The 115,343-nt window shown below is 36.7% G+C and carries 69 protein-coding genes (1 of these 69 running past the window's edge); 30 read left to right on the forward strand and 39 right to left on the reverse strand.

Translation table 11 applies throughout. From position 1 onward, the window contains the following. Nucleotides 1-470 precede the first annotated feature (470 nt). Both G7050_RS08230 and G7050_RS08235 read left to right on the forward strand, forming a co-directional pair. The gene (locus G7050_RS08230; protein WP_166113778.1) at nucleotides 471-2,627 is read left to right on the forward strand and encodes a hypothetical protein; all 2,157 of its coding nucleotides are present in this window, start codon (nucleotides 471-473) and stop codon (nucleotides 2,625-2,627) included. Continuing rightward, nucleotides 2,624-3,520 carry a RelA/SpoT domain-containing protein gene (locus G7050_RS08235; protein WP_166113781.1) on the forward strand — a complete coding sequence of 299 codons (897 nt, stop codon included), beginning with the start codon at nucleotides 2,624-2,626 and terminating at the stop codon, nucleotides 3,518-3,520. The genes G7050_RS08230 and G7050_RS08235 overlap by 4 nt, the downstream gene beginning before the upstream one ends. Nucleotides 3,521-3,596: 76 nt before the next feature. Here G7050_RS08235 and G7050_RS08240 read toward each other — a convergent pair whose 3' ends face one another. The 5 genes from G7050_RS08240 to G7050_RS08260 all read right to left on the reverse strand — a co-directional run bounded on the left by G7050_RS08240 (nucleotide 3,597) and on the right by G7050_RS08260 (nucleotide 8,703). Beyond that, the gene (locus tag G7050_RS08240; protein WP_166113784.1) at nucleotides 3,597-4,043 is read right to left on the reverse strand and encodes a PIN domain-containing protein; all 447 of its coding nucleotides are present in this window, start codon (nucleotides 4,041-4,043) and stop codon (nucleotides 3,597-3,599) included. Continuing rightward, on the reverse strand, nucleotides 4,021-4,485 hold the full coding sequence (locus tag G7050_RS08245) for a hypothetical protein (RefSeq protein ID WP_166113787.1): 465 nt from the start codon (nucleotides 4,483-4,485) through the stop codon (nucleotides 4,021-4,023). The genes G7050_RS08240 and G7050_RS08245 overlap by 23 nt, the downstream gene beginning before the upstream one ends. Before the next feature lie 2 nt (nucleotides 4,486-4,487). Then, entirely contained in the window at nucleotides 4,488-5,885 is a 1,398-nt protein-coding gene (locus tag G7050_RS08250) for a hypothetical protein (RefSeq protein WP_166113790.1), read from the reverse strand. 4 nt (nucleotides 5,886-5,889) lie between these two features. Next, nucleotides 5,890-7,215 (reverse strand): hypothetical protein, encoded by a 1,326-nt coding sequence (locus G7050_RS08255; RefSeq protein WP_166113793.1) that lies wholly within the window; start codon nucleotides 7,213-7,215, stop codon nucleotides 5,890-5,892. A gap of 366 nt (nucleotides 7,216-7,581) precedes the next feature. After that, nucleotides 7,582-8,703, reverse strand: coding sequence for an ATP-binding protein (locus G7050_RS08260; RefSeq protein ID WP_166113796.1), 1,122 nt, complete (start codon nucleotides 8,701-8,703; stop codon nucleotides 7,582-7,584). Between the two features lie 363 nt (nucleotides 8,704-9,066). On the opposite strand from G7050_RS08260, the gene G7050_RS08265 reads away from it, so the two are divergent. Both G7050_RS08265 and G7050_RS08270 read left to right on the forward strand, forming a co-directional pair. Continuing rightward, on the forward strand, nucleotides 9,067-9,573 hold the full coding sequence (locus G7050_RS08265; RefSeq protein WP_221412830.1) for a hypothetical protein: 507 nt from the start codon (nucleotides 9,067-9,069) through the stop codon (nucleotides 9,571-9,573). Between the two features lie 438 nt (nucleotides 9,574-10,011). Next, complete coding sequence (locus G7050_RS08270; RefSeq protein ID WP_166113799.1) at nucleotides 10,012-10,743, forward strand: hypothetical protein; 732 nt, start codon at nucleotides 10,012-10,014, stop codon at nucleotides 10,741-10,743. 9 nt (nucleotides 10,744-10,752) lie between these two features. On the opposite strand, the gene G7050_RS08275 is transcribed toward G7050_RS08270, so the two are convergent. The 7 genes from G7050_RS08275 to G7050_RS08305 all read right to left on the reverse strand — a co-directional run bounded on the left by G7050_RS08275 (nucleotide 10,753) and on the right by G7050_RS08305 (nucleotide 17,480). Further along, nucleotides 10,753-11,856, reverse strand: coding sequence for a glycosyltransferase family 2 protein (locus tag G7050_RS08275; protein WP_166113802.1), 1,104 nt, complete (start codon nucleotides 11,854-11,856; stop codon nucleotides 10,753-10,755). Further along, nucleotides 11,853-12,470, reverse strand: a complete 618-nt coding sequence (locus tag G7050_RS08280) for a lysophospholipid acyltransferase family protein (RefSeq protein WP_166113805.1) — start codon at nucleotides 12,468-12,470, stop codon at nucleotides 11,853-11,855. Before G7050_RS08280 ends, G7050_RS08275 begins: the two co-directional genes overlap by 4 nt. Continuing rightward, entirely contained in the window at nucleotides 12,467-13,132 is a 666-nt protein-coding gene (locus tag G7050_RS08285) for a carotenoid biosynthesis protein (RefSeq protein WP_166113808.1), read from the reverse strand. The genes G7050_RS08280 and G7050_RS08285 overlap by 4 nt, the downstream gene beginning before the upstream one ends. Nucleotides 13,133-13,195: 63 nt before the next feature. Further along, nucleotides 13,196-14,665, reverse strand: a complete 1,470-nt coding sequence (crtD, locus tag G7050_RS08290) for a 1-hydroxycarotenoid 3,4-desaturase CrtD (RefSeq protein WP_166113811.1) — start codon at nucleotides 14,663-14,665, stop codon at nucleotides 13,196-13,198. Next, complete coding sequence (gene idi, locus G7050_RS08295; protein ID WP_166113815.1) at nucleotides 14,662-15,177, reverse strand: isopentenyl-diphosphate Delta-isomerase; 516 nt, start codon at nucleotides 15,175-15,177, stop codon at nucleotides 14,662-14,664. The genes crtD and idi overlap by 4 nt, the downstream gene beginning before the upstream one ends. Nucleotides 15,178-15,181: 4 nt before the next feature. Then, nucleotides 15,182-16,012 carry a phytoene/squalene synthase family protein gene (locus G7050_RS08300; protein ID WP_166113818.1) on the reverse strand — a complete coding sequence of 277 codons (831 nt, stop codon included), beginning with the start codon at nucleotides 16,010-16,012 and terminating at the stop codon, nucleotides 15,182-15,184. Next, a complete protein-coding gene (locus G7050_RS08305; RefSeq protein ID WP_166113821.1) occupies nucleotides 15,996-17,480 on the reverse strand; it encodes an NAD(P)/FAD-dependent oxidoreductase in 1,485 nt (494 codons plus the stop codon). The genes G7050_RS08300 and G7050_RS08305 overlap by 17 nt, the downstream gene beginning before the upstream one ends. A gap of 418 nt (nucleotides 17,481-17,898) precedes the next feature. Between G7050_RS08305 and G7050_RS08310 the strand changes: the two genes are divergently transcribed. The 7 genes from G7050_RS08310 (at nucleotide 17,899) to G7050_RS08340 (ending at nucleotide 32,295) form a co-directional block, all read left to right on the forward strand. Further along, nucleotides 17,899-19,551: a DUF6377 domain-containing protein gene (locus G7050_RS08310; protein WP_166113824.1), complete on the forward strand. Its 1,653-nt coding sequence runs from the start codon at nucleotides 17,899-17,901 to the stop codon at nucleotides 19,549-19,551. 217 nt (nucleotides 19,552-19,768) lie between these two features. Next, nucleotides 19,769-22,786 (forward strand): TonB-dependent receptor, encoded by a 3,018-nt coding sequence (locus tag G7050_RS08315; RefSeq protein WP_166113827.1) that lies wholly within the window; start codon nucleotides 19,769-19,771, stop codon nucleotides 22,784-22,786. 18 nt (nucleotides 22,787-22,804) lie between these two features. Continuing rightward, nucleotides 22,805-24,292 carry a RagB/SusD family nutrient uptake outer membrane protein gene (locus tag G7050_RS08320; RefSeq protein WP_166113830.1) on the forward strand — a complete coding sequence of 496 codons (1,488 nt, stop codon included), beginning with the start codon at nucleotides 22,805-22,807 and terminating at the stop codon, nucleotides 24,290-24,292. Nucleotides 24,293-24,311: 19 nt separating this feature from the next. Further along, complete coding sequence (locus tag G7050_RS08325) at nucleotides 24,312-25,748, forward strand: SusF/SusE family outer membrane protein (RefSeq protein WP_166113833.1); 1,437 nt, start codon at nucleotides 24,312-24,314, stop codon at nucleotides 25,746-25,748. A 54-nt stretch (nucleotides 25,749-25,802) separates the two neighbouring features. Beyond that, nucleotides 25,803-27,566, forward strand: a complete 1,764-nt coding sequence (locus tag G7050_RS08330; protein WP_166113836.1) for a glycoside hydrolase family 66 protein — start codon at nucleotides 25,803-25,805, stop codon at nucleotides 27,564-27,566. Nucleotides 27,567-27,577: 11 nt separating this feature from the next. Continuing rightward, on the forward strand, nucleotides 27,578-30,082 hold the full coding sequence (locus tag G7050_RS08335) for a glycoside hydrolase family 31 protein (RefSeq protein WP_166113839.1): 2,505 nt from the start codon (nucleotides 27,578-27,580) through the stop codon (nucleotides 30,080-30,082). 14 nt (nucleotides 30,083-30,096) lie between these two features. Beyond that, nucleotides 30,097-32,295, forward strand: coding sequence for a glycoside hydrolase family 97 protein (locus G7050_RS08340; RefSeq protein WP_166113842.1), 2,199 nt, complete (start codon nucleotides 30,097-30,099; stop codon nucleotides 32,293-32,295). 91 nt (nucleotides 32,296-32,386) lie between these two features. On the opposite strand, the gene rsgA is transcribed toward G7050_RS08340, so the two are convergent. The 4 genes from rsgA to G7050_RS17915 form a co-directional block, all read right to left on the reverse strand. Then, entirely contained in the window at nucleotides 32,387-33,451 is a 1,065-nt protein-coding gene (gene rsgA, locus G7050_RS08345; protein ID WP_166113845.1) for a ribosome small subunit-dependent GTPase A, read from the reverse strand. 307 nt (nucleotides 33,452-33,758) lie between these two features. Continuing rightward, nucleotides 33,759-36,254: a sugar-binding domain-containing protein gene (locus G7050_RS08350; RefSeq protein ID WP_166113848.1), complete on the reverse strand. Its 2,496-nt coding sequence runs from the start codon at nucleotides 36,252-36,254 to the stop codon at nucleotides 33,759-33,761. Between the two features lie 247 nt (nucleotides 36,255-36,501). Further along, the gene (locus G7050_RS08355; RefSeq protein ID WP_166113851.1) at nucleotides 36,502-40,578 is read right to left on the reverse strand and encodes a two-component regulator propeller domain-containing protein; all 4,077 of its coding nucleotides are present in this window, start codon (nucleotides 40,576-40,578) and stop codon (nucleotides 36,502-36,504) included. Between the two features lie 132 nt (nucleotides 40,579-40,710). Next, nucleotides 40,711-40,836: a hypothetical protein gene (locus tag G7050_RS17915; protein ID WP_255499281.1), complete on the reverse strand. Its 126-nt coding sequence runs from the start codon at nucleotides 40,834-40,836 to the stop codon at nucleotides 40,711-40,713. Between the two features lie 23 nt (nucleotides 40,837-40,859). On the opposite strand from G7050_RS17915, the gene G7050_RS08360 reads away from it, so the two are divergent. The 5 genes from G7050_RS08360 to G7050_RS08380 all read left to right on the forward strand — a co-directional run bounded on the left by G7050_RS08360 (nucleotide 40,860) and on the right by G7050_RS08380 (nucleotide 50,745). Beyond that, nucleotides 40,860-42,296, forward strand: a complete 1,437-nt coding sequence (locus tag G7050_RS08360) for a hypothetical protein (protein ID WP_166113855.1) — start codon at nucleotides 40,860-40,862, stop codon at nucleotides 42,294-42,296. 116 nt (nucleotides 42,297-42,412) lie between these two features. Beyond that, entirely contained in the window at nucleotides 42,413-45,439 is a 3,027-nt protein-coding gene (locus tag G7050_RS08365) for a TonB-dependent receptor (protein ID WP_166113858.1), read from the forward strand. Between the two features lie 12 nt (nucleotides 45,440-45,451). After that, nucleotides 45,452-47,029 (forward strand): RagB/SusD family nutrient uptake outer membrane protein, encoded by a 1,578-nt coding sequence (locus G7050_RS08370; RefSeq protein ID WP_166113861.1) that lies wholly within the window; start codon nucleotides 45,452-45,454, stop codon nucleotides 47,027-47,029. A 188-nt stretch (nucleotides 47,030-47,217) separates the two neighbouring features. Further along, nucleotides 47,218-48,825, forward strand: coding sequence for a glycoside hydrolase (locus tag G7050_RS08375; protein WP_166113864.1), 1,608 nt, complete (start codon nucleotides 47,218-47,220; stop codon nucleotides 48,823-48,825). Nucleotides 48,826-48,828: 3 nt separating this feature from the next. Beyond that, complete coding sequence (locus tag G7050_RS08380; protein ID WP_166117676.1) at nucleotides 48,829-50,745, forward strand: family 43 glycosylhydrolase; 1,917 nt, start codon at nucleotides 48,829-48,831, stop codon at nucleotides 50,743-50,745. A gap of 136 nt (nucleotides 50,746-50,881) precedes the next feature. On the opposite strand, the gene G7050_RS08385 is transcribed toward G7050_RS08380, so the two are convergent. Further along, a complete protein-coding gene (locus G7050_RS08385) occupies nucleotides 50,882-54,925 on the reverse strand; it encodes a two-component regulator propeller domain-containing protein (RefSeq protein ID WP_166113867.1) in 4,044 nt (1,347 codons plus the stop codon). A gap of 661 nt (nucleotides 54,926-55,586) precedes the next feature. On the opposite strand from G7050_RS08385, the gene G7050_RS08390 reads away from it, so the two are divergent. The 4 genes from G7050_RS08390 to G7050_RS08405 all read left to right on the forward strand — a co-directional run bounded on the left by G7050_RS08390 (nucleotide 55,587) and on the right by G7050_RS08405 (nucleotide 61,906). Then, complete coding sequence (locus G7050_RS08390; RefSeq protein WP_166113870.1) at nucleotides 55,587-57,395, forward strand: glycoside hydrolase family 2 protein; 1,809 nt, start codon at nucleotides 55,587-55,589, stop codon at nucleotides 57,393-57,395. Between the two features lie 104 nt (nucleotides 57,396-57,499). Continuing rightward, a complete protein-coding gene (locus G7050_RS08395; RefSeq protein ID WP_166113873.1) occupies nucleotides 57,500-59,545 on the forward strand; it encodes a beta-L-arabinofuranosidase domain-containing protein in 2,046 nt (681 codons plus the stop codon). Between the two features lie 36 nt (nucleotides 59,546-59,581). After that, complete coding sequence (locus G7050_RS08400) at nucleotides 59,582-60,583, forward strand: glycoside hydrolase family 43 protein (protein ID WP_370521955.1); 1,002 nt, start codon at nucleotides 59,582-59,584, stop codon at nucleotides 60,581-60,583. Between the two features lie 120 nt (nucleotides 60,584-60,703). Then, nucleotides 60,704-61,906, forward strand: coding sequence for a DUF418 domain-containing protein (locus G7050_RS08405; protein WP_166113879.1), 1,203 nt, complete (start codon nucleotides 60,704-60,706; stop codon nucleotides 61,904-61,906). Nucleotides 61,907-62,018: 112 nt separating this feature from the next. Here the strand turns inward: G7050_RS08405 and G7050_RS08410 are convergent, their stop codons facing one another. From G7050_RS08410 to G7050_RS08420, 3 genes are read right to left on the reverse strand one after another with little or no spacing between them, the layout of a single operon-like run. Continuing rightward, nucleotides 62,019-62,693, reverse strand: coding sequence for a DUF3823 domain-containing protein (locus G7050_RS08410; protein ID WP_166113883.1), 675 nt, complete (start codon nucleotides 62,691-62,693; stop codon nucleotides 62,019-62,021). Nucleotides 62,694-62,710: 17 nt separating this feature from the next. Then, nucleotides 62,711-64,561 carry a RagB/SusD family nutrient uptake outer membrane protein gene (locus G7050_RS08415; RefSeq protein ID WP_166113886.1) on the reverse strand — a complete coding sequence of 617 codons (1,851 nt, stop codon included), beginning with the start codon at nucleotides 64,559-64,561 and terminating at the stop codon, nucleotides 62,711-62,713. 6 nt (nucleotides 64,562-64,567) lie between these two features. Then, complete coding sequence (locus G7050_RS08420) at nucleotides 64,568-67,756, reverse strand: TonB-dependent receptor (RefSeq protein WP_166113889.1); 3,189 nt, start codon at nucleotides 67,754-67,756, stop codon at nucleotides 64,568-64,570. Between the two features lie 368 nt (nucleotides 67,757-68,124). On the opposite strand from G7050_RS08420, the gene G7050_RS08425 reads away from it, so the two are divergent. The 3 genes from G7050_RS08425 to G7050_RS17920 all read left to right on the forward strand — a co-directional run bounded on the left by G7050_RS08425 (nucleotide 68,125) and on the right by G7050_RS17920 (nucleotide 71,430). Further along, entirely contained in the window at nucleotides 68,125-68,469 is a 345-nt protein-coding gene (locus G7050_RS08425; RefSeq protein WP_166113892.1) for an MGMT family protein, read from the forward strand. A 284-nt stretch (nucleotides 68,470-68,753) separates the two neighbouring features. Further along, entirely contained in the window at nucleotides 68,754-70,070 is a 1,317-nt protein-coding gene (locus G7050_RS17800) for a GNAT family N-acetyltransferase (RefSeq protein ID WP_221412831.1), read from the forward strand. 46 nt (nucleotides 70,071-70,116) lie between these two features. Further along, a complete protein-coding gene (locus G7050_RS17920) occupies nucleotides 70,117-71,430 on the forward strand; it encodes a GNAT family N-acetyltransferase (protein WP_255499282.1) in 1,314 nt (437 codons plus the stop codon). A gap of 44 nt (nucleotides 71,431-71,474) precedes the next feature. Here the strand turns inward: G7050_RS17920 and G7050_RS08450 are convergent, their stop codons facing one another. The 4 genes from G7050_RS08450 to G7050_RS08465 all read right to left on the reverse strand — a co-directional run bounded on the left by G7050_RS08450 (nucleotide 71,475) and on the right by G7050_RS08465 (nucleotide 74,986). Next, nucleotides 71,475-72,428 carry a YafY family protein gene (locus tag G7050_RS08450; protein ID WP_166113895.1) on the reverse strand — a complete coding sequence of 318 codons (954 nt, stop codon included), beginning with the start codon at nucleotides 72,426-72,428 and terminating at the stop codon, nucleotides 71,475-71,477. 83 nt (nucleotides 72,429-72,511) lie between these two features. Further along, the gene (locus G7050_RS08455) at nucleotides 72,512-72,937 is read right to left on the reverse strand and encodes a VOC family protein (protein ID WP_166113898.1); all 426 of its coding nucleotides are present in this window, start codon (nucleotides 72,935-72,937) and stop codon (nucleotides 72,512-72,514) included. Between the two features lie 159 nt (nucleotides 72,938-73,096). After that, entirely contained in the window at nucleotides 73,097-74,227 is a 1,131-nt protein-coding gene (locus G7050_RS08460) for an NAD(P)-dependent alcohol dehydrogenase (protein WP_166113901.1), read from the reverse strand. A 177-nt stretch (nucleotides 74,228-74,404) separates the two neighbouring features. Beyond that, entirely contained in the window at nucleotides 74,405-74,986 is a 582-nt protein-coding gene (locus tag G7050_RS08465; protein ID WP_166113903.1) for a hypothetical protein, read from the reverse strand. A 1,143-nt stretch (nucleotides 74,987-76,129) separates the two neighbouring features. Here G7050_RS08465 and G7050_RS08470 point away from each other — a divergent pair. After that, a complete protein-coding gene (locus G7050_RS08470; protein WP_166113906.1) occupies nucleotides 76,130-77,113 on the forward strand; it encodes an alpha/beta hydrolase in 984 nt (327 codons plus the stop codon). A 72-nt stretch (nucleotides 77,114-77,185) separates the two neighbouring features. Next, the gene (locus G7050_RS08475; RefSeq protein WP_166113909.1) at nucleotides 77,186-77,398 is read left to right on the forward strand and encodes a hypothetical protein; all 213 of its coding nucleotides are present in this window, start codon (nucleotides 77,186-77,188) and stop codon (nucleotides 77,396-77,398) included. 79 nt (nucleotides 77,399-77,477) lie between these two features. Here G7050_RS08475 and G7050_RS08480 read toward each other — a convergent pair whose 3' ends face one another. The 3 genes from G7050_RS08480 to fumC form a co-directional block, all read right to left on the reverse strand. Next, a complete protein-coding gene (locus tag G7050_RS08480) occupies nucleotides 77,478-86,162 on the reverse strand; it encodes a GH36-type glycosyl hydrolase domain-containing protein (protein ID WP_166113913.1) in 8,685 nt (2,894 codons plus the stop codon). Between the two features lie 66 nt (nucleotides 86,163-86,228). Beyond that, nucleotides 86,229-86,789, reverse strand: a complete 561-nt coding sequence (locus G7050_RS08485; protein ID WP_166113916.1) for an AraC family transcriptional regulator — start codon at nucleotides 86,787-86,789, stop codon at nucleotides 86,229-86,231. Between the two features lie 9 nt (nucleotides 86,790-86,798). Next, the gene (fumC, locus tag G7050_RS08490) at nucleotides 86,799-88,199 is read right to left on the reverse strand and encodes a class II fumarate hydratase (protein WP_166113919.1); all 1,401 of its coding nucleotides are present in this window, start codon (nucleotides 88,197-88,199) and stop codon (nucleotides 86,799-86,801) included. Between the two features lie 342 nt (nucleotides 88,200-88,541). Here fumC and G7050_RS08495 point away from each other — a divergent pair, with 342 nt between their 5' ends. Next, nucleotides 88,542-89,120, forward strand: a complete 579-nt coding sequence (locus tag G7050_RS08495) for a Crp/Fnr family transcriptional regulator (protein WP_166113922.1) — start codon at nucleotides 88,542-88,544, stop codon at nucleotides 89,118-89,120. A gap of 137 nt (nucleotides 89,121-89,257) precedes the next feature. Beyond that, nucleotides 89,258-89,650, forward strand: coding sequence for an FMN-binding protein (locus tag G7050_RS08500; protein WP_255493351.1), 393 nt, complete (start codon nucleotides 89,258-89,260; stop codon nucleotides 89,648-89,650). Between the two features lie 75 nt (nucleotides 89,651-89,725). Here the strand turns inward: G7050_RS08500 and G7050_RS08505 are convergent, their stop codons facing one another. After that, nucleotides 89,726-93,568, reverse strand: coding sequence for a M6 family metalloprotease domain-containing protein (locus G7050_RS08505; protein ID WP_166113925.1), 3,843 nt, complete (start codon nucleotides 93,566-93,568; stop codon nucleotides 89,726-89,728). 375 nt (nucleotides 93,569-93,943) lie between these two features. Here G7050_RS08505 and G7050_RS08510 point away from each other — a divergent pair, with 375 nt between their 5' ends. The 3 genes from G7050_RS08510 to G7050_RS08520 are packed head-to-tail and all read left to right on the forward strand — an operon-like array spanning nucleotide 93,944 to nucleotide 97,514. Beyond that, on the forward strand, nucleotides 93,944-95,308 hold the full coding sequence (locus tag G7050_RS08510; protein ID WP_166113928.1) for a sigma-54 dependent transcriptional regulator: 1,365 nt from the start codon (nucleotides 93,944-93,946) through the stop codon (nucleotides 95,306-95,308). Nucleotides 95,309-95,336: 28 nt separating this feature from the next. Beyond that, complete coding sequence (locus tag G7050_RS08515) at nucleotides 95,337-96,668, forward strand: PAS domain-containing sensor histidine kinase (RefSeq protein WP_166113931.1); 1,332 nt, start codon at nucleotides 95,337-95,339, stop codon at nucleotides 96,666-96,668. A 12-nt stretch (nucleotides 96,669-96,680) separates the two neighbouring features. Further along, on the forward strand, nucleotides 96,681-97,514 hold the full coding sequence (locus tag G7050_RS08520; RefSeq protein ID WP_166113934.1) for an alpha/beta hydrolase: 834 nt from the start codon (nucleotides 96,681-96,683) through the stop codon (nucleotides 97,512-97,514). Nucleotides 97,515-97,606: 92 nt separating this feature from the next. Here G7050_RS08520 and G7050_RS08525 read toward each other — a convergent pair whose 3' ends face one another. From G7050_RS08525 to G7050_RS08575, 11 genes are all read right to left on the reverse strand, one after another. Further along, nucleotides 97,607-99,991, reverse strand: coding sequence for an ABC transporter permease (locus tag G7050_RS08525; RefSeq protein ID WP_166113937.1), 2,385 nt, complete (start codon nucleotides 99,989-99,991; stop codon nucleotides 97,607-97,609). Between the two features lie 10 nt (nucleotides 99,992-100,001). Further along, the gene (locus G7050_RS08530) at nucleotides 100,002-102,326 is read right to left on the reverse strand and encodes an ABC transporter permease (protein ID WP_166113940.1); all 2,325 of its coding nucleotides are present in this window, start codon (nucleotides 102,324-102,326) and stop codon (nucleotides 100,002-100,004) included. A gap of 121 nt (nucleotides 102,327-102,447) precedes the next feature. Then, nucleotides 102,448-104,823 carry an ABC transporter permease gene (locus tag G7050_RS08535; protein WP_166113943.1) on the reverse strand — a complete coding sequence of 792 codons (2,376 nt, stop codon included), beginning with the start codon at nucleotides 104,821-104,823 and terminating at the stop codon, nucleotides 102,448-102,450. Nucleotides 104,824-104,870: 47 nt separating this feature from the next. Further along, nucleotides 104,871-105,551 (reverse strand): ABC transporter ATP-binding protein, encoded by a 681-nt coding sequence (locus G7050_RS08540; RefSeq protein WP_166113946.1) that lies wholly within the window; start codon nucleotides 105,549-105,551, stop codon nucleotides 104,871-104,873. A gap of 59 nt (nucleotides 105,552-105,610) precedes the next feature. After that, the gene (locus tag G7050_RS08545) at nucleotides 105,611-107,980 is read right to left on the reverse strand and encodes an ABC transporter permease (protein ID WP_166113949.1); all 2,370 of its coding nucleotides are present in this window, start codon (nucleotides 107,978-107,980) and stop codon (nucleotides 105,611-105,613) included. Continuing rightward, nucleotides 107,973-108,554, reverse strand: coding sequence for a GIN domain-containing protein (locus tag G7050_RS08550; RefSeq protein ID WP_166113952.1), 582 nt, complete (start codon nucleotides 108,552-108,554; stop codon nucleotides 107,973-107,975). The genes G7050_RS08545 and G7050_RS08550 overlap by 8 nt, the downstream gene beginning before the upstream one ends. Nucleotides 108,555-108,574: 20 nt before the next feature. Then, nucleotides 108,575-110,914, reverse strand: a complete 2,340-nt coding sequence (locus tag G7050_RS08555; protein WP_166113955.1) for an ABC transporter permease — start codon at nucleotides 110,912-110,914, stop codon at nucleotides 108,575-108,577. 13 nt (nucleotides 110,915-110,927) lie between these two features. Continuing rightward, nucleotides 110,928-112,178, reverse strand: a complete 1,251-nt coding sequence (locus G7050_RS08560) for an efflux RND transporter periplasmic adaptor subunit (protein WP_166113958.1) — start codon at nucleotides 112,176-112,178, stop codon at nucleotides 110,928-110,930. Between the two features lie 110 nt (nucleotides 112,179-112,288). After that, the gene (locus G7050_RS08565) at nucleotides 112,289-113,614 is read right to left on the reverse strand and encodes a TolC family protein (RefSeq protein WP_166113961.1); all 1,326 of its coding nucleotides are present in this window, start codon (nucleotides 113,612-113,614) and stop codon (nucleotides 112,289-112,291) included. A gap of 321 nt (nucleotides 113,615-113,935) precedes the next feature. Beyond that, nucleotides 113,936-115,204, reverse strand: a complete 1,269-nt coding sequence (locus G7050_RS08570; protein WP_166113965.1) for a hypothetical protein — start codon at nucleotides 115,202-115,204, stop codon at nucleotides 113,936-113,938. Nucleotides 115,205-115,322: 118 nt separating this feature from the next. Then, a protein-coding gene (locus G7050_RS08575; RefSeq protein ID WP_166113968.1) for an alpha/beta fold hydrolase crosses the window boundary here: on the reverse strand, nucleotides 115,323-115,343 show its final stretch. Its footprint extends 636 nt past the window's final position; only the last 21 of its 657 coding nucleotides appear in the window; the start codon falls outside the window, past its right edge; the stop codon is at nucleotides 115,323-115,325.

Raw genomic sequence — 115,343 nt, forward strand, 5'->3', positions numbered from 1 at the left:
TAAAATACTAAATAAGCAATCCGACGCTAAGGAGGATTCATTGTCACTGGACAATTGCAAGTTGTGTTTTGGGACGCCCGAAATAAATTCGGCACCCCAAAACAAACTTGCCCCTCACTAACCGTTCGGGGGCTGATTTCCTCCATAGTCGGAAATCGAATAGGAAGAATAGTCAAATACATAATTCTTTATATGCAGATAAGCAAGTAGACTAGCAAGCAGATAAACAAATTGAGTAAAGATTCTAATGGAGTAAATGAATAGTACACCAGACTTATGTCTATCATTTTTTAGTTACTTGTAGTACAAAGTAAATATTGAAGATTTCAAGAAATAAAAAATAAAAAAATCTAAAGGCATAATTGACATTGTATTTAAGCTCTAATATATTAACCGTAAGGCTTTTTTTATTTAATTAACATTTATATCTTTGTATTATATATGTAACCATTAAACAAATTGCTATACGCATGGATGTTAATCAACTAGATAAAATATACGAACACTATGGTTATGAGATTAAAAAATCTCATAAAAATATGCGTGTTTACTTATTTACAAAGAGTATATATTCAGGGGCAGAGATATATCTTCTCGATAACATCGATAATGATTACGACAGAATAAGAAAAGAATACACAGATAGTGGCTATGCTGTAAAAAAACGAGAATATAGAACCGTTGAAGAGGCAGAAAATGTACTTTTCAAAGAATTTTTTCAAATTCAAGCTGTTGTTGATAATTTGCAAAGTCGATATTACGACTTTATCTGCAGAGTTATGGATAAATTATCTGATGAATCTAAATATGAATATATAAAATGTCCATATGAAGTAAGCCTTTTTCATTCTAGTTTAGATAACGGGTTTCATGAATCAGTGTCCGAATATTATCAAGAAGGTCTTGTTGACAAACTATCGAATATGTTGGATACTCATAAAGGACCACTATTTGTTGTTCTTGAAGCAGCAGCAGGATATGGAAAAACATGTACTGCTTATGAAATCCTCCATAATTTTTTGAAAATAAGTAATTCTAAAATTCCCTTCTTTACAGAATTATCGAGAGATCGGAAAGCTACAGTATTTAGCCATATCTTGAGAAAAGAAATTGAGGAGCAGTTTGCAAATAGAGTAGATTCTAATGTTGTTATAGGAGAAATAAAAAAAGGAAGAATACCACTTATAATTGATGGATTTGATGAGTTAATCTCTAAAGATTTTTCTTTTAGTACATCTGAATTCCGGCAGGTTGAAAGTATGTTGTCTACAATTGTGGACTTATTATCAGATAATGCCAAGATTGTTATTACATCTAGGAAGACGGCTATATTTAATAGTGAAGATTTTTTCAATTGGATGTCTAGTCGAAGTATTGACTATACTATGGCTAAAATAACTATTTCAGAACCTTTAATAGATAACTGGCTCAGTAAAGAACAATTGGATATAATTGATGCAGCACAATTACCTATTGATAAATTTGCAAATCCAGTCTTACTCGCATTCATGAAATATTCTTCTATTTCAAGACTAGAAGAAATGGTTATAAGAAAGAACTCAATTGTGAATGAATACTTAACCTTTCTAATGGAAAGAGAGCAGACTAGGCAGAATTTGCTTATAGAGCCTAATACTCAATTAAGAATATTTCGAAAATTAGTGCGGTTATTTGCTGAGTTTGATATTAAAACTGCCTCTAAAGAAGATATTAAGGACTTCATTCTTGAGTTTAATAGAAGAATATTACACGAAACCCTAGAAAAATATCTTCCGACTAATCGACCTCATATAGAGCAGCTAGCTGATACTTTATCAAACCATGCCTTTCTAGATAAAAAAGACAGTAGAAATATTGGTTTTGTTAATGAATTTATACTTGGGACTCTCGTTGCACAGAATCTTGTTTTAGGCAAATTTTTCGAACATAATAAAACCTTTTATGTAGGACTAAACATCTTATTTGCTAATTTAGCTTTACAATCATATAAAGTTCAATCGCAAGAAGAGAGACATAAATTGTGGGAAGTTTTTAATTCTTTTCCTTTTGATTATGATGCTATATTCTATCTGCAGATTGATGTTCATTTGAAAAATAAATTATCTAGAAAGTATTCTCACTTGGTCATCGACTCTTTTTCGTTTGATTGTATTAAATTGACTAACAGTTGCTTATTTGAGAAGTCTACATTTACTAATTGTTCTTTCTCAAATTGTATTTTTGCATTAAATGCCTTTATAAATTGCTCCTTTGTTAAATGTAAATTTTATGATTGCTCCATAGATGTATCTGATGCAACTAACAATTATATTGGCTTCTTTACATGTGAAGACAATAATGACTTTTTAGATAAAATTGAGTCTTTTCTATCTCAGAGTAATGGAGTACAAGAAAACTATATTAATCTAGAGCAAATTGTTTTAGAAAAGTTTTTTAATCAGGGATCTTTACGTCCTAGGTATAGGCAAGTTTCTCAGCTAAACTATGACCTAGAAAATATAAATGCTAGAGAATTAACAAAACAATTGCATACTCTTTCTGTTAACGGATATTTAGCAATAGATGGAAACCTCTGCCATTTAACAAAAGAAGGTATTACATACTATAATGACACTTATCGAAAATGATTGGATTAGAATTAATAAAGAATAATATTGAGACGGATATAAAGAAGCAACTAGATCGTATTGGCATTTTATATCGATTACATTCTAGAATAAAGACAATTGATTCTATTTTAGAAAAGGATAGTCGGAATAGATATAGCTCATCAGATAAGTTAATGCAAGATGTTATTGGTTTTAGAATTGTAACATATTTTGAGGATGATGTCAGACTTGTAGCAGATTATTTCCGTAATTTCTTTGATATAGATAATTTTCAGTATGATGAACCAAAAGATAATGAGTTTAATCCCTTGCGTAAAAACCTAGTTTGCAGGATAACAGATCGTAATTTAAAAGATTTTAGAACAGTTGTAGAACATAGTGAAGAAAATTTGTCTTTTTTAGATTCAACATTTGAGATTCAATTTAGAACAACTTTATCTGAAGGATGGCATGAAGTTGAGCATAATATGAGATATAAATGTAAAGACGAATGGAAATCTTTACAGAAAGAATCTAGAGCATTAAATGGGATTTATGCTACTCTAGAAACAAGCGATTACACTTTACGAAATTTATTTGAAGAAATTGCATATAAGCAATACAAGACTAAAGATTATCAGGGGATGCTCCGAAATAAATTCAGACTTCGTTTTCTTTTAAATGATATGTCCGAGGAACTTAAGGGTATTTTATTGAGCAATGAGAATATAGCAAAAGAAATATTTAAAATTGATAGAAAAGATCTTTTAAGCAAACTAATAAATTCAAAACTTAGATTCCCTATCACATTTAACAATATTTGTTTCTTCTGCAATTTTTTATATCTACATCATGATGAAATTACACGTATTACCCCAAGTATACTTACTGATGATTTTAAATATTATTTTGCTGATATATATGAAACTTAAAATTCTTATTGAAAAAAATTAAATAGACCCTTTGACTATAAATCTTTCCTTGCTTGTCTATTTCCTTAATACAATATTAGTCTATAATAGTCGGTATTAATTTCTTTTTTTTATTATACCGAATAAGCCTTAAGTCTGATGTGATTAAGGACGACTGATATTTCATTGCTGTTGCAAAAATTATTTTATCGTGATTATCAAAATTATGTTCAGACTCTATATCAGTTATTTGAATAAAACATTCTAAGAGTTCTTTATCAATAGCTTCTATCGATACATTCTCACAGGATTTTATTTTCTCATAAACTGTATATCTTATTTGAGCAGCTTTCTCCGGAGACGTGAATTGTTTAGAAAATATTTCGATAAAGACAATCGAAGGAATTAGAAGAATATGTTTTTTTTCATCAAATGCTTCATTGATAATACTTATAGCTTCTTTTGAAATTTTGCATTTTATTTCGAAAACATTTGCAAAATAAGACATTAACGCAGTAGTATCAATGGTATATTTCTGCTTCATAAAAATTTTCTATTACACGAAGAAGATCTTCCTCGAAAGACTGACTCCTGAGATTCTCGATCTCAAGAACAAGTTTTTCATCTTTTCCCCTTTTTGCTTCTTCTAATTGTGCGGTGTAGTAATTTCTAGCTTCTGGTAAATTATTAGAAAATAGTTCATTGATAAGCTTATAGTCCAATTCGTCAATAGTAAAATACATTTTGTTTTTCAAGTCATATACTTGATTTATAAGTTCGTTATCAACATTTACTCTTTTCATTATTTGTTCAGTAATAATAGATAAAAAATAATTTATCCCAATAATATTTACATCCCAATAATTTTGTGCACGATCAATTATTTTAATTAACTCTTCTTCTAATTCTATCGTCAATTGATTACCATATATTAATTGATGAATTAAGTACTGATACTCTTCTCTAGATAAACAACGATGCTCCATAATTATTCTGATGCTTTAGACATTAAGTCTGTTGAGTTTTCATCTATAATATTATCAGCAGTTTCTACTTCTATTTGGCTTTTCTGTAACATTAAATTCACCTCTGGTACATCAATTTTGGAAATGCCTTTCATTGCACAATCTTCTAGTAACATATATGCTAAACTTAACATCTGAGCTGCATTATATTCTTTTGTTTCTCCTATTTTTTCAATAGCAGCCTCTGTAAAAGGGGATATACTATCTTCGTCTTTAAGTCTAAACTCTGTCAAATATTTTTTAATAAGAAGTATAGCCCTATTCTTATCTAATTTATTAAAATGCACTATATGAGGAGCATTAACCGAGGATGCAATGGAGCTTCTTTGCTCCATTCCTGATTCACTCCAAGCTTTTTCTATAAGACGAGGAACACCTGCATGTAACATTAATATTAAATTAAAAAAACCATATCTTGAATTCGCTGAAGAACCATCAAAAAAATTTGTTCTAATCTCAAATGCAAAATCTCTTTTTTGACGATCACTTTGAAAATCAGGAATTCGTTCAAAATCATCTACAATCACATAAGCCCCATTAAATCCTGCAGCAAGAAATAAATTAACCAAATCGTTAAATATAAAGTCTATTTTTTCACTTTCTTTTTTTAGACCCAAATAATATTCATTTAGATGTTTAGTCGATATTATCTTAAAATTATGATGTTCAAATGTGTGACTATACCTTTTTCGAAGTGGATTATTCGAATTTATTTTATTATAAAATTCATTCTCCAGTAAAACTTTATATATACTATCGTAAGATATTTTATTATTGTTGTACCACTCAACAGAATTAACTTTCAAAATTAATTCTTGTTCATTACTAAGATCTTCTTCTGAAAATATTTCGGGATATAAATTTAGAATAACTTCTAAACGCAGTGAAGCTAATGAATAATCTATTATTTTTACAGTAGAATTAAAAATTGAATCAGCCCATTTATCTAATAAATTAGAAAAAGTTTTTGTTTTACCACTAGGTTCAGGAACAATATATAATCCAAAACATTTATTGATATCCTTGGAAATGTCTAAGCAGAATGAATTATTAATTTTTTTTATAAGGTTTAATGCAAAAGATGATTTCCCATTCCCTCTACCCACGTATGAAGTATCCAAGATATAGCCTACTCTAATATGATTAGGATCACTTTGTGGCTTTTTCAGAAAATTTTCTTCAACTTTAGTATTCTCTAGATCTCTTACTGAAGCCTCATAAATATCTCCATTATATCTCTTGTCCGGATTCTCTTGGCTTATAAAGGGATTTAAAGGAAAAGGATTCTCTTTTAGATTATACTGTGCATAAATATCCTTATTAACAGGAATACTAGTTGCTTTTCTTAAAATATTACTCATAATATTAGTTATAATTAATTGCAATTATATTTTTTAATTTTCCATTAATTAATACAGGTTCTCGTTTTAAATACATTGCATTAGTCTCTTGGGGTAGTTTATCTGCTTCTAATGATATTTGTATTTTATTTAATTTACTCTGCAAATTTAATAAATATGTTTGTTCTAGGAATTTATCAAAGGTATGTCCTGATATCTTTAATTTGAAACAGACTCTTTCTTTTAAATCTAATAAATTTATAAAATGTGTTTTCTTTGAACTTTGGAGAACATAATATTCTTCTTGTAGAGTTCCAATAAAAGGTTCTTGAAATGTGTTCCACTGAGGATCATGAATATATAATGCTTCTCCCGTTTTATAAGCAAACACTTTTGAAAAATCTCTATTGCTTGTATTCTTTGTTATTATTGATGTTGGATAAATAATTCGACCACTAAAATCAGGGAAAAACTCTGTCGTATGTAATATCCCAATCTGTTTTGCCCTTTCAACCCATATATTGAAGGTATCAAAACTATATTCATACCCATAGATATTCTTCAGAAAATAATTTAACCAATATTTTCTGAATCGACTAAGCAAAGCATTATATTTATCGGAGTCAAAACTTTGATTTATATTACCAGTTATAATATCATCTCCTTTTAATTTATTTATTAGCATTTCTTCCTCCTCAATCAGAGACACTTCTGTTTTTTTTGTGTACGTTTTTATGTCGTTCTCCAACCTGATCCTTAATGCTAATGAATACTCTAATACTTGCCTATTAGTCACAAAAGAAGATTTATCAAATCCTAGTTTGAGCCCAGAATATATGGGGAATATAAGTAATCCATTTTTCGAGATATTTTCTGCATAACATAATTTTAGAAGTTGATAAAAGGCGAATGATTTTTCCTCCATTTTACTCAAAATAGAAAAATTGAATGTGGATTTTCCCTTATCTTCGTATTCTCTCAGAACCTTTTCGCCGAAAAGAGTTATCTGTATCAATGAATCCTTATCATTTTCCCCAATTTTATTTGAAGGAAATGTTTTTAGAACAAGGTCATACTCTATTGATTCACTTAAGACTTGTTTGAATGTATATTCAAATTTAACCATTTGTTTATAGGTTACAATATCCTCATCTACAGTTAGTTTCTTGTATTTGGATTCCCCGAGTGAATACTTGTTTTTCAAAATAATAAATTCTTGTAAAATATTTTCATAATGTGATTGAGACTCCACACTCTTTAGGAGTATATAAAAATAATCTAAGAAATAAAATTTCTTAACAAAGGTTGGAGTTGAATTTATTTCGGGTGTATTTTCAAAAATATTTTTCATCTAAACAAGTGTTACGAAACTCAAATATAAGAATATAAAACAACAAAACCATAGTGTTAAAATAAAAGAATTGCAACCTGAAACAATTAAAATATAATCCCATCAGAGATATACTTGTTCAAACAAAAATATAAAATAGTTTTACCTCCACTTTACTGCTTGCTCATCCTCAATATCCTATAAATAATAGATTATCTAGCCTTAATTGATTTCAACAAAATTGGTATTCCACAAAAGAGCTCTACAAATACGAAAAGGCATAAAATAAACACTCGTGAGCTTTGATCTTATTTTCATTATATTGTGGTGTAAATATAAGAAAACAATAAAACCTCTTATCATATCAATTGACTATTCATTAGAAGATTATAACAAAAAGTCTTCCATATTATCAGGAGTGACAACAGAAAAAGTACTGCCAACATAGTTCTCTAAGAATTGTTTGGGTATTTTATATTTAGCCGATGGATTCCATTTAAACTCAAATGTATGGATTTGTCCGTCTCCCTCTTCAATATAATCAATTTCACTCTGATCCTTAGTTCGCCAAAACCAGCTGTTTCGCCATAACACATCATATTCCAGTTTTTTTTGTCTTTCGGAGATAATATAGTTTTCCCATAATGCACCAATATCATGGCGATTTTCAGCCAAAGAAAAATCAGCTATAATCGCATTGCGTATACCATTATCGTAGAAATATATTTTTTTACTGTTTTTTAGCTCATTTCGCAAATTTCGACTAAACGAACCCAATCGGAAAATCACAAAACATTGTTCCAATAATATAATATATTTTTCGACTGTTTTGGAGTCTAAGCCACTAATCTGTCCCAATTCTGAATAAGATACCTGATTACCGATTTGGAATGCAATGGCTTGCAAGAGCTTTAATAACTTTTCAGGTTTCTTTATTTGCTCCCACATCAAAATATCTTTGTACAAATAACTATCGGACAACTGTTTTAAAATTTCTTTTTCATTACCCGGATTGTTTACTACATCTGGGTAATAGCCATATACTAAGCGATGAGGAATTAGCCTTTTTTCATCTAACAGTCCATGATGCATAACCATCTCGGTAAAAGAAATAGGGTACATTTTGTATTCCCATTTCCGTCCGGTAAGAGGCTCGTTTACTTGATTGGCTAAATCGAAAGAAGAACTGCCGGTTGCTATAAGTTGTACTTCGGGTAATTCATCAGTTATCAGTTTCAACTTTAAACCAACATCTTTTATTCGTTGAGCTTCATCAATAACAACATATTTCTTATTCCCGAAAATATACTTCAAACGAGTAGATGATATATTTTCAAAAAGATTCTGGACGTCTAATTCATCTCCATTAAGCCAAATCATTTCATCCGAGCCTTTAAAAAGCTCTTTAACCAGAGTGGTTTTTCCCACTTGTCTGGCTCCCATTAATATGATTGCTTTACCCTTGTTCAGCTTATCTTTGACTGTATCTTCTAATAATCTATGTATCATATCAGATATATTTAGTTCAAATATACGATAAATTTGGAATTAAATCCGCTAAGTATGCGATATTTTTGGATTTGGATTTTGGGTATCGATAAAGAATATAGTTTTACATCACAAAAATTTGACATATAAACAATATTTCTGGAGAAGGACATATCACTTCTTAGAAAGAGTGTTCTTTCAGAAATTATAACTTATCACTAACCCTACGAATCAGAATGTATTTAAGGAAAAGATACGCAAAGGATTGATGGAGGATTTTCCTCCTTTCATAAAAAAACATAATATAAATTTTCCCTATTCAAATTTAGAATCCTATCTTTGTAAGTATAGAATACCACGAGTGCTCTAAAAAGCAGAAAAACGATGAAAATATTTCGTTGCCAAAATCGTGGACAAGCTTTCGTCAGTCTTCAAAATCCTTTACAGATAAGGGATTCAAAATATGTTCAGAATCCCAGCGGGATCACTAGGCAAGAAAGCCTCTCATTCCTGAGAGGCTTTCTTATTTTACCTATATTTGAAATCTACATTGGATTAATAATGAAAAATAATAATCAACAAGATTTTAAGCTATGGATTGAATTTGAGCACGTGGATTTTTCAGGTTCAAATATGAAAAATGAATTTTGTAATATTCATGTCGATTTACCTGATGGTAGACACTATGGTATTAATGTATGGACATATGAATATCTAAATACAGCAGTTAAGTTAGATGAAGAATCAGGAGAAAATCTCAGAGGTCTCTACATAACTCCTCCTGATTTATTTGTAAAGGAATTAACAAGAAGCTGCATTAAGCAAGTCATAACTGATATTCTTGAACAAGGTAATATCGAAGATATTCTTAATAACTCTACATCTGCTTAATCCGCTCTTTCAACTGATACAATTTATTTAAATCTTCTATAAATTGGTTCGAGAACAGCCGCAGAGGGTTCACAAAACAAGAAATAAATTTCTCGTAAAAATTAAGAAAAAGCTCTCTAAACAGCAGTTTAGAGAGCTTTTTTTATTTACTAGCGGACACCTTAGAGGGCCAAAAACCAAACTAATCCCCCAATTATACTCTATTTATTAACCGCTTTATTAGGAAAAAAAGCGGCAAGAAGCCATATGATCCCCCTCACTAAGAGTAAATCCTAATTTTGACTAAAACCTCTTGGACTATAAATAATCGAATATAACGAAATATAATAATTTAATAAAATTAAAAACTAGTTTCAATCATTTAGAGGCTCTCTTTGAGAACAATATATCTGGTTTGTCGTTTTAGTAAGAGTAATCAATTATAGGATAAAGCCAAAAATGAAAATATATAAATATTATTCCATACTAGTGCTATTGCTTATGTCACTATCCATAAATGCGGCAAATGATAAAACAACTATTTATAATGCCTTTATAACGGGAAATATGGCAGAGTGGAAAACTACTATGACAGATATTGAATCTCGAAAATTAACTTCTGCTGCCAATAAACTCGAACTTATAAACTATTATTATGGATACATCGGTTATAGTCTTGGGGTAAAAAATAAAAAAGAAGCAGCAACGTATGTCGATAAAATGGAGACGATCTTAGATGAACTTACAAAATCTAATCCTAAGCTTGCTGATGTCTATGCCTATAAGGCGGCTTTAGTTGGTTTTAAGATTGGTTTATCTCCTTACAAAGCTCCTTTTATTGGAAAATCGAGTGGAGAAAATGCTAAAAAAGCACTCGCCATAGATCCTAATAATATTCAAGGGAATATAGAACAGGCAAATGTTTTATACTATTCACCATCAGCATTTGGCGGTGATAAAACAAAGGCAAAAGAGTACTATAAGAAAGCGGTATCTCTTTTCGAAGATAATCCGGCATCGCTACCTCAAAATTGGCTTTACTTGAGCCTTCTTACCAAAATAGCTCAGATACAAGAAGATGAAAAGAATTTCAAAGGAGCAAAACAAACTTATGATAAAATATTGTCCATAGAGCCTAACTATTCTTTTGTTAAGAATGAGTTATTACCCGCTTTGAAGAAAAAGATGTAGGTTCAGATATTATTGTTTTATAAAAACATACCGATCTTTCCATGTTAAAGACTTTCGTTTGCGATGTAATAAAGCGATGCAAATAATTTTCAAAAAGATAAAATGCTGAGCCAGCATATAGAGGATATTATCTGAGATGGACTGTTTACTTGCTTTTGATACAAATATCCTTATCAGAATTATAGAACATATATATATTGCCGATGCATATATGCCTAACGAGAAGTAGAGTAGTAAGGGGGCAAAAGTAGTAAAGGCGGCAAATAATAACCCTGTTACAATGCTTCCCCCGAAAAAATCGAAGATGTTTTTAGAAAATCCATCCATAGATTCATCCAAAGTATTATACATTTTGCATTGTATATCTTCGTTGCCAAGAATAGTACTTACACGCATTCTGCTTTTCTTGTAATACCTGCAAATAGCTATATCTTCGACCTTATTCGCCTTATGGATCGAGTGTGGTAATAGCTGTTTGTAAGCTTGTGCCTCGAAGAACATAAATTGACCATTAGCAGCCGAAAAAGAAGTCCAGCTCGACCAGCGAATCAATATCAGAGGTAACAAACTCAATAATATCCAATTCATAAGAGGAATAGCAAGCAGCGTTTCTTTATTGCTGATTATTTGTTTAGGGAAGATAGACAATAGCTTCAGCTTCTGTTTCTTCATCAAATAAACCGATTGCTCTATCAGCTGATGCTTTACCCTTACATCTGCATCCAAAAATAAAAAGTACTCTCCTGTGGCTTTTAAAGCTAGATTGTGGCAGGCAAAATTTTTCCCTAGCCATCCATTTTCTAACTCGCCTCCCTCTATAAGTGTTATATTGGAGTTGTTGTGCATTGCCTGTTTTACAATATTTACAGTATTGTCAGTCGAACAATCGTTGTATACGATTACTTCATAATTAGGATAAGATAGATTCTCAATATCAAGCAATAATTTACCAATATTTGCCTCTTCGTTTCGGACAGGTATTAAGATGGATACTTTCGGATGATTTTCAATATGAATGTCCTGCGGAAGATACACATTTGTCAACAAATTAACCATAGACACGAGTAGCCTGATGAATCCTAAAAACAATATGGCATATCCTATATATATCATTTATCAGTCTGGTTTTTGATGCATTCGTGTGCAAAATGGGTAAAATCTTTCTGGATAGTTTCGATGTCTATTTTGTCCCCCACATTGTATGGGGTGAAGTAGATATTCAGTGAAGGCTTCTTATAAGAGAAGTAATCCACCAAATTTACATTAAAAACGATTTGTACCTCACCGTTTAGTTTCTTTAAAATATATTCCAGTCCTTTCTCAAAAACAAAATCATGTGTATATAGTGTCTGTATTTCCCCTTGAGGAAAAATCAACAACACATTTTCTTTGTGCTTTAATAAACCGGTTGTGTACTCTAAACTTTCGACTATATCCCGACTGTTCTTCCGGATCGAAAAAGCTCCACCTTTATTCAGGATCATAAATTTGCGGAGCTGCTCTTCGAGCATCATTACATATAGTTTTCGCTTGAAAACTCTTTTGTTAAGCAACAATTGTATAAAACCATCCCACCACGAGAAATGATTTGAGATTAAAAGAATAGGCTTCCCGTTATCTTCAAAATCGCCTATTACTGTGATTTTCCTAAAATACCTCTTGAGTTGTATTTTTGCGTATAAATCAAAGAACAGTACTCCCAAATATGTTTTATTGGCTTTTATCATTGGATGAACAGTAAGCTGAAAATACTGATGATGGCGAAAAATAACATTTGAATCCAAAACAAGGCTCCTGCAGATTTATTATCGGCCGAAATCTTAAATGAGACTAATAGAGTGTGATAAAATAATGCGGCTACAAACCAGGTTACAAAATTTTCGAGAGGTGGATAGAATGTCTTGAAATGCCACATCTGCATCGGAGGTGCAGCCAATTCTAAGATTAAATCATAACAAATCATTAGCGAAGCTCCCCCTACTATTCTGAGATATGCGTTATTGGTAAAACGAGAGATAATAGACTGTGAAGCATATACGAGAAACACCCAATTGAGTCCGATAATCAGAGGGGTATTCCACAGTTTCAATCCCAAGCTTATATCATATTGGTATTCACCAAACAAAACGCCTGAATTGACACCTGCCACTTCGAGAAAGAAAGAACTGAAAGCTATAAAAGCAAATACTAAGACAGTAGATTTATTCCACTCTTTATGATGAAAAAGGATACAGGCAATAACCAATATAAGTGTAAAAGCAGTTATGCTAAAAAATAACTCCCGAGTGTAAGGTATTATAAATAGTAACAAGCCAACAAAATAAAAACGTAAAAAGGTTTTTGGTAGCTCTTCTTCCGAAATCATTTTTTGTAAGACTTTATTTTTCATGCCTATCATTTTAGTTATCGGTTATCTGCAAGCAAGGCTTATCTATTAGTAAACTTGTAATTATTAAATTTTAGTTGTAGCGGGTATTTCTTTGCATACTATTTCGGAGCTGGCAACACAAAGCGGAATACCGCCGCCGGGATGCACGCTTCCTCCTACAAAGTATAAATTTTTTATGCTGCTAAGCAAATTAGGATGTCGTAAAAAAGCGGAGAACATCGAGTTGGATGCTGTTCCGTATAAAGCTCCGCCATAACTAAGAGTGTTTTTCTCTATTGTCAGTGGCGACCCGATGCGTTCAAACTCTATATATTCTTCAATATTGGTATTTAAAGCCTTATTTATTTTTGTTATAATATTCTTCCGTACATCACCTATCAACTCATCCCAGTTCTGGCCACAATCGGCAGGTACATTAATCATTACAAACCAATTTTCGGAACCTTGCGGAGCATCGGATGGTACAACCTTCGAACTTATAAATATATATACCGTAGGGTCGTCAATTATAGTTTTGCTTTTAAAGATATGTGTAAACTCATCTTTATACCGATTGCTAAAGAGAATATTATGCACATCGAGATTTCTAAATTCTTTTTTAATGCCCCAATAAAATATCATAGCCGACGATGAGGGTACGGCATTGTCCAACCGCTTTTTCAACGGATGATTCAGCATGTTATTAGCCAGATATTTAGCATCAACGTCCGATACAATTGTATCGTATGAATGTATCTGGTCGTTTACCCGAATACCTGTTGCTTTTTTATTTTCAACTACAATTTCAGTAACTAAATTATTGAATCTGAATTCTACGCCCTTCTTTATTGCCAGATCATAAAGGCTTTGCACTATGGCATACATTCCCATTTTGGGAAAGAAAGCTCCAATATTGTTTTCGAGATGGGCAATCATATTCAGCGTGGCAGGTGCCTTATACGGATCAGAACCATTATAGGTTGCATATCGGTCGAACAGTTGCACCAGCCTTTTGTCGTTAAACGATTTTTGATTTGCCTCGTGCATTGTTTTGGTAAAATTCAGCTTATGCAATTTGAATACTATATTCCTGAAAGGAGGTGTATTAAAATTCGAGAATTTATGAAAATCGTTAAATAGAAAAACGGGGGCACTTATTGTATATAATTCCTCCGATTCTACTAAACGTTTTTTTATATGTTCGTATTTTTCAATTGTTTTTGATTCAATCTCCTCCTTTAGTTTTTCTTTATCGTGGTAAAAGTTGAACTCCATACCATCAGGAAAGAAATACTTGCAATTATTCTCCAGTAGCTCATAGGGCAAATAATCTTTCAGGTTTTCACCGCTTTCAGCAAAAAGATCTTCCAGTAGATTGGGTAAGGTAAACAACGAGGGGCCTGTGTCGAAACGATAGCCATGCTCTTTTATTTCTGCCATCTTACCTCCGACAGTTGTATTTTTTTCGTATACCACTACCTTATGCCCTTTATTTGCCAAGCGGATAGCCGAAGCCAACCCTCCAATACCCGATCCTATGATTGCTATATTCATACCAAATGCCTTTCTATGTATTCATGATATCCCTCTATGATAATCTTAAACCAAGCAGTGTATCCATCGGGATTTCTTACTATATCTTCTCTGATATCATTCAGATACATATACTTAAAATCATTTACTTCATCCTTATTTATAGAGGGTAAATCATCGGTAAACCCAATAAAAACATGATCTATTTCATGTTCAGTCAATTCATTGTCAAAAGGAGCTTTATATTGAAATTTAAATAAGAACTTCAGTTCTGCATCCATTCCCATCTCCTCTTTGAGTCTCCTGTGAGCACCATCTTCGGGTGTCTCATCCTGATAAGGATGGCTGCAACAGGTATTCGTCCACTTGCCCGGCGTATGGTATTTTCCGATTGCACGTTGTTGCAGTAACAATTGTCTTTGCGAATTAAATATTAGTACCGAAAATGCACGATGCAACACCCCTTTTTGGTGTGCTTCAAGTTTCGACATATATCCAATCGTTTCGTCTTTTTCATTGACAAGAATTACCATGTTGTTAGTTTAATTTAGTCGTTATGTATGCTCTGCAAAGCAGAAATAATTTCTGATGATTAGGTACACTGATTCGTTTTTTCATTAATTCGTCAGGGTTTGTTTTTTCAATCATCTCTGTTAATTTGAGGTAATACAGATAAGCTGTATACACTCCTAGTTTCGATTCATTTGGCAATCTCTTTATACCTATCATCGCCTGTTCGTAATCTTTGTATATATCTTGTAATATTATATCTTTTGTCTTTTTATTCAACGGTTGATTTTTCAGTATCGGAAAATATGTTCTACACAATTCTTCGGTATCATGTTGTAAATCTCTCAGGAAATTTATTTTTTGAAAAGCTGCCCCCAATCGCATAGCATAAGGTTTTAATTCATCGTAATGCTCTTTATTGCCTTTTACAAACACTTTAAGGCACATCAATCCGACAACTTCTGCCGAACCGTAGATGTATTCGTTAATTTCTTGCTCATCAAATTTTTTCTTTTTCAAATCACTCCGCATACTTTTCAGAAAAGACTGTATCAGATCATCTTCTATCGAATAAGCCTTTACTGTTTGCTGAAACGAATTAAGTATCGGGTTTAAACTGATTCCATGCCTTAACGCCTCGTAGTAACACTTTTCGTAATTATCGAGTAAAAACTCCTTATCATGCTCATGAAAGGTATCTACTATTTCGTCGGCAAATCTTACAAATCCATATATGCTATATATAGCATCTCTTATGGACTCATCCAAACAACGGACTCCTATGGCAAAAGAAGTACTGTATTGCTTGGTTACCATTTTACTGGTCTCAAACGAGATCTGATTAAATAGTTTTTCCATAACCTGTTTTCTTTATATAAGAGTTTGCTAATTCTGAAACAATTTTACCGGAAATAATCGCCGGAGGTACCCCCGGACCGGGAACAGTCAACTGTCCTGTATAAAATAAGTTCTTTATTTTTCTATTTTGCATTTTAGGTTTTAAGAAAGCGGTTTGTGATAATATATTTGACAAACCGTAAGCATTTCCTTTGTAAGCATTATAATCACGCACAAAGTCGCTGGTTGTAAAGCTTTGATGAAAGATGATCGATTCTTTGACCGATTGATTAGTCAGCCTTTCGAGGCGTTCTATTATTTTATTAAAATAATGTAGTCTAATATCCTCCGAGTCTTTCAGACCGGGAGCGATAGGGATTAAAAAAATGGCTGCTTCTTTGCCTTCAGGAGCAACAGACGCATCTGTGATGCTTGGAAAGCTGGCATAGAATAACGGATTGTCGGGCCATGCAGCTTTGTCGTATATTTGCGAAGCATGTATCTCAAAATTGGAGTCGAAGAATAATGTGTGATGAGATACATTTTCCATTTTCTTATCAAGAGCCACATAATACATAAGGGCAGATGGAGCAAACACACGCTGCTTCCAATATTCTTGACTATAATTACGGTATTTGTTTTCGAGAAGTTTTTCGGTATGTTGGTAGTCGGCTCCCGATATGACTAAGTCTGCCGGATAAAATACCCCATTCACAGTAACTCCTATTGCTAAGTTATTCTCTATATTGATTTTTTCGACTGCACTATTCGTTTTTATGGTTACGCCATAGCTTTCAGCCAATTGCTTCATCGCTTTTACTAGCTCAAACATTCCTCCCTGTATGTGCCACGTACCCAATACCATATCGGCATGATTCATAAAACAATAAAAAGCAGGTGTTTTACTGGGTTTCGCTCCCAAAAAAAGTACGGGAAATTCTAAGAGTTGTCTGAGCTTATGGCTCTTCACTCCTTTTCTGATCTTGCTGCTGATACTTTGTAGGAATTGGAAAACACGCATAGCAGTAGCAGGCATAATCAACTCAAATATGCTTTTTCCGGGCTTATAAACAACTTTGTTGATGGCTACATCGTAATTGAAGTGAGCTTCTTTCAAATATTTTTGTAAAAATTCACTGCTGCCGGCTTCCTCCTTTTCAAATAGTTGGTATATTTTATTCAAATCTGCCGAAACAGATAGAGAGTCGTTTTCTCCAAAGTAAACTTCATAGCCGGGATCTAGTCTTATCAGCTTATAATAATCAGATGTTTTTTTATTAAAATCGGCGAAGAACGAATCGAATATATCGGGCATCCAATAGAATGTAGGCCCCATGTCGAAAGTAAAACCATCTGCTTTCAACTGTCTGGCTCTGCCTCCGATTATTTCATTTTTTTCTAAAACTGTAACATGATGCCCTTCTTTGCCTAAATAACAAGCGGCAGAAAGGCTTGAAAACCCAGAGCCAATGATTATAATTTTTTTCATACTTATGATTTACTCCGGATATTTATAGTGTTACACTGAACTGAAAATAGCACTGTAATTACAATTAGTCTGTTGTGTAGATCGTTTTTTAGTATCATGTATATAACAATAGAAGTTATTATTTGTTTTAGGTTTTTCTTAACTATTCACTTATTTATATTAACAATGCATCTATAGATTATTTCTGAAAGATACAAGCGTGAAATAAATTGCAAAAATTTTGGCTTAGTAATTCAGAGCCTCCATCAACAAAGCCGAACATCGTTTCTCTAAAAAATGGAGTTACACAAGCTGTTATCGATCTGTTTTAAATTTCGTCTAAACAGCGGCACCTCAAAATTACCTTTTAAGTTAAATACTGACGATAAATTTATTTAATAGTTTTATATTTGCCAGTAAGCCGATTTATATACTGTCTATGAAGAAATATTTGTTTTTGATATTTTTACTTTTACAATTCTGTGATATATACCCTGCCATCGAAAAGGATACCATTTCTCAACATTTAAACAAGCTATTGGATAATAAAGAGATGTATATGCAGGTAAAAGAGCAGAAAATATCAGAGATGAAAAAGATGCTCGAAACTCCCAATATTTCGGATGTACAGTGCTATGACATTAATGTACAACTATACGATCAGTACAAGACCTATATCTCGGATTCGGCTATACATTTTATTAAAGAAAACCTACAGATAGCATATAAACTGAATGATGCATCTTTAATTAACCAATCAAAACTAGCCTTAGCATCTCTATACACTATTGCAGGCATGTATATAGAATCTATGGATCTATTGAAAAGTATCGATCGGGAAAAGATACATGAAGGACTTCTTATTAACTATTACGATACATATAAACTACTATACAGTTCTTATTCCTCAAATAATTTATATACCAATATTTATTCAGAGAAGAGTAATCTCTACCGTGATTCACTTCTGAATGTGCTTGATACAACATCCAATCATTATAAGATTGTATATTCAGAAAAACTGCTGGATCATAATAAGTTAGAACAATCAAAACATATTTTGCAGAATCTCTTTAATAAATCAAAGTCGGAGGATCACGAAAGAGCTGTATTAGCCTATGCACTGGCCAATGTGTATAAAAAAGAAGGCAATCTCGAAAAGCAAAGACGGTATTATACAATTTCTGCTATTTGTGATATAAAAAATGCGATAAAAGAGAATGCTTCATTGCAAGCTTTAGCTATCGTTTTATATGAAACGGGAGATATCGAAAACGCTTACACATGTATCAAATCTTCGATGGAGGATGCTATGTTTTGTAATGCACGATTGAGGACTTTCGAAATATCCAAAATATTCCCGATTATAGATACTGCTTATCAGGAAAAAGTAGCCAAACAAAAAGAAGGGTTGCAGTTTTTTCTCATATTAGTCAGCATCTTATCTCTATTTCTGATTGCTTCGTTAATATATGTTTACTTACAGATGAAGCGAGTAGCCCGTATTAGAAAAGAGTTGTATCACACGAATGTAAAGCTGAACGAGTTAAATACTGATTTACAGAAAAACAATATCCAACTCAACAACCTGAACGTCGAATTGTCTGAAGCAAATCGAATTAAGGAAACTTATATAGGACATTTTCTCGACTTATGCTCTATGTATATTAGTAAACTCGAAAAATACCAGAATACGCTGAATAAAAAAGCGGTAGAGAAAAAACTGGATGAGCTTTACAAAATGTTAAAGTCTCATGATATGATCGATAATGAACTGAAAGAACTTTACGACAATTTCGACAATATATTTTTACATCTTTATCCAAACTTCGTAGAAGATTTCAACTCGTTGCTGCTCGAAGAGGAACGGTTTACTTTGAAACCAAACGAACTGTTGAATACCGAACTACGTATATTTGCCCTTATACGCCTCGGTATTGTAGACAGCTCCAAGATTGCATCATTTCTCCATTATTCAGCAAATACAATTTACAATTATCGCACAAGGGTAAGAAACAAAGCTGCTGTACCTCGTGACGAATTCGAATCCTTAGTAACTAAAATAGGAGGTAAATCTACTAAAAGCAGCTGATCTCAGGATATACTATCTACTTTTTTTGACCTCCAAATCCTATATATAATATTGAAATATAGCCACTTAGGTATAAATCCTATCTATATTCTTGCTATATCCTATTTTTCGTCCTTTATACTCTCCCTATTTTTGTGAATATTAGTTTAGAAGTCATTCCAATTGTTAACCTTCGAAACTATTATTTCATTCTAAACCTAATTTTAAAATAAATACCATGATGAATGTAAAACCTTTTACGTGCTTACATAAAATATGTATCATATTTATATGTATGCTGTCTAGCCTGAATATCCTGGCTCAGGATCAGAAAAAAGTGACAGGAGTGATAACCGACCTAAAGGGCGAACCTATTATAGGAGCTTCGGTAGTTGCAAAAGGTACTACAACAGCTACCATTAGCGATATTGATGGTACTTTTTCTCTGGATGTTAGCAACAATCCTGTACTCACAATTTCTTATATCGGCTACATAAGTCAGGAAGTGCCCACTTTAGGAAAGTCTGATTTAAAGATAATCCTAAAAGAAGATTCTAAAATTTTAGATGAAATTGTAGTTGTAGGTTATGGAGTAATGAGGAAAATTGACCTGACAGGATCCGTCTCTTCCATTTCTGCAAAAACAATAAAAGACAAACCCGTAGCCAATATTGGAGAAGCATTACAGGGACGAGCTTCGGGTGTACAGGTTATATCATCCGGAAAACCGGGCGATAACGTGTCTTTTCGTATACGGGGTATCAGTACCATCAACAACAGTGAGCCTTTATTGGTAATCGACAACGTTCCTACCGATATGCCGCTCAATGCCTTGAACATGGAAGATGTGGAGTCTGTTGATGTCTTAAAAGATGCCTCTGCAACAGCAATATACGGTTCACGTGGAGCAAATGGTGTTGTGATTGTTACTACGAAAAAAGGAAAATCGGGCGATGGCTCTATTTCTCTAAGTGCCAACTGGGGAATACAGGAAGCAACTAATATGCCCAAGATGCTTGATGCCAGTCAATTTGCATCACTTCACAACGAAATGATTAAAAATTATAACAATCCAAATTATGTGCAAAGACCCGATTTCGCCGATCCTACAGCTTTAGGGACGGGAACGAACTGGCTTGATGAACTTTTCCGTAAAGCTATTATGCAAAATTACACCCTTTCGTATTCGGGAGGTAACGAGAAAAGTAATTACTATGTATCGGGTGGTGTATTCGATCAGGAAGGTATTATTCTAAATACTTCTTACCGACGTTATACCTTTCAATTCAATAGTGAATCGAAGGTTCGTTCTTGGCTAAAGTTCGGGAACAATGTGACACTAAGCCATGATGTGAAGAAACAAGGCTCGTACAGTGTTCGCGATGCTATGGCTGCTTTACCCACTCAACCGGTATTTAACGAGGACGGATCGTTTTCAGGCCCGGGAGAACCAGCCTATCAATACGGAGATATAAGAAATCCGATAGGTAGTGCCACATTAAACAAAGAGCAAACAAAAGGCTACAATGTATTGGCCAATGCTTTTGCCGAAATAAAAATAAAGGACAACCTTACTTTCAAAACCTTGGGAGGTATTGACTTCAAATTCTGGGATAAACGTAATTTCTATCCTAAGTACAATTGGAAACCAATTCCTCAACCGCAGTCAACTCTTTATGAGGAGTCTAATAAGAGTATGACTTATCTTTGGGATAACACCTTAACCTACATGGAAACATTCAACGAAAAACATCACTTGAATGTAATGATCGGTTCCAGTGCTCAAAATAATGTGTATAACAATATGAGCGCAAGTATTCAGAATTTCTTGACAGATAACAACAATCAATTGAATAATGGATTGACCGACCCTACTGTAGGAGGTACTAAAAACGATTGGGCAATATTGTCGTTCATAGGTCGTGCCAACTATAATTATGCAGATAAATATTTATTGACTGCTACTATCCGTCGTGATGGTTCATCACGTTTTTCGAGCGAAAATCGTTGGGGAACATTCCCTTCGTTCTCGGCAGCTTGGCGATTATCCGAAGAATCGTTTTATAACAAAAATAAATGGGTGAGTGATATCAAAGTGAGGGCAGGATATGGTGAAACTGGTAACCAAGCCGGTATAGACAATTATGCCTACTTTACACGCTTGAAAACAGGACAATATGTATTTAACGGAACACCTGTTTCTACGCTATATCCTAAAGTGATGCCCAATCCCAATGTGAGATGGGAAACAGTAAAACAGCTGAATGCGGGAGTGGATTTATCGTTATTGAATCAACGCATTAATGTTGTTATAGATGCTTATCTTAAAAATACATCCGATATGCTGGTGCCAATGTCTGTGCCTATTACGACAGGATATTCGGATATAGACGTACCAAGTATAAATGCCGGAAAGGTAAGAAACAAAGGTGTAGAGCTTACAGTCTCTTCTTTCAACCTGAGAGGTGCTTTCGAATGGAATACCGACTTCAATATATCTTATAATAAAAATGAAGTCATCAGCATGAATGATGGAGTTCCTTTATTTGTAGGAGACGATATTAACATGACTAAAGTGAGAGTAAACACCGAAGGCCATCCTATCGGCTCATTCTATGGTTACGTAACCAATGGTATCTTTCAGAATCAGCAGGAAGTTGACAGATATGCTATTCAAGTGCCGGGAGGAACAGCACCGGGTGATATCCGCTTCAGGGATTTAGACAATAATGGGGTAATAAACGCCGATGATCGTACTTATATCGGTAATCCTTCGCCAGAATGGACATTCTCGATGAATAATACTTTTGCTTATAAAGAATTCGATTTGCAGATTTTCTTGCAAGGTGTTGCCGGTAACGATATATACAACGCAAACAGAATATGGCAGGAAAGTATGTCTATTCCACAAAATCAAACAACTAAGGTATTAGACAGATGGACGGGTGAAGGTACCAGCAACAGTGTGCCACGTGCTATATATAGTGACCCCAATCAAAATGTGCGTCATTCGAATCGGTTTATAGAAGATGGTTCATATCTGAGAGTGAAGAATCTAACTTTGGGTTATACACTGCCTAAATCAATTTCTCAAAAAGCTTACCTCAGCATGGCTCGCTTTTATATCTCCTGTCAAAACTTACTTACCCTTACCAAATATTCGGGATTCGATCCGGAAGTAAATGTAAGTGGTGTCGATTTAAGTACATATCCTGTTACTCGTACATTGAGTATGGGAGTTAATGTTAAATTCTAATTCAAAAAAACGTTGATTATGAAAAAGATACTATATATAGGCTTGTTAGCTATTTCGACTCTATTCGTTTCGTGTTCTGATTTTTTGGACAAAGAGTCGTTCGAAGATCCAAGTGCAGAAGCTATAAATGACGAAGCGTCTGCCATTGCTTTAGTGAATGGAGCTTACCAGCCTCTACAGCGTCCTAAACTCTATAATATGAGAATCTGGTCACTTGATATAGTTGCCGGAAATAGTGAAGTTGGTGCCGGAGGAGGAACCGATGGTATAGAAACTATTACTCTTGCCAATTTTGTGACAACAACAGACAATGCTGCCGCACTCGATATATGGAGAGGACCCAATCCCGGTATTCTTTATTGCAATACGGTTCTCGAAAATATTCCAAAAACAAATATCAGCGAATCATTAAAAAACAGGTGTATTGGTGAAGCTAAATTCCTTCGTGCACACTATTTCTTCATACTAGTACGACTGTTTGGCGATGTGCCGATGGCAGTAACCACACTAAAACCCGGCGATGATTTATTCCCGTCACGCACCAATAAAATGACCATCTATAATGATGTTATTATCCCCGATCTGAAAGAAGCCATCAATTTATTGCCTGTAAGAGAAGAATATAAAGGCAGTGACATTGGCCGTGCATCCAAAGGAGCGGCAGCCGGAATGTTAGCCAAAGTATATCTGACATTGGGCATGTATAAGGAATGTTTAGACATGTGTAATCTTGTCGAAAGTTTAGGATATAGCCTTAATCCCGATTACAGCGATTGCTTTGGTGGTGAACTGAGAAATAAAAATACAGCAGAATCATTATTTGAGGTTCAATATTATGGATTGACCAAAGCCGGTTTTTGGGACGATGATAATCAGGCTTCTTGGTTAAGTACTTATATGGGACCACGTAATACCGGCTGGGTAGGCGGAGCCTATGGCTGGAACCAACCGACAGAAGAATTTGTGAGCCAATATGAAGAAAACGATTTGCGGAAAGATAAAACCATTTTATATGAAGGAGGTCCTGCATTCGATGGAAAACAGTATAAGAAATCAATGTCTAACACTGGCTACAATGTCCGCAAGTTTTTAGTACCTCTATCTGTGTCTCCCGATTATAATACAAACTCAGCCAGCGTAATAGTATTACGTTATGCAGATGTATTATTGATGAAAGCGGAAGCTTTGAATGAACTTGGAAGAACGAAGGATGCAGAAGAGCCACTATATCAGGTGCGGAAAAGAGCAGGATTGACAAAACGTACAGATGTGGAAGGTTTAAACCAAGATCAGATGCGTGAGAAAATCATCAAGGAGCGCCGCATAGAGTTGGCATTCGAAGGACATCGTTGGTTCGATATGATTCGTATTGACAATGGGCAATATGCCTTGAATTTCTTACACTCTATCGGTAAAGTTAATGCGACAAGCAAACATTTGCTGCTACCTATTCCTCAAAAAGAAAGGGATGCTAATCCGAACTTGTCTCAAAATGCAGGTTATTAATCAAAAAAACGAACCTATTATGAAATCATATAAAATATTAAGTTTATTGAGTCTGTTTCTCCTATTCTTTCTTTCGTGTACCGATGAGGATAGTATAGAGTATAACAAAGGGAATCAGCCATTAGAAGTAAAGGCTTCGAGTGAAAACATTGAGTTGAATGCTGCAAATCCCGAAACGAATGCCCTAACCATTTCATGGACATCGGGTTCGAATCAGGGGACTAACAGTGCTATTTCTTACACATTCCAAATGGATGTGCAGGGTAATAATTTCGATAAGGGACTTACACTCGATTTGGGGCAGAATATATATCAAAAGGAGTATAAAAATGAAGAACTGAATGATTTACTCATATCATGGGGAATAGCACCAGAATCAGAAGTTTTGTTAGATGTACGTGTAAAAGCTACCATAGCATCCGATGCCGTTGAGCCGGCTTTATCGAACATTCAAACCATCAAGATAAAAACACATAAGCCTATAACTAAAACTCTTTATTTGATAGGCGATGCTACTCCAAATGGATGGAATGCCGATAATGCAACTGAGTTATCTGCAATAAGGAATACTCCGAAAGGTTTTACATGGACAGGAAGATTAAATCCGGGGAAGTTTAAATTCATAACAACTCTTGGCAAATTTGCACCCTCCTATAATAAAGGGGATGATAACACCAAACTGTATTTACGTGAGAATGGAGACGATCCGTATGACAAACAATTTGAGATTACCGAAGGTGGAAATTATAAAATAACACTCAACCTTATATCGTTGGCTATTCATATAGAAAAAACTGCAGGCTCCGAGTTTACTGAATTATGGTTTGTAGGAAATGCAACAGGATGGAACTTTAAATCGATGACCGTAGATCCATTAGATCCATTTGTATTTCATTACAACGAAAATCTTTCAGAAGGAGGCGAATTTAAGATAGGAACAGTTGCCGGAAGTTGGGATGCTGTTTTCTTCCGCCCGGAAACCAACGGGGCAGGAATCGAAGCTACTAAGGCTGTTAAATGGGCAGGAGATCCAGATAATAAATGGAATATTCCCGGAGGAGTTTATAAAATAGCATTGAATACCCGCGAAATGAAGATCAATATTGTTCCGTTTACTCCTTATGCAATGATTTATCTGGTAGGAGACGCTTCGGCTAATGGATGGGATATAGGTAATGCTACTGCTATGAGTGCAGGGGATACTCCTTATGAATTCAAATGGTCAGGTTCGTTAAATACGGGAGAGTTGAAGTTTACCTGCGATAAACAAAGCGATTGGAACGGAGCTTGGTTTACAGCTGTTCAGGCAGATATGCCGGCAAACGGGCAAGTGCAACAAACGGTATTTACTGCTCAAGGTGCCGGACTCGATTATAAATGGAAAATAACAGAAGCCGGTAGTTATACAATTGAACTGGATCAGTTGAAAGAGACTGTGATGATCAAGAAAAATTAATTAGTAAAAAAACAGTGATGCCATACTCAGGTATCACTGTAAAATATAAATAGCATGAAGAATATATATAACTTTTTAGTAGTAGCCTTATGCAGCTTATTTGTCGTGTCGTGCGATGATTACTACGATACCAAGAACGATCCTATAACCTACGGCGAGACCTATTTAAGTATCAACCTGAATACAGATAAAGCTGTTTATAAACCGGGTGAAACAGTTCATTTCTCAATGAAAGATAATCCCGGAAATAACCTGAAAGTGCGATACTCCTATCTGGGTGCAGTACTCAAAGAAGAAAGCTTGTCAGGTAAATCATGGACATGGGTAACACCATCCGAAGATTTCAAAGGTTATCTGGTAGATATATACGAATCGAAAGAAGGAAAAGAAATTATACACCAAAGTATCAGTGTCGATGTCTCTTCGGACTGGAAAAAATTTCCTCGATATGGCTTCCTTTCGGGATATGGAAAATTGACAGATAATCAAATAGAGAAAAATATCGAAGTCTTAAACCGCTATCGTATCAATGGCATACAATTTTACGATTGGATGAACGATCATCAACGACCATTGGCAGGAACAGTCGAAAATCCGGCTGCTTCGTGGAACGATCTGATAGGACGTACCAATTACCTTTCTACAGTAAAAGGATATATCAGTGCCGCTCATGATAGAGGAATGAAAGCAACATTTTACAATCTGGCTTTCGGAGCGTTAAATAATGCGGCAGCAGATGGAGTAAAAGAAGAATGGTATCTTTTCAAAGATGCGGATCATAAAGAAAAAGACAATCACCATCTTGATGCTCCTTTTCGTAGTAGTATTTATCTTACCAACCCTGCCAATACCGAGTGGCAAAACTATTTGATACAACGAAATAAAGATGTGTACAGTGTATTTGATTTTGATGGTTATCATATCGATCAATTGGGCGACAGAGGTACTGTTTATGATTACAACGGCAATGTGGTGAAACTTTCGAACACTTATAAATCGTTTATTACGGCCATGAAACAGGCTAACCCTACAAAAAGTCTGGTAATGAATGCTGTTAATCAATACGGACAAGAAGAAAGTATTGCCAAATCGGATGTTGATTTTTTGTATACAGAAGTTTGGGATCCAAACAAATCGTTTGATCAACTGGTTCAGATCATACAGGATAATGATGCGTACAGTAATAATACGAAACGTACTGTTTTGGCAGCTTACATGAATTATGACAAGTCAAATAGTGCCGGCTTTGTAAATGCTCCGGGGGTGTTATTGGCTAATGCTGTGATTTTTTCATTCGGTGCTTCTCATCTCGAATTAGGAGAGCATTATCTGGCAAACGAGTATTTTCCGAACTCCAACTTACAAATGAAAACTGAGCTGAAAAATTCGATATTAACTTACTATGACTTCCTGGTTGCTTATCAGAATATCTTGCGTGACGGTGGTACTTTCACCTCTTACAATCTGCAATGCACCAATTCTAAGATGATATTAAACAACTGGCCTGCACAACAAGGCAATGTAGCTGTGGTTGGCAAACGGTTTAGTGATAAAGATGTACTGCACCTTATCAACTTTACCAACGCCAATACTATGGAATGGAGAGATAAAAACGGAACTCAGGCAGAACCTTCTATCATCGCTGATACTGAGTTGAAACTGCTTGCAGCAAAGCCTGTCAAGAATATTTGGGTTGCATCACCTGACACTCAGAAAGGAGTTGCACGGAAAGTAACGTTTAATCAAACGGGAAATGAGGTTGTATTTAACTTACCATCCCTGAAATATTGGGATATGATTGTTGTAGAATACCAATAAAAACGAAATAAATGAATAAAATCAAATATATATTATTGCTAGCCCTGCTAATTCCATTTAGTCTTTTAGCTTCTGCCGATAAGAATGTACAAGAATGCGTTTCTTATACAAAGAATGGCAATCAGATACTATTTAATACTAAAGACGGGGCCAAATTATCACTTACCATAAACAGCGGTTCAGTTATAAAAATATGGTTCGATCCAACAGGAAAGCTCATACGTAAAAACGAATCATTTGCGGTTGTGAACGAAAACCTCGAAGAGGTAGGCGAAATAAATGTAGACGAGCAAGCAGCTTGTTACGAAATATATACATCGAAGTTACGCATCAGGTTGAATAAAAATCCAATGCAACTTCAAATCTTCGATAAATGGCAAAAACTTATTTTTAGCGATTTCAAAGAGATGGGACATGTGTCTGACTCCACATCGAAGAAAGCTTATAAAGTATTGAGAAAAGATGAACAATTCTTTGGACTGGGAGAAAAAACAGGACCTCTGAATCGTCGTGGTCGCGAGTATAAAATGTGGAATAGCGACAAACCTTGCTACAGTACATCAGAAGACCCACTTTATAAAAGCATCCCTTTCTTTATGAGTAGCTATCGTTATGGTATCTTCTTGGATAATACATATAAAACAGAGTTTAAATTTGGAACAGAATCGGATGAATACTATTCGTTTGAAGCACCCGATGGCGAGTTTATATATTATTTTATTTTCGGGAAAGACTATAAAGAAATTCAGGAACAATACATATTATTGACAGGAAAACCGATTATGCCTCCCAAATGGGCATTGGGATTTTCGCAATGTCGCGGGCTTTATACCAAAGAAGTACAAGCATTAGAGATAGCTGCAGAATTTCGTAAACGCCAGATACCGTGTGATATTATCTATCAAGATATTGGTTGGACTCAAGGACTTCAGGATTTTAACTGGCGAAAAGGAAATTACACGAATCCTAAAGCTATGCTCGAAACATTGAATAAACAAGGTTTTAAAATGATTTTATCGCAAGACCCTGTTGTTTCGCAAGCCACAAAAGAACAATGGGAGGAAGCTGATAAATTGGGTTATTTTGTAAAAGATATACGCACAGGAAAATCGTATGATATGCCTTGGCCTTGGGGAGGTAATTGTGGTGTAGTTGATTTCACACTACCCGAAGTTGCCGACTGGTGGGGACAACTCCAACAAAAACCATTAGATGATGGAGCCAGAGGTTTCTGGACTGACATGGGAGAGCCTGCATGGAGTAACGAAGAAGACCTTGACCGCCTAAATATGAAACATCACTTAGGTATGCACGCCGAAATACATAATGTATACGGATTGGCATGGGATAAGGTGGTAAAAGAACAATTTGAAAAACGCAATCCAAATAAGCGGGTATTTCAGATGACTCGTGCAGCTTATGCCGGACTTCAACGCTATACATTCGGTTGGACCGGCGACAGTGGCAATGGTAATGACGTACTCGAAGGATGGGGGCAAATGGCGAATCAAGTGGCTATGGGTATTTCTGCCGGTTTAGGGGGGATTCCTTTCTGGACTACCGATATATCAGGATACTGTGGTGACATAACCGATTATCCGGCTATGGCCGAGTTGTATACCCGATGGATGCAGTTCGGAGTATTTAATCCGTTGAGTCGTGCCCATCACGAAGGTGATAATGCGGCGGAACCTTGGATGTTTGGCGAAGTGGCCGAACAAAACAGTAAAGCTGCTATTGAACTGAAATATCAACTATTCCCTTATCTCTATACCTATGCCCGTAAGGCACACGATACAGGATTACCAATTACAAGGGGCTTGTTTATGGAGTATCCTAATGATGAGGAAGCAACTAAAATAAACGATCAGTTTCTTTTCGGAGAAGAATTATTAGTAGCTCCTGTATTGAAAAAAGGAGAGCGTGTGAAGCGTGTCTATTTACCCGAGGGAGAGTGGATCGATTTTAATGATAAACAAACCGTTTATCTTGGAGGGCAAACCATAGCATATAAAGCTCCGTTGAATGTGATCCCTATTTTCGTAAAGAAAGGATCTATTATCCCTCAAATGCCAATCATGCAATATATTCATGAGAAAAAAGATTATCCTTTGTTTGTCGATATTTTCCCTAATTACACAGGCGAAAGTACCGGTTTCGAATTGTATGAGGACGAAGGTGAAAATCTGGATTATCTGAAAGATATCTTTTCGAAAACCAGATTTACCTGTTCTACTCTGGATGATGGATATTCAACTGAAATTGTATCTACAGATAATGGCTTCAAACAATCGGATAAAAGAAACATCATTTTAAAGTATCATCTCGAAGCTAAGCCTAAGAGTATATTTGTAAACGACAAAGCCGTTAAGAATGTAAAAGCCGATCACATTCTGAAAAATACAGATATCGACTTTAAATCTACCCAATGGGCTTGGGATGAGGTAAGCAAAGAATGTTGGGTGAAAATTCCCGATGAAAGAGGAACCGTGAGAATATCCGTAAATCAAAACTAAATCATAAAAAAATAATGAAGAAACTATTTTTACTGTTGTGTATTTCTGTCATAACAAATTACATGGTGGCACAAGAATTAAAATCGCCCGATGGAAATTTGTCCATGATCTTCTCGGCTCAGGAAGGTGGAATACCAACATATAAGCTTACCTACAAAGGTAAGGATGTTATCAAACCCAGCAGATTGGGGCTCGAGCTGAAAGATGAAAATCCGACAGCTGAATTTGGAACAGAAATGGGAATGAAAGGGAAAAGTAATAATCCGAAGACTTCTCTATATGATAAATTCAGCGTAACAGATACTCAAACATCAACTTTTGATGAAACATGGAAACCTGTTTGGGGTGAAGTAAACGAGATCCGCAATCATTACAATGAATTGGCTGTTACTCTAAATCAGTCGGGAACCAATCGTCAGATTGTTATACGTTTTCGTCTCTTTAACGATGGTCTTGGCTTTCGTTACGAATTTCCACAGCAAGCTGATCTGAACTATTTCGTTATTAAAGAAGAAAAATCGCAGTTTGCTATGCCGGGCGATATTAAAGCATACTGGATACCCGGCGATTATGATACACAAGAGTATGATTATGTTATTTCTAATCTGTCGGAAATAAAAGGATTGTTTAAAAATGCTGTTACCGATAATGCTTCGCAGAAACAATTTTCGGAAACAGGTGTTCAAACCCCTTTAATGCTAAAATCGAACGATGGCATTTACATCAATATCCACGAGGCTGCACTGGTTGACTATTCGGCTTTGTCTTTGAATATGGATGAAAACAATTTCATATTCGAATCGTGGTTAACTCCTGATGCAAGAGGCGACAAAGGCTATATGCAAACACCCTGTCATTCGCCTTGGCGAACAATTGTGGTAAGTGACGATGCACGTGATATTCTGGCTTCGAAATTGATTTTGAATCTGAACGAACCTTCTAAAATTGAAGATACATCATGGATTAAACCTGTAAAATATATGGGTGTATGGTGGGAGATGATTACAGGCAAAAGCTCGTGGGCATATGCCGATTTACCCAGTGTACAACTAGGTGTTACCGATTATTCGAAAACCAAACCAAATGGTAAACATGGAGCGAATAATGAGAACGTGAAAAAGTATATCGATTTTGCTTCGAAGCATGGTTTCGATCAGGTGTTGGTAGAAGGTTGGAATATAGGATGGGAAGATTGGTTCGGCAAAACCAAAGATTATGTTTTTGATTTTGTTACTCCCTATCCTGACTTTGATGTTGCCATGTTGCGAGATTATGCAAAAAGTAAAAATGTAAAATTACAGATGCACCACGAAACATCGGGTTCCGTTCGTAATTACGAACGTCATCTCGATCAGGCTTATCAATTTATGGTTGATAACAACTACAACTCTGTAAAGAGTGGTTATGTAGGTGACATGATACCTCGTGGCGAACATCATTACGGACAATGGCTTAACAACCATTATTTATACGCAATAAAAAAGGCTGCCGACTATAAAATAATGGTTAATGCTCACGAAGCTGTTCATCCTACCGGATTGCACCGCACTTATCCGAATCTGTTGGCACAGGAATCTGCCAGAGGGACAGAATATCAGGCATTCGGTGGAAGTAAGGCGTGTCATACTACAATATTGCCTTTCACCCGTTTAATGGGAGGTCCTATGGATTATACACCGGGCATTTTTGAAATGGATATCAATACAATTAATCCGGATAATCATTCGCATGTAAATGCTACATTGGCAAATCAACTGGCACTTTATGTAACGATGTACAGCCCCTTGCAAATGGCTGCCGATTTTCCTGAACATTACGAGCGTTTTATGGATGCTTTTCAGTTTATAAAAGATGTAGCTATAGATTGGGACAACAGTAAATACCTCGAAGCGGAGCCGGGCGAATATATTACGGTGGCTCGTAAAGCAAAAGGGACAAACAATTGGTTTGTAGGTAATGTTGCAGGAGAGAAGGGGCATACTTCGAATATTACTTTCGATTTCTTAGATCCTGACAAAACTTATATTGCAACTATATATGCTGATGCAAAAGATGCACACTATAAAACGAATCCACAGGCTTATACTATTCGTAAAGCGGTTGTAACCAATAAGTCTAAATTGACCCAACCGTCAGCTCCGGGTGGAGGTTATGCTATCAGCATCTTCGAAGTGACTGATAAGGCTCAAACCAAAGGCTTGAAGAAACTTTAATATATAAGTTGATTTCACAAGATAATTACCTGAAATATTGATAAATAAAAAAAGAGGATCTATTAAAACAGATCCTCTTTTACTTTAGAGATTAAACAGAGCTATCTCTGCTTTTCTTCTCTCTGATTACCTCTTTTACCATACGGTGAAACTGCCTTTCGCGTTCTCTCCTCTCGTATGTGGTTTCATTAAAATGCATGGCTTCCCGCTTTAGTTTCAGATACGAATTGTATGTACCTATATCCAGATCACCCGAAGCAATTGCATTCAGCACTGCACAACCGGGTTCGCTCGTATGCGTACAATCATGAAACTTACATTTCCCCATTAACTGATCTATATCGAGCGTTTCGGCAATCGTATCATCCGAATCTACAGCGAGTCCAAACTCACGTACACCGGGAGTATCCAACAAAATACCTCCCGATTCGAGTAAGAAAATCTCACGTCTGGTAGATGTATGTTTACCCTTACCCGTCGATGTGCTGATAGCTGAAGTTTCAAGTAGCTGATCTTCACACAACCTATTTATCAACGAACTTTTGCCAACACCCGATGAACCGATAAAAATAAAAGTCTCAGCAGGATCGATGATTTTTCGTAAACAGTCAATACTCTCTTTATCATAAATACTGGTAACAAAGACTTCCGTCTTTTCTCCTATCTTGCCAAGCGATTGTTTCAGTTTATCAATATCAATACCCAAATCCGCTTTAGTCAGAATAAGGATAGGAACGATACCCGAATCGATTACCTGTATTAAGAACCTTTCCGTTCTTCGGACATTAAAATTAGCATCGCAGCTTTGTACGATAAACGCTTTGTCTATATTGGCCGCAAAATGCTGAATAGTTGTCTTTGTCCCACTTCTTTTGCGGGATAAAGCATTCGTTCGAGGTAAAATATCAATAATAATCCCCAACTCACCAAAACGCTGAAAGACCACCCAGTCACCTGTAATCGGATATTCATGCGGTTCTTTTGTATAAAGGATATTTCCTGTCAGTTCGCAGGATAATATACCTTCGGAAGTTGCTACATCGTATCGTGTTTTATGTGTCGAAACGATTCTACCGTGTTCGAGTTCATTATATGATAGATCGTTTTTTAGTTGTTGCCATTGGTTGTTCCAACCATAAGAGCATAGATTTGCCATTGTCAAATATCTATTTGATTTAAAAATATAGAAATTAAAAAATAAATAATGGTTCGGAAAAGCTGTATAGTGTAGTGCTAATAGTATCTAATCCCGGATAGAACTATCCAAGACCAATTACCTGTATGTAAATAAAATTACAAGCTTTTCCTTATCAGGCAATCATCAACAGACGATATGTAGATATAGTTGATTTCATTCGGGAGTAAAGATAAGAAGATTTTCCCAAATATAACTTATTATAACAAAGAGGACCGAATAAGCTTGAGATAGCTTATTCGGTCCTCTTTGTTTTATATGAATAGTATTATTTTGCGATTATAGTTGTATTAACAGCTTTGAGCCAAGGAGATGTAAATCTTATCTTTATCTCCCCCTGTTGACCTGTAGCTTGAATATACGCCAGAATTTTTCCATGAAACACGCGGTGTTTATTATCTGTATAATCACTCATATCTTTATTATTGCTGGCTTCTAATCCTAAAAGTTTAGCAGGACCTTGTATCTGGCAAGTAACCTCATTGTCCGAAAACATAACAGGAATTCCATTCTCGTCTACTACTTGTACAACAATCTGAGCCAGACCTTTATCTTTACTGATTTCTGTCTCGGATTGAGTAATAGTCAAAGCATATGGTTGTTTAGATGATTGTATAGCGTAACGTGATATTTCATTGTTATTTTTATCAAGTCCTACTACTTCCAGCTTTCCATCTCTATAAGGTATGTCCCAATAGATGATGCCTGTATTATCATCATATTCCTTTACTTTTCCTACTTCATTTCCGTTCAATACTAATTTTGCTTTAGCTGCATTGGTGTAACAAACTACACGTATAGATTGTCCCTCATCGTAGTTCCATATAGGCCATGCGTCCATAGATGGTACTTTTTCTTCGTAATTCTGCCCTTCGTTATCAGCATCTAACTGCGACCAAACGTCTTTCATCTGGCTTTTGCTGCCTCTTCCGGGTGTTGGGTAAGTTCCCAGATACGCCATTGGTTTATCAGACCAAAGCGATTGGCGGAAATACCCCCTTGGTTTAATAAAGCCACCAAAATCTAATAGCCCTGAATAGAATCCTCTGGATGGCCATCGCCCTGATTCTCCCAGATAGTCGATTCCTGTCCACAAGAATTGTCCGAATATATGTTCATTGTCTCTCACTGCTTTCCAAGCCTCCAGATCATGACGGTTTTCACTTCCGTAAAGTACTCTTTTCGGATATTTCTCGTGATCTAAAATATATCTGCTTTCCGTATAATTATATCCTGCAATATCCAATGCTCCGGGATATTCGGTCTCGTTCGACATGGCTACACCTGCAAGTCCGGCTGTTGTAGGACGAGATTTATCGTATTTTTTCACCACACCAACCAAGCGTTTTGCAATATCACCTAAACGCATAGCATCGGGAGCATCTTTTTTGTATCCTCCAAATTGTGCTTGTGTAAACCCTGTATTATTGCCGCCATCCAAAACGGGATGAGAATAAGGATCATTCGGATAGTCTACTTCATTACCTATACTCCATGCAAAAATTGAGATGTGATTACGATCACGTCGAACCAGATCTGCCAAATCTTTTTCACCCCATTCTTCAAAAAAGTCAAACGAACCTTGATATCCGGGTGTGCCTACATTCCAACCTTCGAGCCATTTGCGTTTAGGGAATTCCCATTCATCATACGCCTCGTTAAGAACCAATATTCCCAGTTCGTCACATAATGCGTATAAATCGGGAGCTTGCGGATTATGACTTGTTCGTACAGCATTTACACCGATTGATTTTAATGTTTGCAATCTTCTTTTCCACACATCATGTGGTACGGCTGCCCCTAATACTCCTGCATCGTGATGGATACATACTCCTTTTACTTTCATCCATTCTCCGTTAAGGGCAAAACCTTTGTTTACATCGAAAGTATAATTGCGAATACCTGTAGTAGTAATTGTCTGGTCTATTACTTTACCCTTGTTCGATACTGTTGTTTTGAGTTGATATAAATTTGGATTGTTTAAATCCCAGATTTGAGGATTGTTTACTTTTAATTCTGTTTCTATTTTGTTATTTTGTGCAGCCATTTGCAATTTTCTGGAATCTTTCGCAATAACTTTTCCGTCAAATAATAACTCATTTGTAATTAAGAGATCAGTTGCTTTTACATCCGAATTATCTATTTCGACCTCTACAGATAAAATCGCCTGTTTTTTTGTAACAGATTTAGGATAAACATATACTCCCCATTGTGCTATATGTATGGGATTAGCATATACCAACCATACATTACGATAAATACCCGATCCTGTATACCAACGTGAATCTGCCGATTGACTGTGGTCAACACGTACAGCGATTACGTTCTCCTGTCCATATTTAATATAGGGTGTCACGTCATACATGAAGGAGATATATCCATTAGGACGTTTCCCTAATAACTGCCCATTGATAAAAACTTCGCTGCGATTGTATACTCCTTCGAAATACAAGTACACTTTTTCACCTTGCTTATCCTTAGGGATGTCTAATGTTTTTCTATACCACCCGATGCCTCCCGGCAAGTAACCAGTGGCACTGGCTAGTGTTGGACTAAGTTGTCCTTTTACACTCCAGTCGTGGGGAAGGTCAACCGATTTCCATCTTTTATCATCAAGAGATGTATTTTGTCCATCTTTGACATCATTTAATGTAAACTTCCAACCTTCATTTATTTTTTCCGGTTGACCAAAAGAAACCTGCCCGAATATCGAAAGGGAGAGGTAACTAAATAGTACTGCTAAAAATAGTTTTTTAATTTCCATAGTATGTTATTATATTAAGTAACAGAAAATATTTAATGTCGTATTTTTTCAAGTTATAACTATCAATTGTTGTTATATCAGGGTCGACAATAAACGGGTCTGAGACCTTACTTTATCTTTAGCAGCAAAAATAGAGTGAATATAATTACGATACGGGATACATATCGTGCATGTTAGGTGAGCATATTCATCACGTATTCAATAAATGAAAGAATTTAATGATTTATTTGAATTGCAAGTCTGTATCTTATGATGGTAGCTCTCTACTCTCGTTATTCAATATCTTTTTTATATATTCGGATGGAGCCATACCAAATTCGTCCTTAAAACATTGCCTGAAATAAGTAACGCTGTTTATGCCCACCATATAAGATATTTCAGATATGGTGTATTTACCGCTTAACAAGAGTTTTTCGGCATTACTGATTCTGATTTTTCTTATAAATTCGTTTACGGAAATATTAGATAACGCTTTTATTTTACGATAAAGCGTAGAGTGGCTCATATTCATCTTTTCGGCAATAAAAGCGACATCAATTTTATCGGAATCTATATTCTGCTCGATTATCGATCTTACTTTTTCTATAAATTCGTTATCGATCTCGTTTAGAGAATCTATTATGGTTGCACTCTTTTTTACCGTATTCTTACTTATCAATTCGGCAAGTTTTTTTCTCGTATCCAGAAGATTTATCATACGGCTTTGTAATAAACCTGCGCTGAAAGGTTTTGTTATATACGAATCGACTCCAATATTATATCCTAATGTCTTGTCTTGGATAGAATCTTTTGCCGTTAACAGAATAATAGGAATGTGGCTTGTTCTTATATCAGCTTTTAATAATCTACTCATTTCAAAACCATCCATTTCTGGCATCATTACATCACTTATAATAATATCCGGGATATGTTTATAGGCCTCTTCCAAGCCGATTTTACCATTAGTAGCCGTATATACAAGGTATTGCTCTGATAGAGAGTCTTTAATATACTTCCGGATATCTTCATTATCTTCAGCAACCAATATAATTTGCTTATTATCTGTATTATTGGCAGACTCATTTTCGATACCCGTTGTACTATCCTGTAAAGTTGTATCCAGATGTGTTGCATTTGGATAAGTATTATCGGAATTAATTCTGAAGCGGAACGATGTCCCCTTCTTCATCTCACTATCCACAAATATTTCGCCTTCATGTATGGATACTAAATTATAAACCAAAGCTAACCCAATACCGGTTCCCGAAATCTGTTTGTTATCATTAGTCTGGTAGTATCGGTCAAATATTTTTGTTATTGCATCCGAAGGAATTCCTCTTCCCGTATCGCGAACCTCAATCTCTGTAAAAGCTGTTCCGTTTTCTTTAACCTTTCTTAATATGAGTTTGATTTCTCCTTTTGTAGTAAACTTAAACGCATTTGAAAGAAGATTCTCCAAGATGGTTGTTATTATATCGGGATCAAAATAGAGATTCTGAATCTGAGTTTCAATAACGATCTCGAATGTTACTGAATTTCTGATATTCAATTCTTTGTACTTTAATCCTACTTCTTGAATCAATGGCAGAATATCACCATAATATACCGAAAGCTTTTTATTCTGTGTTTCGGTTTTACGGAACTCCAGTATTTGATTTATAAGATTCAAGAGACGTGCGGCACTCTTGTAAATGACCGATATCTTCGACGAATGTTTTTCGGATAAACTTACATCATTAAGCAGGTCTTCCAAAGGACCCAGAATTAATGTCAAAGGCGTTCGTAATTCGTGGGTTATATTGGTAAAAAAACGTAATCTTTCGTTGTTTAACTCCTGCTCCTGAATATGATTCCTTTTTTCTAGAATAAGCGAGTTTTCAAGATTCAGCTTTCGTTTATAAAATTTTAGAATCAAGAATAGAATGGCTAGAATGATAATGAAATAAATACATTTAGCCCACCAGGTTAACCAAAAAGGAGGGTTGATCACAATTTTCAGAGTAGTTATATTATCTGACCATTCCTGATTTTTGAGCCTCGATTTAATAAGAAGCTGGTAGGTTCCGGGTGGAATATTACGAAAGGTTATGGTATTATTACCTTGTATATTATACCACAAATTATCTAAACCTTTGAGCATATAGGTATAATCAACTAATTGTGTAAGAGAGTAGTCAAGAACATTGAAAGTGATTGTAAATGTGTTTTGATTGTACTTTAGTTCTATATTCGGATTGACAGGTACATCAATTTCATTATTCGACCATTTTATCTGATCGTTATAAATTTTGAAACTTGTAATTACAGTTGGAGGAAGGCTTATCTGAGAGGGGATCGATGAGGGTTCGAAATAACAAACTCCGTTTTGTGATCCGAAATATATTCTTCCCTTAGAATCTTTTGTAACCGATCCGCTCATAAAGTCACCCAGAGGTACCCCGTCATGGTGATTGTAATTATAGAATTTCCCTTCTTCGGATATATACCTGCTGATGATTCCTCCATTAGAACTAATCCATATATTACCCTTATAATCTTCGGTAATTGCTCTTATATGTGTGTTTAAAAGCCCGCTTGTCTCATTAAATGTAACATAGGCTGTGTCAGTCGGATTATTGAAGCAGACGAGACCGTCTCCGGTACCAACCCACATCCTATCTTTTGTATCTTTATAAATGTACTCTATTGTATTCGAGGGGAAGTTTTTATAAGTAGTATAAGTTCTGACAAGTTTTAAATCGTTATCGAGAATAGCCAAGCCTTCACCGAAAAAACCAACCCAAATCTGCCCGTTATTATCTTTTGAAACTGCACGAACCAGATTATTGGGTAATCCTGAATTTTCGGAACTGTATAACTGACTCTGGTTTGTTTCTATATTGTAATGGAATAAGCCATTTGCACAGCCTATCCACATATTCTTGTCGTTGTCTTCGTAGAAACATCTTACATCAGCATTTTTTCCTTCGATCAAAAGATGCTCAAAAGTTTTGCTTGCCGCATTAAAGAGATTAATTCCCCCTCTGAATGTCCCGAACCATAGATTGTTATTTGAGGCTCGTGTTGCAGCTAAAATTGCATTATCCGATATTTTAGTTTTTTCCTGATCTACAATGGCAACTTTTTTTCCGTTTTCGAAAATATTTATTCCGCCACCATCTGTTCCAACCCACACGTTATCATCTTTGTCCGCACAAATACCCCATGCAATAGGATTGTTCAATGTATTATCCAAATTGGGTATCGGAGAATATACCCATGTCTTAAAGAAAGGAGGACGATGGCTTATAAAATTAACTCCTCCGCCATATGTCGCAATCCATATATTATTGAAGGAGTCCTGAAAAACACTTCTTACAGTCGAATTAGAAAGTCCGCGATTATCATCACTATATATAATATTCTCAAATGAAACATTTTCAGGAGAAAGAAACATACTTTGCCGGAAATCAAGAATGCTTATTCCTCCTTTTTCAGTTCCTATCCAGAGCCTGCCATCATCCAGTTGATTTATATTGAATATATAATTTGAGATAAGAGAAGATTTGCTTCTCGAGTCATTCCTGAAAGCGATAAAAGATTCTTTATCTGGATTATACAAGGCTAATCCATTGTTGGTTCCGATCCATACATTGTCATTCTTATCAACAAAGATAGCTCTGACTTCATTCCCCGGCAGGCTTTCACGATCATTGGGGTCATATTTAAAATTCTTTATTTTTTTATCTTTTAAAGAGAGTATACTTAATCCCGAATTGACATGACCAATGTATAAGAATCCTTTGTTATCTTCATTAACAGTCCACACATTATCATTGACCATTCCCTCAATAGTAGAGCTATTGTAATGAATAATCGTTTTGTCCTTTTTATTGAAGTATTCCACTCCCCTGTAATAAGTAGACAACCAGAGATTCTTATCCCGAGAGTTCGTTATATCCGTAATATCATTGGTTATAATACCCGAAGGATTCTCGCGGTTGTGCTTATAATGAACAAATGTTTCGGTATCGCAATCGAACATATTCAACCCTTCACGCTGGGTAGCCACCCACACTACATTATCATATTTATCGGCATACACTTTATTTAGTTCGTTGCCACTGATTGTGTTTAATTCGTCTGCATTATTTTTCTTATAGACTTTAAATTTATTGCCATCGAATCTATTGAGTCCCGACTCTGTTGCAAACCATAGAAAGCCTTTCTTATCCTGAGTAATGCTCACTATATAGTTACTCGAAATACCCTGTTCGATATCAAGTTTTTTGATAGTGTAATGCTGAGCCTTTACAGGAAAAAAAATACAAGAAAGAATTAAGATTAAACAAGGAAGCGATTTCATGGATCAGACTGATTAAGTAAAGGTAATATTCAATAAAACATTTAAAGAGGTGAACTATCTATTGTTATTTTGCTTACCAAAGCAATACATAATTCTGCGAATTTAAAGAGTAAAATCAAAAATAATAATAATTCAAGCAAATAGAGGTGAAAATCTGTCATTGACCGATTCGAGCTTTATTAATGAACAATCTGTATCTCCTGCCTGAGGTCTTACATCCATATATTTGCCTATTGCTGATAAAGCCTTAAAAACCATAAATAAATTTAAAATCTAATTTCATGAAAGCAAAGAACTTCTTTTACTTCTTGCTGATCCTTTTTTCTCTGAACGGATGTAGCGATGATGATAATGATTATGTAGATGTTGACGGATTGGCTCCGACCATTACCCTGAATTCATCAAACATAAAAACTGAACCCGGACGCGAGCTTATAATCAAAGCCAAGATTGAAGACAAGGATGGGCTTCGTTCCATACAACTGAAAAATACAGACTTCAATCTGAATAAAGTGATCGACCTCACCTTAGATAGTATTGTCTACTCTTTTGATCTCAATTATAAATATAAGATTGCAAAAAATCTCGAAGGCGATAATTTCCCTATAGAGATAATAGCAACAGATTTGGGCGGACGTGTTTTCCAGGAAAAGATAATGGTAACAATGGATGGCGATTTTACAAATCCCGTATTCACGGTTGCTCCCGATGAAGCACTAACCGTACTCATTAAAACCCAGACACGTTTGAATGTTAAATTTACAGTGGAAGACGATAAGGCTTTAAGTATCGTAAAAATTGAGATCCCCGAAATATCTTATTCAAGAGAAATCACAACCTTTACAAATTCGGGTAAGACTCTTGAGTTTAATGAGCCTATTACATTGCCTTCAAATTCGGCTACTTACAAACTTTCTATAACTGCTGTAGATAAAGCCGGATTGGAAATAAAAAAGAATAGCACGATAACCGTTTCGGAGATGCCCGATTTTGCAAAAATGTATCTGACAGATGTTACAGATGCGGCACAATTAAACAGCGATGTTTTCGGAATTCCGATGCTTGTAGAGCGTACCGGTGCATATACATACAAAGCACGATATTATTCGGAAGCAGCAGGAACAAAAGTTCGCTTCATTCCTCAAAAAACTGATTTCAGCCCTATCTGTTTTGGTATAGATCCGAATGACAATAAAGTATTAACAGATGATCCGGATATTTCTCTTCCTATTGTGCTTCCTGCAAAAGGTTATTATGAAATAAACTTTAATATAAAGACCGGAACATATACTTTTGCATCCTATATTCCGACCGATGCTCCTATTGCAATCGGTAGCCCTATGTTATTGAATGCTACAGATCCTGCTGCAGGTTCTATACCTTTGCGAATTGGACTTGTTGGTGGTGGAATACCCAATGCAGGTAGTTGGAATACAGCTGAACCTCTTATTCTTAATCAAAATAGTGAAAATAAATATCTGTTTTCTGTTGAAATGAATCTGACTGCAGGCACTGAAATTGAGTTTATCATACAAACACAACATTCATGGGGTTGGTGGCCCGAACCTTACTGGCGTTGGGACAGAGGAGAAGATCCTGAATTGAATGTTGCTAATGGAGGAGAGAATCCCGCAAAATGGCAAATAAAGAAATCGGGTAAATATATATTCAAATTTGACAGTCATTTGAAACGCTCTAAGTTTTATCCGATTGACTAAGGTCTCAGACCTTTTATTGTCCACACAAGTATAACTACGACTGTTAGTTATAATTTCGAAATGTGACATTAAATACAATCAACAGCTTAATACCTAATATTATAAATAAAATACTCATGAAAAAATATTTAATTTTTCTATTGTTGACTTTGCCTATATGCCTCTTGGCTCAAAACAAAGCAACTCTTACCGGAAAAGTAACTTCGGCTACCGACAAAGAACCTCTAATCGGAGTAACAGTTGTCGAAAAAGGGACGACTAATGGAACGGTAACAGACTTGGATGGAAATTATAACTTACCCAATGTCTCTGACAATAGTACGATTGTATTTTCTATGATCGGCCTTGCTACCCAAGAAATAAAAAAGAATCAAAGTAGCGTGATAAATGTCATGATGAAAGATGACACGAAGCTACTTGATGATGTAGTCGTAATTGGTTACGGGGTTGTAAAGAAGAGCGATCTTACCAGCTCTATCACAACGGTGAAAGGCGATGATTTGAAAAGTATGACAGCCGGAAATGCCCTATTCTCGATGCAGGGTAAAGCAAACGGAGTACAAATTACAGCAGCAGGTGATCCGGGAGCCGTACCCCGTGTTATTATCCGAGGAGTAACCAGTATAAATGGTTCAGATCCGCTATATGTGGTTGATGGAGTTCCAATTTCGGGCAACATTAACTTCTTAAATCAGGATGATATCGAAAGTATTGAGGTTTTGAAAGATGCTTCCTCGTCTGCTATATATGGAACACGGGGTTCTAACGGGGTTATTATGGTTACTACCAAAAAAGGTTCTGCGGGAAAAACCACTTTCCAGTTCAATGCATCTGCGGGTTTTCAAACTCTGACTAAACCAAGTTTAGCAAACGCTTCAGTATACGAGAAAGTATTTAAAGAGCGCTATACAAATGATGGAAACACACCGGTGTGGAATACTCCTGCAGATAGTAATATAAGTACCGATTGGTGGGATCAGACAATTAATAAGTTCAGCTATACACAATCGTATAACCTAAGTTTTCAAGGAGGAGATTCGAAGTTTACTTATAGTGGTAGCTTGGGTTATTTTCGTCAAAACTCGCAATATGATGTGGGCTATTGGGAGCGTATCACAGGGCGTTTAAACACCGAGTATAAATTTAATAATATAGTAAAAGCCGGTGTTGACTTTGCTCCGCGTTATGAGAATTGGGACGATACTCCCGACTTATTCAGTGCAGTTATGCGTATGGATCCTACAACACCTGTACTCAGGGCGAAAGAAGATTGGACATCCAATCCTTTGGATAATTTTGCACGTTCTTACAATAATCAGGTATGGAATCCTGTGGCAAGTGTGGCTCGTATGAATAAACATACCAATGAGTATGGTTTGATAACCAATCCATATATTAGCCTTGAACCCATAAAAGGCTTAATTGCCCGTACTCAATTTAGTGTAAATGCCCATTTCAGAATGAATGATAACTTTTCCCCCAAATTTTTCATCGATAATCTTGAAAAGGCTGATCTGAATAAGATAGAAAGAAAGGCTAATAACTGGGTAGACTGGAACTGGACAAATACCCTGAATTATATGAAAACCTTGAATGAGAAGCACAATCTGAATCTTATGGCAGGTTTCACCATGGAACAGTTTGCCGAGTATAATCTGATGGCATCGCGAGAAGGAGTACCCAGTAATTATTCGGACTTACAATATATAAATGCAGGGACATTGAATCCTCAAAATGGAGGAACCAATATCTATAAATCGCTGATGTCGTATCTGGGTCGTGTGATGTATAACTACGATAACCGTTACTATATCACTGCATCTGTACGTGTGGACGGATCTTCGATGTTTCCCGAAGGAAATAAATATGCAACCTTCCCCGCTGTATCTATGGCTTGGAGACTTTCGGAGGAAGGGTTTATGAAAGATCAAAGTTTTATTTCGAACCTCAAAATACGTGCAGGATGGGGAAAAGTTGGTAATCAGGCCATCGACCCGAATGCCTATTTAAACCTGATTGGTGGAGCCGATTATGTATTCGGGCCCAATGGAGACCGCTACGTTGGTACAGCGGTTAGTAGTATTGGTAATAAACTGTTGAAATGGGAGACAGTTGAAGATTATAACCTAGGTGTTGATGTAAGTATTCTTAATAATCGCTTAGATATAACAGCTGATGTATTCCGAAAGAAATCTTCAGACATGTTGATGAAGAAGCAAAATCTATCCATATTAGGTTATCCGATGTGGGCAGGAGAAATGTGGACGAATATAGGAGCCATGAAAGCTCAAGGATGGGAATTCTCTGTGAATTGGAAAGATAGAGTTAATAAGTTCAATTACGAGGTAGGTCTAAATTTGTCCGGAGTAAAAAATACTGCCGAAACACTTGTTGCTAATACTCCGATCTTGCGAGGTGGATTTTTCAATGATTATATTATAAAAAATGAAGAAGGCGGAGAAATCAGCCGTTTCTATGGATATGTAGCAGATGGAATATTCCAAAATCAGACAGAAATAAATAGCCACACCAGCAACAGTGGAAGCTTGCTGCAACCCGATGCTGTACCCGGAGATATCCGCTTCAAAGACTTAAACAATGATGGTATTTTGGATGATAAAGACAAGAAATACATCGGGAAAGCATTTCCTGACTTAATGGTTGGATTAAACCTCCGATTGTCTTATAAAGATTTCGATTTAATATCAAATTTTTACGGAACTATAGGTAACGATATCTACAATAGTGCCATGGGTGGATTCTATGCAGGTACCGAAGGTCAGAATGTATACTCCGATGCTTATGACAAAGCATGGAGAGGTGAGGGTACCAGTAATTTCTATCCTCGTTTATCGGTAAATGATAAGAATTTGAACTTCCGTCGTGTATCGTCCTTTTTTGTTGAAGACGGTTCTTATTTCCGATGCAGACTATTGCAATTAGGATATACTTTGCCTAAAGACATTACCAAAGGCGTTGGTGTACGAGTGTCGGCATCGGCTCAAAATCTGTTCACTATTACCAATTATTCAGGAATGGACCCCGAACGTGCAGCTATGGGTAATGTGCTTGAGTCGGGTATCGACAATCTGGGATATCCTAATCCCCGTACATTTTTAATCGGTGTTAATGTTAACTTTTAATTGACAGGAAAAATGAAAAAGATATTTAAAATATTTCTAGGTAGTGCATTTATACTACTATTAAATAGTTGCTCCGATTTTTTAGATCGTCCTGTATTGGGAACCGAAAATCTGGATACCTATTTCCAAAATGAAGAAGAATGTTTGAAACAAGTGGCAGGATGTTATCAGTCGATCTTTTGGGACGATTGGTGGCAGGTATCTGTTTTCTACATCGGAACCGATATGGCGACAGATGACATGTGGATGGGAAATACAACTCAATCGCAAAGTGATTGGATACGAATGTCTCATTATGGTAATCCAAAACAAGATGGACCGCTTTCAAATTATTGGCAATACCGTTACAAAGGAATTTTAAGGTGTAATATAGTAATCGCTAAAGTACCCAATGCACCTATCACAAATGAAAATCTACGGAAAAGAATGATTGCGGAAGCTAAATTTCTGCGTGCATTTCAATACTTCGAATTAGTGAAAAATTTTGGTGGAGTACCGGTTATACTTGAGATGAAATTACCCGAAGAAATTTTGGGAATTAATCGTAAATCAACAGAGGAGACCTATGCTCAGATAGAGCAGGACTTAAAGGATGCGATTACTGATCTACCAAAGAGAAGCGAATATTCATCGGTAAACTTAGGGCGTGCAACTAAAGGAGCGGCAATGGGTTACTTAGGTAAGATATATCTCTATCAAGGTAAATTTGCAGAGGCTGAAAAGGTGCTTAAAGACTTGATCGATTCGAATGAATACGATCTGTGTACTAACTTTAAAGATGTATGGTCTATTGAGAATAACAACAGTATCGAATCGCTATTCGAAGTACAATATAGTTCCGATATAAGTTACAATCTGGGAGGACGTCTTCCTGTATTTACAGGATCTCGTGATGACACAGGATGGTCTTGGGGATTACCTACCAGCAACTTAGAAAAAGCCTTTATGGATGCCGGAGATACTGAACGACTTAAATGGACAATTGTAAAGAATGGTGATGATGTTCCCGGAGACGATACGCCTGAAGCTAAAAATTATTTGATAACTCCCGACAAGCATAAGTCGGCACGTATCAACAGAAAGTTCTATATTCCTCATAACTTACGTCCTACACCTTATGATGCAAACCATAACAATTTGAATCATAGACTTCTTCGTTATGCAGACGTTTTGCTTATGTATGCAGAGGCAGCCAATCAAAATGGTAACGATTCTGAAGCTCGTAAGGCATTGAAAAGAGTACGTGACCGTGTGGGTTTATCGGATGTTACATCTTCAGGAAAAACTCTACGGGATGCAATCAGATTGGAGAGAAGATTAGAACTCGCACTCGAACACCAACGTTTATACGACCTACGCCGTTGGAATGATGATAATGGTAAAAAAGCATTGTGTAATATTATGGGGGAAAACGGAACTTTTGTCCGTTATAATTTGTATGAATCTACAGATCAGTATGAGATTACCAACCAAAAAGAAAATAGCAATAAAGGGATTACTTTCCGTGAAGACAGGGATTTACTTTTCCCTATTCCAAATACCGAAGTTCTTCTTTCAGGAGGTAGTATTGAACAGAATCCCAATTTTTAATTAAAAATCTCTGCTTTTTTGGTAATAAGCACAAGAAAATATTTAATGAAACATTTAAAAAGTATAACTATCTATCGCTGTTTTGCTTACCAAAGCAATAAATAGTTCTGCGAACTTAGTGTATCCTCGATTCTTTGGTTTTCAGAGGGTACACTATTGTTTTCTTTATAAAGTAACAAAACAAGATTATGAAAAAGATAAAATTAATGTCATGCATGTGCGTTGCCATCGCATTGTTTGCGTGCAATGATGATCCGGCATACACAATTGCACCGGATAAAAGTACTCCATCTGAGGGAACAGAGAATGTGGTGATAGATATCAGCAAAACCTATCAAACGATAGAAAGTTTTGCGGCATCCGACTGCTGGTTTGCAAATTATATCGGAGAATATTGGACGAATAGTGAAAAGGAAGAAATTGCAAAGCTCCTATTCTCAAGCAATATAAAAAATGGACAACCCGAAGGTATCGGGTTATCAGGCTGGCGTTTCAATTTGGGTGGCGGTACTGCACAACAGGGAGCAGCCAGCGGAATTGCTGATGTTGAAAAAAGAGCCGAATCTTTTATGGATCCGGTAACTGGAACCTTAGATTGGAGCAAACAGGCAGGACAGCAATATTTTATTGACAAAGCGAAAAGCTATGGCTGCTCACAGTTTGTGATGTTCAGTAACACGCCTCCCGTATATATGACTCAAAATGGAAAAGGCTATTCTCAGATGGGCGCTTACTCGAATCTGAAAGCCGATTCGTATGATGATTTCGCAGACTATATTACGTCAGCCGTCAAATATTTTAAAGATAATAAAGCAATCGATTTTACCTATATCAGTCCTGTAAATGAACCTCAGTATAATTGGGATGAACCCAATCAGGAGGGATCGGGTTGGCAAAACAGCGAAATAAAAAAGATTGCTGTGGAACTTGATAAGTCGCTAGAATCAAAAAATCTAACCTCCAAGATATTAGTTGCCGAGTCTGCTGCATGGAATTATATTTATGAGAGTGCCAACGATGCAGGCCGAAATAATGTAATCTCAAATCTATTTAATAGTACATCATCTAATTATATTGGAAACCTCAAACATATAGCACCCGTAATCGTAGGACACAGTTATTGGTTAGATGGCGATTGGGCAACCCTCTTAAGTACAAGAAAAAATGTAGCTTCGAGTGCCGACGCTGCAGGCTTAAAGGTATACCAAACAGAATGGAGTATGTTGGGAGACGGATATAGCAGTAGCGAATTTGTTGGTTTTGATAATGCATCATACATGGATATAGCTTTGTACATGTCGAAGGTGATACATTGCGACTTAGCTTATGCCAATGTTGCCTCTTGGTCATATTGGACAGCTCTTTCTCCGGAGCGCTGGAGCCATAAAAACAGATTTTTACTTATTAAAGTGACCCCTGCGGGTGGTGATTATGGCGATTTTAAACAGAGTGGAACACATGCAGCAACCAAAACTCTTTGGGTATTGGGAAATTACAGTTTGTTTATACGTCCAGACTACAAACGTATTGATTTAGGAATGGCTGATACTTCCAAGGATTTATTCGGAAGTGCGTATATATCTCCGAATAAGAAAGAAGTTGTAGCAGTTTATACCAATCTATCAACCAAGCAATACGATGCCAAAGCTGGTATTAAGAATGTAGAGATTGAGTCTATTAAGACATATACCACAAATCAGAGTCAGGATTTAGCCGAAAATACAATTTCAGATACACAAGCATCTATTTTAATAAACCCTAATTCTGTAGTAACTGTCGTTTATAAATTGAAATAAATAATAATGAATAAATTAAAAATAGTATTCTTGGCTTTGGCTCTGGTATTTTTAGCTCCATCAGGCTATAGCCAAGAATATAAATCGGGACCCGAAGAAAAAGACTATATAGCATATCTCTTCGCCTATTTTAAAGGAAACAACGTAGAAGAAGAGGCTGTTTGTTATGCGATAAGTAATGATGGATACAACTATCTGAGCTTAAATAATAACAATCCGGTCATAGATTCCAAACAAATCAGTTCGACAGGTGGAGTACGCGATCCGCATATTCTTCGTGGCGAAGACGGTAAGACTTTCTATATGGTACTTACCGATATGACTTCCTCTAAAGGCTGGGAGTCTAATCGGGCTATGATACTCCTTAAATCGACCGATTTGGTAAACTGGACATCAAGTATTATTAATATCCAACAAAAATACACGGGTCAGGAAGGCTTGAAGCGTGTATGGGCACCGCAAACGATATACGATCCGGCTGTAAATAAATATATGGTGTACTGGTCTATGAAGCACGATGATGGAGTAGACATTATTTATTATGCTTATGCCAACAAAGACTTTACGGACTTAGAAGGCGAACCTCGTATTTTGTTTTCTCCTCAAAATAATAAATCGTGTATTGATGGCGATATAATCAATAAAAACGGTATTTTTCATCTGTTTTATAAAACCGAGGGACATGGCAATGGCATCAGATTGGCCATGACCGATTCGCTTGCTTCCAACAAATGGATAGAGCAACCCGGATACAAGCAACAAACAAGAGATGCTGTAGAAGGTTCAAGTGTTTTCAAACTAATCAATAGTGAAACATACATATTGATGTATGATGTGTATATGAAAGGTAAATACCAATTCTGTGAGAGTAAAGATCTGGATGTATTTAAAGTGATTGATCAGGATATCTCGATGAATTTTCATCCGCGTCATGGGTCGATAATCCCAATCACTCGTCGTGAATTGAAGGTTTTGACTGACAAATGGGGAATTCCTGAAGGTTTTGAAATGCCATCAACTGCAAATAATCCTGTACTCGAAGGGTATTATGCCGACCCTGATATTTTATATTCAGAGAAAACAAAAAAGTATTATATCTACCCGACAAGTGATGGTTTTACAGGCTGGAGTGGTTATTACTTTAAAACATTCTCGTCTGATAATCTCAAAGATTGGAAGGACGAAGGTGTAATTCTCGATCTGAAAAAAGATGTATCGTGGGCAGATCGTAATGCATGGGCACCCTGTATTATTGAAAAGAAGGTAAAAGGTAAGTATAAATATTACTATTATTTTAGTGCCGCTCAAAAAATAGGGGTGGCTGTGGCTGATAATCCTACAGGTCCGTTTGTAGATTCGGGAAAAGCCCTTATCGATTTTAAACCCGAAGGTGTAAAAGACGGACAGGAAATAGACCCCGAAGTATTTACCGATCCTAAAACAGGTAAGAGTTATCTGTATTGGGGCAATGGCTATATGGCAGTTGCGGAACTGAATGAGGATATGGTATCCATAAAAAAGAATACTATAAAAGTGATGACTCCCGATAAAACATTTCGGGAAGCTATAACTGTTTTTTATCGAAACGGTATCTATTATTTCTTATGGTCGGAAGATGATACCCGAAGTGAAAATTATCGGGTGAGGTATGCAACTTCAAGCTCTCCCACCGGAGTTCTTACTATTCCTGAGAACAATCTGATTCTGGCTAAAGACCCTTCGAAAGGAATCTATGGAACAGGGCATAACTCGGTTTTGCAAATACCAGGAAAGGATGAATGGCGTATTGTTTATCATCGTTTCAGTCGCCCAAACGGTATAAATATGGGAGATGCAGCCGGATATCACAGGGAAGTTTGCATCGATAAAATGGAATTTAATTCGGATGGAAGTATAAAGCCCATAGTTCCGACATTGTAGTTTTAGAAACACTCTATTGGAGCCAATGTTAATATATAGCAGAATTTCCGATGTCATTTCAATTATACTTATTGAGGTAAGTGTATAAAAGCTTACCTCAATAGGTATAATAAAAAATAAATAATTTCAGGAATTATCAAATCATTTCTCTCTTTTTCTGATCTCTATAGCTTTTGGGAGTCATGCCATATTCTTGGGAGAATATCTTGAAAAAATTTCCTCTATTGACGAACCCCGTTTTATATAATATCTCATCTATAGATAAATTAGTTGTTACCAATAATCGCTCAACAGTCTTTAAGCGGTATTCTTTTATCAAATCACTGGGAGTCTTTTCGTTAATAGTCTTAAGTTTTCTGTAAAACTGACGAGTACTACATCCTAAGGCTTGACTTAACATTTCGACTGACAAATTCGGATTTGAAATATTTGTATCTATCTCTTTAAGTACCTTTTCATAAAACTCATTGTCTTCAACATGAGTTAATCGCCCATTTTTCAATTCAAAAGCACTCAATACCGAGCCATAATACTCTTTCAGATCTTCCTTACGTTGGAGCAAGCGGCTTACTATTTTCTCCAGATACTCAACATCAAACGGTTTGGTTATGTATACTTCGGCTCCAGAATCGATTCCCCTCACCTGTTCTTTGATATCTCTTTTTGCAGAAAGTAAAACAAGGGGGATTTGATTTAGGTGTTTATCTGCTTTAATCGATTTTGTTAATGAAATACCATCTATATCAGGCATCATTACATCTGTAATAATCAGATCAACTGCTCCCCGTTTCAGATGCTCGAAGACGTCACCGGGATTGTTAATTGGTATAACATTATATTGCTCTATAAATATGTCTGTAACAAACCACAACATCGAAGGGTCATCATCTATAATCATAATCGTTTGCTTCGATTTATCATATTCCGGTAATATATTATTAAACTCTAATGAGGATACCTCCGGATTAGTTGGGTAAATATCTTGGGGACGAGTGGATTCATTAACCGAAATATCAATTTCCAGTATAGGTAGTACAACTCTGAATACCGTTAAACTATTGAGAACGCTAGTTACCTGAATATCGCCTTTTAGAAGCTTTACCAAATTATGGCAGATTGCTAATCCTAATCCATTACGAGGAGAAACCCCTTTTTGATTCTGAATCTCAAAATTATCAAGAATTGTATATCGGTCGAATATTTTTTGAATATCCTCTTCCTTAATTCCCTTACCGGTATTAGAAATTACAAGATTCAATCTCTCATCTTCAATAAACAGTTCAACTGTTATTTTCCCATTGTCAGATGTATATTTAAAGGCATTAGAGATTAAATTGGTTATTATCTTATTCAGACTATTTTTATCGGAATTCCAAATACAGTTATCCTTTATATTTATTTCATAAATAAAACCTTTTGCATCTGCCAATTCTGAGAAAGATTCAGCTATAATACGTGTAAATTCCGATACTGAAAATCGACAGATGTCAAGCACTTTATTACCTGTTTCAAGACGCCTGAACTCAATCAGTTCCAATATTAACGAATTCAATTTTTCAGCATTTTGTTGTATCAGGCCGGCATACTTATTTATATAACTATCGGAATTTCTATAAGTCAGTATTTTATTGCAAGGTCCATATATCAATGTCAGAGGAGTACAAAACTCATGTGTAATATTTGTAAAGAAACGAAGTTTTGATTCGTAGATCTCTTCCCTTTGTTTTTGGTTCATCTTCTCCACTATATTATTTTGGTTCATTCTATACCATTTCAATATAAATCGAATTGTTATATATACAAGAAGAATAAACAGAAGAGAATAAAGAAAGTATGCCAGATAAGTCTGATACCAAGGAGGTAAAATGCGAATATTAAGAGAATATACATCACTCTCATTACCTGTTATATTATTTCTATATTTGATTTGCAAGGAATAGTTTCCCGGAGAAATATTCGTAAAAGCTGCACTGTTGGAAGTCCCATTCTCAATCCAGTTGTTACTTAATTCACTCAGCCGGTATAAATAAGTATAATCGTTACCATTAATATAATCAACAGCAGTAAACGAAATAGAAAAAAAGTTCTGACTATTATCTAGTGTCAGAATATCTTGTGCGTTCTTCTGTACCAGAAAATCGTTGATATTATATTCTTTGCCAAAGATCGACAACCTGTTAAACTGTATAGGAGGAGTATATAATGAATCAGAAAATTCATTCTTACGTATACTGATAAATCCGTTGACACCTCCGAAAAACATTACTCCTGTCTTTTCATTCTTAAAAGATGCTCCATCACTAAATTCAGTAACTTCGAGCTCATTCTGTTGTTTATAAGTCTGAAAAGTATTGTTAGTTGTATTGAACTTGACTATTCCCTGATTTGTACTGAGCCAAAGGTTACCGTATTTGTCATCCAAAATACCATGTATAGTATTATTCGGAAAGCCGGTTAATTCATTAAATACCTGTTTACCATTGCTATTCATTTTAACCAGTCCATAGCTGGTTCCGATCCAATAACCGTCTTTATTCTGATATATTGAAAAGACATCATTCAAAGTTTGGCTATCGCCTTCTTCATTCAAGGTCAAAATATCCAACTCTTCAGTTAATGTATTTAATTTATAGGCTCCATACCCTCTATTACCAAACCACAGGGTAGAATCATTCTCTTTATGTATAGTAAAGAAATAATTTGAAGACTGTTTTCCTTTATCAAAAATAAAATGCTTTAAAATAGTAAGCTCAGGGTTATCTGCTGTTCCACTGATTCGAGCCTTTATAATACCTTCGCCTACTGTAGCAATCCACAGGATAGAGTCATTAGCTTCACAGATAGAATGTACATATCTTATGGGATCATTGTTATTCTGATTAATAGGAATACGTTTTATTTCGCCACTCTTGTAAGAATAATAGTTTAAGCCTTTTTCAGTACCAATCCATAAAATATCCTTTTTACTTGGGGTAATAACATAGACCGAATTATCGTTAAGCTGGCTATTGCCCGTCAGCAAATGCTCTGTGCTACAGCCTTTATTGGTTGTTTCATTATAATCGTGAATTTTCACAATTCCATCTCCTTTAGTTCCTATCCATAATGTCTGAGTCTTATCTAAGAAAAGTGCCCGCACCGGATTATTTATTTGTGTATGAAAATCTCTGAACAAGGTCGATTTTATAGAATATGAATTCATAAAATACATATACACGCCCTGACCGTCTGTTGCAACCCAAACAATGTCTTGGTATCTATCTTTCCTTAAGGAGAAGATGCCCGATTTAATTTCGATCTCATAAACCGAAAAACGATTCTTATTTTCAGGAATTTCTTCTAATCTGATTAGACCACTACTTTTAAAACCGATGAAGAAATTATTCTTCTGCTTAATAATAGATGATATTTCACCATATTTGGTTACTTCTTTATCGATATTATAGATATAAGTTTTCCGCTTATCTAATGTGCTAAATTCATATAAGTCATGCACCTTATCTACAAAATAGAACTTATTTTCTTCGTAGAAGCACCATAAAATGGGTTTGTCATGATCTAAATATTTTTTTGGACTGAGGCGTATCACTTGCTTATTTCGGGTTAGATCGAAAGTACGATGGTTGCCATCAGACAAAAATATCCAAAGCACATTCAGGTCATCAATAGCCATTTCCAGAATATTATCAAAAACAAGATTATAAACGAAAATCCGTTTAAACGTTTCTTCGCCGGGATCGTAATAATGGATGTAATTATCCTCTTTTACAACATAAATATCATTGTGAATACTCTTGATCAGCTTATTATGTCCTTTAAAATCCGAGAATGTTTTGACGGTACGTTTTCGACTGTTGAATCGGTCTAATCCGTAATTTGTCTGTATCCACAGAATATCATCTTCGGCGTCTAATACCGACTCAATCAAATTTCCGGACAGATTATTAAGACTATTTGTTGGTTTATATATCTGAAAATTTATTCCATCAAACATATTCAACCCATCGCAAGAGCCAAACCACATATAGCCGTTCTTATCTTGGCACATCGACAGAATAGCACTGTTTGAGAGTCCGTTCTTGCTCGAAAATTGCCGTATACTATAGGCATATACGATATTATAAGATGATGTAAAAAATAATAAGAGTAGTAAAGAATAGTAGAATCGAGTAGTTTTCATTATGGTATATACAATATGTTTTTGTAAAGGTTACAATACTCTTTATGCATGAGTATTGTATTTAGTAAAAAAACTTCATTTATCTTGTGAGATAAATTCGAACAAGCTTAAGTGTGAGGTTAACCAAAGTAGTACCAATCAACAGGTTCATCATTGTTACTATGCCCTTATCTATTTGATGTGTTTTATCTTAAATCAAGATCAAGACAAACTCATTTTAGACAGCTATTATTAAGTGGAATGGGGGCTGAAAGATATGTATATACGATAAATATAAAGTCTAGTATTTCGCCAAATAAGTACGGTCTGATGACATTTTTTCGAAAAATACACGATCGTCATAAATACGTATACTGAGGATGTTATTTTTTAATAGTTTTGTATTTGTTGAGAATCAAATTAAGGGCACAGATCTTGTTATTGTTTTGCTGGTATAACAAATATAAATGGTCACAACTATAAAATATACCAATAGATTTTATTCTTTACTTAAATACTGACAGCAACTTATTAACCTCTTTCTGAATCCGGTTTAATAACCAAATCTGACAAGCAAAATCATTCTTAATTTTCCGAATTAGGCAGACGCATGAAGTCGCGTTCAGACTTTACCTTAATACATAATAGAATATAAAATATAGAATCATTAAAAACACAGAGTATGAAATTGAATCTTTTATTGTTAACATTCGTTCTCTCCGGAACATCCTTGTTTGCTCAATGGAAACCTGCCGGAGATAGGATTAAGACTAAATGGGCTGAAACCATCGACCCCAATAATGTATTGCCCGAATATCCCCGTCCTATTATGGAGCGTCCGGATTGGGTAAATCTGAATGGTCTTTGGGAATATTCGATTCAACCCGTAGGACAAAATGAGCCTCAAAAATTTGACGGCAATATACTGGTTCCATTTGCCGTGGAATCGAGCCTTTCTGGAGTACAAAAAGACTTGGGCAAAGACAAAGAATTATGGTATAAAAGAACCTTTAATATCGCTTCGGACTGGAAAAACAAAACTATTTTACTTCATTTTGGTGCAGTAGACTGGAAAACTGATGTGTATATCAACGACATCAAAATAGGCACACATACAGGAGGCTTTACGCCTTTCAGTTTCGATATCACTCCTTACTTAACCTCAGGAAATCAAAAGCTGGTAGTAAAAGTATGGGATCCGACAAGCGATGGCTATCAACCCAGAGGAAAACAAGTAACACGCCCCGAAGGTATTTGGTACACAGGCGTTTCGGGTATATGGCAAACCGTATGGATTGAGCCTGTAAGCAACAAATATATTTCGGGAGTAAATACCGTAGCCGATATTGACAATAATTCATTGAAAATAAACGTCAATACCGAAAAGACAAATCCTTCCGATATAGTTCAAGTAACCTTGAAAGATAACAACAAAGTGATATCAACCGTAAAGGGTGTAGCAGGACAATCATTGAATATCAATGTTCCCAATGCTAAACTTTGGTCGCCCGATTCTCCATTTCTCTATGATTTGGAAGTGGTTCTTTTAGATAATGGAAAGGCAGCAGATAAAGTAAAAAGCTATGCTGCTATGCGTAAAGTATCTATCAAAAAAGATCAGAACGGAATAGTACGCCTTCAATTGAATAACAAAGATTGTTTCCACTTCGGACCTCTCGATCAAGGTTGGTGGCCTGACGGACTTTACACCGCTCCTACAGATGAGGCTTTGGTATATGATATTCAGAAAACCAAAGATTTCGGTTATAACATGATACGTAAACACGTAAAAGTAGAGCCTGCACGTTGGTACACCCATTGCGACAAAATGGGTATTTTGGTTTGGCAGGATATGCCCAACGGAGATGCCTCTCCACATTGGGAAATGCACCGATATTTCGAAGGAGTAGAAAAAGTACGTTCTATTGAATCCGAAAATAATTTCCGTAAAGAGTGGAGAGAAATTATGGACTACCTAAGACCTTATCCTTCTATTGCGGTTTGGGTTCCTTTCAACGAAGCTTGGGGACAGTTCAAGACAAAAGAAATAGTAGAATGGACTAAATTTTACGATCCGTCTCGTTTGGTAAATCCTGCAAGTGGAGGAAACCATTATAAAGTAGGCGATATTCTTGACTTCCATAAATACCCATCGCCCGAATTGATGATGTTTGATCCTGAGCGTGCAACGGTATTAGGCGAATATGGAGGTATCGGACTTCCTATCAATGGTCATATGTGGCAATCGGATAAAAATTGGGGATATACACAGTTTAAAAACGAAAAAGAAGTAACAGACGAGTATATCAAATACAATAATATGCTGATGAAACTAATCGGCAGAGGTATTTCGGCAGCAGTATATACACAAACGACTGATGTGGAAGGTGAAGTAAACGGACTTATGACATATGACCGTAAGGTAATTAAGGTTGATGAGCAAAAGATAAGACAAGCCAACCTTGAAATAAGTAATTCTCTGGGTAAATAGGCTATACATTCTTAGCTTTTTTATAAATTTAAAGTATAAGTCTTGGGTGGTTTTTATTACTCAAGACTTATTCCTATTATTAATCAAACAAAGAAATATACTAGATGAAGGCATACCGATTAAAACTTTTAGTTGTGGCATGTGCATCTTTTTTGGTGAGTTCGGCAGCAACACCCAAGGTGACAGTAATTTCACGCCCCGCAACCGATAGTAAGAATTTATACTACACAAGCAACAGACAACCTTTATTACCCAGTAATTTTATCAAACTTCCTGTAGGTAGTATTCAACCCGAAGGATGGGTAAAGAGATACCTCGAACTTCAACGTGACGGGTTAACAGGTCAGTTGGGAGAAATCAGTGCATGGCTGAATAAGGAAAATAATGCATGGCTTGACAAAAGTGGAAAAGGCGAATACGGATGGGAAGAAGTTCCTTACTGGCTCAAAGGTTACGGAAACCTTGCATATATGCTCAACGATCCTAAAATGATTGAAGAGACCAAAACATGGATCAATGCTGCTTTATCGAGTCAACGTGAAGACGGCTATTTTGGTCCTTGGGTTGAAAAAGAGGGTAGACCCGATATCTGGGGAAATATGATAATGCTCTGGTGTCTTCAATCTTATTATGAATATTCAAACGATCAAAGGGTAATACCTTTTATGACTAAATACTTCGAATGGGAGAATAATCTGCCCGACTCTATGCTTCTTAAAGATTATTGGGAAAATAGTCGTGGTGGCGACAATATCTATAGTGTTTATTGGCTTTACAATATTACGGGTGATAAATTTCTGCTCGATCTGGCGACAAAACTTCATCGTAATACAGCCAATTGGATGCAAACCGATAATCTACCCAACTTGCATAATGTGAACATTGCACAATCATTCAGAGAGCCTGCAACCTATTATCTTCAAACACATGATAAAACACATCTGCAAGCTACTTATGACGATCACTTCCTGATTCGTAAATGGTACGGACAAGTGCCCGGGGGAATGTTTGGTGGTGATGAAAACTGTCGTAAAGGATATCACGATCCACGTCAGGGAGTAGAAACTTGCGGTATGGTTGAGCAAATGGCATCCGATGAAATATTACTAAGAATTACAGGCGATCCGCTTTGGGCTGATCATTGCGAAAATGTAGCCTTCAATACCTATCCTGCAGCTGTGATGCCCGATTTTAAGTCGCTTCGTTACATCACTTCACCCAATATGGTATTGAGTGATGATAAAAACCATAGTCCGGGAATAGATAATACGGGACCTTTCCTGATGATGAACCCCTTTAGCAGCCGTTGTTGTCAGCACAATCACGCTCAGGGATGGCCTTATTATGCGGAAAATTTATGGATGGCAACACCCGATAATGGTTTACTCGCTGCTTTGTATGCCGAAAGTTCGGTAAAAGCGAAAGTAGGAAGCAAGGGTCAGACTGTAGAATTAGTACAAAAAACGCATTATCCGTTTGATGATCAGATAAACATCGAAGTGAAAAGCGGTAAAAACGTAGAGTTTCCGTTATATTTGCGTATTCCTGAGTGGGCAGATAATGCTACGGTGAAAATTAATGGCAAAGTTGTGAATGTGAAACCGGAGACCTCTAATTATATACGGATCGATAATGTATGGAATACAGGAGATATTGTTAATCTGACTTTACCTATGAAACTGAAAACCGATACATGGGCACAAAATGGAAATAGTGTAAGTGTGAACTATGGTCCACTGACCTATTCTCTGAAAATAGACGAGAAATATATCGAAAAAAGCAGTATAGAAAGTGCAATAGGTGATTCGAAATGGCAAAAAACGGCAGATCCGTCTAAATGGCCTTCTTTCGAAATTCATCCCAATTCATCGTGGAATTACGCTTTGGTATTCGATCAAAACAATCTGGATAAATCATTCAAAGTTGTAAAGAAAAGCTGGCCTGCTGATAATTTTCCATTCACATTGCAATCGGTACCTATCGAGATTCAGGCAACAGGTTGTATTGTTCCCGACTGGAAAATAGATGAATATGGCTTATGTTCTTTTGTGCCTGTAAGTCCGGTGGCAAAAACAAAAGTAGAGAACATCACACTTGTTCCGATGGGTGCAGCACGTCTGCGTATTTCGGCTTTCCCAACAGCGAATTAATGGAAACTAAGGTCTCCGACCTTACCTTATACTAAAATATACATGAGAAAATTATTATTTATGGGAATAGCAGCCTTTTTACTGCTATCACCTTACAATCTGAATGCACAAAGCAACAAAAAAGCAAAGTCTTCAATGAGCGGTAATCCTGTATTCGAAGGTTGGTATGCCGATCCCGAAGGCATAATTTATGGGGGTACTTATTGGATTTATCCGACTTGGAGTGATCTATATGAGAAACAGACGTTCTTCGACTGCTTTTCATCCAAGGATCTCGTAAACTGGACAAAGCATGAGAGCGTATTGGACACGACTGCGATAAAATGGGCAAAAATAGCGATGTGGGCACCATCCGTTATCAGTAAAAACAATAAGTACTATTTATTCTTCGGAGCCAATGATGTGCATCCGGGTGAAATCGGCGGAATTGGTGTTGCAATAAGCGACCGCCCCGAAGGTCCTTACAAGGATTTAATAGGAAAACCTCTTATCAATGAAAATGTGAACGGGGCACAACCTATCGACCAATTCGTTTTTAAAGATGACGACAATACCTATTACATGTATTATGGCGGATGGGGGCATTGTAATATGGTTAAACTGAATGACGATTTTACGGCTTTAGTTCCATTTGATGACGGTGAAATGTACAAAGAGGTAACTCCTCAGAACTACGTTGAAGGACCTTTTATGTTTAAAAAGAATGGCAAGTACTACTTCATGTGGAGTGAAGGCGGATGGGGAGGACCCGATTATTCGGTGGCTTATGCCATAGCCGATTCGCCTTTCGGTCCATTTAACCGTATCGGGAAGATATTGGAGGAAGATGCCACTGTTGCTACAAGTGCAGGACATCATTCCATTATGCATGTACCTAATTCGGAAGACTATTATATCGTTTATCACCGTCGTCCGCTAGGCGATAAGGCACGCGATCATCGTGTGACTTGTATTGATAAAATGACATTTGACAAAGATGGATTTATTAATCCCGTGAAGATAACTTTTGAAGGTGTAAAAGCCAGAAAAATAAAATAAGGCTTCATACCTTTTTATTTCATTGGTAAGTATTATAACTTAAGACTGTTATAATCATAAAATACAGCAATAAATTTTATTCATTAATCTTACTAAATAAAACACTATTAAACTAAAAGAATGGAGCAGACTCAGACTATTATACCTAAGAAACGGATCAATTCGATTGATGCACTTCGGGGATTTGCATTATTGGGTATCTTATTATTTCATTGCATGGAGCATTTCGATCTCGCGTATCCTCCTACTCTTAGTTCACCTTTCTGGCAATCGGTGGATAATATAGTATTGGGAACTATTACTTTTTTGTTTGCGGGAAAATCTTATGCCATATTTTCGTTGCTTTTTGGATTGAGCTTTTTTATGCAGATGGATTCTCAGGCTGATAAAGGAGTCGATTTCAGGCTTCGCTTTCTTTGGCGGTTGACTATTTTGCTAGTTTTAGGATACCTCAATGGACTTATATATATGGGCGAATTTTTCTTCGTATATGCTGTTGTAGGCGTCTTTATTATCCCTCTTTATAAGGTTACGACCAAATGGCTGGTAGTACTTCTTATATTACTTCTGTTACAGATTCCCGACATAATCAATTTCTTTTCGTTATTGAGCGGCAATGCACCCAACGAACCGACCAGTCTGGTTAAATATATGGATGATTTATATGCTGAGGCTGTAGATGTTTTTGCCAATGGATCATTTTCGGATGTATTAGCATTTAATGTTTGGAAGGGATTATCCGCTAAAATGTTATGGGTATTAGTTTATGCCCGTTATCCTCAATTATTGGGATTGTTTATTGCCGGAATGCTTATCGGTCGTTTGGGTATACATAAGAGCGAGGAGAAGATGATCAAATACAGCAGTAAGGTTCTGCCTTATGCTATTGTAGGATTCGTTATTTTTTACAGTATAATATTATTTCTTCCACATTATGTTGATGGATTTACTCTCAATGTAGGTACTACATTATTCAAGGCATATGCGAATTTGAATATGATGGTGATGTATATATGTATCTTGACACTTTTATATTATAAAACTAAAACTCGTAGTATCTTAGATCTGATAGCTCCTGTAGGGCGTATGAGTGTTACCAACTACATGGTGCAGAGTTTCGTCGGGGTAATATTATTTTATGGATTTGGTGCCAATTTAGCAACAAAACTAAGCTTCTTACAATGCTTCTTACTAGGTATGGCTATCTACATTATTCAAGTGAGTTATAGTAATTGGTGGATGAAAAAATACTATTACGGACCTGTAGAGTGGCTTTGGAGAACAATAACCTGGTTTAAAGGCGTTCCTTTTCTTCGTAAATAAACGCTTGTTTCACTCCATATGTATGTAATAAAGGCTGCTCATTTGAGCAGCCTTTATCGTAATTAAAACAATCATCTAATAAAACCTATAGAAAAACCTAAGACCATATATTTTATTTCAGTTTAACCACTTGAGAATATATTCCTTGGTCTGCACCTTTTGTCCATACACAAATACGCCCAAAAAGGAATTTCGCCTTAAGAGCTTTTTCATTCAGTTCGGCAGTATAGTTTACCTGTCCCGTTTTTACATCATCTCCGGTAAAATCTTTACGTAAAACATTAAAACCATCGTCAACAAAAGTCGTAGAGTTTAGCAGAAGTATAACTCTGTCTATTTCGGCAGTTGCCACAATACGATTTATTGTCAATGAGGCATTCATCGTATTACCCGATAATGAAATCTCGGCATTTGAAATTGTAAAATAGGGAGTAACTTTAAACTCTATTGTAGTTGATCCGCTTACCGTAATTAATGTTGTATCACGGGTATTTACCCAAGGACCGTTATTGTTTCGTGTTACCATCTTATATTGTCCGTTGAAAAGCTTTGCCGAGAATGTACCTTCTTGTCCCACAAATACCTCGATTGGGTCATGTTTATCATATCCGTCCTGATACAATTGCAGGCGAACACGTTCATCCGTACCCCTTACATTTATGGCTTCACCATTGTATGTAATTCTTCCTGTTAAAGTAGATTCGGGTTCATCGTAATTATCTTTTCCACAGCCGCTAAATAGTATCAGCAATGAGATTATAGAGAAATAACATATTCTTTTTTTCATATTTATATACTTCATAATTATTGATAAGGGTTTTTCACTAGTTTCGGATTATTATTTAACCATCCGTTATCCAGTTCATTATAATAATGTCTCAGTTCGAAATTCAAGGCATTGGGATAAATGAAATTCATGTCTTTTTCAACAAATACCCATTTACCATTATTGGGATTACCTTCGGCAACAACTCGATACGGCCATAAACCCAATCGGTTGGCAGTTCGGCTGGCTTGATTACCATTCCATGTCTTATCGGCCAGACGCCAGCGTTTCATATCCCAGTAACGCTGATCTTCAAAAGCAAACTCAACACGCCTTTCATGTATAATATTTTCGAACGTAACGGTTGCTAATGGCTGTACTCCTGCACGATTACGCACTGCATTGATATATTTAACGGTATTGGCATCTCCGCCTCCATAAAGCTCATAAGAGGCTTCGGCAGCAATCATATATGCTTCTGCCATACGGAAACGCACTCCCCAGATTTCTGACCCGCGACCTACTGTACCCGAACCTTTGGCCTCATCTAAGAATTTACGAACGGAGAAGCCTGTTTTATTTACTAATCGCAATGTCGAATTGTTTACAGGGCCATTAGGTGAAGTTATCAGATTTCCTTTGTCATCCTTATCTCCTGCATTTCCTTCTTTTTTAACCCATTTTCCATTTTCCTGATTTAATTGTCCGACTTGAAGCACGACTTCCAAGCCTCTGAATAATGATCCCGGATATAGCACAGTGCCTCCTAAACGAGGGTCTCTTTCTTTGAATAGCTGATCTGGTGTTTCATAGAATATCGGAGTTCCTGCAGCAAGATCACCTGTTTTGAATTTGCTACCCTGCCCCGGAGTTGGTGTATCAATAGGTTCATATTCTTCCACCAGATTCAAGAGTACTGATAAATAACTGCTTTGCGCATCTTCAGCGAAACTTGTAGGCAGATTATCTTTTGTAAAGGCATGAGTTTGTCCCGGATAAATATAATCGCGAGCCCAGATCACTTCTGTATTATTATCTTTCACTGTAACTGCTTCGTAGAAGTTTCTCGCTTTATCTTCGGGTCTTCTGTCCTGTAACGAATAGGGACTGTTTTCGATAACCTCTTTTGCAGCCGCTAATGCTACTTTATAATATCCCTCGGCTTTTGCTGCATCTATACCCACTTCTTTTCCCGGAGTTTCGACAGGAGCTACCATGCGGTTGTTGTATCTGGCAATTGAAGCCGCATATAATGCTGCACGAGCTTCCAGCATTTTTGCGGTCCATCTATTAGCCCTTGCCGAGTTGGTCGTTTTAGTGGATAACATCATTTTCGAAATTTCATTGCATTCGCTTATAACATAATCGTACATCGCTGCTTCTGTAGCCCGAGGTATCTGCAAAGGAGTGATGTCCATTCCCGGAGTATAGGTGAACACTTCATCTCCAACAATAGGCATTCCCCCTAATCCCCGACAGGTATTAAAATAAATCCATGCACGTATCAAGCGTGCTTCGCCAAACAAAGGAGCTTTCTCTTCTTCGGTAAGAGCCGTGCTCTTAGTTAACCCTTGGATAAACTGGTTGATGTTGCGTATCAAACCATAATCATAAACTCTCCACCTATTACGGTCAAATTGATTTACATTGTCAAAATCATAACGCATAGCATCATCAAGTCTGGTGAAATCATATAAATCGCCCTGAACATGCTGTCCGAAACTAACACGTTCATAGAAATTCGCTAAGACCGATTTAATCAGATTCGGATCGCTATACACCTGATCTTCTGTCAATATTCTGTCCGGAGTCTGATCCAGAAAGTCACTGCAACTCCCCATTGATAATACAATAGCCAGAGCTGCTGCCAGATAATATCTTTTTTTCATTGTTAATTAAAATTTAAGGTTTAAGCCAATATTAACCATACGCATTGTAGGATAACCCAAGCCATTGTCGTCTTTTTGTTCAGGATCAACACCCATTACATTACTTAAAGCGAACAGATTATTACCGCCGATATAGACTCTCAAGCCTGTTATGTTGACCTTAGTCAGTACCTTTTTAGGCAGATTATATCCAAATTCGAGATTCCGAAGTTTAATATATCTTACATTGCTTTTCCAATAGGTACTGTTCCAGTAGTTGCTGTGATCACCCATATTAAGTCTTACTAATGGATATTTACCCGAAATTATATCGCTGTTTGGATCCCATATATCAGCAAGACGCCAACTGTTTTTCAAAATTTCGGAGGGTGTATTGCCATTATTCTGAAAAGGAATCTGTTGTTCCCAACGCTGCCAGTAAGTATTTAAAGTCGATCCGGTAAAGTCGAAACCTAAATCGAAGCCTTTCCATTCAAAAACAAAATTGAAACCGAAGTTAAAAATAGGAGTTCCATCCTGACGATAACCGATAGGGCGTTCGTCCATCCCATTGATTACACCATCTCCGTTTACATCTTTGTATTTGATATCTCCGGGCATAAGGGTTGAATTACCCTTGCGGTCATTATCAATCGTATAGTTTGCGATTTCCTCCCAGCTTTGAAATTGTCCGATAGCTTCGAGTCCCCAGTTTACATAACCATATCGTTGGTAGATACTGTTACGGTATACATCCCAAGAATTACTTTTGCGGGTATCGTATTGTTCCCAATCGTAGAAACGGGCATAGGTTGCATTTACAGCAATACTGTAATTGAATTCATCTACCTTATCTGTCCAGCGAACCATAAAGTCTACACCTCTGTTTGCATCGGAGTTAAGATTCTCTCTGGGCAGGTCAAAGCCCAATTCGGAGGGAAGAAGTACATCATAACGGGCAGCGGGCAGTCCTGTACGCTTACGGTTGAAATAATCGAATTGACCTGTAAGACGATTATTCAGGAACGAAATATCGAAACCGACATTCAGAATCTTTGCTTTTATCCACGATAGAGTAGTAACCGGCAGACCCCGAGGTTTTGTACCTACTACATACCCTCCGTCTATAACCGATCCTCCCTGATTATAGTCGTATCCTGTCATATAATCAAAGGCACCGTAACCGTTTACATTATCATCTCCAACAAGACCATAAGAGCCTCTAAATTTAAGGTCACTTATTATGTTAGTGATTTTACTCTCCTGCCAGAACTTTTCTTCAGATATTCTCCATCCGATAGATGCAGAAGGAAAAAATCCCCAGCGATCGTTTGGTGGAAACTTCCACGATCCATCATAGCGTCCTGATAACTCGAGTAAGTATTTGTCTACATAGTTATAATTGATACGCCCTATCCAGCCTAAACGTGCTTGTGTATTGGCTCCGTTATCATTAAACGATTTAATCTCCTTGAAATTGATTAAATGCATATTATCGGCTACCGGCCTGCTATAAATGGTAGAGCTTGGGTCGCGGCGTTGAATGGTTTCCATACCGGCAACAGCATTCAAAGAATGTCCTCCAAATTTACCGTCATAAGCAACCTGAATATTGGTACTGATTTCTTCCACATATGCGTTTACACGCTCACGGTACGGATCGCTCATTGCATAATCAACAGGATAAGTATCCGTAGCCTCATCGTAACGATACAGCTTATATGGATATTCCTGAATATCGTTTACTCTATTGGCATAGTAATAGCTGCCCAGTGCTTTTACCTTGAACCCGTTCAACAGGTCATACTCTGCATTTGCCTGAAGCTGTATTACACGCCATTCATCTTTATTATATCCTGACAATGCATAATTCATCACCGCAAAGTTTGTTTGGGGATCATCGCTTACTTTTTGTGGATAAAGCGGATTATCATTGGCATAAGGTCTTTTTGTAGGAAGGTTTCGAAATACAGCAAAACGAGGCAACCAATAATCATCACCTCCGGGTGCTCCCGGATTTTTCCGGGTTTCAATCCGTCCATTCATACCGGCTCCCACTTTTAACCGTTCGTTAATCTGTGTGTCGATATTCATTTGGGCATTGGTACGTTTAAATCCGCCATAATTCTGAACAGTAGCGTCTTGATTGAGATGCCCGACAGAGATATAATAATTGGACTTATCCGATCCTCCCGATACATTTAAGTTTGTATAATATTGTGGAGCAGATGTCCAGATATAATCATACCAGTCAAAACCCTGATATCCGGTTTCAGTTCCATCCATCCATTTCTTATACTCTTCTTCATTATATGTACGCTGACCTCCACGCAAGGTTTCAGCCTGAACATAGCTGCTTACATATGTTTTGGAGTTAGATTGCTCGGTAAATTTGAAATTGTCCTGCCAGCCGTAATAAGCGTTCAGCGAAACTACATTCTTCGTATTCCTTTTTCCCTTTTTAGTAGTAACAACTACAACTCCATTAGCTGCACGAACCCCGTATATAGATGCCGACGCATCTTTCAATACGGTAACGGTCTCAATATCGTTGAAATCAATATTGTTAAATTGTCCTCCATCTGATTGAATCCCATCAATTACATATAAGGGACTTCCCATATTACGGATACTAATATCAGTAGATGCCCCCGGACGTCCGTCGGTTTGCCTTGAATTGACCCCTGCGATTTTACCGACTAACGAACCCGAAGCTGTTGTTGCAAATGAACGTGAAATATCCGAAGCTCCGAGAGTAGAAATAGCACCGGTCAAAGTAACTTTTTTCTGCGATAGACCGAATCCGGTAACTACAACTTCGTTAAGAGCCTGAGAATCTTCCTTCATCTCAACTCTTATCCTGTCATTGCCTCCAACACTAATTGTTTGGGTTAAAAAACCTAAGTAGGATACCTCCAGTACAGACTTAGCGTCGACATTCAGAGAAAAATTACCATCAATATCGGTAATAGTTCCATTCGAGGTACCTTTCTCTTTAACAGAAGCTCCAATAATCGGAGCACCCAGATTATCGACAACTAATCCCGTTATAGCTTTTTTTTGTTGCTGAATTTCATTTGCATTAAATATGGTATTTTGATTTTCGGCAGAGGCAATTACATTGCCCGATATCGGAGGGAGTATTGAAAGAGCTACTAAGCATAGCCGCATCTTCCATTCCCTATTCCTCCAATTAAATAAAGGTTTTTTATTCATAGTTTATTAAGTTAAAGAATTAAAGTAAAGTTTTATTTTAGGTCAACTTGGTATTCAGAAAAGGCATGTATCAACAAATCGTATTTTGTAATAAGGTGTTGTTTTAGGTATTATTTAAACTCAACAATAGTATTAGATTGGGTATAAAGTCTGCAATGTAGGAGGAATCGATATTTGCCTACATACGAATTTAAGCCAGATTAGTACAGCCCTTTGCAGAGGAGATTAAACATACTTTTTTGTCACTTTATCGTACATTTTAAATTTGTACTTAAATCTCTGTAAGAAAGAAGTGCGAAAGAATAGTATTCAATGTAGATTTTGTATTTTTGATAAAATATCGGGACTCATAATTGTAATAAATAACTATGTCCAAAATAGATAAAGAAGCTTTTACTCAGGCAGTATATGATATTGTGAGAACTATACCTCATGGACGTGCAACCAGCTACGGAGCTATAGCCAAAGCTGTAGGATATTATAATATGTCGAGATTGGTAGGACGAGTCATGAGTGAATGTAATTCGTCGATAACAAATATCCCTGCTCATAGGGTTGTGAACAGTCAGGGAATACTATCGGGGAAAGATGCTTTTGGTGATTCGTCCGAAATGCAGGAGTTATTAGAAGCGGAAGGGGTTATCGTTTCGAATAATAAAATTAAAAACTGGAAAACAGTGTTTTGGAATCCTCTTGACGAGATAAATATTTAATACATCCGATTCTGCATTAACATATTTTACCACACTTACATTTGCTATTCAAAATAACATCATATCTTTGTAGCACTTTATATAATCTTTTATGTTTACTACTAATAAGTATCTGGTGTTGTAAATAGCTTGTATTAATCAATACATGCTATCCCCTCATCTATTTATCGGACATACTAATCTGTCTGATACTTTTCTTACATCCATTTTCACAGAATAACATCATAATATTCATACCTGATAAGAGGTAGTGATATTACGTATTCATAATTATAAAGATTATAATGAGTAAAAAACATATCCCATTTTTCGACTTTAACAAACCCGAAAACATCAGCTTAGATATTATCTACGATCAGTGCAGCGGTCCCGGAGGGCTTAAGCTTGTAGATTTCTTAGCAGATAAAATGAAAATAAGCCCTAAGTCATCACTTCTTGATGTTGGTGCAAACAGAGGTTTCCCCACTTGCTATTTAACGAAGAAATATCAAACTCATACAGTCGCCATAGACCCTTGGTATGACTTAAGAGAACCTACTGTTCCTCTCATCGAATTCATCAAAGAAAATGCTCAACTCTGGAATGTTGAAAAGCACTTGGAAGCATTGATAATCGGATTGCCAAATTCCTATTTTGAAGATTGCTCCTTCGATTATGTCTATAGCACCACTGCACTCGAGATGATCAGGATGCTGGAAGGTGAAGCAGGATACCTTACTGCTTTGAAAGACATCTTAAGGATTCTAAAACCCGGAGGCATATTCGGATTGGCTGAACCGATGCATCTCGAAGTTGACCTGCCGGAAGATTTAGAGCCTTATGTGAGTCAGGTACCATTCCCATGGAAAGAATGTTTCAGAAGCATATCACAAACTACAGAAGCGTTAAAGTTAGCAGGTTTTGAGATTCTCGAAGCAGATTATGCACCCCATGCACAACTTTGGTGGAGAGAGTATGCACAGCATGACCCCTTATGTAAATCAAAGCCTGAGGAAGACCCAAAAACTCTGGAGGTAGATAATGGTCGCTGGACCAGCTTTGGATATATAATCGCAAGAAAAAAAATGAAACAGCACTTAAAAGACAATCAGATGATTATCAGACAAGAAAAAGAACAGGATTACGCCGAAATATACAATCTTATAAAGACAGCATTTGAGACAGCTAAAGTGAAAGACGGAGATGAGCAGGACTTCGCCGTAAAGCTTCGTGCAGGAGAAACCTATATACCTGAGCTGGCTCTGGTAGGAGAAAAAGGTGGAAAGTTAGTCGGGCATATTATGTTTACTAAACTTAATATAAATACTCCTGATGGAATCATTGAGACTCTTCTATTAGCTCCTATTGCTGTCCTTCTCGAATATCGAAACCAAAGAGTGGGCTCTCTATTAATTAAAAAAGGATTTGAGTTGGCTAAGAAGATGGGGTATACCGCAGTATTTCTATGTGGCGATCCTGCCTATTATAATCGATTTGGTTTCAGAGCAACCACAGAATTTGGAATACTGAATGATTGTGGAATTCCTGATCAGTATGTATTGACTTGTGAGCTAACCGACAATGCCCTACAAGGAATCAAAGGCACAGTCACCCTACAGTAAGAGATAACTTAGATTGTTAACAGAAAAATATTTTAATCGAATAAAGATGATTATAGAAACAACCAGACTACGAATTGTTCCACTAACAGTGGAGCAATTCGCCCTGTTGCTATGCGGTGTTGATAAGATGGAATTCGAACTGGGCTTAAGTCCATCTAATGAATGTCTTGATGAGCATACGCAGCAAGCAATGAAAAGACAATATCAGAAAGCATTAAATAACCTTGAAAATTACCATTGGTTGGCAAACAGGCAGATTATCCTAAAGTCAGAAAACAAAGCCATAGGATGTGCCAATTTCAAGAATTCACTGCTAGAGAATAAAGATATTGAAATAGGATATGGCATAAACCCCGATTACGAAAATCAGGGATATATGACAGAGGCAGTAAAAGCCTTGTGTGAGTGGGCAATTAATCAACCCGATGTTGAATCTGTAATTGCTGAAACCGATAGAGAGAATTACGCCTCTCAGAGAGTATTGCAAAAATGTGGAATGACAAAATTTAAGGAATCTGATATTGGCTTCTGGTGGAAATTAGAAAAGGCAGGAAAAATGAATATCATAAAGACAAGACCCGAATTATTCAGGAAAACAATCTGTTCGATATGGACAGACCCCTATATTCAAGAAAACCTATTGAAAGCTCATTTGGATTTTTCGTCCGATGCAGCCAGCCGGAATAAAGAATCGATAGAGATTATAATTGATTTTATAAATAAACACATTGCGAAAGAAAGTCAATTACTAGACTTGGGATGTGGCCCGGGAATATATGCTGAGCTGCTTTCTGAAAAAGGACACCTTGTTACAGGTGTTGACTTTAATAAAAAATCAATAGAATATGCCACCCAACAAAACACTAGTGTTAAATACATTGAGGGCGATTATATCTCAAATTTTCCTCATGGTGAATATGATGCTATAATTATGATATATTGCGATATGGGTACCCACTCGGACAATAATTGCGACTTGTTATTAAAGAACTGCTATTCTTCACTAAAGGCAGGAGGCAAACTTATTTTTGATGTTTTCAATGAAGATATAGTCAACGATAAACACGAAAGCTCCGATTGGGAATATAGCCCTGATGGCGGATTCTGGGCTGAAGACGAATACTTGTTGTTAAGTCAGACTTTTCATTATCCCGAAAATCAAGCTTATTCATATCAATACAATCTGCTTCAAGGAAAAGACACGAAGCACTTTACAATCTGGGACAGGTATTATACTCAGAATGAAATAATCAATGTGCTTGAGGCTGTTGGCTTCAAAAATGTTATTATCCAAAATAAGTTACTATCCACTAATGATTTCACATCCAGCAATGAGATGTTTATTGTAGCAGAGAAGTAATAAGATAAGATAGAAGAGAGGGTTATACCTTTCTTCTATCTTAACTATTCTACACTTCCAAGCTTATATTTATGAATCAAGGAATTGATCTGATCTTTTACTTTGTCTTTCAGAATATCGGGCTGTATGATATCGGCAATATCCGCAAAAGACAAATACCATCGGGCAAAATGCTCTATATTGAATATCCTGAAATGAATATCAGTATACTCACCATTGATCTCCTCTTTTAACCAGCCGTGATAATATTTATAATCGTTTATTACTATTAAGTCTGTGCTTTTTACACGGATAATCACTTCATAAATATGCTCTTGCAATCTGTACTTCTCGATATACTGAGGCAATGACAGGTGTTGTTGAGAGAAAGCCTCATCCTTTAAACTGAAACTACTGATCTTGTCGATACGGAAACTACGATAGTCGTTTCTCACCTTACAAAATGCGATGAGATACCAATTGATCTGACTATAAAAACAGCCTATCGGCTCTATGTCTCTTTCGGATTCTTTTTGATTGGTCGAATAGCAGATGTGCATTACCTTTTGCTCCGAGATACTTTTCAGTATACACTGAGTGATAGCTGTGGGAAGTTCTCGTCCAGTATCGCTTTTTCCAAGAATGCCTATGTTGTTTTCTATATCAGATAAGTAGTCTTTTTCAACATACCGAAGCACTGCTTTTATTTTATTCATCCCCGATTTATAGGACTGAACGTTCTGCAAATCACTCATCTTTTCGATAAACTTCTCTGCCGTCAGAAAGGCAATAGCTTCTTCACGTGTAAACATTAGCGGAGGCAGTTTATAGCCATCAACCAAAGAGTAACCTACACCTACATTACCGATAATAGGAATGCCTGCTTCCTCGAGTGTTCGTATGTCCCGATAAACCGTACGCAAAGAAATGTCGAACCTATCGGCTATTTGCTGAGCCGTTATTACAGATCGCGATTGTAGTTGCACCAGTATGGAAGATATTCGCTCGAGTCGGTTCATCTTAAAATCAATTGATAACAGGTGTAAAGATATAAAAAGAATGTGCCGACGTGTTACCGTCAACACATTCTTTGTCTATCATATTAGTTACGCTTTGGCATTTGCATAATACTCCAGTTAATACCGAATCTATCGGTCAAATTACCATAATTGGGCGAAAACGGTTTGGCTCCCAAAGGTTCGATAATCTCGGCTCCGACTGCCAGTTTATCAAAGGTTTCTTTCACATTCTGATCGTCAAAGAAAACGATGTCCAGATGGATATTATTACCAACGATAAACTTCTCACCGGGTAAAATGTCCGAAACATTAAAGCAATTATTACCAAAATCCAATCGGGCATTTTCTATACGATTCTTCGAATTATCATCCAATTGATCGGCTGAGGTATCACCTTTTCCGTCTCCGTAACGGATCATGTTTTCGATTTTCCCGTTAAATACTTCTTTATAAAAATTGAGGGCTGCTTCTGCTTGTCCGTCAAATGTAATGTAGGCTTTTACTAACATAATTTTACTTGTTTTATTGCTGTAAATACTTGAAAGTATTGAAAAGGTCTGAGACCTTACTTTCGTTATCATCAGCAAAAGTACAAGCAGCAAGTGACAGCCTTATGTCAGTAGGAAAAAAGAACTTTCTATTGAATAGATAAAATAAATCTGTAACCGTTATTTCAAAGATGCCATATCTATTACATATCTGAACTGTACTTTTCCATCCAGCACATTCTTATAAGCCTCATTTATTTGTTGGATGGGTATAACTTCCACCTTCGGATAAATGTTGTTTTTGATGGAATAATCGAGCATTTCCTGAGTTTCGGGAATACCTCCGATAAGAGAATAATATATTTTCCGTCTTCCCCACAATGCATTTGTACTTAACGATGGTACCTGCTCTCTCGGAGGCACACCCAAAAGCACCATAGTTCCATCGACTTTAAGCATTGCCATATAAGGTTCTACTTTAAAAGAGAAAGGGATAGTACTGATAAGCAAATTGAATGAATTATTCAGCCCTTGCATTTCACCCTCATTCTTGGTATTGACATACTTTACTGCACCCATATCCAAAGCTGACTGCCGTTTGTCTTCTGTTATATCAAAAACAGTAACCTCAGCACCCATTGCAATGGCATATTGTACGGCCATGTGTCCTAACCCTCCGAATCCGGCAACAGCTACTTGATCTCCCTTTTTTACATGATTGTATCGTAAAGGAGAATAGGTGGTTATACCCGCACAAAGAAGCGGAGCTACTTGATCTAATGGGGCATTTTCGGGTACTCTCAAGGCAAATGACTCTTTGACAACTATATTATTTGAATATCCCCCTTTAGTATATCCATTTCCTTCGCTGCTGCCATAGGTATAAGTGGCACCTTTGGCACAATATTGCTCTTCTCCCGCTTTGCAGTATTCACATTCTCCACACGAATTTACCATACAGCCCACTCCGGCGATATCTCCTACTTTGAATTTATGTACATCTTTTCCGACTTGAGCAACTCGTCCTACAATCTCATGCCCCGGAACACAAGGATAGGGAGTCCCTCCCCAATCACCTTTTACCGTATGTATGTCTGAATGGCAAATGCCTGAATACAAAACATCAATCAGGATATCATCATCTCCAACTGCACGACGTTCAAATTCGTAGGGAACAAGATCACTTTTGGCGTCCATGCCTGCATAACCTTTGGTATGCACATGTCCGGCATGCGAGCCGTCGGTTTGCCCATAGCTGTAAGAGCATACTAAAGTAAAGAACACAAGAAGGTTTAAGGCTGATTTTTTCATAGGTAATTAAGTAAAATGAAACATTCAAGGACTATAACTGTTTATTGCTGTTTCGCTTACCAAAGTAACCAATAGTTCTGAGAACTTAATTTCAGTAAACGTGTATAGTATCTATTTATATGATCGGCAAGTAACTAAAAACCCTATAAAAAAGAGGGACAATATATAATTTCGTATTTACGCCTCACTGATTTTGAATATCAATAAACATGTAACCTTGTCTATTTCATTGTACAACAATTCTTGTTTTTCGGGCACATCTTCCGAATAAGTAAATCCCTCATCCTCCATCTTGTCGGATAATAGTAAAGATTCGTGTTCTTTACATAACTTCCTGATCTTGTCTATGTCCTTAGTAAAAGACACATTCATATTGGAATTATTGAGTAAAGTAATAATTGTTTCCAGTTTGTTATGGCAGATATCCGATACATTTTTTATTATAAGAAAATCTTTCGGGCGTAGTACTTGCTCGCTTTGTACGATAAGATTCATCCTGCGATACAGTGCCTGCAATTCTTCAATACGCTTTTCTACAAGATCTTTCTTATCTCTTTTAATCTGCAATTTCCGATCCAATACTTCGGGAATATAAACAGCCAAAAAGACGGTGACAACTAAAGCTCCCACATCTACTAAATTAATAGTTTCAGCAAGTGGTATATTATAATAATGGTGAAAAGCAATACCTATAATAGCCCCGATAATAATCAACGAGATGTACAGGAAATACTTTAATAATCTATCAGAATCTTTCATTTGAAAAATGTTATGTTAATAATTAAAAGAAAATATTATTAGAGCTTATATAATCAATAAACAAATGTTTGTAGCCAATGGTTCTATATCCATACAAATCTACAATTTAAGAAAAAGTGACATTGTACACAATTAGTGATACGAAAAAGTTACAAAGTTTACAATTATCGTACACTTTCGTCATTTTTACAAAATACTGAATAACAGCAACTAAACTCTAAAAAGATTACAAAAGTGACAAAAGTTACACTTTTTAGTCTGTTTTTTTATTTTAATCTTTTAAGCACTCTAAATAAAGGTATTAACCCTATTGATAGATAAAATTGGTGGCAAGCTAACTCTTACTCTAATTACTTAAACGAATATATACCGGAAGGGTTTGTTTTTGAATTTGAACGTGACCTGAAAGCAAAATAAAAATAAACAAACAATATTTATGTTATTTACTCAATAACAGTTAAATAGACTCAAAATATAAAACATTTCTTTTATCAAATCGGTTTAAATAATAGATGGCTCAAGGTCTCAACCTTTTTTATTGATAACCAGTATAGCTGCAATAATAGGTTATTCATGTCAATCAGTAGTTGGGACTATATGTTCAATTTAGTTGTCTTTTACTACGCACAATCGAAGATTGCTTGTATTCCTTTTGCCCAAAGCCACAAAAGGAATCAAAAAGGCTTTGTGCTGCGTGGCTCGCCTGTCTGACTAAAGCTTGCAGGCTAAACTAAACCTACTGCCTTTCGGCACGTTTAGTTTTACGCCAGTTTCGCTTGTCAGCCAACGGCTACTCCACTGATGCACTCGAGCTGACGCACGTAAATCGCTTTTGTCCGTTAGGTTACCGACCTTGGCGGTTGCACGGGGTACCCGCAGGGTGAAGAAAGCGTTAAGAAACAAAAGGAGATCACTCGTTAAACGTTTTTTCTTTTGTTTTAGCTTTCGAGACCGTAGCGGGTGGGGCAAAAAGGCACAGTCTTGATCTTTTGTTTCGTTTTGCATCAAGGCAAAATGAAAAACAAACCCGATAGGGTACGTTAGAAAAATTGAACATTAAACATAACAGATCAACTAATGACTCGCATGATTACTAAAGAAACACGTCATTTAACTTTACCGTTTATTAAATAGATTACTCTTATGGAAAAAAAGATTCAAAAAGCACCGGATTATTTTAAAGATCCGCATCTGAGTGTTGAAACTAAAGAATATTTGAAAGTTCTGAACGGAGGTGGTCCTGCTGTTGAAACCTTATCAAAGGAGGATGCTCGTAATGTACTTGTTACGGTTCAGGCAGGAGTAAAAGTCGATGTCTCGGGCATCGAAGAATCCGAAAAAACAATAACATATAATTCTCAGACTCTTAAGCTTACAGTTGTTCGACCTAAGGGTATAAAAGAAAAACTGCCTGTCTTCATCTTTTCTCATGGAGGAGGATGGATATTGGGAGATTATCCAACACATAAACGCATGGTTCGCGATTTGGTTGTTGAATCGGGGTATGCTGCTGTTTTTGTAAACTATACACCTTCGCCCGAAGCCACATATCCACAAGCTATTCACGAGATTTATGAAGCTACCAAATGGGTGGCTGAGTTTGGCCATGAAATAAATGTGGATGGCAAACGCCTCGCTCTGGTAGGTAACAGCGTGGGTGGTAATATGTCGATTGCAACCAGTTTGATGGCTAAAGCGAATGGAGGGCCTGAAATTAAAGTACAGGTTTTATTGTGGCCTGTAGCAGATATCGATTTTAGTACCGATTCATATACTATTTATGGGGAACAGAGATTTCTTACTTCATCATTGATGAAATGGATGTTCGATCAGTATACTACCGATCCTAAACAGCGTAAAGAAATATATCTGGCTCCTTTGCAAGCTTCAGTTAACGAATTAAAGGATTTGCCGCCTACCGTCATTCAAGTGGCAGAAAACGACATTTTAAGAGATGAAGCCGAGGCTCTCGGACGTAAATTAGACGAAGCAGGGGTAGATGTAACCACAGTTCGTTACAATGGTGTAATTCACGATTTCGGACTATTGAACGGCTTTGCAACCATACCGCAAACCCGCTCACTATTCACATATACGGCAGCAGTCTTAAAGCATTATTTAAAATAAGACCTTTTGCAGACAATAAGTAGGGGCAACCTAAAACATATTGGAGAATATCAATTAAAAAATAAAACAATTATGAAAAAAGTAATTTTAGGAGTAGGAATAGGTATCGGAATTGTTTGTTTAGTTCGCAAAATGTACAATGACGGACATCTTGACTGTTGTTGCGATGAAGTTGATAAATTCCTAAGCAAATCAAAAAGAAATATAAGGATTGCTGCAGATGCGGCAAAACACGAAGCAGAGTATATCAAGGAACGAGTTGAAGATACTTTAGGAAAGAAGTAAAACCAAATAACTATTGGATGAAAAGAGAAAGAGGATGATCAATTGATCATCCTCTTTCTTTGCTGTAAATATACTTTTATTACACAATCCATAAATCTACAAAATGATCTTTTCGGTCATCCACCATAACAAAGGTATCTTTGTTATCCTGTTGCTGCCCGTCAAGAACCAGACGAGGCGATGACGAATCTTTTATTCTGAGGATCGTAATATGATAAGCAGTGTCTTTATAACGGTAGTGTATCTTATAATTATCCCATTTTTGAGGCAACTGTGGTAACAATTGCAATGTATCGCCCATGAGATTTACCCCTAAGAGCGTTTCCACCAACAGACGATACATCCATGCCGCAGAACCTGTGTACCATGTCCAGCCACCCCTTCCGAGATGTCCTTCGGCTGCATATACGTCGGCAGCTATAACATATGGCTCTACCTTATAAATAGCAGTTCGCTCGGCAGTATCTGCATGATTGATGGGATTAAGCAATCCGAAAAGTTCCCAAGCCTTTTCCGTTTCACCCATAAGGGCAAAAGCCAACACTGTCCAGATTGCACCATGTGTGTATTGACCTCCGTTTTCACGTACTCCGGGAATATATCCTTTGATGTAACCCGGATTAAGTTCCGATTTATCAAAAGGAGCGGTAAACAACTGAATCAGTTTATCTTCACGACGAACAAGTTGTTTTTCTACTTGCTCCATTCCCATCAATGACCGTTCAGGATCTCCTGCACCACTGATCACAGACCAGCTTTGAGGAAGCGAATCAATATGACATTCATCGTTTACTTTCGATCCGAGTGGCGTTCCATCATCAAAGTAAGCACGGCGGTACCATTCGCCATCCCACGCATTTTCCCTTATATTAGTCCGTAATTTCTCGGCCTCTTCCAAACAATGTTGAGCAAAAGCTGTGTCATGCTTTAACTCGGCTATTTTAGAGAACTTAATCAATACATCATACAGGAAGAATCCGAGCCAGACGCTTTCTCCACGACCTTCTTCTCCGATAAGATTCATTCCATCGTTCCAGTCACCGCAACCAATGAGAGGTAATCCGTGTGTACCGAATTTCAAACCGTATTTGATACTTCTTACACAGTGTTCATAAAGAGTTGCCGATTCGGCAGAACGTCCGGGTAAATCATAATATGATTCTTCATCCGGTCTGAGCAGCCTGCCTTCAATAAAAGATATTCTTTCATCGAGAATACCTGTGTCGGCAACCGTACTTACATATCGGCAAGTAACATAAGGCAGCCATAGATAATCATCCGAGAAGTGTGTTCTTACACCACGTCCCATCGGTGGATGCCACCAGTGTTGTACATCTCCTTCGCTAAACTGCCTGCTTGCAGCCCGTAGAATCTGTTTACGGGTGATGGATGGTTCGGCGTGTACAAGTGCCATTACATCTTGCAACTGATCACGGAAACCGTATGCTCCTCCCGACTGATAATATCCCGAGCGAGCCCATATACGGCTGCTCAATGTTTGATACAGCAACCATCCGTTTGCCATCATATTTACAGAAGCATCGGGTGTATCTATATTGATGGATCCCAATGTACGATTCCAATAACTCCAGACTTCCTTAAGAGCCTCTTTGGCTGCACCGGGATGTCGGAAACGCACTACCAGATCACGCATTTCTTCTTTGCTTTGAGCAAATCCGAGACGGAAACGAGTCTCACGTTCTTGCCCGTCACCCAAATCAAATACAACCTGCATAGCACCACAAGGATCAAGCCCTGCACCTACTTTGCCCGAAAGGCGGCTGCGTTTCATTGCTGAGGGTTGGGCAAGAGTTCCGTTTTGTCCGATAAATTCGGTTCTGTCACCGGTTAATGTGCGTGATTCACCCACATCCATAAAAGCTATTTTTCCGGCAAAACCGATATTATAGAAATTTCGGGCAAATAATACTCCGGTTCTGACATCAATCTCTGTTTGAACATGAAGCAAGCTTTTCTGACGTAGATCAGCCAAAACCCACTCATAATATCCGGTTATGGATAACTTGCGAGGTCTTCCCGAAGTATTTTTAAGTTTCAATACTCCAAACTTAATCGGGGCATCCATAGCAACATACACAGTAAGTTCTGAAGTGATTCCGTTTTCGCTATGTTCGAATATTGTATAACCGAAACCATGCCTTACCACATAAGGTGTAGATCCTTTTGCAGGTAAGGGTGTGGGCGACCAGTATTCTCCGGTTTGCTCGTCACGTATATAGAAAGCCTCTCCCGTTGTATCTTTTACCGGATCGTTATTCCAAGGTGTGATGCGGAATTCATGGGCATTTTCGGCCCAAGTATAGGCACTTCCGCTTTCCGAAACAACAGTTCCGAAATATTGATTTGCGATCACATTACTCCAGGGAGCAGGCGTTGTTTGTCCGGGACGTAAAGTAATCACATACTCGTGACCATCAGGAGTAAAACCTCCCAATCCATTATCGAAAACCAACTCTCTTGGGGGTAAAGGTTTATCTATTTTAGAAGTAATAGAATGTGTAGGATGAAAAGATGATACCTGTAGTTCCGAAATATTCAACGATTGAAGTTGCTGCGCCAAAGTTCCCAATTCGTCACATAAAACAATACGTGCTGCGGCTTGTAATAGTAGCATATCTTCACGAGGTACCTGTTCGATACGACGAACAAATATTCCTCCTGCTTTTTCCAATAGCGGTGCCTCAATACCCGAAGAAATAAGATTAACTATTTCATCGTGTACCGATTGACGGTATACCGATACATCCTCATTCAAAATAAGAAGCTCTACCGTTAAGCCTTTCATTCGCCAATAGGCATGAGCCAATACCAACTGACGCACCAGATCAATTCCTGAAACATCACTTATCCGTAATAACACTAAAGGAGTATCGCCCGAAATACTGTAACTCCAAAGCCCGTCTTGTCCTCTTCTGTTATTTTTGAGAATTGGTTGAGAGGCTCGTCGCTGAGCATTGGCATATACTAAAGATCCGGCCAGTTTACTGTACAACTGAGCTTCTGTTTCAACAATACCTAGTTGATTTAGTATAACCTGGCTATGAGTCCAAGCTAATTCGAATGCCCGTTCGTTCATACGTCCATTTTGATACTTGTCAGCTAAAGCAACTGCATTTTCACGAGTTTCGGCCATTCCTAAAACAACAGATACCGTTACTGTTTTTCCAGCGGGTATAGTTACCGTACGACGCAATGCAATAGACGGATCAAGTACAGAGCCGCTACTGTTCGAAAGCAATCCCGCATTCTGCATTGCTAAAGGATTGGCTAAGGTGCGTCCGCGTCCGACAAATTTAGAGCGATCGGTTTCACACGATATATCTCCTTTGCCATTATCCGAAACAAGCATTAAGTGTAATAAATGCGGAGGCGTTTCGTCTTCCGAACGGGCTCTTCTGGTACAAAGTACTGCTGAAAATTCGGGTAGAAATTCGGTTTGAACAAATAAATTGCTAAAAGCGGGATGTGCCTCATCTGCCGATTGAGGAGCAATAACCACTTCGCTATATGTAGTCAGTTCTATCGTACGGGTTGTTTGAGAACGATTTATTAATCGAATACGTCTCAACTCGACATCGTCTTCGGGCGAAACACAGATAGTTGTATGCACCTCCAAGTCTGACTGTTGTTGACGGAACTCTGCATAAGCCTGAGTGAAAATCGCCTCATCTTTTTTTCCTTTATGTAAAGTAGGTTGATGCGTACTGGACCAAAAAGCACCTGTATTAACATCTCTGAGATAAACAAACATTCCCAGATTGTCACTTGTAGCATCTTCACGCCAACGGTTAACAGCCATATTTTGCCAGCGGCTGTATCCACTTCCACTGTTGCTGATCATCACGTGATAACGACCGTTGGACAACAAGTTGACCTCGGGAGCAATCTCGGTATCGGTGAACATACGAATTACTTCGGAGCTGTCCACCAGAAGAGGATGCAGACCTTTTATTTCAAATTCCGAATCATCGGATATGGCAGTCTCTGAAATATTATGAGGTATACGTTCTTGCAATAATAACTCTGAGGCCTTAAGCATCGGTACTCCAATAAAACGTCTCTGCATGGAGTTGTCCTTTAACAAATTGACCAGTGATAAAAGACTCATTCCCTGGTGATGCACCATGAAAGAATGGATATTTACACTTTTTTGATCGGGACGAAGATGCAGCGGTGTATAATCAATAGCTTCATAATAACCATATGTACCTTCATGACCTGTTTCACTCAAACGCTCCATGTTTTCACATGCTTTCTTCGGTGAAACCATCAATGCCATAACTGTTGCATAAGGGGTAATAACCAGATCTTCGGACAAGCCCCGTTTCAATCCGAGACTAGGTATACCGAATGCTTTGTATTGATAATTCTGATAAGTATCGGTACGGTTATAACCCGATTCTGAAATACCCCAAGGTACTCCAAGTGTTTTACCGTATTCTATCTGTGCTTTTACTGCTACTTTATAAGTCTGATCAAGTAAAGTATGCTCAAAATTAGGCATTACTAAAAGAGGCATTAAGTATTCGAACATCGAACCACTCCATGACAATAATACGGGTTTACCTTGAGAGACTACCAAAAGACGACTCAAAGAGAACCAGTGCTCCTGAGGAACCTGCCCCTGAGCGATAGCTACATAACTACACAATCGGGCTTCCGAAGCAAGCATGTCATATGAGGAATTATCCATACGTTGCTCCGTTACATTATAGCCAATAACGAACAGTTTCTTGGATGTACTGTAAAGAAAAGCAAAATCCATATTTGCAAACGACTCACTCTGATCTATTAGAGTCCGAATCATCTGTATCCTTCGTGAAGCATGGCTTACCGCTTTATGTAAATTGGTCAACCATAAATTAAGGTATGATATTATATGCTCTTTAGCTGAGGTGTTTTTCAGGTTAGAGAGCCTCATCAATGTTATTTCGATCAAAGGACAAATAGTTTCATCCAGTTGCGAGACCTCACGCAGTGTAAGCCCATTATCCAATTCCTTTATTTGCGAAATTACCTCATCCAGATTACCGTCTAAATCCTCATGAGGAGTAGGCTGATAGATATGCAACCAAGGAGCCAGATGTAGTAATTCTTCGATATGGTCTTCTATATTTTTTTTCAGTGTTTGTATCCAAGATTGTACTTCGTTATTATTGTCAGCTAAAGAAGTGCCGATGTTGTCGGTCTGTTGTTTTACCGACTGTAATAAAGTAAGTGCTCCTTGCAATGTCTGAGGACTTTCATCCAGATCTTTTTCAAGTTGTGCTATGGCTGCATTTTTAACCGTATAGCGTTTCATTACGCGTACAGTATCTAATAGTCCACTAAAAATCACAGGTGTATATATCGGAGCATCTTTAAGCTCATTAAGCCCTCCGCTTAATGTCAGTAAATGACCGGCCAGATTTCCACTATCCACACTCGATACATACAATGGAGGAAGCGGTTCTAATGTACGGGTATCATACCAATTGTATAAATGTCCACGGAATTTTTTCAATTCTCCCATTGTTGTAAACGTGAGTTGTGTACGTTCCAACATTTTTCCGGCAGATAAATATCCCAGATCATACGCCGACAGATTAGCTAACAGCGAGAGACCAATATTAGTGGGCGAGGTTCGTGAAGCTACAACAGGTACAGGTACTTCCTGAAAATTGTCGGGTGCCAGCCAGTTTTCTTTGGCATTTACAAATGTTTCGAAGAAATACCATGTCTTACGGGCAATTCGATGCAAAAGTAAAGTTTGTTCAGTCGTAAATTCCGGTTTATATTGTTTGAACGGGCGACTGATAAGCCATGCAATGCCGGGAGCGGCTCCCCAAGCAAGCCAAACCGGAAAAGAGTATAATAGAATTATCGGATCAACAATAGCTAAGAGCACTGCACAAAGCATAGAAAATGCAGGAGAAAACCACATTGAGCGATAAAAATTTGAGAGCGAATCACCTGCGGTCTGCTCGGCATCTATAGATGTTTTCCATTTCAGTAAGTGTTTATGAGTTACCGTCAAACGCCATAAGGTTGCTATAATAGCATCCATATTCAAATACGCTTCGTAAGGTAATAATACGAGAGAGAATAATACTTGTTTAAATTGACGCCAACTTTTGCGGAAGGCCTCCTCGAGATGCATGGGCCACGACTGATCTTCTGACTTATACAGAATATTGGTTGAGAACGATAGCAAAACGGGTAAAAAAGCAATGATTCCTACCAATAAAGGCATTAACCATATACTTTGAGGAAACAAGATGTAAAACAAAACTAAAAAGAGGAGAAAAGCAGGAGCGAGTAAACTCCGGCGAAGATTATCCATCATTTTCCAGACTCCTAATCGGGATATGGGGTTCTTTGCCCATTTTTTATTAAATGTAGGAACCCATGGCAATAGCCATTGAATGATCTGCCAGTCGCCCCGAACCCAACGATGGCGGCGAATAGCATCCAGATTATACCCCGGAGGATAAGCTTCAAATAGCTCAACGTCACTAATAAGTGCCGAGCGTACATAAATAGATTCTAACAAGTCGTGGCTTAGTATTTTATTTTCAGGTAATCTATCAGCCAGTACTCGTTCAAAGGCATCTACATCATAAATACCTTTTCCGACAAAAGAACCTTCACGAAATACATCCTGATATACATCCGAGGTAACACGGGTATATGGGTCTACGCCGGGATCGCCCGAAACTAAGCGAGTAAATATCGAACGTTGGCTGCTAACCAGATTTATAGATACACGAGGTTGAAGAATACCGTAACCCTTGACTACAATATTCCGTTTGGAATCTATAATCGGATGATTTAACGGGTGAGCCATAGCACCGACTAACTGATAAGCACTGTCGCCCGGAAGTTGTGTATCGGTATCAAGAGTAATTACATATTTTATGGATGAAAGAATAGATCTGTCACCTTCTATTATAGAAAAAGCATCCGGAGCTTTTCCTCTAAGCAAGGCATTAAATTCCATCAGTTTTCCGCGCTTGCGCTCATAGCCCATCCAACAGTTTTCGCCCGGATTCCAACGTCGAGGACGATGAAATAAATAAAAAATGGTAGTGTTGTCCGACGGGTATTTTCTATTTAGAATTTCAATACCACGTCTGGCTCTTTCGAGTATGACGCCGTCAGACTCTGTGACTTCAAGTGAAGCATCAGGAAAATCGGTAAGAATAGCAAAATGAAGTTGCTGATCTCTATTCGATAAATAATGTAATTCCAGATTATCGATTAACCTGTCTACCGTATCAGGGCATGAGATTATGGTTGGGATAACAACCATCGTGCGGTATTCTATAGGAATACCCTCCGAAAAATCGAGACGAGGTAATATTTTGGGTTTAACGAGTATCGTAGCAAGCCAGTTAATTAGGTCTACCCCCAATTGACTCACACATAGAAGAAATATAGCCGATAAAAGAATTGCTTTCCAATTATCAAATGATATCCCTCTGGTTTCTAAGATTCCCATAAGGGCTCCGCCTCCTATGAAAGTAAGAAGGACAATACCACCTCCGTAAGAAATCAGGGGATAGCTATGAATGCCTCTTCCTATAACAGCAGTAAGAGGCTCCTTTACTTTAAGTGCTTTGTTTAAAGTGCGTTGCCCATCGCCAACCAGATAATAGCCGACATGGCTATACAGAGAATTCTTTTGTTGACCTTGAGCATTTTCGGCTAAACTTACTACTTGCTGTGCAACCTCAAACTCCGAAAGCGAGCAATATTTTGCAAGTGTTTCTATTCTATGGCGATAATGATCACGAGTCGTAAAGTCCATTTGCGCATAGATATGGGCAGGATCTTTGCGAAGGGTTATTTCTACTAGACTCAGTGCTTCTACGAAAATCTTCCAGTCGGTGACAGCCAATGCCCGAAGGCTTCCGATACTGTGGCTTACAGACAACTGATTGGCTGCTTGAGATTGACCTTCTAAATGGATCAGCTCTTCAATAGATAGGCCTTCCTCCGCTAATCTTTGCTCCAGCCATCTACGGGCAATATGCAACATTGGATTTTGTGACGATAGTCGTTGACAAAATTCAGAAACAAAGGCACTTGATAGCGGAATATTGGACTTTGCCATATCGGCAACCACTTCGATAAGTCTCGAAGGTCTTTTCTTTGCCATCAATTGAAGCTTATCAACCCATGCATTTGCAATATCCCTATCAGATTGCTTCTTCTCCAAACCACTAACAATACGTTGCAGGTTTTCTATAAGGGCTAGTCGAAGCATAATAGGGATTGCCCAAAGTTCGCCTAATTTCAGTGGCGATTCTGTTTGATATGCCTCTATAAATGCTTTGAGCGATTCTTTATCTATTTGTGCATCTACATGCGATAGTAGTTCCAGAACGATACTATATACACGCGGTAGTCGTTTGGATACTCCTGTTGCAAGGCAGGGTAATTCTTGGCTGTATTTTTTAGGGAAATGCCTCCGAGCCAACTGTATATGCTCTTCAACCAGATAAAAGTTATCCACTAACCATTTGGTTGCAGGCGTTATATTGTCCGGCTTTTTGAGAATAAGAGTTGCTTTATTAAAATCGCGTAATACCTTATCATTATAATTAAGACGCTCAAGCAAAAAATTATCTTTTCTTCCACTGGTTAGTTTTTCATCTGATGCCAGTTGTTTAGCATGCTGAACGAGCTGTTCAATAGTGAATAGTTCATCCCGTAAAGGCTGTTCTTCTATTTTTTTATGCAAATACCTTAATTTATCCATATCTTTTAAAGTTACGTTTTCAGCCGTGAGATAGTGTTACACTACTTTAGCTGGATGTTACATAATTCACAGGTTCTCGAGATTTGTATGTCTCATACATTTTCTTGTTCTGTACGAAGAAAGAGTAGAACCTGTTACCTTTTTAAATTGGTTAGATAAATGACCAATACTGCTATAATGCAGCTTGAATGCTATTTCGGAGAAAGTTAGTTCGTTGTAAGATATAAGCTCTTTGACCCGTTCTATTTTGTGAGTAATAATAAAATGCTCAATAGTAATGCCCTGTGCATCGGTAAACAGGTTTGAGAGGTATGTATAATTATAATTAAGTGTATTACTCAGGTAATCTGAAAAATTAATTCTCGGCTGATCATCCGAGTAATGTATCAATTTGATAATTGCCGTCTTTATTTGTTCAATTAATATTTCCTTGTGATCCTCTATTAATTCTAATCCGGATCCTTGTAAGGCAATACTTATCAGAGTTTTTTGTTCTTTTGTTATATGTCCTGTTACATCAATTACACCGAGATCAACCGTAAGATACCGAATCTGCAATTTGTCTAGTTCTTCCATTACAAGCATTTTGCAACGATTGCTCACCATGTGTTTGACATATAGTTTCATAAGCTAGATTTAAGTTATCATTCCCACCATATTTTCAGGGTTCACCCACTCATCAAATTCTTCGGAGGTTACATAGCCTGATTCAACAGCCGCTTGTTTCAAAGTCGTATTATCCTGATAGGCTTTTTGAGCAATAGCCGCGGCCTTATAATATCCTATTTTTGAGTTTAACGCAGTTACAAGCATTAAAGAATTGTCCAGATTTCGCTTTATGGTATCCGGAACAGGTTCTATACCAACAGCACAATGATCATTGAAGCTCACACATCCCTCACCTATCAAACGAGCACTATGCAGAAAATTATAAATAATCATAGGTTTAAATACATTAAGTTCGAAATGACCTGTAGCACCACCTATGGTTATCGCAACATCATTACCCATAACCTGTGCAGCTATCATAGTTAAAGCCTCGCATTGAGTCGGGTTTACTTTACCCGGCATAATAGACGAGCCCGGTTCATTCTCCGGGATATGTATTTCTCCAATACCCGATCGGGGACCCGAACTAAGCATACGAATATCATTTGCGATCTTCATTAAACTAACTGCCACGGTTTTCAAAGCTCCATGAGTTTCAACAATTGCATCATGAGTGGCCAAAGCTTCAAACTTATTGGGAGCAGTAACAAATGGGAGTCCGGTTAATTCGGCAATCTTTGCAGCAACATTCTCCGAATAATTCTTAGGAGTGTTGATTCCTGTTCCTACGGCAGTTCCTCCTAATGCCAATTCAGCCAAATGAGGTAAAGCATTCTTGATTGTTCTTAATCCATGATCGAGTTGTGCAACATATCCGCTAAATTCTTGTCCGAGAGTAAGCGGGGTTGCATCCATAAAATGTGTACGCCCTATTTTTACCACCGACATATATTGTTTACTTTTATCGGCAAGAGTCGCACGAAGCTTCTCTATTCCGGGAATTGTTTTTTCAATCAACATTTTGTAGGCAGCAATGTGCATCGCCGTTGGAAACGTATCGTTAGATGATTGCGATTTATTTATATCATCGTTAGGTAACAGCACTTTCTCCTTATCGGTAAGCTTCCCGCCATTCAACACATGTCCCCGATTAGCAATTACTTCGTTTACATTCATGTTCGATTGCGTTCCACTACCTGTTTGCCATACTACAAGAGGAAAAGAGTTATCGAGTTTACCTTCTAATATTTCGTCGCAAACCTTTGAAATCAGATCGCATTTCTCAGCAGGTAATACACCTGCTCCTTTATTGGTTATTGCGGCTGCTTTTTTGAGGAAAGCAAAAGCATAAATGACTTCTTTCGGTATGCGATTTATGTCCTCTGCAATCTTAAAGTTGTCGATACTACGTTGTGTTTGTGCTCCATAGTATGCATCTGATGGAACTTTGACTTCTCCTAAAGTATCTTTCTCGATTCTATAGTCCATATATCTTAATTTTAGAGTTTATAGCCCAGTACAATTTAAAGGATCAGTTTTTGTGTTTCCCGTGTCAGTATTGTTATATTTTGCATAAGTAGCAAATGACCCTTTTAAGGATAAGAGTCGTTTACTCCCACACTTAAAAAAGGTATAACAATAGAAATATGAAGTATATACTATATTAAACAATAATAAGCAGGTATTGTTTACCCGAACCATCCCTTTAGAGACCGATATGAAATTAAAAATGAACTACTTATTTTATTTTCCATAAATAGAGCCTATCTTTGACAAACAAGAATCAGTTGTTAATATCATCTATTAAACACTTAATAATAAGCTGTTAATATGTATCCGGCTCTCATCAATCATATTCGCAATTACATTGAACTGGATGAAGATCAGATTCAGATCATTTATAAATATTTCCGACGATTAAATCTCAAAAACAAAGAGTATTTATTGGAAGAGGGGCAAATCTGCAAATCCTATTTTTTTATAGAAAAAGGATGTACTAGAATGTTCTTCTATACAGATAAAGGGGCAGAACAGATAACCCAATTTGCACTTGAAAATTGGTGGATTGCGGATTATTTCAGCTTCGCAGATCAAAGCGTTTCCGAATATAACATACAAGTGATTGAGAAATCAGAAATACTGGCAATCGATCATCGTTCGTTCGATAAGTTACTTGAAGAATTGCCCGCTTTGGAACGGTATTTCCGGATAATTATGCAACGAGCAGTTGCCGCATCACAACTCAGAATTAAACTTCTTTACGATTTATCAAAAGAGGAACTTTATTTGCATTTCAGCTCTTATTTCCCGGACTTTGCACAGCGAGTCCCCCAATACATGCTTGCTTCTTATTTAGGGCTTACACCTGAATATTTGAGCGAAATTCGAAAAAAGAATGCTAATCTCTGATTTCTTAAACCAGCTTAATTTTTTCCGAATTCTTTATCCATAATTTTGTATTAGAAAATTAAGATCTCAAACCTATCTATTGCTTTGGTAAGCATAATAGCAAGAGTCAGTTATAATTAAAGATAAATAGTAGAATTATGGATAAACCAATGCTAACCGAAAAGTTTTTTGATGTAATCAATCATGAAGGAGTTGTATCGATTGTTTCTTGGGGAATTGATGAACCGCACATTGCCAATACTTGGAATTCTTATATTGTAGTTACAGAAGACGGGCGAATTCTAATTCCCGCATATGGTCTGCGTAAAACGCAAAAAAATATAGAGGCAGAAGCAAACCACAAAGTAAAACTTGCACTCGGCACTCGCGAAGTTCTGGGGTATAAGGATTATCAAGGGACAGGCTTTGTCGTCACAGGGACCGGGAACTACCTCAGCGAGGGAGCGGATTACGATATGATGAAAGAAAAATTTTCGTTTCTAACAAGGGTATTAGAAGTGACAGTTATATCAGCAAAACAAACACTGTAATAAACCTTATAAGTAATAAAAAGAGGAGATTAAGAATCTCCTCTTTTATATTTACTATCAAATAGTACTCTTACGTTAATCTTTTTTGATTTTATGGGTACTAATTCCTTGGGGTGTTGTTACTTTTACAATATATACCCCTGTATGCAGATTATTTAAAGAAAAGCGGGAATCTTGATTCACTTTTTTCACTAAAACTCCTTGCATATTATATATTTCGCTTTGTATAACCTCTGTAGGTGCATAAATCGACAAGATATCGGAAGCCTTTTCAAATACAACCGATACGCTCGTATTTTTATCAGCTCCTTCTGAGAAAGCAACTTTTAAAGATGTATCTGCCCAAATATCGTCTCCCCAGATATCTACTTCATTTACTTTAACAGGTAAACGGTCCATCAGCTTACTTCCCATTATACGTTCTACCACTTTAATCTTCCCTTCATGTTTTATATAGGGCATAATTATATAATTACCATCTTGTACTTCATCTGTTATTTCGCATGTGTAAGTATAGGTACTTCGAGTATTGGTAATATCTGTATAGAATGTTCCATTCGGGTAAAACAAACCAATACGTGCTTCGGCAGGAGCAGTAGTCGGCATATACACTTTAAATGGCACAAACTGATCTATTTCAAATAACTCGTTTACTTTATTATTGATATTCAACTGAATATATTTGTTTGCACTTACATCTTCGCTTGGAGCATATGATGTTAAAGAACGTCCCCAAATATCTTCATTTACTTTGATTGGCAACTTATCTATCCAAGGTGAAGATGCTGAGCGTTCAATATCTTTTCGTTCGCCAAGTTCGTAAGTATAAGGCATTAGCATATAAGACCCATAATTTGTTTGAGAACGTAATTGGCAGGTAAATACATTATTTGTTTTAGATACAACTATTAATGAGTCTCTTAAATCTCCGTTAGCCGGGTTGTATAAACCAAAACGCAACTCATCTGGATTGGCAATATTTGTATTGGCATATATCTGAAAAGTTTGATTTTTATTAATCGAATGAATATTCTCAAGATTTACTTTTAGATGATCTTTTAACTCAATAGGAATACTCGAAGTCTTTACAATACGGTATTGTATTGTTAGATCAGGAAAAGTTGCATTTTTCATAGAACAAGCAACACTATAAGTTTGATCATTCTTTGCTATAAATTTGCCATCGGCCGAGTAAAGAGGAGTAACTTCTCCATCAAACCAATGATATGTTGTGATATTACCATTTATATTATATTCGCTACTTAAATCTATAATTTGATTTGATGGATTTTCTGCCCAAATTGGTTTTTGAGGGCTATAAGAATATGCATATCCATAAGGTAACTGTTCAGATGAGCCTAATTTAAATATCGGTAATCCTGAAAATGTCATATAATTATTATCACAAAGTAGGACTAATAGATTTTTGTTGTTAGATATATCTAGTCTTGTTAATTCATTATTAGAACAATCAAGATATTCTAATTCTTTATTTTCTGATACATCCAGTATCTTTAATTTATTTGCATGACAATCTAAAGACTTAAGCTTTTTGTTATTAGATATATCTATTTCTTTAAAATTGAGATTTACTGATAGATCAAGTACCTCTAATAAAAGATTCTTTGTTAAATCAATTTTGGATAAACGGCTTGCATTGCAGTGTAAAATCACTAAAGCCTCATTATTTGTTACATCTAGCTCTGTCAGTCCATAACCATAAAATCTTAAATCTTTTAATTTCAAATTATTAGAAACATCTAATTGGGTTATCTTGTCGTAAGAGAAGCATGCCAGAGTTGTTAGTTCTTTATTTTTAGAAATATCTAATTGATATATACTAGTACCATTATTAACTAAAGATTCTAATTTAGTAAACCTGCTACAATCTAAAAAACCGGATATCTTGTCTACTGCGCTTAAATACACCACTTGAATTCGTCTAGGCGATTCTTCATTCCATTGTACAGAAGTATAAGGCTGAGAGGTATTAATTTTATTTACCCAATCTTCCGATATATACCAATTAACTGTATCGGTTACAGAGATTCCGAGTAGTTCCAGATTTAATTTATTTATCATTGCAGATGGCTGTCTCAAGAACTGACGTAAGCCTTCTTTGTCATCCTCGTGGTATTGTTGTATCTTAAAATTTGGATTGTCAAACCTAAAAGTCACAATACCATCTTGATTCACAATATGGGTTAAAGGTTTCCCTGTTTCGGTAGCACTAGTAACACTTCCGTTAGAATATTCTAAAATAGTTTTGGCCGAAGGTAGGGTTTCATCAGTGAATGAAGTATATTCATTTCCGAAAACACAACCAATATTATTTATATCTCCATAAGAATCAACAATATTCCCACCTTCTATCTGACCCGGAAAAGCATACGTAGATGATGCACATACCGGATATATTCTTTGAGGATAAGTGTAATTCGGACCGGAACTATTTCTTATATTTTTGTCGACACGATATATCAGTAAGCCTCCTTGAAATAAAGGACCGTTGTATTGAGGACCATTTAATAATCCGGCATCAAAACCTTTCTTTTGACGGTTTTCAAGAATAAAAAAGTCGTCCTGAACATTTTCCAGAGAAGTAAAATCAGTGAGATTATTTCCCTTTTGATATATATATGCAACCGGATTCTCTGCAGCATTTTCGAGACTAAAAGAACCCGAAGTAGTTAAAACCTGAGGTTTAACCCATCCGAGCCGGATTTTTTCGTACATATTCATATGTGCCGGGCTATTACCATAAAACATGGATGTATAAAAATTATCTGTAATATAATTATGAGAGCCACCCGCCATCAGATCCCATTGTCCTGTACCCTTATATACGCCATTTCCATCGTAAAAATCTTTTGATTCAAAAAGAAGATGGGCAAGCTCATGAGTCGGAGTACCAATTGTCGAAACTTTTCTCTCATCTCTGTTTCGCATATTGGGGCTTAATTCGGCTGAACAAGAATATCTCTTAAATGTATATGTCTGCCCGTCTTTAGAACTCACACAATCATAATCGTCCGGATTTCCGGGTTCTAAAGAACCTCCCATCCCAAAACCATATTGATGTGACCAGGCAAATCCATTGGCAAGACCAGCAAAAGCCTGATCTTCTCCTGCATAAATAATATGCAATCGGTTTATCTCACCCGAAGGATCTGCATATAAAGACAAGTCTAATTCGGATTCATTTTGTATTTTATTTTTTATTAGGAATTTGCCCAGTTTACTCAAGTTTGTTACCTTATATACCCCAGCTCCTCTGTAATTGGACATTTCTTCGGCACGATAAGGACCAACCACATCGAAAGTAATATTTACCTTTCCATAAGAATTTTCCCAAAAGTAATCTTTGACACTGCCATAAGCGGGATTTCCTAATGTTCCGGTGTAGCCCCTCTGATTTAATAGCATCTCAAATTTAGATTTTACATTTTCAGTAGTCATCGGGTTATCGGCAAAATCAACCAATACGCAAAGTACACGGAATTCACCTGTATAAGGTCGGGTTCCAAGTGCACGACCTTTGACTTGCTCTTTTTCGATATTCCATATTTGGAGCATACTGTTAACCTGAGAAGTACTGTAAAATAACTTCTGAGGTATCGCATTTATCCGGGGATCAAATGACCTTTTCAGTTGTGTATTTTTATAAATAATATCTGATGGCTCGAGATCTCCCTCACTATTTTTAAGGGCATAAACAATACGTCCATCATTGTCTAATAAAAGTGTATGCCCATCGGGAGATTCCATCCAATTGATTTTCTCATCACCTCTTAAATAATACTCGATAACTGTACCATCGGGTTGTGTGTCTTTGATTAATTGAGGTTGAGCAGGACCTGCACTCGTACTCATGGATATAAGAAATATACCCAGAAATAATAATAATAGTCTTTTCATAATAATTTTGTGTATAATAAGTGTATAGTTGTTTAAGTTTATTCATTGCTAAGAAACCGCTAAATTAACATTTCTTCTCATGAAAACATAAAATTCATAAACTAAAATAAAATTAGATCATTAGAATATCACTCTTTTGACGCAATCATTTCCCCTATTTTTATAAAACACGAATTATATTATCTTATTATTAATTACATTTGTAGTATCAGCTTAAGCTATCAAACCTTTATTATTACTAAGATTAATATATAAAACAGTTGACTCTTTAACAGGTACACAAATAAACCGGCATCTGTTTCCTGTAAGCTTGTTTACCACTAACTATTAAGCTTAAAATAATAAATATTTCGCATTACCTAATGAACTCTAAAAATGAAAAAAGGAAGTATTCTTGTTGTGGATGATAATAAAAATGTACTGAGTGCATTACGTATCTTGTTAGATGGCTATTTCGAAAACGTCTATTTATTATCTACTCCCAACATGCTTATTTCTATGCTAAGGGAGAAAAATCCCGATATTGTTCTGTTAGATATGAATTATTCAGCTGGAATAAATTCGGGTAACGAAGGGTTATACTGGCTATCAGAGGTAAAAAAGATAGATCCCGAACTACCCGTTGTACTTTTTACAGCATATGCAGATATAGAATTAGCGGTGAAAGCGCTAAAAGAAGGAGCCTCCGATTTTGTTGTTAAGCCTTGGGATAATACAAAACTGTTGGCTACATTACAAGCCGCTTTTTCGTTACGACAATCACGGAAAGAGGTGAAGAAGCTCCGAGAGAAGCAAAACGTACTGAATTCTGAATTGAATAAAGAAGAAGATGTCTGCTGGGGAAAATCAGAAGTAATGCAGAACCTTTTGAACCTGATGAAAAAAGTGGCAAGTACCGATGCCAATGTTTTGATAACGGGAGAAAATGGAACGGGAAAAGAACTCATCGCAAAAAAGATACATCACCTATCATTACGAGCTAATGAAACTCTGGTAAGTGTAGACATGGGAGCTGTAACCGAGAGTTTGTTTGAAAGTGAATTGTTCGGACATACCAAGGGGTCGTTTACTGATGCAAAAACCGATAGAGCAGGAAAATTTGAAGCTGCTGACAAAGGTTCTCTTTTTCTCGATGAAATCGGCAATCTTAGTTATACTTTACAGGCTAAGTTATTGACCGCTTTGCAGTCAAGATATATAATAAGAGTGGGAAGCAATACCCCTATTCCGGTGGATATAAGACTTATTTGTGCCACAAACCGAAACTTATTTAAAGCTGTGCAGGACGGTGAATTCCGTGAAGATTTACTATACCGTATTGATACCATACAGATAGAAGTGCCCCCTTTACGTGAACGACGTGAGGATATATTGCAACTTGCCAATTTTTTCCTCAATAAATTCACAAAGAAATACAACAAAAAAGCATTAACGATAAGCGATAAAGCCGCTGCAAAACTAGAAAGCTATTCCTGGCCGGGTAATGTCCGTGAATTACAACATGCCATAGAAAAAGCTGTGATATTAAGCGATGGAACCGAACTGCAACCAACAGACTTTTATATGCGTCCGATGGAAAACAAAGCAGCCGTAATAGAGTCGATGAATCTCGAAGAAATGGAGAAAATCTTAATAGAAAAAGCCCTTACAAAGTACGATAAAAACATATCGGCAATCGCCGCCGAATTAGGCATAACAAGACCTACTTTATATAGTAAAATGAAAAAGTACGGATTATAAGATCTTTTAATCTTATCCTTTAGAAAATATGTTTAAATCTATCGAATACAAACTTATTATTTTTGTTTTGTTGCTGATTTTATCAGTAGCCTTAACCACTTATCTGATAACTCAGAGAGAATATGTATACATTGGAGTATCTGTTCTGCTTATGCTGTATTCTTTGAAAAGTTTATATAGCCATTATAAGAAGTTCAATCAGAATATCCTTTTTTTGCTGAATGCATTAGATAATGGAGATTATTCGTTCCATTTTACCGAAGCCAAAACCTCGAAAAGGGAAAAAGAACTGAACCAAATGATGAACAGGATCAAGGATATATTAACACGAGCACGAAAAGAGGTCATAGAAAATGAAAAATTCCTGAGTCTTATTATCGAAAGTGTTTCGACCGGTATTATAATACTCGATCCTAATAATAATGTACATGCCACCAATCATGCCACCAATCAGTTGCTGGGATTACCCGTATTTACGCATCTTAATCAGCTAAAACCGATTGATGAATCGTTACCCGAGTTATTTAAGAACTTAGAGGTAAAAGATAATGCCCAAATAAAAATAGCTAACGAACGGGAAGAAATCCAGATAAGCCTGAATGTCTCCAAGATTACATTGAAGAAAGGTACGATGAAGGTTATCACCCTCAATAACATCGGCAATGAACTGGAAGCTAAAGAAATGGAGTCGTGGATACGGTTGATCCGTGTAATGACTCACGAAATAATGAATTCGATAGCACCGATTACTTCTTTAACCGAAACTTTACTCTTTTCTTATAAAATGCAATCGGCCGAAGCGCCCGGTGATTCACTCAGAAGAAATACGGTAGACGCACTTGAAACTATCAGTTCTACAGCTAAAGGGCTGATTACATTTGTTGATTCTTACCGTAAATTTACAGGAGTTCCAACCCCTCAGTTCCGTAAATTCGAGCTGGTACCTTTACTCGAAAAAGTATTACATCTCGAATCATCCAATATGGAGGAAAAAGGCATTGAATCAAGCATTATTTATACGAATAAACATATTGAGCTAAATGCCGATGAGGGACAAATCACTCAAATATTAGTCAATATAATAAAGAATGCAGTCGAAGCTATAAATAATTCTAAAGGGAAAATTGAAATAAGAGTATCGGAGTCTGAAAACAAAGTCTCTATCGACATCTACAATAACGGAGACCCCATTCCATCGGAAATTGCAGCCCATATATTTATTCCGTTTTTTACCACAAAAGATTATGGAACAGGTATCGGACTTAGTGTATCGCGCTATATCATGCGATTGCATGGAGGAAATCTAAAGCATCATACATCCAATGAGTGGACTGTTTTCAGTCTTATTTTTAATATCTAATTCGAACAAAATATGAGTAAAAAATTAATCTTAAGTTTGTGTTTTCTATTATCTACAATAGCAGTTATTACAGCTCAAAGCTCTATTGGCAGTAATTATACGCTAAAAGAGAATATATCTTACATCAGTAATTCAGAAAAAGATACTTATAAATTAGAGCGTTGCAAACTGGATATTTATTATCCGGTTGACAAGAAAAACTTTTCTACGGTTATCTGGTTTCATGGAGGAGGACTAGAAGGTGGAGAAAAAGGCATCCCCGACGAATTGAAGAATAAAGGTATAGCAGTTGTAGCAGTCAATTATCGCTTAAGTCCCAGAGCCAAGAATCCGGCATACATCGAAGATGCAGCAGAATCGGTAGCATGGGTTTTCAACAATATTGCATCCTTTGGTGGTAATCCTGATGACATTTATATTGCGGGACATTCGGCAGGAGGATATTTGGCTCTTATGGTCGGACTCGATAAAAGTTATTTGAATAAGTATAATATAGATGCAAACAGAATAAAAGGATTGATACCGATCAGCGGACAAACAAATACACATTATACAATAAAAAAAGAGCGGGGACTTCCTTTCGAAATACCTTATATCGATAATTACGCACCATTGACCCATGCCCGAAAAGATGTTCCGCCGACACTTCTTGTTACAGGAGACAGGAGACTTGAATTACCTGCACGTTATGAAGAAAACGCACATTTAGATGCAATTCTAAGAACATTAGGCAACAAGGAAATTACCTTATATGAATTACAAGGGTTCGATCATGGAGCGGTGTATGCTCCTGGTTGTTATCTGATTATAGACTGGATTAAAAAATATAGTAATAGTAAAGAATAAAAAGGAGCGGAAAAAATTCCGCTCCTTTTTATACAGAAGTGATTTTCAAAGTAAAGATTGTAAATTTCAAATCAGAATTGATCTCTTTTTCATTAGCTGTTTTTTACTGAATTGACCGGATTTATCTTTGCTGCCTTCCAGCTTTGAAAGCTAACAGCAATCAGAGAGAGCAGAGCAACAAAAATACTTGCAGCAATATACATCCACCAGCCAAGATTTGCCTTATATGCAAAATTTTCCAGCCATTTATCTATTATAAACCAGGCTATAGGTATAGCTATACAGACAGAGAGTAGAACCCATTTTAGCAGACTTAAATTAAGCATTTCGATAATTTCCCAATTGGTAGCTCCGTTTACTTTCCTTATCCCGATTTCTTTTGTACGCGATTTTATCATAAATGCCATAAAAACAATCAATCCGAGAATCGTTATGATTAAGCATAATACCGAAAAGAATTTAATGGCTTTTCCGGCATTCAACTCATTCTTGTATACAACATTGTAGCTGTCACTAAGAAACTTGTAATTGAGCGGATAATCGGGGTTTACTTTTTTCCAAACCGAATTCAGGGTTTGCATAGCTTGATTCTCCTGTCCCGGAACGAATTTGATCATAAAACAATTCATAAACATATTGCGTTGAAGTATGATCATTGGAACAGCATCTTCATAAACATTAGTGTAAGTAAAATCTTCTACTACTCCCGATATTACCGCCGATTGGGTATAATCGAGCATACCATGCTCGATCTTTATTTCTTTACCGATTGCCTCTTCGGGTGAAGAGAATCCAAACACTTGCAAAGCTTTTTTATTGACAATAATATCTTCTTTTAGATTCGAAAATATTTTTTCGTCCATTCGTTTGAAAACAAGATATTCCTCTTCTTTTAGAGTCATCTTCAGAGGAGGAAAAATCTCTCCGCCAACCAATCTGATCCCATAAAAAGAAAAGAAATCCTCACCGACTACTAATACAGGCAAATGTATTTGCTCTTTGCCGTCTATAGATGCACCAACCATATCTCTTACTGCCGATCCGGGTAACTGCATCGCTCCGGTTACCGATTCTATTTCTGGATGATTTAGTAGCTCTTCTCTCAATGAAGAATAGTTACTAATCACTTCTGCAGGCTGTTCTTCGAGAACAGCAATATTACTTTCGTTGCCCCCGATTTGAGTGTTTTTGATCAAAGAGATCTGGTTATTTATGCCTATAGTTACAATAATGATAAAAATAACGATACTATATTGTATGATAAGCATATACTTTACATTGGAAAAAGAAAAACGGGTCATCCGTAAATCAATACGATCATTGAAGAAGAATGTAGATGAGATATTCAATAAAACAGGTAATAGGGAGACAAAGAGAGTAAAGAACAGAAAGAGCAGGCTCAGTATTACCTCCTCACTAATAGTAATAGCATCAAACGAAATTGAAAAATAATCTGCTACAAATACAGATATCAATTTACCGATCAATATTCCTGTAACAGCCAACCAAAGTACCACTTGAAATTCATCTTTAGCGACTAGTAACGATGATGCTCCATTAAGCCTCAACAATTGATAATACCTTTTATTGTAGGCGAAAATAACAGTCCCGTTGAGCCATAAATTAAACATCACAATGATGAAAAGTAGTACATTAGCCCCAATAATAAGATAGATATAGTATATATTTCCATTGGACTCCATTTCCCTCAAAACATGACTATGCAAATGTATGTCGGTCATAGGCATGAGACTTATTTTAGCACTTGGTCTTTGCGGATTGTCTTTCAAAAAGATATCGGTTATTTTCTGCTCCAACTGCGAATAATTCTGTCCCTTTGCTATTAATAGATAAGCGTAAAAGAACGAATTGTCGAAGTCTGTTTCACTAACAATAATATTTGTATGAAAATGCGTGTTATCAGGCAAATCTTTAAAGACCCCATTTATTGAGCACGTCATATCAGGAAATTTACGTCCACTCAATTCTATCTTTGATCCGATGATATCCGTTGTTCCGAATAATTGATTGGCTAGTTTTTCACTGATTACAACACTATTCGGAGATGCGAACACAGTTTTAGCATCTCCTTTCAGTAAAGGAATATCAAGTATCTGAAAAAGGTTTTCGCTCGAAAAGTATAGGTCGTTTATTACCTGCTTCGTTCCATTGAGTTTTAATATTGCAGGCGTTACTTTCGACAATTTTAGTCCATCCTCAATTTCGGATACGCTTTCCAGTATTTGATTAAAGTTGGTTCCATACATACGTCCATCAGCCTGTTGCCCGTCATAGCTCACCGCCATACGGACAATGCGGTCTGCATTGGAATAAAACCGATCATAACTAAGTTCTCTTTTCACATAAGTGTACGAAACAAGTATACAGGCAAACATCAAAGCCAAGCCTAATAAGTTGACAATCCTAAGGTTTTTACTTTTCAGAAAACGTCTTATTACAAATGGAATATTATACATATTATATCTTTTACTCGCTTTTTAATGAATCAACCGGATTGGCTCGTGCCGCCTTTAAACTCTGCCAACTTACCGAAAGAAGCGATAGCACCAATACTATCAGACCGGCTGCTGCAAATACCCACCAGCTAAGTTCTATTTTATAAGCAAATCCTTCCAGCCAACGGTTCATAGCATAATAAGCAATTGGACAGGCAAATACAAAAGCAACGAACACTCTGACAAAAGAGTCAAAATTGAGCATTCTTAAAATCTCACTTTCAGTAGCTCCATTTACTTTCCTTATACCAATCTCTTTTTCTTTTTGTCGAATCAAGTAAAGCGACATAGCAAAGACACCCATCACCATAATAACAATAGTCAGTATAGTAAATGCAGATATTATCTGCGAAGTCTTTTTTTCTTTCTCATATGCCTGTTGTACAGTATCATCAACGAATCGAGATTCGAAGAATTCTCCTCCGGAGTACTTCGAGTACGTATCTTTTATTTGATCTGCTGTTTGATTCAAATCGGCTCCTTTGGCGATCTTTACAACAATATTCCAAGGGATATGCCCGTGAGGAAGATTCCTTATTCGCATCAAGCTAATAGGTTCTCTAAGCGATTTGAAGTTAAAATCACTAACAATTCCGGCAATTTGATTATAATTATTATGTCCAAAATTTGCACGAAACGAAACCGAATCGGGATGTAAGGCATTAAACGCAAACTGATTTACCCAATAGGTGTCATTGGTTGGCTCAATGCCGGTAGGAAATATCTTGATTCCAAATATTTTAAAAAACTCAGGGTCAACTGCTAATTCCTGAAAACTATACTGTATACCGTCTACCTCAAAAGAGTAATTATTACTTCCTGTCACGGGAGTTCCACGAGAATAAGAGACTAGTTCGACACCCGATATTGATTTTAGTTTATCCTTGAATCCATCGAGCTGGATACTGTCCAAAACATTATTCATAACCAAAATACCATCACGGTTAAATCCCTGATCGTAATTTACGAGAAAATCAGATTGTTGCTTGATGAAAAAACTACAGATGAGGAGGGTTATTGCAACAATATACTGGAATACAATAAGAACTTTAGAATACTTTGCTTTTACCTTCCGTGCAAAAGTACCTTTCACTATTTCCAATGGATTAAATCCTGAAATAATTATTGCCGGGATAAAACCGGCGACAATCGAAATAAGCAATACAAAAATAACAGCTATAAAGATTAACGAGGGAGTAAACTGACTGAATAAGTTTAAATTGGTATTTAGGAGATTATTGAAAAATGGCTCTATCAGAAATGCCATAAAGAGCCCCAGAATAAAAGTGAAAGAAGTCATTAGAAATGACTCTGTCAACAATTGCAGAACTATTTGTCTCCGACTACAACCCAGCAGCTTCTTCATGGCGGCTTCCTTCCCTCTGAATCCGGCCTGAGCAACAGTCATGTTAATATAATTAAGCAAAGCAATAACCAATATAAGTATAACAATACCCGTATATACAGTAATAAGTGTCTTGCTATTTTTTCTAATCGGAGAGTATGACTCATCTATTTTGAAGTAAGCATCTTCGAGAGGTATAAATTTAAGGTCTTCGGTAAAACCGTTTTTATAGAACCAGAATTCTTTCTTGAAAAGTTCTAACAGCATAGATGTTTTAGCAGGGAGATCACTCCCTTCTTTTTCAACAAAATACATAGTAAAGCCAAAATTATCAGCAGTGTTCAATATCCAATCTCCACCCCAAAGTTGAGTAATAGACTTATAATTGACAACGAAATCAGCCTGAGGTATCTGTGTGTTCTGAGGTATATCTTCCATTACGCCCGTAATAGTATGCTCTGTATTATTAATACTAAGACGAGCCCCTAACGGGTTTTTACCTGCAAACATTTTATTCGCAAATGATTTGGTTACCACCACAGACTTTAATGGAACCAATACCTGAGAAGGGGTACCTTCAATAAGTTTGAATGAGAAAGTATCGAAAAAGCTTGGATCTGCAAATAATGCATCTGCTTTTATTCTAGATTGTCCTTTTTCCCCCAGTACTACCGGTGTATAATGTATGCGGGTATACGATTCGACCTCAGGACATTTGTCTTTTACAAAATCGGCAACCGGATTACCAAAAGAAGATGCCGTATCGTGTGCAAGAAGAAATATCCGATCTTTTTTCGTGTGAAAACTATCCACCGATAACTCTTGCTTCACATATATACCCAATAGTATCACAAATGTAAGTGATACTGCAAAGCCAACAATCGACACTAAAGTGTACAACTTATTTCTGAACAGAAATTTCTGATATACTTTCAAATCTGATATTCTCATTCTCGTATTTGTTTAAATTTTCGATAAAACGAAGGAGAAGCTTTATCTAACTAATAATCACTTTGCACATGAAAAAATATAAACTAGACTTCTCCTTCGTGACTTAATATGGAAACAGAAATTATTCGTTTTTAACAGAATCCACAGGATTGGCTCTTGCGGCCTTCCAACTTTGCACAGTAACAATTATCACTGTTAATAATAAAATTAGCAACCCACTAAGCACAAATACCCACCAATATATTGGAGTTTTATAAGCAAACCGTTCCAACCACTTAAATATTCCGTAATAAACAAGTGGAGTAGCTATGGCAAAACAAATAAGCGTAATCCTGATATATGATTGATTCAGCATAACCAGTATTTCGCTGATAGTGGCTCCATGAACTTTACGGATTCCGATTTCTTTACGTTTCGAGTTTGTTTCGAAAATAACAAGTCCAAATACTCCTACGATAGAAATAACTATTGCTAATATGCAAAATGCAGTAATCATCTGACGCAAGTTTTCCTCTTTATGATACAATTGATTAAAGACGGTATCATAAAATTCTATTTTGAAAGGATAAGAAGGATCTATACTTGCAACCACTTCACGTATATGATTTGTTGCAGCGACTGGGTCACTACCTGCCTGCAAACGTATGTAAGAAACAGGAAGGGGATAACTCTGACTCATTATGAATCCAATATTATCATCGCCGGATCGAAGAGACGTAATCTTTACATTATCAACAATTCCAATTATCAGATTGGGCTTTGTTTTGAAAGACTCTAATGAAGTACCGGCTTCTATGTTATATTTCTGTTGAGCATGCTTATTAAAGAAAAATGTATTTCTATCCTCCCTATTATCGTCTTCAGTCGGCTCTTTTCCTTCAAGAATAGGAATACCCAAGACTTCGAAAAAATTCCAAGACACAGGCAACATAAAGAAACTGATCATCTCTTCATTATACTTAGCACCCGTAGTTGCATAGTGATCTTGTGCTCCTAGTTTCTGATACGAAAAAGCAACACCTTCTATTTCAGGGGATTTTTCGAGTCGACTGATATATTCTTTATGATGTTTTTTGTATAAATCGGAATTCAATTCTACAATTGCAATTTGCTCTTTATCGAAACCAAGAGAAAAATCGCGTATATATTTATTTTGTAACCATACAAAAGATGCAGACATAATCAGCCCAATAGATATTACAAACTGAAAACCAATCAATATCGTCCTTAGTTTCCTTCCGGACGGAGACAGTCCAAAATTACTCTTCAATACCATAACTGCAGGAAAAGAGGTCATATAAAGTACCGGATATATACTTACTAAACAGCCTATAACGAGAGATATACCTGCACACAATACAACTAAAGGTAAATTCCCGCTTAAACTGAGATCGGCTTCAATAAAAGATAACTCTCCTGTCTGATGTATTATCCACACATAGAAAATGCCTAATATGAAAGACAAACTGGTTATGGCAATAGTTTCAACAAACAATGTCATCCTTAATAACGAGGTTGGGCAGCCTAATACTTTTTGGGTATTGATGCTCCTGATTCGCAGAGGAGCTAAAGAAGCATTAAAGTTCATGAAATTAATAGCCGCAATTGCTATAATAAGAATAGCTATGGCTACAATCAGTTTGGTAATTTCCTCATTCCCGCTTTTAGTAATATTACCATCTTGAGTCTCATTTAGAAAATAAATATCGGTCAAAGGTGTTAAAGCCATGCTCTCTTTTATATCATTATAACCTTCTACATTTATTTTCGAGAAGTCGAAATTCGTATTAAAGTTTTCACAAACAGTCTGTACCGAACTTTTATCATCAAGAAGCAGGTAGCATAAATAGTTACTCGAATACCAATTCGACATGTCATAATTATCATCTATTGCTGTGAAAATTACATTTTTGATTTGTGTATTCTCCGGAACGTCTTTATAGACTGCACCAATAACAAAATCAAGGCGGTCTTTACTCCATATCGGTTCTTCGCAATGTAGCGATTTGCCTACAGCCGATTCCTCTCCAAACAATGTACGAGCCAGACTCTGTGGTATAATAACACTTTCGGGTTTCTTGAGGCAATCTTTTTCCCCTTCTATAACTATGAAGTCAAAAACATCAGTTATAGAGGGGCTACAAGTCATAAATTGATGGCGAAAGCCATTCTTTCCATCTTCCTTATTTACCGAGAAGTAAATTTTTCCTATATAAGGATTCAATATGGTCCCGGCTTTAATATGAGGTGAAGAATGAATAACATCTTCAATAAAGGGACGAGACAGTATAATTGAGAATTCACCATTATTGGGGAGTGTTACTCGAAAAACCTTGTCTGATGTAGAGTAACACCTGTCGAAATTACGTTCGTAATTTACCTGCATCAGAATAATAATGAAAGCAGCAAAAGCAACACTCAAGCCTAAAATATTAAAGGTTGTAGCAAGCCGAAATCGTTTTAGGGTATTGATTAAATTCTTTATTATTTTTTTCATTATTATAGTTCTCATAATTAATAGTAAGCACTTGTATCTGCTGTAATTTACATTTTGCTTTCTACTTCTGTAATAATCTGCCCGTCAAACAAGTTTATTGTACGGTGAGCAAATGAAGCATCATGCTGAGAGTGTGTTACCATAACGATTGTAGCACCTTCCTGATTAAGCTCGGTAAGCAAATCCATCACATCTTTTCCGTTCTTAGAATCCAGATTACCTGTAGGCTCATCGGCTAGAATCAACTTCGGATTTGCAATTACCGCACGGGCAATTGCCACACGTTGTTGTTGACCTCCCGATAGCTGGTTGGGAAAATGATTGGCTCTATGACTGATACTCATCTTCCGAAGCGTTTCCTCAACACGTTTTTTACGATCCGATGCTTTCACTTTTAAATAAGTTAAGGGTAACTCTACATTTTCAAAAACAGTCATCTCTTCTATCAGATTGAAGCTCTGAAATACAAATCCAATATTTCCTTTTCGAGATTGTGTACGTTCTTTTTCTTTCAGGTTACCTACTTCTTTTCCATCAAGAAGGTATTGCCCGGAAGTAGGGTTATCTAGCAATCCGAGGATATTGAGCAATGTCGATTTTCCACATCCCGATGGCCCCATAATAGCAATAAATTCACCTTGGGTAACATGCATCGAAATTCCATTTAATGCAACCGTTTCGACTTCTTCGGTACGGAATACTTTTTTTAGATCTTTAATTTGTAACATAATATTGATTTTTAATTGTTTTATTTTTAACTATATCTGACGATAAAAGGTCTGCGAAATTAATCTCTTTTGAGAGTCTCTACCGGATTTCGATTTGCTGTCTGCAAACAATTTAAACATACTACAGACAATACTATTATTAAGACGCCAACTCCACACGAAATGAATAACAAAGGGGATAAAGGTGCTTTTTCCGAAAAGTCTTCCATCCATTTTGCAGCAGCAATAGACGCAGCTAATGCACCGCAAATAAGAGCAGGAATAGTAATCCACAGATTATCTTTAAGGAATAGTCTTAAAATATCAGCCAGAGTAGCCCCATTTACTTTACGTATTGCGATTTCCGACTTACGGCGATTCACCTCGTTATTAGTATAACCAATCAAACCGATAAGAGTTATTACCAAAGTAACGATGCCTCCTATGGTTATTGCATTCATAAAACGTCGCGAATTACTGTATAATTTTATCATACTGTCTCTATACAGAGAAAGCGTAATATCTTTATCCGGAAACGATCTTTTGAATACATCATACACACTCTGAATATTATCTGAGTTCAAATCCTTAAGCTTTACTATAATAGTTGAGGCCGGTTCATTTGAGTAGAAGATAACAGAGGGTCGAGTGTCTTCACTTCCTATAGAGCCTAATCGGATGTCTGGATAAACTCCTATTATACGTGATGCTCCATTCTTCTGTTGATGCTCCGAGATGAGGATTTCTTTACCAATCACACCATCCTGCCAGTTTGCCAATGCAGATATTTTATCTGCAAACTTCTTACTGATCAGGATGTCATTACCTGATACCGATTCTTCATCAAAATCCTTACCTTCAATTACCGGTATTCCCATTAGTGTCAGATAATTCTCGTCTGCGCCATACATATCTGCAACATTAAAAAGCTCTTGGTCATTATTCGGAATATATACATTATTGCCCGAGGCAAAATTGAATGGTAGATTATCGGCAGTAGCAACTATCTCGACTTGAGGGATAGTACGAAGCTCATCTATTATTTTTTGCCTTTCGTTATTATTCACTCCTTTGGTGTTGTAGTAAAGCAGACTCTCGTAATTGTAGCCCGGATTGTCATTAACCATAACATCATATTGTCGTGCTACTATAATAAGCAGTGTAACAAGGAAAGTAGTAGTCACCAGTTGAAAAAACAAAAGTGCCATTTTCCAGCCACGCTTGGTCATAGTCAGACTACGGAAGACAGAAGATACAGGAATGCGTGAAAATAAATAAGCAGGTATAATTCCTATAATCAATGAAATAATTATGCAGACAACCAGCAGGATCAAACAAGTTTGAAGAGAAAACAAGGAATAAACAGAAGCCGATAAAATATCTTCCGCCGTACTTCTAAAACAGAAAATTAGAAATAGGGAAATTATCAAAGAAATAGCCAGATGCAGCGATGTTTCTCCAAATATTAGCTTCGAGATGTCTTTCTGCTCAGCTCCGTAACATTTATATACTGCAATTACTTTTCCTCGATTTACCAGTGTTGATATCAGAATCAGAATATAATTCATAATAGACGTAAATATCAGGGCAAAGGCTATCGCCGACAATAAAAGGGTCATACGCTTCGTCTCAGGCGTATCGCTATGTAATTGTGTGAGTGGCGATAAAGTATATGAAAGTTCAACACCTGCTTTCTTTAAATCTTCCATCGGTTGGTTGCGTTCCTGCATCTTACGCATAGCAGGAGTAAGACTCGCCGGATCGGTACCGGGTATTAGTTTCACATATCCCAAATAACGGTCGTTGCCTACCCAGTTTTGAGTACCATCCCACATGAAATTTGTTATAGATGCCAGTGATATTACAAGATCATATCTTAAATGTGCATTTTCGGGTACATCTTTAAAAACACCTCCAATAGTAATTATACGTCCGGGATAATTATCGAGCTGAATAGATTGTCCTATAACATTATTGCCCATTTTTTCGGCGATAGATTCGGATACCAATCCATATAAGGGTCTCGATAGTATTTCTTTTGCATCTCCACTAACCATCGGACGAGGTAATACATCAAAGAGACAGCTGTCTGCCATAATAAATGTACCCGTGTAACGTTTTTTGTCGGGGGTAAAGAATGATGCATCCCATCCCATGTATGTCAGTCGTGTGGCAACTTCTACCCCGGGCACTTCAGCTTTCATTCCGGGAGCTATAGCACCACTTACCTGCCCAAATTCGTTTGGTTCTTCGTTCCCGACTATCGCATGCGATTGTATCTGATAGATACGATCGGCATCCGGATAGAAATCGTCGTAGCTAAGCTCAAAGAATACTTTGGATATGATGATTAACCCCACAGCCAAGCCTGTCCCCAAAGACAAGATTTTGATGAAGTTATTTTCTTTCTTCTTCAATAAAGAGCGAAATATTAATTTAAAGTTATTCATAATAATTTTTCACATTAGTATTTTCAACCTTCGATTTTATTATCTCTTTTGCATTCAAAGATAGATTACTGTATCCCATGGCATTGACAGTCGCTTTTTCGGCCAGCAAGTTTTTGGATTGTAATGTACTGCCTGCACCTACAGCACAATCGTAGAATTTGGTTTCTCCTTCAATTTTAAAATTACTTCCGGCTCCTATATTGACTGAAAGGTAATCTGAATTGATTTTCAGTGTACCAAAAGATGATGCTGTAACTATAGTCAAAGAATCAGCTATTATTGGACTGGCCATTTCCAATTGACAATTGTGCAAACTCAAATAATTCAACTGATCGGTATATATTGTAATCTCACTCTTCGGTACTCTACCCGTTTGATCCAAAACTCTAATTTCGAGAATACCATCTTCAACTACTCTTTCTATTCCAACTGAGTCATCAAGGTGAATAGAAGGTGTTTCAGAAGGTGTAAGGTTTACTTTAAACCCTGATAAACTGAGCTGTCTAAAGCTACTCTGTGCTTGAGTCATGATGAGACTGAGAATAATCAGAATCAGTGTAAATATATTTCTCATAATCTTTGAATTGAAGGTTATTATTCGTTTTTAATCGCTTCTACCGGATTTAGTGTAGCTGCTTTCCAGCTCTGCCAGCTTACTGTTATAGCAGATATTACCAAAACAAGCATGCCTGCACTCAGGAACAGCCACCAGGGTATAGGCGCTTTGTAAGCAAACTGATCGAGCCACTGTTGTATAATATAATAAGCTATCGGAACGGCTATCACATAAGATATGAAGAGCTGTAGTAAAAGGTTTTTGTTGAGTAAGATCATTATCTCTTCAATAGTAGACCCGTTTACTTTACGTATGGCAATCTCTCTTTGCTTATATCTTGTATTGAATGACACCAAACCATATACTCCCATAATGGCAATAACAACAGTGATTATACCAAATAGACCAATCAGTTTTGCCATATTATTCTCATTTTTATATAAGTCATTTAAACGGGAATTAAGGAAAGTGAGGTTGAACTCTTCATCACTGAATTTCTTGCATGTATGCCGGATATATTCTATATTTTGAGGCATATTTTCTCCTGATACTTTAATAAAAATAAAGTCCAGCATATTGGTTCCGTTCAGAATTACAAATGCCATCGGGCGAATAGGGTTTCGTAACGACTGAAAATTGATATCACTGGCTACACCTACTATTGTTCCCTTATTGAAACATTCGAAGTCCTTGCCGATTATTGAATTGTCGAATTCGTACTTTTTCATGAACTCATTGTTAAATACAATTTGCTCTAACCCCGATGGATTCTCTTCAGAGAAATCGTTTCCTTCGATAATCTTAACCCCGAAAAATTTCAGGAAATTGGGTGTAACAGGCCAAGATGAAAAATTAACCTGCTTTCCTTCCAGACCACGTGTCCAGCCCATACCGATATATCCAGGGATAAATTGTGATGCTGTATAATCTATAATATGGCTATTTTGAGTCAACTCTTTACCAAATGTATTATAGTCGGTTTTCAGTCCTCGAAGTGGCAAATAAGCAACATTCTCTTTTTCGATACCCAAATCATAATTCTGCATATAGTTTTGCTGTATCTTAATAAAACCCGAAATAATGATTAAGACAATAGCAACTATAAACTGTATGGTAATCAACACATTTCTGATCTGATTTCCTTTAGCTGATAAACTGAATGAGCCTTTTATCGCAGCATCCATCTTAAAAGAAGTTGCATATATGGCTGGGTATAAGTTTACCAAAAAAGTAATCAGCAGGAGTGATACCCCAATAGTCAATATTATCCATATGTTAGATGATAATGCTATATCTGCCTGAAAGAATTCGGCTAATACCGATTCACTAAAGAATTGAATATATATCAGAGCAAGTATGAAAGAAATCAGAGCCAGAAAGGTTCCTTCCAGAGCCAATCCCAATCTCAACAGGCCTGTATTAATCCCCAATATTCTATGTGTATTTAATGTCTTGATACGGGAAGGCACCATAGCCATAGAAATATTCAACAGATTAATAAATGCTATTATCAAAATTAAAATACCGATAGCGAGCAATGATAAGGTCGTGTTTATATTTCCATCTCGTAAATCTTCAACATATAGGTGTAAATCATAAAAGGGTATTAATTGAAGTTCAACTTTGTTATCGGGTTGCTCCTCCATAAACTTAATGAAGTCTTCTCCCAGAAATTCTTTGCTATTTAGTTTCTCTTGCAGAGAAGCGGCAGTATTGGGTTCCAACTCAAGGTACATAAAGTAATTGCTATTCTCTCTGCTATTATCCGGTTGATAAGTGTAACATGCATTTACTATAGTACTATTTTTAGGAAAATCCTTATAAACGGCTGCTATAGTATATTCTTTCTTTGAGAAATGTCCGAAAACGGTTTTTCCTACTGCATTTTCTGTTCCGAATAGTTTTATAGCCGTTTTTGCCGGAATCAATAATCTACCATCTGAAACTAGAGCATCCGCTGCATTTCCATGCAAAATATGCGGAGTAAACACATCTAAAAAACCGGGAGAGGCAGATCGAATAGGCACTTCAAACATTTGCAGATTACCATCCTCTGTTTTTACATCAATTTGAGGTGCAATACTTCCTTCCAAAGATACGGTAGTGTAACTTTTTACTTCCGGAAATTTTGCTGCCATATCTTTAGCATTCGGAATACTGATCCAGGGAGACCGAACCTTCTCTGTCGATTTGTAATAACTAAAGAAGTATGTGTTATCAGCTTTCTCAAAAGATCTATTGTATGTAAAATCGTAATACACCTGTATCGCAACCACTATAAATACTGCAAACGAAACAGATAGCCCCAAGATGTTTATTACAGACGACATCTTATAATGCTTCAGCAGGTGTTTGATATTTTTCAGTATGAAATTCATAATAGTAGTATTTTTACTTTAAGATTAATTCTTGTACATCTCCATAAGTGTCATAAGACGATGTGATTACTTTCTCACCGGATTCCAGTCCACTTATGACTTCATAGTAATTAGGGTTTTGGCGACCTATAGTTATTTTCCTTTTTATTGCACGGCTTCCATCGGCAGTAACCACAAATATCCATTGCCCACCCGTTGCCTGATAAAAGGCTCCTCTTGGTATTAGTATCGCATCTACAGGTTGTCCTAATTGGAGGTTGATATAATAGGTTTGTCCTGCTCTGATATTATCCGGGCGTTCGCCTTCGAATATAAAATCGGTTTTGAATTGTTTTTCTCTCACTTCTGGATATACTTTACGAACACGCAGGGCAAAGTTTTTATCCTGACGTTCGAAAGTGGCGTCTAATCCGGTTCTCACCCTATCAATGTAATGCTCATCAATCAGTGCTTCTACTTTGTAATCCGATAGAACACTGATTTGACCTACACGCCCACCTGTTGCAACCGTTTGTCCGATCTCTACATCCAACAATCCCAATTGTCCGTCAACAGGAGCTTTTACATTTAGGTTATCAACGCGTTGACGCACAAGCATAAGATTCCGGCGAATATTAGATAAACTTTCTTCCATCTGATTTATTTGGATGCCTCTGTACAGCGAGTCTTGTTTCTGACGTTCAACAACTAAGTTTCTGCCATCCACAGCATATTGATAATCTTCCTGTGCCTGAAGGTATTCCTCCTTGGATGTCAGGTTTTCTGAATATAGTTGCTTGTATTGCTGATATTTTCTCCTCTTTCGTTCCACATCCATATCCAGTTGAAGCTTTTCCTTTTTTAAGTTTAGCTTCTCCTGCTCCATCGCAACTTGCGTATTTCGGAGAAAGTTTTGCTTTTCGGCTAACTGAGCTTCACTATCCAGAATATTAAGGCTCAACATAGGGTTGGTCAGTTGTACAATGACTTCTCCGGCATGCACTTCCGACCCTTCTTCTATTAGTTTTTGTGCAACCATTCCTCCTTCAATAGCACTCAGTTGAATCGTATTGATGGGTTGTACCTGCCCGCTGATACGCACATAGTCATTAAACTGCCCTTTTGTTACAGATTGGATGCTTAACTTTTGCTTATCAACATTCAATTTCGAAGCATGGTTGCCAAAAATCAACCAGCATATCGCAGCCAGTACGATTACTCCTCCAATCACAAAGGGGATATGTTTTTTCTTTAACCCTTTTTTCTTTTCTATAATTGTATCCATATCAATATATTAAATTCACTGAACTATTTGTTGCTTTGGCGAGTGTAATCACAATAGATAGTTCTGGTTGTAAGATGTATTACTAAATGTTTACTATTGCTTATTCTTTATTATCTAACAACAAATGGTTCTCCCTTATAATAAAGAACTAATTCGTGCTTTAGTTGAAATTTAAGTCTGGAATTTAGCTCTTCTGCTCTCGCCTGAAGCAAGCGGTTAGCACTTGTGTGGAGCTCTATTGCGCTGATGAGTCCTTCTGAAAATTTCCGTTCATTTACTCTTTGAGCAACCTCCATTGCCTCCGTTTGTTTTTTTGCCTGATAATATTCGTCTACCTGACCATTCATATCGGCAACAGCCTGCTCTATTTCGCTATATAATACCCGTAATGTTTCCTCCTGTTGGGTTTGAGCTATCACAACCTGAGCTTTTCCCCGTCTCATTTCAGCTGTACGAGAGAAGCCATTGAAAATAGGTATCCGAAGAGAGAAACCGATATATCGACCCATCTTGTTTTTGAATTGATAATCGAATGACGAATAATCACTGCCATCCATATAACGGGAGAAATTGGTAGAATACCCGCCCTCCACGGCTATCGATGGAAACAATCCTCCTTTGGCAGCCTTATAGGCTAATTGTTTAGCTTCTACAGTAGTTTCGGCGACTAGAGCCTGAGGCAAGTACGTTTTAGCCTGTTCAAAAATAGTATAAGCTGATTCTTCCGACTTTGCAATTATTGCCAGCGGATCCGAGTCTTCTATTTCGAAAGTTTCATCAATCGGGAAATTCATTTTTTCTTTAAGTAATATAAATCCGATGGTTAAGATATTTTTTTGCCGTGTCAGATTATAAGTATTGGCTGCCTCCTGAGCAGTCATCTCTGCCACTTCGGGAAATCCTTTTACACCTAATTCCATCATTCTTTGTACTTGCTTTAAATTGGCGGTACTCTCGGCTAGCTCTTGTTCGGCAAGTTTAACTCTTTCTATATTATATAAGACATTATAAAAAGCTTCCATAACTTCAAAAGCGATCATATCTTCGGTATATTCGAGTTGATGCTTCCCCATAAGCTTACTCATTTTCTGCATTTTTAATCTGTTTATATTTCCAAGTCCATCAAAAAGGGTTAAGGATGAATATAGATTATAACTATTGCTGAAAGAGTTTACATTTGTATAGGTATTCGTTTCAGAATCAAGTCCACGACCAAAATTAAATGATGCTGAAGTATTTGCATTTATGGATGGCAATAGCTGCCCGATGGCCTCCAGATAATTCTGATGATAAATGCTGTTTTGTGCTTCTTGTTTATTTCTTCTGGGGCTGTGTTTTATTCCATATTCCATACACTCCATAAGAGTCCATTTTTTTTCTTGAGAATAAGCTGTCAGGCTTATCAGAATAAAGAGTATAGCAGCTAAGTATTTCATAATAATATTTACAGTTTTACTTATTTATAGACCAATTTCATGCCAAAACATATAAAAACATGTAATAAAGACTATTACATGTTTTCTGCTTTTTTATTAGTGTAAAATTATTTTACACGAGATGTTTAATTTCTTTATTACTTTTCAGTAAAAAAGAACAACTCTGTTCGATAAATACAATTATGAAGGTTTATTTCTCTTATCGAAAATAGCTTTTAGACAAGAAATAGGAGGGATATATTTTAAAGTATAAACAAATAACAATACAGCTCTTTTTATAGATTAGATAAAAGAGACTTCACCGACAGAAGATTATTTTGATTAATATCGGAATTGAAGAGTTAAAGTAAACGCATTGTCTTTTAAATCATTCTCGAAACCAAGAAGATTAGCGGATGTTTCATTTCTAATTATTTCATAGTAAGCTTGTAGTTCTACATTTTTGTAAGCATGCCAAATAGCACCGAATCCCACCGTACTATATTTGACGTCAGCTCTGTTTGTGCCATTCAATCCAATATTATTGCCCGATACTTTTGTGTTCGGATCGTACCAGTCGTACTTAAGCAGGGCTTCGAACGGTAATTTACCAATATCCTGAATTAAGAAAATATACGCTCCCGTGAAATTTCGCAGATAAGTATCATGCGACGGGCGTACAGAAGATTGGGGACTTACTGTTCCTGTTGCCGAACCGGGTTGCTTACCAAATATATATTCAGCTCTTAGCTGTGTTCCTCCAAATGAGTTTGTCCAATTTGTTTGAAGATCAAAACCAAGATATTCACGTCGGGCAAATCGACCTAAGTTTTGAGGGTTTGAGTTCAAGACAAAACCACCATCTTGCATTCTGTATACATTTTGTGTTCCTTGATATACGCTACCCAGATAATAAGAAGTTCCGACTGTGAGGGAAGCATTTTTTCCAATTTTAGGAGATGCAGTCAAGTGACCGATAAAATCCCGTCGGTTATCACTTTCCATAGATATACCATTTCCGGCGACTAAAGCTGTTTCCAAAGAAAATATATCAAGAGGAGACCCATCTTTTGCTCTGAATTGTATACTCGCCCCTAAATCACGTTCGCCCGGAAACAAAGTGGTAATAACTCTCGAACGTTCGGGGGACTCTCTGCGTGAAGATGAATATCCTATTTCGTGCCCGAAAGGACGGAAGAAAAGTCCTGCCTGAATAAAGCTGGTTTTAAACCAAGGGTCTTTTATTTTCAGATAAGCATCTCTGGGTGCAATACCTCTTTCTGTAATGTCAATTTGAAATACTACAGAGGTTAAACCTTCTTCGTAAGTCGTTTTTATACGCCCCCTTCGGATACCTACACGGTTAAAACTTTTGTCAGGATTTTCATTGGGTCCGCCTATTCGTATATTAGCGTCTTTTTGAGCCGATATAAATTGAGGTTGGAAGTACCCACTTAGCTTGATATTATTGAGTCGGTTAACGATTCGCTCTAAATTCTCTACTCGATGTTGAAGTTGTTCATTATCATTTATACTATCTTTTTGGGCAAAAAGATAACTCGACAATGTCAAGCACAGGACAATGAGGAGAATGCGTTTAGTAATCTTCATATGATAATAAATAACAAAACAACTTATTTTTATGTATTTACAAATATATCTTTTAATTATTAGATATCACTTTATGACTCCTTTTTTTTGACACAATGTAAAATTCTGCTCCTTTATATTATTGCAGAAATTCTGCCAC

Origin of the sequence: Dysgonomonas sp. HDW5A (assembly GCF_011299555.1) — a bacterium.
Taxonomy (GTDB): Bacteria; Bacteroidota; Bacteroidia; order Bacteroidales; family Dysgonomonadaceae; genus Dysgonomonas_A.

What these genes read in the sequence shown, in the direction of transcription:
- G7050_RS08265 (WP_221412830.1), top strand. Translation starts at nt 9,067, where the DNA reads ATGAAAATATTTCGTTGCCAAAATCGTGGACAAGCTTTCGTCAGTCTT.
- G7050_RS08485 (WP_166113916.1), bottom strand. Translation starts at nt 86,789, where the DNA reads ATGAAACTATATGTCAAACACATGGTGAGCAATCGTTGCAAAATGCTT.
- G7050_RS08255 (WP_166113793.1), bottom strand. Translation starts at nt 7,215, where the DNA reads ATGAAAAATATTTTTGAAAATACACCCGAAATAAATTCAACTCCAACC.
- G7050_RS08235 (WP_166113781.1), top strand. Translation starts at nt 2,624, where the DNA reads ATGATTGGATTAGAATTAATAAAGAATAATATTGAGACGGATATAAAG.
- G7050_RS08510 (WP_166113928.1), top strand. Translation starts at nt 93,944, where the DNA reads ATGAAAAAAGGAAGTATTCTTGTTGTGGATGATAATAAAAATGTACTG.
- G7050_RS08275 (WP_166113802.1), bottom strand. Translation starts at nt 11,856, where the DNA reads ATGATATATATAGGATATGCCATATTGTTTTTAGGATTCATCAGGCTA.
- G7050_RS08405 (WP_166113879.1), top strand. Translation starts at nt 60,704, where the DNA reads ATGGAGCAGACTCAGACTATTATACCTAAGAAACGGATCAATTCGATT.
- G7050_RS08535 (WP_166113943.1), bottom strand. Translation starts at nt 104,823, where the DNA reads ATGAAAAAAATAATAAAGAATTTAATCAATACCCTAAAACGATTTCGG.
- G7050_RS17915 (WP_255499281.1), bottom strand. Translation starts at nt 40,836, where the DNA reads ATGGTTTTTAAGGCTTTATCAGCAATAGGCAAATATATGGATGTAAGA.
- G7050_RS08570 (WP_166113965.1), bottom strand. Translation starts at nt 115,204, where the DNA reads ATGAAGATTACTAAACGCATTCTCCTCATTGTCCTGTGCTTGACATTG.
- G7050_RS08545 (WP_166113949.1), bottom strand. Translation starts at nt 107,980, where the DNA reads ATGAATAACTTTAAATTAATATTTCGCTCTTTATTGAAGAAGAAAGAA.
- G7050_RS08250 (WP_166113790.1), bottom strand. Translation starts at nt 5,885, where the DNA reads ATGAGTAATATTTTAAGAAAAGCAACTAGTATTCCTGTTAATAAGGAT.
- G7050_RS08390 (WP_166113870.1), top strand. Translation starts at nt 55,587, where the DNA reads ATGAAATTGAATCTTTTATTGTTAACATTCGTTCTCTCCGGAACATCC.
- G7050_RS08325 (WP_166113833.1), top strand. Translation starts at nt 24,312, where the DNA reads ATGAAATCATATAAAATATTAAGTTTATTGAGTCTGTTTCTCCTATTC.
- G7050_RS08415 (WP_166113886.1), bottom strand. Translation starts at nt 64,561, where the DNA reads ATGAAAAAAAGATATTATCTGGCAGCAGCTCTGGCTATTGTATTATCA.
- G7050_RS08470 (WP_166113906.1), top strand. Translation starts at nt 76,130, where the DNA reads ATGGAAAAAAAGATTCAAAAAGCACCGGATTATTTTAAAGATCCGCAT.
- G7050_RS08375 (WP_166113864.1), top strand. Translation starts at nt 47,218, where the DNA reads ATGAAAAAGATAAAATTAATGTCATGCATGTGCGTTGCCATCGCATTG.
- G7050_RS08520 (WP_166113934.1), top strand. Translation starts at nt 96,681, where the DNA reads ATGAGTAAAAAATTAATCTTAAGTTTGTGTTTTCTATTATCTACAATA.
- G7050_RS08480 (WP_166113913.1), bottom strand. Translation starts at nt 86,162, where the DNA reads ATGGATAAATTAAGGTATTTGCATAAAAAAATAGAAGAACAGCCTTTA.
- G7050_RS08305 (WP_166113821.1), bottom strand. Translation starts at nt 17,480, where the DNA reads ATGAAAAAAATTATAATCATTGGCTCTGGGTTTTCAAGCCTTTCTGCC.
- G7050_RS08330 (WP_166113836.1), top strand. Translation starts at nt 25,803, where the DNA reads ATGAAGAATATATATAACTTTTTAGTAGTAGCCTTATGCAGCTTATTT.
- G7050_RS08370 (WP_166113861.1), top strand. Translation starts at nt 45,452, where the DNA reads ATGAAAAAGATATTTAAAATATTTCTAGGTAGTGCATTTATACTACTA.
- G7050_RS08230 (WP_166113778.1), top strand. Translation starts at nt 471, where the DNA reads ATGGATGTTAATCAACTAGATAAAATATACGAACACTATGGTTATGAG.
- G7050_RS08285 (WP_166113808.1), bottom strand. Translation starts at nt 13,132, where the DNA reads ATGAAAAATAAAGTCTTACAAAAAATGATTTCGGAAGAAGAGCTACCA.
- crtD (WP_166113811.1), bottom strand. Translation starts at nt 14,665, where the DNA reads ATGAATATAGCAATCATAGGATCGGGTATTGGAGGGTTGGCTTCGGCT.
- G7050_RS08475 (WP_166113909.1), top strand. Translation starts at nt 77,186, where the DNA reads ATGAAAAAAGTAATTTTAGGAGTAGGAATAGGTATCGGAATTGTTTGT.
- G7050_RS08300 (WP_166113818.1), bottom strand. Translation starts at nt 16,012, where the DNA reads ATGGAAAAACTATTTAATCAGATCTCGTTTGAGACCAGTAAAATGGTA.
- G7050_RS08525 (WP_166113937.1), bottom strand. Translation starts at nt 99,991, where the DNA reads ATGTATAATATTCCATTTGTAATAAGACGTTTTCTGAAAAGTAAAAAC.
- G7050_RS08395 (WP_166113873.1), top strand. Translation starts at nt 57,500, where the DNA reads ATGAAGGCATACCGATTAAAACTTTTAGTTGTGGCATGTGCATCTTTT.
- fumC (WP_166113919.1), bottom strand. Translation starts at nt 88,199, where the DNA reads ATGGACTATAGAATCGAGAAAGATACTTTAGGAGAAGTCAAAGTTCCA.
- G7050_RS08315 (WP_166113827.1), top strand. Translation starts at nt 19,769, where the DNA reads ATGATGAATGTAAAACCTTTTACGTGCTTACATAAAATATGTATCATA.
- G7050_RS08540 (WP_166113946.1), bottom strand. Translation starts at nt 105,551, where the DNA reads ATGTTACAAATTAAAGATCTAAAAAAAGTATTCCGTACCGAAGAAGTC.
- G7050_RS08460 (WP_166113901.1), bottom strand. Translation starts at nt 74,227, where the DNA reads ATGAAAAAATCAGCCTTAAACCTTCTTGTGTTCTTTACTTTAGTATGC.
- G7050_RS08320 (WP_166113830.1), top strand. Translation starts at nt 22,805, where the DNA reads ATGAAAAAGATACTATATATAGGCTTGTTAGCTATTTCGACTCTATTC.
- G7050_RS08260 (WP_166113796.1), bottom strand. Translation starts at nt 8,703, where the DNA reads ATGATACATAGATTATTAGAAGATACAGTCAAAGATAAGCTGAACAAG.
- G7050_RS08240 (WP_166113784.1), bottom strand. Translation starts at nt 4,043, where the DNA reads ATGAAGCAGAAATATACCATTGATACTACTGCGTTAATGTCTTATTTT.
- G7050_RS08335 (WP_166113839.1), top strand. Translation starts at nt 27,578, where the DNA reads ATGAATAAAATCAAATATATATTATTGCTAGCCCTGCTAATTCCATTT.
- G7050_RS08310 (WP_166113824.1), top strand. Translation starts at nt 17,899, where the DNA reads ATGAAGAAATATTTGTTTTTGATATTTTTACTTTTACAATTCTGTGAT.
- G7050_RS08495 (WP_166113922.1), top strand. Translation starts at nt 88,542, where the DNA reads ATGTATCCGGCTCTCATCAATCATATTCGCAATTACATTGAACTGGAT.
- G7050_RS08455 (WP_166113898.1), bottom strand. Translation starts at nt 72,937, where the DNA reads ATGTTAGTAAAAGCCTACATTACATTTGACGGACAAGCAGAAGCAGCC.
- G7050_RS08555 (WP_166113955.1), bottom strand. Translation starts at nt 110,914, where the DNA reads ATGAATTTCATACTGAAAAATATCAAACACCTGCTGAAGCATTATAAG.
- G7050_RS08565 (WP_166113961.1), bottom strand. Translation starts at nt 113,614, where the DNA reads ATGAAATACTTAGCTGCTATACTCTTTATTCTGATAAGCCTGACAGCT.
- idi (WP_166113815.1), bottom strand. Translation starts at nt 15,177, where the DNA reads ATGGTAATTCTTGTCAATGAAAAAGACGAAACGATTGGATATATGTCG.
- G7050_RS08425 (WP_166113892.1), top strand. Translation starts at nt 68,125, where the DNA reads ATGTCCAAAATAGATAAAGAAGCTTTTACTCAGGCAGTATATGATATT.
- G7050_RS08560 (WP_166113958.1), bottom strand. Translation starts at nt 112,178, where the DNA reads ATGGATACAATTATAGAAAAGAAAAAAGGGTTAAAGAAAAAACATATC.
- G7050_RS08280 (WP_166113805.1), bottom strand. Translation starts at nt 12,470, where the DNA reads ATGATAAAAGCCAATAAAACATATTTGGGAGTACTGTTCTTTGATTTA.
- G7050_RS08245 (WP_166113787.1), bottom strand. Translation starts at nt 4,485, where the DNA reads ATGGAGCATCGTTGTTTATCTAGAGAAGAGTATCAGTACTTAATTCAT.
- G7050_RS08410 (WP_166113883.1), bottom strand. Translation starts at nt 62,693, where the DNA reads ATGAAAAAAAGAATATGTTATTTCTCTATAATCTCATTGCTGATACTA.
- G7050_RS08350 (WP_166113848.1), bottom strand. Translation starts at nt 36,254, where the DNA reads ATGGAAATTAAAAAACTATTTTTAGCAGTACTATTTAGTTACCTCTCC.
- G7050_RS08465 (WP_166113903.1), bottom strand. Translation starts at nt 74,986, where the DNA reads ATGAAAGATTCTGATAGATTATTAAAGTATTTCCTGTACATCTCGTTG.
- G7050_RS08360 (WP_166113855.1), top strand. Translation starts at nt 40,860, where the DNA reads ATGAAAGCAAAGAACTTCTTTTACTTCTTGCTGATCCTTTTTTCTCTG.
- G7050_RS08365 (WP_166113858.1), top strand. Translation starts at nt 42,413, where the DNA reads ATGAAAAAATATTTAATTTTTCTATTGTTGACTTTGCCTATATGCCTC.
- G7050_RS08505 (WP_166113925.1), bottom strand. Translation starts at nt 93,568, where the DNA reads ATGAAAAGACTATTATTATTATTTCTGGGTATATTTCTTATATCCATG.
- G7050_RS08515 (WP_166113931.1), top strand. Translation starts at nt 95,337, where the DNA reads ATGTTTAAATCTATCGAATACAAACTTATTATTTTTGTTTTGTTGCTG.
- rsgA (WP_166113845.1), bottom strand. Translation starts at nt 33,451, where the DNA reads ATGGCAAATCTATGCTCTTATGGTTGGAACAACCAATGGCAACAACTA.
- G7050_RS08450 (WP_166113895.1), bottom strand. Translation starts at nt 72,428, where the DNA reads ATGAACCGACTCGAGCGAATATCTTCCATACTGGTGCAACTACAATCG.
- G7050_RS08385 (WP_166113867.1), bottom strand. Translation starts at nt 54,925, where the DNA reads ATGAAAACTACTCGATTCTACTATTCTTTACTACTCTTATTATTTTTT.
- G7050_RS08500 (WP_255493351.1), top strand. Translation starts at nt 89,258, where the DNA reads ATGGATAAACCAATGCTAACCGAAAAGTTTTTTGATGTAATCAATCAT.
- G7050_RS08550 (WP_166113952.1), bottom strand. Translation starts at nt 108,554, where the DNA reads ATGAGAAATATATTTACACTGATTCTGATTATTCTCAGTCTCATCATG.
- G7050_RS17920 (WP_255499282.1), top strand. Translation starts at nt 70,117, where the DNA reads ATGATTATAGAAACAACCAGACTACGAATTGTTCCACTAACAGTGGAG.
- G7050_RS08530 (WP_166113940.1), bottom strand. Translation starts at nt 102,326, where the DNA reads ATGAGAATATCAGATTTGAAAGTATATCAGAAATTTCTGTTCAGAAAT.
- G7050_RS08355 (WP_166113851.1), bottom strand. Translation starts at nt 40,578, where the DNA reads ATGAAATCGCTTCCTTGTTTAATCTTAATTCTTTCTTGTATTTTTTTT.
- G7050_RS08420 (WP_166113889.1), bottom strand. Translation starts at nt 67,756, where the DNA reads ATGAATAAAAAACCTTTATTTAATTGGAGGAATAGGGAATGGAAGATG.
- G7050_RS08340 (WP_166113842.1), top strand. Translation starts at nt 30,097, where the DNA reads ATGAAGAAACTATTTTTACTGTTGTGTATTTCTGTCATAACAAATTAC.
- G7050_RS08270 (WP_166113799.1), top strand. Translation starts at nt 10,012, where the DNA reads ATGAAAATATATAAATATTATTCCATACTAGTGCTATTGCTTATGTCA.
- G7050_RS17800 (WP_221412831.1), top strand. Translation starts at nt 68,754, where the DNA reads ATGAGTAAAAAACATATCCCATTTTTCGACTTTAACAAACCCGAAAAC.